The organism is Flavobacterium psychrotolerans (assembly GCF_003097635.1).
Lineage (GTDB): Bacteria > Bacteroidota > Bacteroidia > Flavobacteriales > Flavobacteriaceae > Flavobacterium > Flavobacterium psychrotolerans.
The window spans coordinates 1-115343 of the sequence record NZ_QCZI01000002.1 but is presented as its reverse complement, the minus strand read 5'-3'; the positions used below and the strand labels follow the sequence as shown (position 1 = coordinate 115343).

Genomic DNA, 115343 nt, shown 5'->3' with positions numbered 1-115343 from the left:
AGAGCAAACGAAGTTCAAAATTGTTTACGATAAAGAATTTATCTATTTTGCTTTTCGATGTTACGATAAAGATCCAAAGGAAATCGTGAAGAGATTGTCTAGACGGGATGGTTTTGAAGGGGATTGGATAGAGATTAATCTGGATAGTCATGGCGATAAGCGCACCAGTTTTTCTTTTTCGGCATCCGTTGCAGGGGTAAAAAGCGACGGGTTCATTTCTGATAATGGAAACAGTTGGGAGGGAAATTGGAATCCCATTTGGTACCTAAAAACAAATATTGACAAGGAAGGGTGGACAGCAGAAATAAAAATTCCGTTGAGCCAGCTAAAATTCGGAAATGATACAGATCAAGTTTGGGGATTGCAATCAACAAGAAGGTATTTCAGGACAGAGGAACGTTCCGTTTGGCAGCGGATTCCTTTAGATGCTCCGGGCTGGGTCAGCGAATTTGGCGAGTTGCATGGGTTGAAAAATTTAGTACCTCAAGGACAAATAGAAATCCAACCCTTTTTTACTTCAAAATTAAAAACGTATCCCAGAGAGGCGGGCAATCCGTTCCGAACAGGTAACGATTTTAAATTAAACGGAGGCTTGGATGCTAAGGTGGGAATCACCAATGATTTAACGTTGGACTTAACCATAAACCCCGATTTTGGTCAGGTTGAAGCTGATCCTGCCGCAATAGCCTTGGACGGTTTTCAAATATTTTTTCAAGAGCAGCGCCCTTTTTTCGTCGAAAACAAAAATATTTTCAATTACAATTTCGCCGATGGTCAGGATAATTTGTTTTATTCTCGAAGAATTGGCCGAAATCCTCAAGGGTATCCCAAAAAAGCAAATGGAACTTTTATTGATTTTCCAGATAACACCGCAATTTTAGGTGCGGCTAAGTTTAGTGGAAAAACGAAAAGCGGATGGTCTTTGGGTATTTTAGAAAGCGTAACCAATAAAGAGTTTGCCAAAATGGATGAGAATGGTAACAGAAGTAAAGAATTGGTAGAACCGCTCACCAATTATTTTGTTGGTAGGGCTCAAAAAGATTTTAATAATAAGAATAGTTTTATAGGTGGCATTATTACCGCAACCAATAGAAATTTAGAAAGTACCGAATTGAATTTCCTTCACAAAGACGCATATGGCGCCGGGGTTGATTTTCTTCACAATTGGAAAAACAGAAAATATTATTTCGCATCAAATTTTGTGGCGAGTCACGTGCAAGGCAGTACAGAAGCGATTACGGCTACTCAACAAAACATTACCCATTTGTTTCAGAGAGTTGATGCGGGACATGTATCCGTAAACCCTAATAGAACTTCGCTCACAGGAACCGGAGGAAAAATAGAAATAGGAAAGGCAAGTGTTGGGAATTGGCGTTATAATGGGTCAATAAATTGGCGTTCGCCAGAATTGGAACTCAACGATGTTGGTTTTTTAAGGCAGGCAGATGAAATTCGGCAGTATGCTGTTTTGTCCCATCAAACTTTAAAACCTTTTGGACAATTCAGGAGGATAGATTCCCGATTGGAACAATTTTCAGGCTATGACTTTGAAGGTAATTTTAATAAAATGCAATACTCGCTTGGATCAGGTGCCAGTTTAAAAAACAATTGGAATGTTAATGTTTTAGTGATTTATAATCCGGTAAATTATTCCAATTCCGTTTTGCAGGGAGGCCCCCGATTTCGGTATTCTGAAAGTCTTTTTAATTCCATTGCCCTAAACACAGACAGCAGGAAGAAGTTGAGGTTTAACGCTGCAATTTATGAATCGCAAGGAAAAAGCAACTCGTTTTCATATACCGAATTTAGCACTGGAGTAACCTATCAGCCCATTAATGCTTTAACAGTCTCGCTGAATCCGAATTTTGCCGCAAACAAGAGTAGGACGCAATATGTGACACAAACCAGTTTTAATTCAGAATCAAGATATATTACGGCCGATTTGAACCAAAGAACAATGAGTGCGTCCATTCGTTTGGATTACAGTATCAATCCAAATTTGACGATCCAATACTATGGACAGCCTTTTATTTCTAAGGGGAGATACAAGGATTTTAATCGGGTGACAAACCCTACGGCTAAATATTATGGGGATCGAATGGCGTTGTTTGATGCGAAACAGATTTCTTTTGATGCCTCAAAGAACACCTATTCTGTCGATGAAGACATTAACGGAACGGCAGATTACAGTATTGGAAATCCCGATTTCTCATTTGTGCAATTCCGTTCTAATTTGGTTTTACGTTGGGAATATATTCCGGGCTCGGAACTCTTTTTGGTTTGGTCGCAAGGCATTACCGGAAACGCAAACCCTAGAGAAGATTTGTTTATGGGGTTAGATTCTCAAATTTTAGGAAGAAAACCGGAGAACATTTTTTTAATTAAAGCAACGTACCGTTTCGTGTTGTAGTGGAAGAATTAGTAGATTGCTTCTAATATTGTTTTTTTTATGTGACTCCAATCAATTTCTTCAAACATAATCGGCATTTCTTCGTTTTCGGCATCCTCAAAATAATTTAAACTTTTGAGAACCATAAATTCGGATCCATCTTTATATTTTTGATTGTAAAAATGAATTATTTCTTTTAACGAATACTTTTTTAGAAGGAAGTATAAATCGACAAAATCTTTACGGCTTCCTCTTCCAGCAATGGCATTGAGTTTCATTGCCGCTATATCTTTATCAGAAACCATCCGAACAGCATCAACATTATTTATGTTTTCTAATAAAGGATATTTGTAGTTAACAAAGTCGACTTTAATTCCATCAACAGAGAAGATAATAATGCTTTTACTTTTTTTGATTGTGATGACTTTCCCAAAACGGGATAATTCTTCAATAAATTCAAATTCATTTATTTCCGAATCTCCAAACATATCAATATCAACTGAAAAACGATGCCCAATTTGTAATGCCAATGACGTTCCTCCAACAAGATTAAAGCCGTTAAAGACCTCAGAGGCCATTATTTTTTTTAATAATTCCAGAAGGATGGGTTGGATTGTCTGAGTTTGTAACATCTAAAATTGGATTTGTCTATTTGAAATAAATTGGATAAAAAGGCAAGCGTAACCACATCTAAACTCCGAAGTTCAAGAGAAATATTTTTAATTGTTTCCAAACCATATACATCTTTAATAATATTCCAGTCCTTCATCAAGCCAAATTCCAAAACCTTATAGATAATTTGATCTTTAGATTTTTCAAAACTTAAAGTCGCAAAATCAACATCCCAAAAAAGATGAGGGGATAAGTCTTGTATTGTATGGTTTGTTTTCATTTTTTACAAAGCTACAAAATCAAAAATTCTTAATGCGCTTCCAGCCAATCTTTTCCTTCCCCTAATTCCACATCCAACGGGACATCCATTTTAAACGCATGTTCCATTTCGTGTTTAATCATCGGTTTGATTTTCTCCAGTTCCGAATTGTGAACATCAAAAACCAACTCATCGTGAACCTGCAACAGCATCTTGCTTTTCCAGTTTTCTGAAGTCAGTTTTTTATGAATATTAATCATCGCAATTTTAATCACATCGGCAGCACTTCCTTGAATTGGGGCATTAACCGCATTTCTTTCGGCTCCGCCACGAACAATGGCATTTTGAGAATTGATGTCTTTCAAGTAACGGCGTCTTCCAAGAATGGTTTGCACATAGCCGTGTTCTCGGGCAAATTGAATTTGTTCACTTATGTAGGATTTCAATCTTGGATAGGTTTGGTAATAGGCATCAATCAAAGCCGCACTTTCTGAACGGGAAAGCGAAGTCTGGTTGCTCAAACCAAAGGCGGAAACCCCATAGACAATCCCGAAGTTCACCGTTTTTGCATGGCTTCGTTGTTCCCGGGTTACTTCCTCTAAAGGGACATTAAATACTTTTGAAGCGGTCGATTTGTGAATATCTTCATGGTTTTGAAACGCCTTGATCATGTTTTTCTCACCACTCAAAGCAGCTATAATTCGTAGTTCTATTTGGGAATAATCCGCAGAAACCAAGGTGTAATTTTCGTCACGGGCAATGAATGCTTTACGAATCAATCGTCCTCTTTCGGTACGAATCGGGATGTTTTGCAAGTTCGGATTATTGGAACTCAAACGTCCTGTTGCGGCAACAGTTTGCATATAATCAGTGTGAACACGTCCTGTTTTTTTGTCAACTTGGTTGGGCAATGCATCAATATAAGTGCTTTGCAATTTCACCATCTGACGCCATTCGAGAATGTCTTTTACTATTGGATTGTCTTTTTCTAAATAACTTAATATTTCTTCGCCAGTGGCGTATTGACCAGTTTTAGTTTTCTTTTGTTTTACTCCACCAATTTTCAATTTGTCAAATAAGATGTCGCCGAGTTGCTTTGGCGAAGCCAAATTGAATTTCTCGCCAGCCGTTTCATAGATTTTTTGTTCCAAGGCGATACTTTCTTTTGCCATTTCAATCGACATCGATTTTAAGTAGGGAACGTCGAGATTAATACCTTCCAATTCCATTGCTGCCAAAACTGGGATTAATGGAATTTCGATTTCATCAAATAATTTTTTGGTTTCGGCTTTGTCGAGAAGCGGGCTGAAATTTTGTTTCAATTGAAAGGTAATGTCGGCATCTTCGGTGGCATATTCTTTGATATCTTCCAAAGGAACATCGCGCATCGATTTTTGGTTCTTTCCTTTTTTTCCAATCAAATCTTCGATTGATTTTGGCGAATATTTTAAATACGTTTCCGATAAAATATCCATATTGTGGCGCATATCTGGGTTGATGAGATAATGCGCAATCATCGTGTCGAATAGTTTTCCTTTTATTTGAACACCATAGTGTGAAAGAATTTTTATATCATATTTGATATTTTGACCAATTTTTTCAATCGTTTCACTTTCGAAAAATGGTTTAAATTTATTGATTAAAACTTGCGTTTCTTCCTGGTTTTCCGGAAACGGAACATAAAAGCCTTTTCCTTTTTCGAAAGAAAATGACATTCCAACAAGTTCGGCATTCAAAGCATCAATTCCCGTGGTTTCAGTGTCAAAACAAACCGACTGTTGATTTTGTAAATTTTGCAACAGCAATTTCACACCCAATTCGCCCTGAATGATTTGATAGGAGTGCTCGGTATTTTCTAACGTATTGTAATATTGATGATGCGTTATGTCTGAAGTTTCTTCGGAAATGGCACTTCCAAAAAGATCGAATTGTTCTTCATTTTTTGGTTGTGGTTTTTTATATAATTTGGCTTCATCAACCGGTGTGTTTACTGTTGTTGATCCTCCTTTTTTGAAGATGGCATCAAATTGTTCGGCCATTCTTCTAAATTCCAATTCATTGAAAAGTGCATCGGTTTTTTCTACATCTGGGGTTGATAATTCATAATCAGTTTCATCAAAAACTACGGGACAATCTAGTAGAATTGTTGCCAAAGTCTTGGACAATAATCCTTTTTCTTTGTTGGCTTCAATGTTTTCCTTCATTTTTCCTTTCAACTTGTCGGTATTCGCCAAAAGGTTTTCCATCGTTCCAAATTCCTTCAGTAATTTCTTGGCTGTTACTTCACCAACACCGGGTAAGCCAGGGATGTTATCGGCTGCGTCACCCATCATCCCCAGAAAATCAATAACTTGGTCAGGATGTTCAATTTCGAATTTCTCCAAAACTTCAGGGACACCCCAAATTTCTATTCCATTGCCCATTCGAGCGGGTTTGTACATAAAAATATTCTCGGAAACCAACTGGGCAAAATCTTTGTCAGGCGTCACCATAAAAACTTTGTAATTCTGTTTTTCGGCCTGTTTGGCAATGGTTCCAATTAAGTCATCGGCTTCATAACCTTTGACTTCTATAATAGGAATGTGCATCGCTTTTAATAATTGCTGAATATAAGGAACGGCAATTTTTATGGCTTCAGGAGTGGCATCGCGATGGGCTTTGTATTCTGGAAATATTTCATTTCGCAATTGACTTCCACCATTATCAAATGCCACTGCCAAATGGTCTGGTTTTTCCCGTTTGATGACATCCATCAAGGAATTCATAAATCCCATGATGGCGGAGGTGTCCATTCCTTTAGAGTTAATTCGAGGATTTTTTATAAAAGCATAATATCCGCGAAAAATTAAGGCGTAGGCATCAAGAAGGAATAGACGTTTTTGGGCTGACATAATTATTTTTGTAAAATGAATTCGTAAAAATAAGCAAACCAAATGTATTGTTTCCTTATGACGTTAAATTTTTAATAATTTAATGTATTTGCAGTTTCATAATTTGTTAATTTGTATAAAATTTATTCCAAATGGTTTTTCGAATACTGTTATTGTGTATTGTTCTTGTTGTCATAGAAGTTTATGCTTTTCAGGCGCTAAAAACGCTAATAAAATCGAAATGGATTCTCTTTTTTTATCAGGTCATTAGTCTCTTACTTTTTGTTTTCATTCTCTATTCTTTGTCAAAATTTGACCGTTCAGTAGGGCAAACAAAACAAACGATGGTTACAATGGGCATACTGCTTTTAGTATATTTCCCAAAAATTGTGCTTGCTTTGTTTTTGCTTGGGGAGGACATTTTTAGAGTGGGTTCCGGTGCCGTAAACCATTTTATAGTACGTGATCCTGCAATGGACTTTCTGCCTTCAAGGAGAAAATTTGTAAGTCAGATAGGGATGGGATTGGCCGCAGTTCCATTTTTATCATTAATTTACGGAATGACAATTGGGAAATACAATTATAAAGTAATCAAACAACGCATTTTTTTTCCGGACTTACCTGATGCTTTCGATGGTTTTACAATTACTCAAATCTCGGATGTCCATAGTGGTAGTTTTGATAATCCAGAAAAAATTGATTACGCGATTAGTTTAATTAACCAACAAAATTCAGATATGATTTTGTTTACAGGCGATATTGTGAATACGGATGCCAAAGAAATGGTTCCGTGGTTAAAGGTATTCAATAAAATCAAGAAACACGACTTTGGTAAATATTCTGTACTTGGGAATCATGATTATGGGGAGTATGTAACTTGGCCGTCCGAAGCTGCCAAAGAAGAAAATTTTAAAGCCATAAAAAAACTGTATGGACAAATTGACTTCAAGTTGCTACTAAACGAACACACCTTCATTAAAAAAGGCAATGACAAAATTGCGCTTGTTGGGGTTGAAAACTGGGGGCATAATTTTAAACAAGCGGGAGATTTGAATAAGGCAGCCCAACAGCTCCAAAAAGAAGATTTTAAAATACTGATGAGTCATGATCCAAGCCACTGGGATCAAATTGTGCAGCATCATGACAAACATTTTCAATTGACACTTTCGGGACATACTCACGGCATGCAATTTGGCATCGAGATTCCGGGTTATTTTAAATGGAGTTTAGCCCAGTATGTATACAAACAATGGGCAGGATTGTATGAAAATCTGGGCAGGTATATTTACGTCAATAGGGGGTTCGGGTTTCATGCATATCCGGGTCGAGTGGGGATTATGCCCGAAATAACTGTCATTCAACTAAAAAAAGCGCAGAAATTAGCATAATTCGTTTAAAGCGCTATATTTGTAATGTAATATCTCATTTCGTAAGTAATAGAAATTTAATATTTTGCTAATATGTCAAAATTTGGAGAACTTATAAATGCTCAAATTCCAGTGTTAATTGATTTTTACACAGAGTGGAATGATTCATCGGTATCCATGCATCCTGTAATAAGAGATGTGGCCGCTGCGTTGGGTGATAAAGCCAAAGTGATAAAAATTGATGTCGATAAAAATCAAGAATTGGCCGGTGCACTTCGCATTAAAGGGTTGCCCACACTGATGATTTACAAAGAAGGTCAAATGATTTGGAGACAATCAGGAGAACTTGATGCCAATACCATAATTGGATTGGTACAAGATCAGATTTAACAAATGGTGTCACATCGATAACCTTTTTCTTTTAAAAACTCTAATGTTTTCGGTAAAGTAAATGCTAGGTTTTCGAAGCTTTTTACGCTGTCGTGAAATACGATGATGCTTCCTGAAGTTACGTTTGAAATTACATTTTCCAAACATTTTTCTGGCGTAATGGTTTGGTCAAAATCAGCGCTCAAAACATCCCACATGATTATTTTGTATCCCATTTGTGTCAATTTTTTCGATTGATGGGTTGTTATTTTTCCATACGGAGGGCGAAATAGTTTGCAGTCTGCAGCGGTCGGTTGGTAGCTTAAAGCATCCGAACATTTTTTTATGTCCTCAAGATATACCTCTGTAGAAGTGTTCCATCCATTTAAATGATTGAAAGTGTGGTTTCCTAAGGCGTGCCCTTCTTGAATTATAGTATTGAAAATTTCGGGATATTTTTCGATATTGTTGCCAATGCAAAAGAAAGTGGCTTTGATATTGTATTTTCTGAGCTGTAAAAGTGTCCATTTCGTGATTTCGGGTGTAGGACCATCATCAAAGGTAAGATATACTTTTTTGTCTCTGTTAGGAATATCCCAAATGTATTTGGAATACATTCTTTTGATTAGGGCATTCGTTTTTATCCAATACAATTTCATATCACAAAGGTATTAACTTTAGAAATAAAAAAAAAGTAGCGGTATTTTTCAATGGCGCTACTTTAATATGGTTTTACATTTTTAAAAGGATTAACTTATTTTTCAATGTCTCGTCCAAAACGTTCAAACATTTTATTATAAGTATTGAATATTGTCTTGTTTTTGTTATAAAAATCGAGATCGCCACGGTCTTTCATTACCAGTAATAGACCTCGGTACCGTTCAATATCGGTAATAATATCAATAGCAATACTACTTTGTTCTGTAGGTCTTAATCCGTAATAAAACTTTAAATTCTCTTTGTACTTGGTCATTAATTGTTCTAACAATTGACGGGCTTTTTCTTTTTCGCCTATTTTATAATAACCTCCGGCAAAGGAATCAACTAGGGAGTAGTAGCCATAATAATCTAAAGGCATCTTGGTCATTGCTAGCTCAATGATTTTTTTTGCTTTTTCTATTTTGCCCTCATTGACTAATTGCTCCATCAATCGGGATAAGTTGGATCGATAGGAAATGCTGTTCTTTCTAGTTTCCGTATCGTGGTAAATCGTTTTTAAGTCACCATTGCCCCAATCCCATCTCATGGCAATGTCATACATTTTGTCCGAATCAATTTGACCCATATCAAGAGGACTTCCGTCTTTAGGAATTGCCGTTCGTATTGGAACTAATTTATAAACGAGTCCGTCCAATTGCAAATAGTCTTTCATCCAAAGGTAATCGTCATCGCCAAAACTTCCTCCCGTGAAATAGACAGGACGTTTCCAGTTGTTGTTGGCAATAATGTCAAGCATCATTAGTCTGTTTTTATACAAAGCCGAGCCTTTTATCTGAATGTCGATATACGGAACAATGGAATCGTTATATTTAGGGTTGACCACTTTATTTTGAATAATGGTATTTTTATCAACTGGGATTCGGATTTTATCTGTTGGATAGAAATGAATTTTTTGGCCATTCTGCATCTCTACAATGGTTTGTGGATCATCACTTCCAATAAATTTAAGCAAGGCATTTATATCCCAACGGTTCTCCGTTTTTTGATTATAGACTGCATAATCTAGTTTGTCACCCACGTACTGATCGTGAGTAAAGGAAATAGGCAAGCCGTCGGATTCGTAGGTTTTCATTTTCATTTGGTCAATATACCAATCAGTCATGAAAAGGCTGGTGTTTACAATCTTGATATCTGTTCTGACTTTTTCGATTTCTTGTGCATACCAAAGCGGAAAAGTGTCATTGTCACCAATGGTAAATAAAATAGCATTAGGTTCGCAGGAGTTCAAATAGTTTTTCGCCATGGCTATGGCTGTGTATTTATCTGATCGATCGTGGTCATCCCAGTTTTGAGTGGCCATTAAAATAGGAGCAGCAAGCAAACTTAATCCGATAACTGCAGGCCCGGCAATTTTTGGTTTCAGATAATTTTTCAGACTATCATAAATGGCATAAACTCCAAATCCGATCCAAATGGCAAATACGTAAAAGGAGCCAACCAATGCATAATCCCGTTCTCTGGGCTCAAAAGGCCTTTCGTTTAAGTATATTTTCAGGGCGATTCCGGTAAATAAAAAGAGTGCTAACAGGACATAAAAACTTTTCAGGTCTTTATTCGCGTGATAAATCAATCCGATGATTCCAAGTAGGAGAGGTAAAAAGAAATACATGTTCCGTCCTTTGTTGTTTAACACGTCAGTAGGCAAATTTTCTTGTGAACCCAAATGCATTTCATCAATGAATTTGATTCCGCTGAGCCAATTCCCGTCAAGATTGTCGTATTTTCCTTGAATGTCGTTTTGTCTTCCCGTGAAATTCCACATCAGATACCTCCAATACATGTAGCCAAACTGGTATTCTACCATAAAACTTAAATTGTCTAAAGTACTTGGCTTTTCGATGATTAAATATTCGCCATAACTTTTTAAGAATGAAACATATCCTTCATTATCAATTTCCTTTGAAGCATAGGCCTTTCTGAATTCGGCAATAATATTAACTAATTCTTTTTCTTCAGAATATTCCGGCTTGATTTTAAATTCCGGAACATGCGTAAAATTCATGTAATTTTCAATGTGATCCGTACTCCACAATCTAGGCAGAATAGCTTTTTGGTTGTCGTCGCTATTTTGCTCTGCATTTTTAAAGTTGTTAGTAATGATGTATTTTCCCGTTTTATAATCCCTTTCGTAATTGGGTGCTTTATCCAGATAAGGATTTTTTTCATCTAAACCTGCAAACGCGTCAGTATATTGAGGGCCATAAAACAAAGGATTGACACCGTATTGCTCTCTGTTGTAATACGCAAGAACCTCGGCTGCATCGGAAGGTTTATTTTCATTAATTACCGTGTTGGCATTGGCGCGAATAGGTAACATCATCCAGGTAGAGAATCCTATTAAGATAAATAAAATACAAAGAATAATTGTGTTGTAAAAAATCAGTCCTTTTTGTTTGGTGTATTTCAAACCAAAATAGAAGAAAGCTGTAAAAAGTAATGCTACAAAGATGGTTCCAGAGTCAAAAGGCATACCTAAATTATTAACCATATAAATTTCGGTTTTACCAAAGAAAGCCATGGTTAAAGGCAATAGCAATTTAAAAATAAATAGCAATACAGAAACGACAACTATATTGGCAATAATGAAATTTTTTACAGTAATGGTTTTGTAGTGTTTAAAATAGTATAAAAATCCAATGGAAGGAATGGTTAATAGCGCCATAAAGTGCACTCCAAACGATAGCCCAATCACCAAACTAATAATCAAGAGCCATTTGTTTCCCCTTGGAGTGTACATGTCTTGTTCCCAACGCAATCCCAGCCAAAATAACAATGAGATCCATAAAGTGGCCATAGCATAAACTTCGGCTTCAACGGCATTGTACCAAAAGCTGTCCGAAAAGGTAAAAGCCAAAGCACCTATAAAGGAACTTCCTAATATAACAATCGAATTATTTGTGTTGCTGTCTGAAAAAGAAAAAATTAGTTTTTTTAAAATCATGGTCGAAGACCAAAACATAAATAATATGGTAAATGCGCTGGAAAAAACGGACGTCATATTTACCATCAAGGCAATATGGGTCTTATCTAATGCAAACATGGCGAAAAATGCACCAATCATTTGGAATAAAGGCGCTCCTGGCGGATGACCTACTTCAAGTTTAGCAGCAGTGGCAATATATTCGCCACAATCCCAGAAACTCATCGTAGGCTCTACGGTTAGCGTATATGTTACTAATGCTATTGCAAAGGCAAACCAGCCTAAAATAGTATTCCATTTATTGAAATTAAATGCAGCCATATGAATATAATAATGTTCTTTTTTAGAGCTACAAAGAAACTATTTTTTTGTTGAAAGCGAGGTGCATTAACAAAAAATTCTAAAATCTTAACGAATCAATTTAAATTGGTTTTTATCAGATTATAAAGACTTTAGAAAAAACATTCGCTCAGTTGAAATTATTTTCAATAAAAAAACTATAAATAGTTGCTTAAAATAAAATTTGTATTAAATTTGCACTCGCTTAACGGCAATGGAATTGGTCTATGGTGTAATGGTAACACAACTGTTTTTGGTGCAGTCTTTCAAGGTTCGAGTCCTTGTAGACCAACAAGTATAAAAAAAACCTCGTAAACATCAACGTTTACGAGGTTTTTTGTTTATGTCTTATTTGTTATGTTAATGAAGCCGTTTTTGACAGGCATGTAAACACAAGAACTAGGATGTAAGCGGTATTTAATTTCGACTTCAGTTCTACTTTATTTACTCATCTCTACGAAATACTTATAAAACAACGGAATCGTTTCAATGCCTTTTAGGTAGTTGAAAATCCCAAAATGTTCGTTCGGGGAGTGAATGGCATCACTATCTAGTCCAAATCCCATCAATATTGTTTTGCTTTTTAATTCTTTTTCAAATAGGGCTACAATAGGAATGCTTCCTCCGGAACGAACAGGAATGGCAGGAACTCCAAAAGTTTCCGTATAGGCCTTGTTGGCCGCTTTATATCCAATGCTATCGGTTGGGGTAACATAGCCTTGTCCGCCGTGGTGTGGTTTTACTTTCACGGTAACACCGGCAGGAGCAATACTGATGAAATGTTTGGTGAACAATTTCGTGATTTCTTCCCAATCCTGATGCGGAACCAATCGCATGGAAATTTTAGCAAAAGCCTTGCTGGCTATGACAGTTTTGGCACCTTCTCCGGTGTATCCACCCCAAATTCCGTTGACGTCAAGCGTTGGCCGAATGGAGTTTCTCTCGTTTGTTACATACCCTTTTTCACCATAAACGGCATTGAGGTCCAATGCTTTTTTATAACCGTCAAGATTAAAAGGTGCTTTGGCCATTTCGGCTCTTTCCTCTAGAGATAGTTCTTCAACGTTATCATAAAATCCGGGAATGGTAATATGATTGTCATCGTCATGAAGGGAAGCGATCATTTTAGCCAAAACGTTAATTGGATTTGCTACCGCTCCACCGTATAAACCAGAATGTAAATCTCTGTTTGGTCCCGTAATCTCGACTTCTACATAACTCAAACCGCGCAATCCAGTAGTGATGGAGGGTTGCTGATTGGAAATCATTCCTGTGTCAGATATTAAAATGACATCGTTTTTTAGTTTTTCCTGATTGCGTTCTACAAACCAACTCAAACTTTTAGAACCCACTTCTTCTTCGCCTTCAATCATAAATTTCACGTTGCAGGGTAACGTATTCGACTGAATCATATACTCAAAAGCTTTCACGTGCATGTACATTTGTCCCTTGTCATCACAGGCTCCGCGGGCAAAAATAGCGCCTTCCGGGTGAATTTCAGTTTTTTTGATTACGGGTTCAAAAGGAGGAGAACTCCACAACTCCATAGGATCTGGAGGTTGAACATCGTAGTGACCGTAAACTAAAACGGTCGGCAGGTTTTTATCAATAATTTTTTCTCCATAGACTATCGGATAGCCTGGCGTATCGCAAATTTCCACAAAATCGCAGCCCGCTTTTTCCAGACTCGATTTTACCGCATCTGCCATATCAATAACGTCTTGCGAATAGGCGGCATCAGCACTTACCGAAGGGATTTTGAGTAATTCGATTAATTCGTTAATGAAACGGTCTTTGTGTTGTTGCACATATGATTTTATTGTATCCATGGGGTAGTGTATTATATAATTTCAAAAGTACAAAAAAGAGTATGAATATTTTTTGTTCATTTTCCTTTGAAAGTAAGAAGTTATGATTATATTTGCACTCACAATTTTGCGGATATGGTGAAATTGGTAGACATGCCAGACTTAGGATCTGGTGCCGCAAGGCGTGTAGGTTCGAGTCCTATTATCCGCACTTTTAAAATGCAATTATCTTTATTTTAGATAGTTGCATTTTTTGGTTTTAAAAGTTAGTCTGTATTTAGTCAGTAATTTCAAAAATCCTGAATTTTTATTTTTTTTAGGGACTCCGAAAACTATTTTTTCATCACGTTAAATTGTATTCTATTAGAAATATCTTTTGCTAATGCTCCAAAACTTGAAACATTATGACTATGTCGTGATAATGAAACTACATCTCTTCCCATATGCTCAATTCTTTTCAACAATTTCAATTTCCTCCTCACTCAAACCATACAACTCATAAACCATAGTATCAATAGCTTTGTCGGTGGTGTTTATTTGGGTTTTTATGGAGTTTAGTTTGGTGGCTTCGTTGGTAAAATAGTCTTCCCACTCGGCTTTTTGTGATAATGATAACTTTACTTTTTGTTTTTCGAGTTCTTTTATAAAATCGGCATAGGATAACAAATACCAGTCTTGTAGTTTTTTAGGCAAACTTTCTAACAGAAATTCTCTTTGCAACGTTCTTTGAAACTTTTGGGATTGTTCTTGTAACTCTTTGTTTAAGGTTAACATCAAATCGGCTTTTTCTATGAATGGGTTTTGTTCCGAAAGAGTTGTTTTTTTAATTGGAATTTTAGACAAATATTCTTTAGAAATATTCACGGTTAATGTCGAATCATTTGTAAATGATTTATTATAAAACCAATTAATAAGACTTGAATTTAATAAGGATAAAATAAATTTAATTTTAAATTCTGAATCAGCTTTTAATATGATATTATTAATAGATTCTTTATTATAATATTTTAAGTTATCATAAGCTACTTTTAAAGGTTTTTTACCTCCTGTAATTCTTTGAACTAATAACTTTTCCTCTACTTCAAAAACTTTAGGGGTTCTTGCTCTATGAATTAATTCAGGTTTATATTTTAAAAACTTCGTAACATCTTTGATTAAATATGATGAAATGTCTTTTCCTTCTAAAAATGGTTTGTAACCGTTGTTTTGTATGTCAAATATTAATTCGTTTTTATTATGAGAGATTACCACACCGAAAATCATTTCCTGACATTCATCTCCGAGCAATATTGAAATACTTTGTAACTTATTCAATATGAATTGTGCGCCATCTTCAATCGTTGAAGAAATCATAAAGTTATTTTTTACAATTTGATTAAGTGGAAGCATTTTATGATTTCCTGAAAAATCATTAATAATTTTTAGAGGTTTTTCAAAATTTGGAATGTTTTTACTTGCTAATAATATTATTGCTGATGTTACTGCTCCATTAAAAACATCATTTCCTAAATCAGCTAATTCCCTAAATTGAAAATTTTTGATAAAAAACTTTCTTGAATCGTGATATGAAGTAACTCTTAGAAATGTATTTGGTATGATAAATGAAAATTCGCCATCTTGCTTTAAAATGACATAAGATTTTTCAATAAAAAGAGTAAAAAGGTTAACCTTGCCGTTCCCAGTTTCATATTTATTTTTAAAATACTTTTTTTCTAACTCATTTATTCCGCTGTTTCCCCCAAAAACATACGGCGGATTTCCAATAATCACATCAAAACCACCTTTATATTCTTCTCGAAAAGTATCGTCGTAGCTTTGATAAAGACAATGGAGCATACTCCATTGTTGTAATATTGGCAGAATTGGCAATTCATGTTTTACCCTATTGTTTCTAATATATTCAATAGTATTATATAATTGGTTGTCATCAACAATTTCTTTGCATCCAAATTTTTGTGTCCATAAACTGTTTTGTTTTTCTCCTCTTTCTTTTTCTATAGGCAAGGGAGTATGCTCCCTTGTTGTAGTAACACCTCTATGTATGTTTACTTCTCTAGCTGTTTTAGCTTTTATTTTTTGGACAATTTTAGACACATCCTCTTCATTACAAACAAGTAATAAATGAATGTGGTCTTTACACACATTAAAAGCCATCACCCGAAGATTATCTTCTATTACAATTTTAGTTACTTGTTCTACTATTATTGTTTCTTCTGTCTCTGTTAGCGGAATGATTTGTGGTTTAGGCATTGTTCCCATCGCTCTCTTTTCTCTAACCTTATAATCTATCATTCGTTGAGAAGTCCGACTATCGTGAATGGCCGTTGTGATATGCCAAGCCTTTTTTTGCTTTTCTTTAAACACTTGCGGAAATGCCGTTTGCCAGTTAAAGGCTTTTTCTCCAGCAATTGCGGGGTCGTCAATTAGTGAGTTTCCGCATTTAATATTGTTGTTAAGGTCGTTTAGTTTTCGGTTGGGTTGTGCGGTGCGTAACCAAAGGGATAGTTTGGCAATTTCTACACTTTCTTCATTTAAGTCAACACCGTAAAGGTTGTTTTCGAGAATGCTTTTTTCTACATCGCTCAAAACAAGTGCATCGCCAAAAAGCTTGGCTTGGAGTTCGTCAATGTATTGGTGTTCCGCAATCAAAAAATCTAAGGCTTGGTTCAGGAACGCACCACTACCACAAGCTGGGTCGCAAATAGTAATTTGTAGTAACCAGTTTCTATACGTTGTTAGTTTTTCTAATAGCGGTTGTTTGGTGGTTTTGGTTCGTTTTTTATCGGTAAAATAATCTTCTTCAACAATTTTTATTTCGGCTTTTTTGTCCATACACAATTTGCCAACGGTATTGTCCACAATGTATTTGGTAATGTATTTGGGTGTGTAAAATACGCCGTCTTTTTTTCGTTTGGTGCTGGATTTATCAATAGAGCCGCCCTCTAATTGAGCTTTTATTTCGTCTAATTGATTTAATGAATTTTCAAAAATATGACCTAAAATGTTTACATCAACTTCACTTTGAAAATCATAATGGCTTAACTTTTCGGTATGTTTAAACAATACTTCATCATTTATTTTTATGCTGTCAAGAACGCTGTCGGGTTTAAAAAGTCCGCCATTATAGGCATAGATTTGATGTTCTTCTTTTTGATTGGATGCCGTTTCCGAAAATGCTGGAAGAACCACTTTTGCACCCTCGTTGAGGTCGTGAAAATAGATTTTGTAACGGTCATATAAGGAAACTTCTATCCGCATTTGGCGTAGTTGTTTCCATTCTTTATTGATACGAAAAATCAAATTAGTAGGTAACAGGTTTCTATCTTCAGCAAAGAAGATAAACAAAAATCGATCTAACAATTTTTGTGATTTCTGGAATAATTCAACGGGTTCAAATTCAGGATTCAAAGCCACTAAATTGGTATACAAATCACTTTTAAAGAGTGAATAATCAGAATATAATTTTTTGGTAATGTCTTTTTCTTGGCTTACGGAATCTTCTTTTATTTTCCTGGGAATATCTCTCGAAATATTCTCGAAAGCCAAACACAAATAGAGTAATTCAAATTCCTTTTCGGTAAGGTGAAACAAATTAAACTCGATATATTCCGTTGCATTATCAATATAAAAACGCAACTTTTCAAAGTTTGAGGTTATCACATAAACGCAATCGGGTTGGTTATTTTTGTAACCAAATGCCTGTACTTCAATTTTGTTTAAATCGGTGGTGTTAGTTCCTTTTAGTTCAATAACGGCTTTTACTTTTTCGCTAATTAGGATTGCACCATCGGCTTTTTTACTGTCTTTTACGTTCTTATATTCCGTAGTTATGGTAAAATTTGGCGTTGGGTTTTTAGTATATCCCAAAACATTTACAAACAAATCTATAAGAAACTCGCCTTGGTATTGCTCTTCTTTGCTGGAACGAATGTTATCTTGAATGCTTGGATTATGGAAATGGCTTTTGAAAACATTCCATTGCGCAACTAATTGGGTTTTATCTTGACTTTGTAACTGTTTGGCGACAACCGATTTTTGAAATAAGGACATAAAAAGTTGTGTTTTAGAAAGTGGTACAAGTTAAACAAATAAAAAAATTAAAGATAGTTTTCTAAATTTTTAAGTAACCGATTTTTAATAGTTTCTTGTAGCGATTTTGGCTCCACAATTTTAAGCGTTTCGCCATATGAAAGAAGCAAATTTTCTAATTCAAAATTGATAAAAACATTAATTGAAAATAAATAACCATTTTCGTCTTCAGAAATTCTTTTTTGTGAACCGTGAATTGGTTTAGTGATTATGTATGGTTTTAAATCATTTGTTGCAAGCAAAATAACCTTTTCTATAGTTGCGTTTTTAGGCTTTGAAATACCTATAATATCTTCAAAATACTCATTAAAATCTACTGTCGATATAATATATTTTGCATTCATTTCTTTGAATTGAACAATTCTATCTAATGCAAAATGAGTTAGATTTTCATATTTAGGAAACCGACCAATAATAAACCAACGGTTGTTATATTGCTTTAGATAATAAGGGTGAAATTCGAAAGTTTTGCTTGTTTCGTTATCGAATTTTTGATATTCTAATACCAATACTTTTTGATAGATAATGGCATTAAATAAATCGCCAATAAGGTGTATATTTTTTAAATATTCATTGGCATCAAAACTTATTATTTCTTTTCTGGAACTGTCGAGGTTAAAAGCTTGTTGTAATTTTAAAATGAGTTCATTTACCCATTCAAATTGTGGCATTCCTTTAAAACGAGATAAAACTAACAAAGCTGATTTTAATTTTTCTACTTCAAAGTCATTAATGGGTTGGTTGTTTATAGAAAAATCTTTGGTTTCATACTTATAAAACACTTTTCTACCCTCTTTATTTCGTTGCAAGGGAATTTCCCAACCTTGCGAACTTTCCATAAACTTAATGTCTTCAAAAAGTTGTCTTCTCTTAATTCCTTCGTTAGAAAAATTATATTCAAAAAGAGCATCATTGCATGCTTTAAGTAAATCTTCATTAGAAAACTTACGCCCAAAATTGCTAAAACATTTGTCTAAAGCGTGGTATCTTATTATTGCATTTTTAGTTATTGACATACTTTAAAATTTATGAATCAAAAATAAAACAAATAGGTGCATTTCTACTGCACTAATACAAAATAGTTTTGTAACCGAATTTAAAACAAAAGTTATGAGAGAGCATTTAGCCCATTTTGACATTGCAGGATTTACCTATTATGAGGGTGTTTTAGCTTTTAACGAGTTAAAAATAGGGGAGCAATTACAATTAAAATTAGAAGAAGACAACAAGTATGACCCTCGTGCAGTTGCCATTTATTACAATGATTTCAAACTAGGATTTGTACCAAGAAGCGAAAACAGAATTATTTATAAATTATTAAAAGTAGGAATTGATTATCTTGAAATAAGGGTTCAACGAATTAGCAAAAAAGAACATCCCGAAAATCAAGTTGGAGTAATTATTCATTTAATTAAAGAAGAAAAAGAAACCCAAGAGTAATACTTTTGTTTTTTTTTTATTTAGTGTTTGTTTTTGTATATTCCACTAACAAATTTTGAAATAAGGACATAAACGAAAGTGTATTAGAAAGTGCCAAGATAAGAAAAAACGACTCGTTAGAAAGTAGTGTTTTCAATCAAAAAATAAAAATTAATCCTCTTTTACCTAATCGCTTAAAAATGTTTTTCCGTTATTGAAGGGCTTTTTCAGTTTCCTCATTTCCTAAGGGGCTTTTTTTATGATTTGTGGTTTGCCATGTAGGTTAAATAAACAGTGATATCTTCAATTTCCTTTTCTGTCAAATGAGCCAACGTTGGCATTTTGACCCCGTTTCTAAACGCTTCAGGGTTTTTTATAAAGGCTTTTAATTGGTTTTTATCCCAATATTCGGTTACGCTTTTTGGGTAATTCAGTTCCGGACCCATTTTCCCTCCAATTGTATTGATGGCATGGCAGGTGACGCAATTTTTCTTAAATAATTTAAAACCCGCTTGTGCTTTTTTATTGCCTTTCGGATAGAGAGACGAATCGGAAGCACTATCAACAAAGTGAATTTTTATGAGGTTATAAGGCCATTTAAAATCCGTTTCCATAGTTGATACGTCTTCATATATTAAATAAAAAGGCGCTGCTTTCATTTCGTGTCCGTCTTTAATGATTTTCGACCACAATTCTCCTTTTGGAGCATCTACGTCACTGACGGCGAGATACGATTTTTTGGATAAAAATTGTTGTAATGGCATTACGGGTTTGTAGCCATCTTCACACTCAAAAACAATTTGATATTTTGTGGCATCCAAATCCCTGATGGCTGGATAGGTATTTAGTAATTCTTGCAAAGGAAAAGCATTAAAATGTTTAACGCTATGGTATACCGGATCGTTATTAATGGTAATTACTGTCGTATGCAATAATTTCCCCTGTTTTTGCAAAGCAACTAAATCAATCGTGAGGGTATCTGTAGTCTTAGAGGTGACAGTATTCTTTATTGCGGTTGTAATGGTTGGTTTGGATGCTGTTCTTTCTTGACAACTCCCTATAAGGGTAGATAAAAAAACGAGGAATAGCTGTTGGGATTGCCGCATGATTTTAAGAATTTATTCTAATGTCATAGTTAATTATAAAGTGGAAAGGAATTGTGTGATTTTGATCAAATCGCTTTCAGTCTTAAAGGACAAATCATTGTTTTTAAGAAAGGGTATGATGGCTTCCTTTTGCTCAGGATACAGTTCTAGCAACTGTTTTTTGTTTTGTGGCATTGGTATTATTTTTTTATCTTTTGTTTCTAAATAATACTCTTCATTTGCTTTTACCAATTTAGCAGGGGAATAAACATCGTAACTATTTTTAGGTTGTTTTTCCTTTTGAAGAATAATTTTGTCTCTTCTCAAAAGGGAAACTTCATTTTTGTCAAATAACACCACCAGATAACCATAGACATCTTCTCCTTTTAAATTTTTATAATTCAAAAGTTTCATTTTAGTCAGTCCCAAATTTATTGAGATGAGATTAAATTTATCGTCTTTAGTTAGTATTAAAACATCGTTTGTTTCTATTTGGACTTCAATTTGATCGGATTCGGCATTATAACGAACCATTAATTTTTGGTCAATTCCTGAAACTTCAGCATAATTAAATTTTTCATTTAAATAGGGGCTGCCTTCTGTTTTCTCATGATAAGTGGAATTTAAGGAACCATTTCTATACAATGCACCAGAAAAATTAGGGTCAATTTTATCGGCAATTCTCTGCGCCGAAACGATGCAGCAAATAAATAGCACCATGCTTATGCTTAATTTCTTTTTCATGTTTTTATTGTTTTACTTCAATCCAAGAATTGATTTTCTTTTCTAATAAAGCCAAGGGCATCACACCAGATTCGAGTACTTTCCCGTGAAATTTCTTGATGTCGAATTTGTTCCCCATTTTAGTTTCGGCTTTTTTGCGCAACTCCATAATTTTTAATTGCCCAATTTTATAGGATAATGCCTGACCCGGAATGGCCATATAGCGTTCAATTTCGGCAATGATGCTGGCTTCGCTTTCTGCTTCATTTTCTAGCGAATATTGTATAGCCTGCTCCCGTGTCCAATTTTTACTGTGAATTCCAGTATCTACCACCAATCGAATTGCGCGATGCATTTCGCTTCCCAGCATTCCGAAATATTGATACGGATCTTGGTACAACCCCAATTCTTTACCCAAGCTCTCTGTGTACAGTGCCCAGCCTTCACCATAAGCTCCAAACCAATTGAATTTTCTAAAATTTGGTAATTCTGTATTTTCTTGCTGTAAAGATATCTGAAAATGATGTCCAGGAATGGCTTCGTGCAAAAATAGATCCTCATCGGCATAAAAATTGTAATTGGCAACATCCGGAATGGGAACATAGAAAATTCCAGGTCGGGATCCGTCTGCCGTACCTTGCATATATTCTGCGCTGGCAGTTTTTTCCCTAAAGGCTTCGGTTCTTCTAATTTCGAATTTTGTTTTGGGTTGAAGAGCAAATAGTTTATCGACATTAGGTTTTATCCGTTTGTAGATACTTTCAAAATTGGTAATTACTTCCTCAGGTTTTTTAAAAGGTTTCAATTCTTTTTTATTTCTGACTTCATCAAAAAATTCCTTTATGGTTCCTTTAAACCCCACTTGTTTTTTTACTTTTTCCATTTCAGAATTCAATCGAGCCACTTCTTTTAAACCCAAATTGTGGATTTCAGCCGGAGTCATTTCGGTAGTGGACCATTGTTTGGCATAAGTGGCATATAATGCCGAGCCAAAAGGGAAACTTCCTATGCCACTGGTGGTTCTCGAAGCGGGTAGGTATTCGTTTTTTAGGAAAGCAGTCATTTTTTTGAATTGAGGAATCAATTTCTCCTGAATTACAGTAGTGTATTTTGTGGTCAAATCTCTTTTTACGTCATCAGAAAAATCATTTGGCATCCGTTTTATAGATGAAAAATAGAGATTGTCTTCAATGTTTGGCGTAGGCATTTCTTCAAATTGCGGGATCACTTTTTCGGTTAACGTTTTGGGTAAAACAATTCCCTTTTTGATCCCTTTTCTCATGTAAACCATTGCCGAATCTATCCAAACAGAATATAAATCCATTCTTTTCAAGAAATCGGTATAATCTTTTTCGGTTTTAAAGGGCTGTGCGCTTGTTCCTCCAGCAAATTGCCCCATTGTTAGGTGTGTTCCCGAAAACTGTTGAATAGGCATTAAATTCGTAGGTTGCTGGAGCAATTCTTTACCAACAGCAACTTCCCATTGCATGATTTCATAGCTATTTTTTTCTTCTTCACTCAGTTTTGTTTCATCAAGTGTTGCCAATGCTTTTTCGTATTTGTCAAAAAAGGCACTTTGCAATTTTCTAAAACTGTCGGTCATTTCAAATTGCAACTGATCGTTATATTCATTCTGTCCGTTTTGAGTGGCATCTAGTGGAAATAACGTGTTTTTTTCATCAAAATAGTCTTTTGTCAAAGTGCCAAAATCTTGTTTTTTACTTTCCGATTTGCAGTTTGCCAATAGGACAGAAATAATAATTGCGATTAAAGGGGAAGTGAATTTTTTCATATAGAATTTAATACATTATAAAGACAGAAATGATAAGTTGTTTCTGGTGTTAGTGATTTAAATGGTAATTATCCGTGATAAACTCTCGAAAACACAATCTTGTCCTCTTTAACCACCAGGACTTCGGCAACGAGTGTGTCTTCTTCGCCCGCAACACTTCTTACATACTCCATAAAGACTCGATCTGAATTTGCCGTTAGTGAAGTCACCTTGTAGTGCAAACTAGGAAATTGCTCAAAAGCATCTTGCCACCAATCGTGCAACGCTTTTTTACCTTTTATCAATCCGTTGGTTTCTGGTTTTTTAATTTTTAATTTCGGACTAAAATGTTCAGCATCGCCATCATATAAAGACAAAAGTTGCTCCAAATTATGGGAATTAAAAGCATCAAACCACTTAAAAGCAATAGATTGTAGTTTCTGGGATGTCATAATTGTTTGTTTAAATAAAAATTCCCGCTTTAAAAAAGCAGGAATTAAAAGTAGTGATTATATTTTAAAAAACTTATACGTTTTTCAAATTGATGATTTCTTGTTCGGTTAAAAGCCTCCAGTTTCCACGGGGCAGATTTTTTTTAGTCAAACCCGCAAATGCCACTCGGTCAATTCGCAACACATCATAACTAAAATGTTCAAAAATGGCACGAACCACCTTTACATTTGAAGATCTTAATTTAAGTCCAATTTCACTTTTTGGTTCGTTTTCAATGTAGCTCACTTCTTCTACAAAAACGCGGTGTCCGTCAAGAACTAGTCCTTTACTGATTTTTTCTAAGTCTTCAAATTTTAAGTTTTTATCTAAAGAAACTTGGTAAATTTTGGATGATTTTTGATTCGGTAACGTAAATTTACGGATCATATCGGTATCGTTAGTAAACAACAACAAACCGGTAGTGTTTTTATCCATTCTTCCCACGGCTCCAATTTTTGAAGTAGTGGATCCTTTAACCAATTCTAAAACATTTCGATATTCCTGGCCTTCGTCCAGCGCAGTGGTAAAGTTTTTAGGCTTGTTCAGTAAGATGTATTCCTTTTTTTCGGGAGTCAAAACCGCACCGTCAAAATTCACGACATCACCTGGTTTTACCATGTACCCCATTTCTACAATAGGATTTCCATTGACCTTAACATTTCCGGATTGGATGTAAATATCCGCATCACGACGGGAACAAACGCCCGAATTGGAAATGTATTTGTTCAAACGAATTTCGTCGGCCACTTTTGGTCTTTTTGGCGCTTGGTTCGGTTTTTTCTCTACTTTATCTGTTGCAACAATAGCAACTTTAGTAACTATTTTTGCTTTTTTTGGCCCTTGAGCCCGCTTCTGCATTGCAGGTTTTGGCTTGTTAGAACTGGGTCTAGAACTATTTGGTCTAGCGCCGTTTCCTTTTTTATTGCCCTCCTTATTATTCATAAATTCTGTAATTTGCTTCGTCAGTTTGGCCTTTAATGGCCTCATGTGTGCAAAGATAGGCAATTAGATTAGAATAGTCGTTGGGAGTTATAAAGTTATCGGGAGCTAATCCCGCTATTCGCTATATCCACGCAAAAAAGCGTGGGATGCCGCTTCTATCTGGGCTAGTCCAATCGATTTTTTGGGATTTCACGAGAATAGGCGTTGATTGATCAAATCATCAGTAACAACTTTTTTCCGTTCCACAACACGCTTGGATTGATAAGAACAATACAAAAAACACCCGCAACAATAAGAAATTTCAAGGTATTATGGAGTTGTAAAAATTGTTCTTTTGTGTTGGATTTCCATAAACGGATTCCGAAAAAAATCAGGATTATAAAACAGACATAAAAATAAAGATCCATATAACCCACATCGAAAACGTTGATTAAAAAATAAACTGGGATGACGCAAAGTGATAACAAAACGGTTATGATTGTTTTAGAAATTATCACTCCGTGAACGATGGGAATAGTCTGATAATCATTTGCCAAATCCCCCTTAATGTTTTCTAAATCCTTAATCATTTCCCGAATCAATAATAATAGAAAAAGAAAAGTAGCATGAAAAAAGATGACTTCATAAAAGTTTTTGTAATACAAAAGAATACCAAAAAAGGGCAATACCGCTAAAAATGCCGCCATGAGATTTCCTATCATGGGGAATTTTTTTATCTTATGGGAATAAAACCAAATCAGGAAAATATAGACCGAAAAGAAGATAAAGGCGCGTCCCGAAACAAAAAAGGCTATCAACGCCACAAAAAAATTGATGCCAAAATAAACCTGAAGTTTTGTTTTTTGACTCACCAATCGATCCAACTGGGACTTGTTGGGGCGGTTAATCAAATCTTTTTTGCTGTCGTAAAAATTATTAATGATGTAGCCAGAAGCTATCGTTAAGCTCGATGCAACAACTAAAATGAAGAGATCGAAATCTAAAATTACGGCCAATGCCCTTTTTTCGGGAGCAAGAATAAAAATTGCCGAAAGATATTGTGCTATAACAATAATAGGAATATTATACCCTCTGACTACAGAGAACAAACTGATAGTTTTTAATAATAAAAGCTTGTTCTTTCTATTTAGCATGGAAGAAACTTAAAAGTTGAGTACTTCTAAAATTGATAAACCACTTCCAGTTTATAATCTTTCAATGAGGCTTTTGCTTTTTCTAAATCTTCCGTAAAACCTAGAATATAACCGCCACCACCAGAGCCGCATAATTTGAGGTAGTAATCGTTCGTGTCAATTCCTTTTTGCCATATTCCATGAAATTGTTCAGGAATCATTGGTTTAAAATTATTCAAGACTACTTTTGATAATTTTTTAGTGTTTGTAAATAGTGATTTCATATCTCCACCTAAAAAATTTTCTACACAAGCATCGGTGTGTTTTACAAATTGGTTTTTTAGCATGGCACGGAAACCCTTGTCTTTCAGGTTTTCCATAAAAATATTCACCATTGGAGCGGTTTCGCCAACAATACCAGAATCTAACAAAAATACTGCGCCTTTCCCGTCCAAACTTTGTGTCGGAATACCGGTGGCTTCAATATTGTCTTTGGAATTAATTAAAATGGGAATACTCAAATAGCTGTTTAATGGGTCTAAGCCAGAACTTTTTCCGTGGAAAAAACTCTCCATTTGAGAAAAAATATTTTTTAACTGCAATAATTTCTCGCGAGTTAAATTTTCTAAAACCGTAATTTTATTTTGTGCATATTTATCATAAATCGCCGCTACAAGTGCGCCACTACTACCTACGCCATAACCTTGCGGAATACTGGAGTCAAAATACATTCCGGTTTCAACGTCATTTTTTAAATTGGTCAAATCAAAAGTAACTAATTGAGATTGTTCGCTTTGTAGATTTTCTAAATAAGAAACGAAACGTTTTAAACTCGCATTCGATGAGACGGCATCAATAGACAGATTTCCATCTCTTTTTAAGGCACCATTATAAAAATTGTAAGGAATAGACAAACCCTTAGAGTCACGAATAATTCCGTATTCTCCAAACAGTAATATTTTTGAGTAAAATAGTGGTCCTTTCATGTTTTTAATTGATAATTAACAATGGATAATTAATAATTATTTTGATTTAGAAGTGTTAATAATGCTAGTTAACAATTTTAATAATTCTATTATTTTAGGTTTTATATTTTCAAATTCAATTTGACTTATATATTTCGTTTCAAACAAAAGGTCTAACCAATATTCTGTTTCGTTAGCTTCTTTTAGTGAAATTGATAATTTATGGATAAAATCAGCTTTACTTTGTGCATGTTCCGATTCTCTGACATTTGCCCCAATTGATGTTCCAGAACGTAACATTTGCTTTGACAAAACAAACTCTTTTCTTTCGGCTAAAACTTTATAAAGACCAACTATTTCGATTGCAAATAAAAATGATTTTTCTTTGATAATGTTTCGCTTCTCCATTCTTTAATTTTACATTATCAATTATCAATTATCAATTATCAATTATCAATTATCAATTATCAATTATTAATTATCAATTGACTTCCAATTCCAATTTCGTCACAAATGTACTGACCATTTTGACAATAGCCAACTAATTCGTCCTTAATAAATTGCAAAACTTTTTCGCATACGTTTTCGGGATACAAAACATGAACGTTGGCGCCTGCGTCTAATGTAAAACAAATGGGGATTTTAGTTGCATTTCTGAATTTCCAAATCGCATTGATGATTTCCAACGTATTGGGTTTCATCAAAATGAAATAGGGCATCGACGTCATCATCATGGCATGCAATGTCAGGGCTTCACTTTCAACGATTTTGATAAATTCGTCTAAATTTCCATTTTCAAGTATTGTCGAAAGTTGGTCTAAATTTTCATGCGCCTGTGCAAATCGCCTTTCGGCAAAAGGGTGGTTGTGCATGAGATCATGTCCAATAGTGCTCGAAACCTGCTTTTCTCCTTTGTCAACCAGTAAAATAGTATCTTGATAGTTCTTGAAATTTTCGTGAATGACATTCGGGAATTCCACGCCAAACAAATCAGAACTTCCTTTTATATTGGCATGAGTTCCCCAAACCACAACACTTCCTTTAATGCTTCTGCAGGCACTTCCGGAACCTAATCGAGCTAGAAAGGATGCTTTCTGATAGAAATAGTCGTCTGTCATTTCCGGATTCAATGCTTTTTCCAAACTCATGAAATTCATTGCTAAGGCTGCCATTCCGGATGCCGATGAAGCAATTCCAGAACTGTGGGGAAACGTATTTTGAGTGTCTATCGTAAAATGATAGGCTGCTAAAAACGGTAAATATAGATGAACTCGTTCCAGAAATTTTTGAATTTTTGGCTTGAAATCTTCTTTTGGTTTTCCTTCAAAAAACAAATCGAAAGAAAAATCAGCCTGCACAGCGCATTTCGAAGTGTCATTTTGTCTTTTAACGAAAGTCAATTTGGTAATCGTTTTACAATTATTCAAAGTGAAACTCACCGATGGATTCGCTGGAATTTGCTTGTCTTTTTTGCCCCAATATTTAACCAAGGCAATATTACTTGGCGCGCTCCATGTAAAACTTCCTTTCTCAATGGTATTGGAATAAGTCGCTGAAATAAAATCGTTTGCTGAAAACATGATTTTTGAAATTTAGGCAAAGATACTTTTTTTGATTTTACCTTCATTTCTTTATTTGTCGAATCGCAGTTAAATTGACTAAATTTGATGAAAATTTATCATGAACAAGTACGTAAAAATTTTAATTTTCGTTTTGACCTGTGTTGGTATTGGATATGTATCGGGAATGGTGACGCGTTCCAGTGTGGTAACGTGGTTTCCAACTCTAGTTAAACCCAGTTTTAATCCGCCAAGTTGGGTTTTTGCACCCGTTTGGAGTTTGTTGTATATTATGATGGGAATTGCGGCAGGTTTGGTTTGGAGTCGAATGGATTTTGAACGAGAAGCTGTTAGAAAAGCTTTACTTTTTTTCGCAATTCAATTGGGTTTAAATGGCCTTTGGTCAATATTGTTTTTTGGATTGAAAAACCCTATGTTGGCTGGTGTAGAAATTATCTTGTTGTGGTTGATGATTTATGAAACCTATATCAAATTTGGAAAAATAGATAAAATTGCAGGCTATTTATTTATTCCGTATTTACTTTGGGTAAGTTTTGCTTCGGTTTTAAATATTAGTATTTGGTGGTTGAATAGATAGGTTTTCAAACTGCATTCGCCACAATAAACCCACTTGTCCAAGCATTTTGAAAATTAAATCCGCCAGTAATCGCGTCAATATTCACGATTTCTCCCGCAAAATAAAGGTTTTCATGCAGCTTGCTCTCCATGGTTTTGAAGTTGATTTCCTTTAGATTGATTCCGCCTGCAGTTACAAATTCTTCCTTAAAAGTGCTTTTCCCATTGACTTGGAAAGTAGCATTTGTCAATTGATGGACCAAATTTTGCAGTTGAATTTTAGATAAATCGGCCCACTTAGTTTCAGATTCAATTCCAGAAGCAAGTACCAAACTTTCCCAAAGTCTATTTGGGAACTCAAAAGGTGATTTTTTAGAAACCGCTTTTTTAGCGTGTTCTTGTTTTAAGTCTTTCAATATTTTTTCGGTATCCTCTACATCCAAATCATTCAGCCAATTAACATAAATGGTAAATTGATAATTTTTATCGAATAAAATTCGGGCACCCCATGCCGATAGTTTTAAAATTGCCGGGCCGCTCATTCCCCAGTGCGTAATTAATAAAGGTCCCGTTGAAGTAAGTTTAGTGTCTTTTACTGTTACCGTAACATTTGCCGCAACTCCAGGCAATTCTTTTATTCTCGTGTCTTTAATGTTAAATGTAAATAGGGACGGGACGGGGGAAACTATGGCATGGCCAAAAGTTTGCAGCAATTCCCATATTTTATGGTTGCTGCCTGTGGCTAGAATCAACTTTTCGGCAATGTATTTTTCGTTTTGGGTTTCAATTTTCCAGAAATTTTCCGCCTTGAAAATGGACTGCACACTTTGTCCTGTTAGAATTGTAATTCCCAATTTATTTGTGGCCTGTAGGAAACAATCAATTATGGTTTGTGAGGAATTAGAAACTGGAAACATGCGCCCATCAGCTTCAATTTTGAGTGCTACTCCGTGTTTTTCAAACCATTCAATTGTATCTCCCGAACAAAATTGATGAAACGGACCGCGCAATTCTTTCTCGCCACGCGGATAAAATTTCACCAGTTCATTGGGTTCAAAACAGGCGTGGGTTACATTGCACCTTCCGCCTCCGGAAACACGTACTTTGGACAAGACTTCCTTGCCCCGTTCCAAGATTGCTACTTTCAACTTCGGGTTTTTCTCTACGATATTTATGGCAGTAAAAAATCCAGCGGCTCCACCGCCAACTATTATGATGTCAAAATTTTGGTTCATACTCTATCTGGAAAATCTGAAATTATTCCGTTTACATTGAATGATTTAATTTTTTGAATGTCCTCCATTTCATTGATGGTCCAAGAGAAGATCGATATTCCTTCATCATGCATTTGCTTTGTATTCTCTTTGGTTAACAAATGAAAATAGGGGTGAATCGTTTCTGCTTTAATAAATTTGGCAAAAGCCAATGCTAAATCCAAATTGGTTTGGGTTAAAACTCCTACCGGAATTTTCGAATTCAGTAAACGGACTTCTTGTAAGGCATTCCAATCGAAACTTGAAATAAGAAAACGCCTGTAATCCCAGTTTTTATTTAAAACATAACGTTCAATTAGTGCAACAACAGGCTTTGCTGTACCATTTCCCTTCAGTTCAATATTGATGAAACACTGTTGGTTTACCAAATTGAAAACTTCAGTCAGAGTAGGGATGGTTTGTTCCTTTTCAATTTTAAACTTTCTCAATTCGGACAAAGATAGTTTATTTACTATTCCTTTTCCGTTGGTAGTTCTGTCAATTGTATCATCGTGAATGACAATAATTTCTCCATCGGAACTCAAATGTACATCGAGTTCTATTCCGTCAACAGCCATATCAATCGCTTTTTGAAACGAGAGCAGCGTGTTTTCGGGTGCATATCCTTTTGCACCGCGATGTCCAATTTTAAGGGTTTTATTCATGTTTTTTAAAGTGTAAACATAAAAAAACGCCTTCATTTCTAAAGACGTTTTGATAAGAAATAATTGAAATTATTTTTTTAATTCTAACAATACAATATCAAAGGCACTATTGATAATTACTTTTCCTTTTGAAACGGTCACTACTTTTCCGGAATAAGTATCTTTAATAACTGTTCCATTTTTGAAAACTGAGCCAACAGAAATCATTTTTTTACCTATTGGTAAATCCAATCCAACTACAACATTATCCTTAAAATTTCCTTTAGTAAAACTTCTGCTGAACGTATAGGGTTGAGCTGAAATTACTTTGTGCATTCCCGCTCCAACAGCTGGATGGTTTTTTCTAAATTGTCCTAATTTTTGCCAATGCAACAGTGTTTTTTGTGTTTCCAGATTTGTTTTTACGTCTTCCCAATTCATAAACGAACGCAAAGTGGCATCGCCTTGAGTTCCCTCAATCACTAAGGAACGGCCTGTTTCGTCCCCATAATATACTTGGGAAATTCCAGGAGAAAGCAATAGTTTTGTGCCGCTTTCGATGCTTTTGTCTCGTTTAGGATCAAATGGTGTTCCGTCATCATGTGATGATAAATAGTTCAAAACACTGTAGCCTTTCAATTCAGTGTTCAGTTTGTGGGAATATTTAGAGAATATATATTCGTAATCTTTCTTAGCGTCCCATTTGAATTCAAAATTGATCATGTTATTGAATCCATTTTGATAATAGTTGACTTTTTTATCACCAAAATCGAACAATTGTCCGCCACTGATACCGTAATTATAAACCTCGGCAATTGTGTAAAACGGGTTGTTATCCAATACTTTGGTGGGGTTGTTCTTTTTCCAATCGGCAAAGGCATAGTCACATTGTATTTTAAAATCTGCCCAAACACTTTCGTCAGTATGTTTTACGGTATCGGCTCTATAGGCGTCAATACCAAATTTGGTGATGTAATCTGTTAGCCATTTTATGATATAATACTTGGGAGTTCTAGGATATCCGGTTCTTTTAAAAAACGCATCCAAAGATTTTGTTTCTTGTTCGTAACGTCCTTCACTTTTCCATTTATCGATCAAGAAAGGAGGAAGGGTAACTTCTTTTGTACTTTCCGTTCTCACATCTGGAAGATTGGCCACCAATGTGCATTCTGTCGTGTTTTGAAAAGTATCATATTTGCATTGGGGACCAGTTCTTACCCAGTCCTCTGGCCAAACAGTATCAACATCGGTAACTGGGCCAGTGTGATTGATAACGCCATCCAGAACGATACGAATTCCTTTTGCATGTGCCTTTTTCACTAATTCAGCCAAATCTTTTTCGGTTCCAAAATTTGGATCCAGTTTTGTCCAATCTCTTGTCCAATACCCATGAAATCCATATGAAAGGCCGGTTCCTTCATCCACGCCGTTATGAATTTGCTCTACAATCGGAGTTAACCAAATAGCGTTGATCCCTAATTTGTCAAAATAACCGTCATCAATCTTTTGAATTACTCCTTTGATATCTCCCCCTTCAAAACCGCGTAATTTTCCGGTTGGCTTGTCTCTGTTGAAATTGATATCTGTAGAGGTGTCACCATTATTAAAACGATCGGTCATTAAAAAATAGAGATTGGCACCTTCCCAAACGAAAGGAGTTTTTGTTTTTGATTTGGTTTCCACAGCGGCAATTTTTTTTGTTTGGGCTAATGTAGGAGTCGTGTTAAAAAGAAACGATATTAAACAGAGTAGGGCAATTTTTTTCATGTTATAATTGAATTTTAATTTCTTTTGGCAATCCTTTTTCCCACATTACTGGAATTTGTATGTTGCTTTTGTTTCTTTTGAACGGAGTATTTTTACCGTCAATAGTTACTTTTTTTGCTTTGACGTTATGTATGGTTAAAGCCACATTTTTATCTGACGATTGATAATTTTTTCCTATTTCTGAATTAAATTGGATTGTCAAGTTTTTTATAGTTGCAACACCACTAAAATTCAATAATTCATATTCGCCCTTTTCGAAAGCATTAGGAGTTGTCCCATTGTCATTATATATTCTCCCTAGGCTTTTGGAGGTTTTAGGATCAAAATAATAATGCAAATCAAAGTTGGCCAACGAATATTTTGAGGTGTTTTGGATAGTTTTTATCATTGGAATGAAAGCGCCGCCACGTACAAATACCGGAAGATGATCCTCTGAAGTTGCAATATCTTCAGTTTTTCCAGCTAAATATTTTCTGTCTGAATAAAAATCAAACCAATTGTTCTTGTTGGGAAAATAGACGGATGTTTTCGTGATTCCAGCCTTGGTAATTGGGGTCACTAAAAAGTCATTTCCCCAAAGGTAGGTTTCACAAACGTTTAAAAGTTTATTGTTAGAAGGCTCTTCAAAAAATAAAGGACGCATTAGTGGAGTTCCTTTTTGATTGTTTTCAAATGCTAAAGTATAGTTGTAGGGCAACATTTGGTACCGCAATTCGATTTGTTTTTTTGCTTTTGCTTTGGTTGCTACATCTTTATATACGGGTTCAGAAGCCACATCTTCTTGTGCATGCGGACGGTAAACCGGTTGAAAAACACCGTATTGCAACCAGCGGATGTACAATTCGTTATCAAAATAATCTCCGGCAAATCCCCCTAAATCAGAGTGCATATAGCCCATTCCCTGCATTCCCATTTGTAGCGCAATTTCTGTTTGCGATTGCAACCCGCCCCAGGTTCGGCTCACATCTCCAGACCAAGGAATCATCCCAAAGCGTTGTGAACCCGAATAACCGGAACGCATCAAGATAAACGGACGCTGGTTCGGAAAATCTTTTTTATACCCTTCGGCAACTAATTTTGCCCAATTGTGTCCGTAAATATTATGTACTTCATCGGCTTTTCCGGCAGCCGTGAATGCTTTTGAAGGGAAAACTTCGGGCTCACCCAAATCTCCCCATAAGCCACCGACTCCTTGATTGATTAAGTTTTTGTAGATATTCCAAAACCAATTTGCTCCTTCTGGTTTAAAAATGTCCACCAAGCCGGTGTTTCCAAAATAAAAATCATATATAAAAGGATTTCCAGATTCGTCTGTAGCCAATACTTTTTTATTGACTGCTTCTTGCCATTTGCTTGAAGTGGTGAGAACAAAAGGCTCGGTAATCAAAACTGTTTTAACTCCTTTGTCATTCAAATCGGCAATCATTTTTGATGGATTCGGAAATTTTTCTTTGTCAAAATCCAAATTTCCCATGGTTCCTTGAACCGTTTTTCCAAACCAATACAAGTCAAGAATTATGGCATCAACAGGAATTTCCTCTTTGTTGAACCGATCGATGGTTTTTCGAACCTCTTCTTCAGAATGATACCCAAATCTACTGGAAAAATTACCTAAAGTCCAACGTGCAGGCAAAGGTTGTTTTCCTGTTAAATCAGTGTAACTGGAAATTAAATCGGCCCAGGAATCTCCTGCAATTACTTGATAGGTTTTCCTGCCTGATATGGTTTCATAGGCTAAAGTATTGTTTTTAGTGCTATCTAAATCCAAATATCCAATTGGGGCATTGTCAAAATGGACGGCATACATTTTTGATGACATGACAAGTGGCATGGTGAAATTCATCAGTTCAGCACGTGTTTCATAGCCATAATGTGCCCGATTGTACAATTGCAAACGGTTGCCGCGTCGGTTCATACCTAAAGCTCTTGCTCCACCACCATATAAGGTTTCGGTTGGATTTAGATTAAAATCTAAAATTTCGGTAGAATCCTTTTTTGTATACCCGTTTTTTTCCGACAGTAATTCTTTGTTTTTATAGGAATATGAAATTTTAAAAGGAGCCTTTTGTATCGAAATTATAATTCCACTGGTAGAATAGGTTATTAAGTTGTGTGCCTCAATCACTTTTGAGCTTTCATTTCTTGGTTCCAAAACTACGGCATGAGAAATTGGATTGAATGTTTCTCCATTTGGAATAAAAGACGTTTCTACAATTTTTCCGGTATACGGTTTTATAACATATAAACCATCGGAGGTCTTTACTTCTAAAGTATTGTTTGTTTCTTTATAGTTTTCAAATTTTCTATTTACATTTTGGGCAAAGGAAATAGTTGATGCCATTAGTATAATAAGGAGTTTTTTCATTTTTATTTATTTTGAACAATCTAGTGTATTCAATTAATCTAATTTTACAGATGTTTTCCTTTCAGTCTGTCTTGGTATTGTTCATTATTTAATTCAATTCTAATATCAAAACCGATTTTCCTTCAATAAGAATATCACTTTTTAAATCAATTGATTTTCCGGAAATAATCTCTTTTCCGGAAGTATTATTTTGAATGCTTTCCTGAAATCGACTTGTTTTTAAGGATTGACTGTTAACATTGTTATTCATAATTACCATAATCGATTTGTTATCAGTGTATCTAAAATAAACATAAATATTGTTTTCAGGTACGTAATGTTTCATTTTGCCAAAATGTACTGCTTCATTCGTTTTTCTCCAAGTAAATAATTTAGAAGTGAAGTCAAAGAATTTTTGTTGCTCTTCAGTTCTGCCGGATTTTAGAAATGCGTTATTGGCATCACCTTTCCATCCGCCAGGAAAATCTTTTCTGATTTCGGAATCGCCTTTGCTTTTGTCACCATTCATCCCTATTTCAGAACCATAATACAATTGAGGAATTCCTCGAACTGTTGCAATTAAGGCCATAGCCATTTGGTATTTTTTGAAATCGTTTTTATAAATAGTATTGAGACGATTGGTATCGTGATTTTCTACGAAAGTCATGATGCTGTTTGGGTTCGGGTACAAGAAATCGTTGGTGAAATTCTCGTAAAATTTTATCATACCCTTTTCCCAGTTGGCTTCGTCTTCATTGAATACGGTTCCTGCGGCATCCTGCAAGGTAAAATCCATGACGCTTGGTAAATAGGAATTGTAATTTTCTATTGCGCCAATTTTACTGTCTTTTTGCCAAAAGGCCATTTGTGCCTGATTGTGCATCCAAACTTCTCCAACAATATTGAAATAGGGATATTCATCAGTAATTGCCTTGGTCCATTTTGCAATACCCACTTTATCATTGTATGAATAGGTATCAACACGAAACCCATCCAAATCAGCATATTCTATCCACCAAATCGCATTTTGTATAAGATAATTCAATAGTAACGGATTGGATTGATTCAAGTCGGGCATTGATTTTACAAACCAACCGTCCATGCACATTTTAGCGTCAATATCAGAGGCATTTTTATCGAATTGGGTGGTCATTTTGTAATTAGTTTGTGCATAACCGGGAAATTGATGCAACCAATCGTAAGTTGGTAAATCTTTCATCATCCAATGTTCAGAACCCCAATGGTTGGTGACATAATCCATGATCAATTTCATGTTTCGCTTGTGCAACTCCGAGGATAATTTCAGATATTCTTCATTAGTTCCAAATCTCGGATCGATTTTATAGACATCTGATTGTCCATACGTGTGATAAGAATAGCGTTTGTCATTGTCTTCGCAAAGTGGCGTTGGCCAAAGAGCAGTTGCACCCAATTCCTGAATATAATCTAAATTTTGTATCATTCCCTCGATGTCGCCACCGTGTCTGCCACCGGGATTTTTTCTGTCGGCTTTTTCAATCACAGATTTATCGCTGTCATTATTGGGATTTCCGTTTGCAAATCGGTCGGACATTACCAGATAAATCATGTCTGAAGCATCATAACTTTTGCGTAAAGCAGCATTTTGTCTTCGTTGTTTTAGGGAATATTTTTTTGTGAAAGTGACTTTCTTGTTTTTAGAAAAGGAAAAAACAAAATCTTGAGCCTGAATGTTTTTTGTGTCGATGGTTACGAAAATGTAGTTAGGATTTTCGGTTTTTTGAACGTTTTTTATAATAATGGCGTTGGAAACAGCTACTTCATATTGAGCGATATCTTTTCCATAGAACATAATCTGTACTTCTGGATTATGCATGCCAGCATACCAAAACGGAGGTTCTACTTTGTCAATTTGGGCAAATAGTTGTGATGAAATGAAAAGTACCAGTAGAAATATTTTTTTCATGACTCAATTTTTAAATCAATAAGGCATCAAGTCAATTAAGTTTTTTCTTAATGTAACCCAATGCCTTTATAGTTGTTTTAATTTAAACGGTTACCAAACTATTTGGTTCCACTAAAATAGGTGTTCCATTTACGAATACAGTAAGCTCTTTAGAACCTTCAAGAGAAAATTGGGTATCATTGTGATTAATGGAAACTTTTAATATTTGGTTTCTGAAATTAATTTTAAAAGAATAGCCTTCCCATTCTTTTGGAATTTTTGGAGAAAAATGAAGGGCGTCGTTTTTAACGCGCATTCCCCCAAAACCTTCCACAATACTCATCCAAGTTCCAGCCATGGAAGTGATGTGACAACCTTCTTCCACTTCTTTATTGTAATCGTCAAGATCCAATCGAGATGTTCTTAAGTAGAAAGTATAAGCCATGTCCATCTTGTCCAATACAGCTGCCTGAATGGAATGTACACAAGGAGAAAGTGAGCTTTCATGAACGGTAAACGACTCGTAGAATTCAAAGTTTCTATTCAATTCTTCTTTAGAGAAATGCTCTTCAAAGAAATAAAAACATTGCAAAACATCGGCCTGTTTGATGTATGGGGAACGTAAAACTCTATCCCAAGACCATTTTTGATTTATTGGCCGTTGTGAACGATCTAAATCTTTAACAGGGACCAAATCTTTATCTAAGAAGCCATCTTGTTGCAGATAGATTCCAAGTTCTTCCGATTTTGGAAAATACATCCCATTGGATACTTTTTTCCAATCTTGCAATTCTGCATCCGAAAGATTTACTTTTTCCATGATGCGTTTATGGTCTGACGGATACTCTAAGGATACTTTTTGAATTTGTTCGTAAGTATAATCCAAACACCATTTTGCAATATAATTGGTATAGAAATTATTGTTTACGTTATTTTCATATTCATTAGGACCTGTAACTCCCAAAATCACATATTGATTTTTGTTTTTTGAAAACGAAGCTCTTTGGTGCCAAAAACGGGCAATTCCAATTAAAACTTCCAAACCTTTTTCAGGAATATAGGAGTAATCACCCGTAAAACGGTAGTAGTTAAATATAGCAAAAGCAATAGCGCCATTTCTGTGAATTTCTTCATGGGTAATTTCCCATTCGTTATGGCATTCTTCCCCATTCATGGTCACCATTGGGTATAATGCTGCTCCGCCACCTTTTTTGAAACCTAAATTATTTTGCGCATTTTCAATGGCTTTATCTAATTGATTGAAACGATAGGTCAATAAATTTCGGGCTACTTGTTGGTCTTTTGTTGCCATGTAAAACGGAATGCAATACGCCTCGGTATCCCAATAAGTTGAACCACCATATTTTTCACCTGTAAAACCTTTTGGTCCAATATTCAATCGAGAATCTTTTCCCAAATAGGTTTGGTTTAATTGAAAAATATTAAAACGAATTCCTTGTTGTGCTTTTACGTCTCCATCAATTGTGATGTCTGACATTTCCCAGATTTTTGCCCAAGCATCAATTTGCTCTTGCAATAATAAATCGTATCCTTTCGTTAAGGCGGATTTAATTACATTTGAAGCAGCAAGTTGTGTGTTTTCATGATTTAGGGAAACGGTATAACCTCCAATTTTTCGGATTGAAGATTTTTCGCCTTTAGCAACAGAAATCGCATAGATGAATTGTACTTTGTCTTTACTGGACTCTACATTTTCTGTCGTAAGATTTAAATCTTTACCGTTCAGAAAAATGCTGTTTTGCATGAATGTTGTTGCTATGAAATGTGTTTTAAATGTTCTAGCAGTTACAAATGCCTCGTTTTTATTGTGTTTTACATCTAATGGCTCCCAGAATTTCTCTTCCCAGTTAGCATCTTCATTGGTTACTCCTGCATCAATATAAGGTTTGTAAATTATTTTGGCATCCTTATTTAAAGGAGTGACTTCATAATTAATAACACCAACTTCATCTAAATTTAATGAAAGAAAACGACGCACATTTACGGCAATTTCAGTTCCATTTTTTAAAGTGGCTTCAAAAGAACGGTTATACCAGCCTTCTTTCATGTTCAACTCGCGACGGAAGTTATTGACCGCTGTACAGGCATTTAGATTAAAATTTTCACCATTGATTTCTACGTCAATTCCAATCCAATTGGGAGCGTTCAATACCTTAGCAAAATACTCAGGATAACCATTTTTCCACCATCCCACTTTAGTTTTGTCTGGATAATAAATTCCAGCAATATAACTTCCCTGGAAAGTCTCTCCAGTATAATTTTCTTCAAAATTGGCCCGTTGACCCATGGCGCCGTTACCAATGCTAAATAGGCTTTCTGACGACTTTACGCTCTCTACATCAAATCCTTCTTCTATGATGGACCAATTGTCTGGTTTAATATAATCTTGGTTCATTTTTGTTTTGTTTATGCGTTTATAAATTATTTTTGAAGCTGTTTGTGGTTATTCAGCTTTATTCTTGCAAAGGTTAATTAAAATGTTATTTTTTAATCAAAGCTTCTATAAAATTGGTGTCAATGTTTGTAAAATCACGGAATATGTATTTTGCTTCATGCAAAACGGTTTCTTCTCCAATGCCTACACTTGTCATATTTGCAATATTTGCGGCTTGTACTCCTGCTACTGAATCCTCGAAAACAATTGAATCGGCGTTACTTGCATGCAACAATTTAGCTGCTTGAAGAAAAACTTCCGGGTCTGGTTTTGCATTAGAAACATCATTCCCGTCAACAATTACGTCAAAATAATGAAGTATTCCCGTTTTTTCAAGTATAGGTTTTGCGTTTTTGCTTGCCGAACCCAAAGCAATCCCTTGTTTTTTTTCTTTTAGGAATTTTAAAATTGGCATTACGCCAGGCAAGATTTCACTTTCATCCATATCTACCAAGTAAGATAAATAATCTTCATTTTTTTGAACGAGCCATTTGTTTTTATCTTCTTGTGAAGCCTGAATTTTGCCTAATTCCAAAATTAAATCAAGAGAACGCACACGGCTAACTCCTTTTAATTGCTCGTTATGTTGGTGTGTAAATTCGATACCCAATTGATTTGCGATTTTTTGCCAAGCCAAATAATGGTATTTTGCTGTGTCAACAATGACTCCATCTAAGTCGAATATAAATGCTTTAACCTTTTCCATCTGAATTATAATAATTTATTTAACGGTTGACAAATTTTCTTTAACAAAAAATACTGCCAGACCCGCTGTCAACATTGAAACTCCTGCAATAACTATGATAACCATTGGGTTACCTCCAAAAAAGGCAATTAAGGTGCTGCCTAATATTCCTGCCGCAATTTGAGGCAATGTTATTGTTGCATTGAACAAGCCCATGTAGACCCCCATTTTGTCTGCAGGTAATGACCCTGATAACATGGCGTAAGGCATAGCTAATATTGCTGCCCAAGCCAAACCTACTCCTGAAATGGATAGCAATAATATATTTTTATCATGTACAAGAAACATTGACATTAGACCAATTCCTCCAAGTAACAATGAAAAACTATAGGTTTTTTTCCTGCCTAATGATTTTGCTATTTTTGGGATCAATAAAGAGTATATAGCGGCTACGGCACTGTAAAAGGCAAAAAGAACGCCAGTCCAATCTCCTGCTTCGTTAAACCCTATAGATTTTGGGTCTATGGCTTCTGGACCCCAAACTTGATTGGCGATGGCCCTAGTGGTATATACCCACATTAAAAACAGGGCAAACCATGAAAAAAATTGTACAAAACCCAATTGCCAAAATATTTTTGGAGCATTTCCAATCAATTTAAAAATACTTGTTTTTTCTTTGGTTTCTTTAGCCTCTAAATCTATTTTATTATATAATGCATGCTCTTTAGGGCCATATTCTTTTGTTCTAAATACAGTCCATAAAACCGTAATTAATAGAATTGCTCCTCCAATATAAAACGACCAAATTACTGATGCTGCTACTTTTTCGCCTTCGGCAGGTACATTTGCTACTCCCGCTTTAGCAAGAATCCAAGGTAACATAGAGCCAAAAACCGCACCGAAATTAATTAATGCACTTTGCAAAGAGTAACCAAGGTTACGTTGCTCGTCATTAACCATGTCGCCAACAAGCGCTCTAAAGGGTTGCATGGTAACATTAAAAGAAGTATCCATTAATAATAGCATAGTAGCGCCAAAAACTAATGGGGGTAATAGATAGGTAAAATTTTCAGCATTTGGCATGAAAAACATGGCCAAAGCCGAAACTATTGCTCCACCAAATATAAATGGGATTCGTCGTCCAAGTCTTGTCCAAGTTTTATCGCTCGAAAGTCCAATTATAGGTTGCACAACCAAACCCGCTAGAGGGGCTGCTAGCCAAAAATAACCTATGCTATGAACATCGGCACCTAAAGCTTCTAAAATCCTACTTGTATTTCCATTTTGCAGCGAATATCCAATTTGGACTCCTAAAAATCCAAAACTTAGATTCCAAATTTGCCAAAAATTTAATTTTGGTTTTTCCATTATCGTATTTTTATTGATTGATACGATAAGCGCGATGCTTATCAAAACTTAATTAATATTTCGAAGTAAAAATATAAGTTTTGAAATGGGGGTAAAAGTAATAATTTATTTTAATTGTTGAATTTTAATTTTAATATTATTTTTAAAATCGATATTTTCATCAAATTGCCCGAATTAAAGGGTAGATTCTCGTTCCACAAGATGGGTTCCAATTACTTCTGTTTTATAATGTTCTTCATCTTCCTCTTCAGATTCGAGCCTCTCAATGAGCATTATGGCTGCTCTTTCTCCCATTTTGATTTCATTTTGGCTTACGGTAGTAATGCTTGGAGAGGAATATTTTGAAATCATTCCGTCAGTGAATCCTATTATAGATATGTCTTCTGGGATCTTTAATCCTAATTTATTTGCCGATTTTATGGCGGTAACTGCAAATAATTCATTTACTGCAAATATGGCATCAAACGTATTGTTCTTTAATAATAGTTCAATTTCATCCGAGCAGTTATCCATGTCTTCAATTTTCAGGATTAGGCTCTCGTCAATTGGGATGTTGTTACTTCGTAATGCTTTTAAGTATCCTTCAGTTCTTAGTTTTCCTACACTTATGTAGTCGATTGTTGAAATGAGTGCAATTTTATTAAATCCTTTATCGATCAAGAATTGTACAGCTTCAAAAGCAGCTAAATTATCATCAATTATTACTTTGTCGCTTAAAATATCATTAGCAACCCTGTCAAACATTACAACGGGCATTCCTTGATTAATGACTTCACTGATGTGATGAAAGTCCTTTTTTTGTTGAGTTTCTTTAGACAGTGACATAATAAATCCGTCGATGCTTCCATTGGCAAGCATTTCCATATTGATGACTTCTTTGTCAAATGATTCATCGGACAAGCAAACGATTACATTATATCCTTTTTCATTGGCAATATGTTCAATTCCGCTGATCACGGTGGCAAAAAAATGATGAATAATTTCAGGGATAATTACTCCAATCGTTTTTGTTTTTTTATTTTTTAAACTTAACGCAATCAAGTTAGGTTTGTAGTTGTATAATTTGGCAAATGCACGCACTTTTTTTCGGGTATCCTCACTTATTTCCGGACTGTCTTTGAGTGATTTTGAAACCGTAGAAATTGACACGTCCAACTCTTTTGCAATTTGTTTTAATGTGACTTTTCTTTTCATAATGTGGTTTAAATTTGGTTTTTAAAGAATAAGGAACAATCTGGTTTAGAGAAAATCAGAATGCTTAATATTGTGTTTTTGTTAAATTAGTTATATCTAATTATAATAGGCAAATAGCATTTTCTGAATAAAGGTAAAATTTATTTTCACATTATGGATTTTTACCCATAAAAAAATATAAATTTGAAAAAGTTTTCAACACTATCACGTTTTCGTGCGAATTTTAACACCTGTTTTTTTTCAACAAAGGTTAATTTAACTAAATTTAACGTTCGAAGTAAAAATATAAGCACAAAATTAACTTTTAACTTAAACAAAATGTATGAAAACAATTTATAAAAAGTTGTTATTTTTATTACTATTCCTGCCATTTAGTGTCCTTGCGCAGGGTACTGTTGAAGGCACTGTTTTAGACTCTAAAACCAACCAGCCAATTCCGGGAGTAAATGTAATTATTCAAGGTACTGGTAATGGTACTTCAACAGATTTCGAAGGTAAATTTAAATTGCCAAAAGTAAAGAAAGGGGATAAAATCGTTTTTTCTTATATCGGATACAAAAATTCAACAATTTCTTATGATTCACAAAAAGCCTTAACCGTTAAGCTTGAAGAAGAGTCTAACCAGTTACAAGAAGTGGTGATTCAAGTTGGTTATGGTTCTGTAAAAAAGAAAGACGCTACTGGGTCTGTTGCTTTAATCACAACCAAAGACTTTAATAAAGGAGCCATAACAAGTGTGGATGGATTGTTAAGCGGTAGAGCTGCGGGGGTTGTGGTAACTTCTTCAGGAACTCCGGGTAATGATGCAACAATTAGAATTCGTGGAGGTTCTTCATTGCTTGCAAGTAATGATCCGTTAATTGTTGTTGATGGATTGCCAATTGACGGAGGAATGTCTGCTATAAATCCTAATGATATCGAATCATTTTCCATATTAAAGGACGCGTCAGCAACTGCAATTTATGGTAATAGAGGCTCGAATGGGGTGATTTTAATTACCACCAAAAAAGGATCTAAAAAAGATATGCAGGTTTCTTTCAATACGTTTACTACCTTAAATACATTAGCGAAAAAAATTGACGTTTATTCGGCAGATGAATTCAGAACATTAATTAATGAAAAAGCACCTCTTAAAGCAGGTCTTTTAGGGAATTCAAAAACGGATTGGCAGAATGAAATTTTTAGTAATTCTTACACTTCCGATATCAATTTATCTATTTTAGGGAATCTTTTTAAAACGGTACCGTCAAGACTAACCATAGGAAATACAGATAATAATGGAATTTTGGAAACGTCTCATTTTAAAAGATCTACCGCTTCTGTTGCATTAAATCCAAGTTTTTTGGACAATCATTTAAAATTCAATGTAACGGGAAATTATTCTTATACTTATAGACAAAATGCAGATGAAGGTGCTATAGGAAGTGCCATTTCATATGACCCAACACAAACGGTTTATGATCCTAATTCTATTTATGCCGGATATACGGAGTGGGTTATTGGGGGAGTTCCAAAAGGGACCTCAAATCCCGTAAGTATGTTAAAAGAAGTAAGAAATATTGGAAATCAATATAGACTTTTTGGAAACATTAATATTGATTACAAATTTCATTTTTTGCCTGAGTTAAGAGCTATTATCAATGCAGGTATGGATAATCAACATGGGGATGGTTCTGTAAGAGTGAATCCTTTGTCAAGATCAGGGTACAACAATAGTCCATTATTGCCAACTTCACAAATTGGATCTTATTCGGAAACTTGGTTTGATAACAAAAATAAAAATTTAAATGCCCAGTTAAATTATACCAAAGCATTTGGGAAATTAAATGTTGATGTATTAGGGGGTTATGAATATCAACAATTTGATTACCAGAATTATTATTCCGGGAATAGAAAACTTTTTGGTTATGGAATGGATGAGGAAAATAAAGAAGATGTTTACACGGATCCGGGGAATAACTTGCAAGCCTTTTTTGGTCGTTTAAATTTAGGTTATAACGATAAATATTTATTGACAGTTAATTTTAGAAGAGACGGTTCTGCTAGGGTTTCGCCAGTCAACAAATGGGCTAATTTTCCTGGAGTTGCTTTTGCATGGAAAATCAAAGAAGAAGGTTTCCTTAAGGATTCCAAAACTTTTTCTGATTTAAAATTAAGATTAAGTTATGGTGAAACGGGTCAACAACAAGTGCCATTTGCATTGGCTTGGATAAAAAAATATAGCACATCAGGCAATAATTTTTACCAATTTGGGAATGAGTTTGTAATCATTTCTAAACCAGATGGTTATAATGAGGCTTTAAAATGGGAAAGAAGTTCCAAATACAATGTGGGACTAGATTTTGGTTTTATTAACAACAAGTTGAAAGCTACAGTAGATGGCTACTTTTCTAAAACGAATGATTTATTTGCAAACACAAGAAGAGGTGCATTACAAAATTTAGGTGTTTATGGACCTACAAATGTTGGGTCTCTTGAGTCTAAAGGGGTAGATTTTGGATTGAATTTTCAGGCAGTTCAAAAAGATAATTTTGATTTAAGCTTAAATTATAATCTTACCTATAATCATACAGAAATTACAAGTTTGGCTACTGATAATGATCCTCAAGGAGGGGTGGGTTTAGGTGCTTTTGCTCAAATTAATAAAGTTGGATTGGCTCCATTTTCGTATTGGTTGTATGAACAAGTCTATGATCAAAACGGTAAGCCTATTGAAGGGGTGTTCGTAGATAGAAATGGAGATGGAAAGGTTGATAGTAGCGATAAATACAATTACAAAAAACCTCAAGCCGACGTGACTATGGGTTTTATGGTAAATGCTACATTCTATAAAAATTGGGATTTTTCCATGTCATGGAGAGCCAGTTTAGAAAATTATGTATATGATGATGTTAATGCAAGTAGAGCTTTCTTAGGAGGGATTAATGATACTTTTAACGGTACCGTGAGTAATTCACCAGTAGATTACACTAATACAAATTTCATTGCCGCTTCTAAACAATCAGATTATTATATTAAAAATGCCTCGTTTTTAAAATTAGACAATGTGACCTTGGGATATAATTTCAAATCAATTCTACAATCAGAAAAAAATTCATTAAGGGTATATACTGGGGTTCAGAATGTATTAACGATTACGGACTATAAGGGTATTGATCCAGAAGTTTTTAATAATGGAATTGATGGTACGATTTTCCCTAGAGCAAGAATGTTTATGTTGGGTGTGAACGCTAATTTTTAATATTAAAAATAAATTAAAATGAAAAGTATTATAAAAATAACGAATTTAAGATGGATATTTATTTTATCTCTCTTGTTTTCATTGAGCTCTTGCCAAAATGATTTGAATCTTGTTACTAAAGATGACGATCAGGCACTTAGCGAACAATTTTTCGCAAACAATCCAAACTCGTACAAGCAATTTTTGGCAAAAATTTATGCGGGTTACGTGGTAACTGGGCAAACTGGTCCTGCCGGGGATTCTGATTTGGGATCATCAGTAGATGAAGGATTTTCTCAATACTTGAGAGGCTATTGGCAATGTCAGGAATTAACGACTGATGAAGCTATAATTGCTTGGGGAGAAAGTGACAACAAAACGATTAAAGATTTGAATTTTAATACTTGGGATAAAGACAATGTTTTTACGGAAGCTTTTTTTGCCAGAGTATTTTACCAAATAGGATTGTGTAATGAATTTTTAAGAGAAACTACTGATGCAAAACTAAATACTAGAGGAGTAAGCGGAGATTTGAGAAGTCAAATATCTAAATTTAGAGCTGAAGTTCGTTTCCTTAGAGCATTAACCTATTATCACGGAATTGACATTTTTGGTAAATTACCCTTCATGACAGACGCTGATCCTTTAGGGATTAAACCACCAATGCAAAGTAGAGAATTTATTTTTAATTTTATTATAGCAGATTTGGGTGCAATTGATGGCGATTTAGCTGCTCCTAAAACCAATGAATACGGAAGGGCAGATCAAGCGGCGGCTTGGATGTTAAAAGCGAAATTATTACTAAATTCAAAAGTATATACAGGTGTAGACAGAAGTCCTGAAGCTTTAACAGCAGTTAATAAAGTAATTAGTTCTGGATATTCTATCATTACTAATCGTTCTAAATTATTTCAGGCTGACAACAATACCAATGGAGCACAAAACGAAATTATTTTCCCATTATGTTCAGATGGTCTTAAATCACAAACATGGGGAGGAATGACCTATCTGGTTCATGCAAGTTGTGATAATGCAGTGGGTAAACTATTAGGAGTAGATTCCGGATGGAAAGGGTACAGAGTGCGAAAAGAATTTTATGAATCTGTAGGAACTGACGATGCTCGTGTTGCCTATGTTTCTGGAAATACGGATCCGGCTTCTATAACCACTCCAAGTGTTGACTCTGATCCAAATGCGTTTAATCAAGGTAAAAAGCTTACAAAATTTACCAATATAAGATCAGATGGTGCATTAGCACAATCAGTTAGTATGCCAGATACTGATTTTCCTTTATTTAGAATGGGAGATGCTTATTTAATGTATGCTGAATTGGCGGCTAATGGTTTTGGAGATAAAACAATTGCTAAAGGCTATATAAATGATTTAAGAACAAGAGCAAATCCAAGTGCTGCAACGGTTACAGAAAGCGAAGTAACTCCTGACTTGGTTTTAAATGAAAGAGCCAAAGAATTATATTGGGAAGGTTGCAGAAGACAAGATTTAATTCGATTTGGCAAATATTTAAGTGGTTATAATTGGGAATGGAAAGGCGGCGTTCAAACGGGCGTTTCTTTACCAGAGACTAAACTTCTTTTTGCTATTCCTAGCAGTGAGTTAAGAGCAAATTCAAATTTATCACAAAACCCGGGTTATTGATATTAAATAATTATATACAATGAAAAATATTTTAAAAATAACATTTTTTGCATTTTTACTAATCTCATTTGGTTCATGCACTGAAAGTATTGATCCATTAGTTTCTCCTAACGGATTAACGTTTCATGCTCCAACCAATAGTGGGCCATATGTTTTATCATCAGATAATGGCGATAATGATGTAACCACTTTAAATTGGGAAGCTGCCAACAGTGGTCTGTCCACAGCTTCGGCTTCAACTAAATATACATTAGAAATTGCAAAAAGTGGTACTAATTTTGCGTCACCTATAACCGCAAGTACTAGTTCGTCATTATTGACATTTCTTTGGAAAGAGAGTTACTTGAACACAATACTTGTAGACAATGGTTTTCTACCTTATGTATCTGTAGATATAGATATTAGAGTAAAATCAATTATGGGATCGGGATCAAATAAATTTATCCAATATTCTAATGTAATTACTGAAAATGTAACGCCTTTTGCGATTCCTACGTTAGCTTTTACAAAAGATTCACAAGATCCCGCAACAGCACCTATTTTATTAGCTTCTGGATTTTTCAATAGCGATTATGAAGGCTATATGTGGTTAGAACCTGGTGATTATAAATTTTTCACATCGGTATTAGGTACATTTTCAGCTTCAAATCCATTTTATGGAGATAATGGAAGTGGTTCACTTGTCTCGAATGGTGTAGGAAAAAAAATTACAAAACCTGGACACTATTTAGTAAGAGCAAACATAAAAACCACCGGTACTGGGGCTATGACTTATTCTGCCAATTATATAGAAGCAATCGGAGTTTTCGGATTAGCAGTAAAAAGTAATCCGGGTTCGGCTAATATGGTTCCTATGGTTGATGTTAATAACAATAACATTTGGAAAATCACTATTGATTTGTTTAAAGGAAGAAAATTTAGATTTAAATCTAAATATTTCATCAGTTTGTTACCAACAACTCCACCATCTGTTTTAGATAACCCAACAGTTAATCCAACGTTTTCAGTTTTAGGAAATAAATCAGAAGATAATTCTATTGTTGATATTCCTTTACCGGCGACAACTGGAGGTGAAATTACAGTGCCAGGAGATAGTGACGGTACTAAACAGAAATACGATATAACAATAGATGTAAGTAAACCAGGAAATTATACTTATACTCTGACTCTAAATCCAAATTAAAATTTTTTTAAATCTTTAAAAAAGGGCTATTTTATATAGCCCTTTTTTTATCACAACAACATTAACCATGAAAAAAATCGTATTATTAACTTGTATTTTTAGTTTGTTTACCACATTAGTGTTTTCTCAAATTACAACAACTCCGGCTCCAGCAATTGCAAGTGGAGCGGTTACTATAAATTTTGACAAGACAGGAACTCCTTTAGCAGCTTACACGGGTGTGATATATGCGCACATGGGCATAACGGTTAATGGTGTGCAATGGACACGAGTTATAGGTGCTTGGGGAAATAATACGAACCAACCCGCATTGACCTTAGTCTCTGGTACAACCTATAAATTAGACATTATACCTGATTTATATACTTATTTTGGAGTGCCTACTACAAGTACAATTACGCAAATTTGCGTGGTGCTTCGAAATGCTTTAGGTACTGCTAAAACAGCAGATACTTTCTTAAATGTTGGCGCTTTTCAAGCTACGTTAACTGCTCCTCTTTTGAACAGTACCACTATCGTTAATTCAGGAACAAGTTTAACCATCACAGCTAACAACACCAATGGTGATGCCTCCTATAATTTATTGGTAAATGGAACAAGTGTCAATACTTTTTCAGGTTCAGTATATTCTTTTACTGACGATAATATCATTGCTAACAAAAGTTATGATTTACAAATAACGCAAGGAACAACTACTTTTTCAAGAAAATTTTCGGTAATTGTGAATCCTGGAACTGTTTCCCAAGTGATGCCATCTGGTTTGGAAGACGGAATAAATTATAATTCTGGCGATGCAACAAAAGCTACTTTAGTGCTTACCGCTCCAGGAAAGGATTTTGTGTATGTTGCAGGAAGTTTTAATAATTGGCAGCCTACAGGAGTTTATTCCATGAAAAAAGATGAAGCTACAGGAAAATTTTGGTTGGAATTAACGGGATTAGTTTCAGGCGCAACAAATTCATATCAATATTGGGTTGTGGATCAAACTCCAACGACGAATTCTCCGGTATTGGTTAAAACTGCTGATCCTTTTTCAACTTTAGTATTGTCTCCTTATGATGATCCCTATATTCCATCGGCAAATTATCCAAATATTCCGGCCTATCCAAAAGGACAAGAAAGAGAAGTTACCATTTTGAAAACAGGAAAAACACCTTACAATTGGCAAATAACTAATTTTACTAAACCTGAAAAAGAAAAATTAGTGGTTTATGAACTTTTAGTTAGAGATTTTGATTCTAACAAGAGCTTTCAAAATTTAATTGATAGAATTGATTATTTTAAAAATTTAAAGATTAATGCCATTGAATTAATGCCGGTAATGGAGTTTGAAGGGAATGAAAGCTGGGGTTACAATACCTCGTTTCATTTGGCTTTAGATAAAATGTATGGAACGGCAGATAAATTTAAAGAGTTGATAGATTTGTATCATCAAAACGGAATTGCAGTAATTCTTGATGTGGCATTGAATCACGCATTTGATAGAAATCCAATGGACAGAATGTGGATGTCTGATCCTGATGGTGATGGTTGGGGTGGTCCAGCCTCTGACAATCCGTATTTTAATGTTACTGCTACTCACAGTTACAGTGTTGGTAATGATTTTAATCATTCCTCTGATTACACAAAGTACTATACAAAACGCGTTATTAAACAGTGGATAGAGGAATTTCATATCGATGGGTTTCGTTGGGATTTAACCAAAGGGTTTACTCAGAATTGTACGGGTAGTGATGCATGTACCAATTCCTATCAACAGGACAGAGTAGATATTTTAAAAGATTATGTGGATTATTCTTGGAGTTTAGACCCTTCGCATTATGCTATATTTGAACATTTGGGAGCAGCTAATGAAGAGCAACAGTGGGCAAATTATAGAATTAATGAAACTCCAAGTAAAGGAGTGATGATGTGGAGTGAGCAGTTTGCACCCTATACTCAATTAATAGAAGGAAATGGAGGGAACAAAAGTATTTCAGGAATGAATAATACCTCTAAAGGTTTTACGAAAAGAAGAGTGCTAGGCTATCCAGAAAGTCACGATAAAGACAGACTAATGTTTCAAGCGCGTCAGTACGGAGCTTCTGCGGAAATAAAGACATTAGCCGGTGCCTTAAAAAGGATGGCTTCTATTGCCGCTGTTTCATTACCAATTCCTGGACCAAAAATGATTTGGCAATTTGCGGAACTGGGTTGGGATTCCTCCATATATACCTGTACAGACGGAACTTATAATGACGAAACAGCAACAAAACCATATGATTGTAAATTGGCCACAAAATCGGTTTACCAATGGTCTCAAAGTTGGATGACTGTTCCGGAAAGAAAAGCATTATATGATACGTATGCAAGAATCAATGATTTGAAAATAAACGAGGCTGTATTTAACGGAAGTGTGACTGTGAATTCAGGAACTTTTACGCCGTCAATTTATATTTGGGACGATGCCATTCCAAGCACGAGTCTTAAAAACGTAGTGATTTTATCGAATTTCAATACCACTGCACAAAACATAACAGGAAACTTTCCTTATGTAGGAATATGGTACAACTTGATGGATAACACGCCTCTAGTAGTTAATGCAACAACGGATCAAATTACTATTGAAGCAGGTGGATTCAGAATGTACGGAAACAAACCAACAACTTTGGCAACAGATACGTTTGAAACCATGAATCAGGTGAGTTTGTTCCCAAATCCATCGTCCAATTATTTTACAATAAATACGAATACAACCAAGGTTCAGATTTATTCAATTACAGGCCAATTGGTAAAAAGTTTTGGCAAAAAATCTAATGAATATCAATTTGAAATCGGAGATTTAAAAAACGGAATTTATTTGGTTAAAGCGTCAGCCGAAAATAATCGAGAAAAAACCATGAAATTGATTAAACAATAAATTCAGACTATTAAATTGGTATTATAAATGAGCCTTTCTTAACGGAAAGGCTTTTTTTTATGCTTTTTTATAGTGACTTAGCAATATCTTTTTAAAAGATTTTACATAAAAGCTTCCTTTTTACAGTCAGACTTTTACCTTTGTATGACCAAACTTAATTCGATCACAATGAATAAAAATAGTAAAAGAAGAGAAGCCTTATTATATCATGCAAAACCAACACCAGGAAAAATTCAAGTAGTACCAACTAAAGCCTATGCAACACAGAGGGATTTGTCATTAGCCTATTCACCTGGAGTTGCAGAGCCTTGTTTAGAAATTGCAAAAGACGTAAATAATGTTTATAAATATACTGCAAAAGGGAATTTAGTTGCTGTAATCACAAATGGTACCGCAGTTTTAGGTTTAGGGGATATTGGTCCTGAAGCGTCAAAACCGGTAATGGAAGGTAAAGGATTGCTCTTCAAGATATTTTCGGATATTGATGTTTTTGATATTGAGATAGGAACTAAAGACATTGAAGAATTTATTCAAACGGTAAAAAATATTGCGCCAACTTTTGGCGGTATTAATCTTGAAGATATAAAAGCTCCAGAGTCTTTTGAAATAGAAAGACGTCTGGTAGCTGAATTGGATATTCCAGTAATGCACGATGATCAACATGGAACGGCTATTATCTCTTCGGCGGCTTTAATTAATTCCTTAGAATTGGCAAATAAAAAAGCCGAAAATGTAAAAATGGTGGTTTCAGGAGCGGGTTCGGCTGCAATAGCTTGTGCTGATTTATATGTTTTACTTGGAGTTAAAAATGAAAACATATTGATGTTTAACAGCAAAGGGGTTTTGACTAAAGACAATCCTTCATTGTCAGAATTGCAACAAAAATATGCTAAGGATATAAAACCGATGACACTGGAAGAAGCATTAGTAGATGCGGATATTTTCTTGGGGTTATCAACAGGGGATATTATGACTCCACAAATGTTATTGGGGATGGCAAAAGATCCTATTGTTTTTGCAATGGCTAATCCAGACCCTGAAATAGAGTACAACTTAGCGATTGCTACCCGAAAAGACGTAATTATGGCAACTGGTCGTTCAGACCATCCTAATCAGGTGAATAACGTGCTAGGTTTTCCGTATATTTTTCGGGGTGCATTAGATGTTCGTGCAACTAAAATCAATGAAGCGATGAAAATGGCTGCGGTTAAAGCGCTTGCCGCCTTGGCCAAAGAACCTGTTCCTGAACAAGTGAATATTGCTTATGGCGAAACTAAACTCATTTTTGGTCGGGAGTATATTATTCCAAAACCATTTGATCCAAGATTAATCACAACGGTTGCTCCAGCAGTAGCAAGGGCAGCAATGGAATCTGGCGTAGCTAAAAATCCAATTGAAGATTGGGATAAATATGAAGAGGAACTTTTAAATCGTTTGGGTTCTGATAATAAAATGGTTCGACTATTAACCAATAGAGCCAAAAACGAACCAAAACGTATCGTTTTTGCCGAAGCCGATCATCTTGACGTTTTAAAAGCAGCGCAAATTGTATATGAAGACAAAATCGGATACCCAATTTTGCTTGGAAATAGAGAGGTTATTTTAGAATTAAAAGCAGAAATTGGATTTGATGCCGAGGTTCCCATTTTTGATCCAAAAAATAAAGAAGAGGATAACAGAAGATTGAATTATGCCGAGATTTTTTGGAAATCCAGACAGCGCAAAGGAATTTCTTTACTAGATGCTCAAAAATGGATGCGTGAGCGTACTTATTTTGGAGCCATGATGGTAAATGAAGGGGAAGCTGATGCATTGGTTACCGGATATTCCAGAAGTTATCCATCGGTTGTAAAGCCAATCATGCAACTTATTGGTAAGGCGCCAGGGATTTCTCTCGTTGCTACCACAAATTTAATGATGACCAATCGGGGCCCCATGTTTTTATCGGATACTTCGATAAATCCAAATCCTACCGCAGATGAGTTGGCGAAAATTGCCATAATGACGGCAAATACCGTTAGAATGTTTGGAATGGAACCGGTTATTGGAATGGTTTCGTTTTCTAATTTTGGATCTTCTTCTCATGAAAGTGCCACAAAAGTAAGAGAAGCAGTAGCCTATCTTCATAAGTATTTCCCTGAACTAATTGTTGACGGAGAAGTTCAAGCTGATTTTGTTTTAAATTCCGACATGCTAAAGACTAAATTTCCTTTCTCTAAATTAGCAGGAAAAAAAGTAAATACGCTAATTTTTCCTAATCTCGATGCGGCAAATATTACCTATAAATTATTGAAAGAGTTGTATAAAGCGGGTTCTATTGGTCCTATAATGCTAGGAATGGAAAAACCGGTACATATTTTTCAATTGGGTGCTAGCGTAGAGGAAATGGTCAATATGGCCGCTGTAGCCGTTGTAGATGCGCAAGAAAAAACAAAAAAGCTTAAGGAATTTGAGATATAATAGGAACACTTAATTTAACGGATAAATCTCAATTAAAGATTTTTGTTATATTTGGGCTTACTTTAACATAACAATGATAGTACATATACAGGGGAAGCTAGTAGAAAAAACACCAACTGAAGTCGTTATCGACTGCGGTGGTGTCGGATATCACGTTAACATTTCTTTGCATACCTTCTCATTATTGCCAACATCCGAGCATATTAAATTGTTTACATACTTACAGATTAAGGAAGATGCGCATACTTTGTTTGGGTTTGTAGAAAAATCGGAGAGAGAAATTTTCAAGATGTTGTTATCAGTTTCGGGTATTGGTTCCAGCATTGCAAGGACCATGTTGTCATCTCTCGATCCAAAGCAAATCATTCAAGCATTGGCCGTTGGAGATTTAGCAACCATACAATCCATAAAGGGTATTGGAAGCAAAACAGCGCAAAGGGCCATCTTGGATTTAAAAGACAAAGTGTTAAAACTTTATGATTTAGATGAAGTATCTATGTCGCAAAACAATACAAATAAGGATGAAGCGTTATCAGCTTTGGAAGTTTTAGGTTTTAACAAAAAATTAGCGGAAAAAGTAGTTGATAAAATTGTAAATCTAGATTCGAGTGCTACAACGGAATCAATTATAAAACAGGCTTTAAAAAATTTATAATACTTGAAAACATTTTATATAGAAAAAATAAATTTTGTTCTGAGAATTGGCTTTTTAATGCTGGTTTTTCTTGTCAGTTTTAGCATCCATGCTCAGGTTAATGAGCCCGTTCAAGATACTGTAAAAAAAGGATATACTGTCGGAGCATTGAAGTTAGATAATCCTCCAAGTATTCTTGAAGCTTACAGTTATGATCCGGTTACCGATAGATACATTTATACCAATAGTGTGGATGGATTTAACATTAATTACCCAATAATTCTTACTCCAAAAGAATACGAACAACTGGTTTTGCGAGAATCCATGCGAACCTATTTCAAGAAAAAATCGGATGCAATTGATGGGAAAAAAGCGGGGAGTGAAGAGGCTAAAAAAGATTTATTACCAAGGTATTATATAAATTCAGGCTTTTTTGAATCTATTTTTGGAAGCAATACGATTGACGTGAAACCTACGGGTTCAGTTGAAGTCGATTTGGGAGTTCGCCACTCCAAACAGGATAATCCATCTTTTTCACCTAAAAACAGATCTACTACAAATTTCGATTTTAACCAAAGAATCAGCATGAGTCTTATGGGTAAAGTGGGGACGCGATTGCAAGTAAATGCCAATTACGATACGCAATCTACTTTTGCATTTCAAAATCTAATCAAATTAGAATATACTCCAACCGAGGATGATATTATTCAAAAAATAGAAGTCGGGAACGTGAGTTTGCCATTGAACAGTTCATTGATTCGTGGTGCTCAGAGTTTGTTTGGGGTTAAAGCGCAATTGCAATTTGGAAAAACTACCGTAACCGGAATATTTTCCGAACAAAAATCACAGACAAAAACGGTGACCGCACAAGGTGGTGGAACCATTCAGGATTTTGAACTATTTGGATTGGAATATGATACAGATAGGCACTTTTTCTTGTCTCAATATTTTAGAAACAAATATGACGAATCGCTGAAAAACTATCCGTTTATTGACAGTAGAGTCCAAATCACCCGAATGGAAGTTTGGATTACAAACAAGCAAAATAGGATTAATACCACCAATAATAATTTAAGAAACATTATCGCCTTACAGGATTTAGGGGAAGCTCAGTTAAGCGATTCCAATGGGATTCCTATTAGTGATAAAGAAATCGTGGCTTTAGACCCTACTCCAGCAGGGTTTTTTAATGTTTCTCCAGATGCTGCGGCAGACAACAAAAACAATGACTATGACCCAGGATTGATTGCTACCGGAGGTGGTTTGCTAAATGGCGGCATTAGAGAAATTGCTACTGCAAATGCGGGTTTTAACAATGTGCCAATTGAAGGGCAAGATTACTCCAAGTTAGAAAATGCTAGAAAATTAACTTCAAACGAATATTCTTTTAACCCACAATTGGGTTATATATCGCTGCAACAACGTTTGGCAAATGACGAAGTTCTTGCCGTTGCTTATCAATATACTATAGGAAAAGATATTTATCAGGTGGGAGAATTTGGAAGCGACGGTGTCGATGCCACCCAAGCTGGAGCGATTGACCCAGCTACCGGACAACCCGCAACAATAACCTCACAAACATTAGTCGTAAAAATGCTGAAAAGCAATTTGACTAATGTCGAAAAGCCAATTTGGAATATCATGATGAAGAATATTTATCAAATTCCAGGTGCTTACCAATTGGAAAAACAGGATTTTAAATTTAATATCCTTTATAGTGATCCTTCTCCTTTAAACTATATTACTCCAGTCTCCGGAACTCCTTTTCCTTTAAATCCACTCCCGGAAAATCGGGTTTCTGAAACGCCATTGTTAAAAGTTTTCAATGTCGATAAATTAAATTATAACAATGATCCGCAAGCCGGAGGTGATGGTTTCTTCGATTTCATTCCGGGGTTGACCGTAGATACTCAAAACGGCAAATTAATTTTTACAAGTGTCGAGCCTTTTGGTAAATTACTTTTTGAAAAATTAAGAACTGATCCCAAACAAAATTACAATGGAGATCAAAACTCTTCTATAGATTATAATGACAATCAAAAAAAATATGTTTTCCAAAATTTATATAGAAAGACACAATCCATTGCTTTACAAGATGGCGACAAAAATAAATTTCAATTAAAAGGAAAATTTAAATCTAGCGGTGGTGATGGGATTCCGATTGGGGCTTTTAATGTGCCAAAAGGATCTGTTGTGGTTACCGCTGGAGGAAGAGTTTTGCTTGAAGGGGTCGATTATAGTGTGAATTACCAGGCTGGAAGAGTTCAAATATTAGATCCTGCATTGCAAGCTTCAAATACTCCAATACAGGTTTCTGTGGAAAACAATTCTGTTTTCGGACAGCAAACCAGAAGGTTCATGGGAATTAATGTGGAGCATAAATTTTCAGAACACTTTTTGGTGGGTGGTACGTTCCTGAAAATGACGGAAAAACCATTGACCCAGAAATCAAGGTACGGGCAGGAATCGGTTAATAACACCATTTTTGGGGCCAATACCAATTTCTCTACTGCGGTGCCTTTCTTTACCAGAATGGTAAATAAGTTGCCCTTTATAGACACGGATGTTCCTTCCAGTATTTCATTTAGAGGTGAAGTGGCATTCCTAAAACCCGATTCGCCAAAGGCAGATAAATTCAATGGAGAATCTACTATTTATGTGGATGATTTCGAAGGTTCACAAACTACTATCGATTTGCGTTCCCCTTCGTCATGGAGTTTGTCATCAACACCTGTAAAAGATTCAGAAATAACAGGTTCAGAAAAACCAAGTGCCTATGATTTCTTTGGCGAAGATCAAGGAAATGATCCAAGTGATCGATTAAAATACGGATCCAAAAGAGCAAAATTAAACTGGTACAGCATCGATCCCATCTTTTATTCACAAAGACCCTCGGGGATTTCTACGGATGATTTATCCTTGAATAAAACTCGAAGGATTTATAGTCAAGAATTATACCCAGCTACAGACATTGCTATAGGACAATCTCAGGTTGTTAATACTTTGGATTTAACATACTATCCTAAAGAAAGAGGACCTTATAACAACAATTCGTTAGCGGCGGGAACCAATATTCTGCCAAACCCGAAAGATAATTTTGGAGGTATTACGCGTTCGCTGAATTCGACTAATTTTGAACAAGGAAATGTTGAATATATTCAATTTTGGGTTTTAGATCCCTACGGAAGTGGAAATGGTGATTTGCCAGTAACTAGTACAAATACGGGTAAAATCTATTTTAATTTGGGTTCCATTTCGGAAGATATTTTAAAAGACGGAAGAAAACAATTTGAAAATGGATTGCCGGAATCGGGTTCCAATCAATTGACGTATCCTACTGTTTGGGGGAAAGTGCCGGCATCACAATCCTTAATTTACGCATTTGATACCAATGAAGGGAATCGAGCTGTTCAAGATGTTGGTTTAGATGGCTTGACAGATGCGCAAGAGGGAGCTATCTATTCTAATTTTGCCGGACTGGCTGATCCAGCTGCCGATAACTATCAATATTTTTTAACAGCTCAAGGAAATGTATTGGAACGCTATCGGAATTATAATGGCACCCAGGGAAACTCTCCGGTAAACGTTACAAATGACAATAGAGGAAACTCTACCGTTCCAGACGTGGAAGATATCAATAGAGACAATACCATGGATGGGTACAATGCCTATTATGAATACAGCATTGATATAAAACCAGGGATGGATGTGGGAATATCAAAATATGTTACCAATGTATTAAAGGCTCGTGCTCCGATTCCTGGTTCCAGCTTTGGAGAGGAAACGGATGCCAGATGGATCCAGTTTAAAATTCCCGTTACACAATTTGAAAATAAAATTGGACCGATAACAGATTTCAGATCCATTCGTTTCATGAGGATTTTTATGACTGGTTTTGAGGACGAAATGACGGTTCGTTTCGGCTCGTTAGACTTGGTTAGAGGGGAATGGAGAAGGTATTTAAATACTTTAGATCCATTAGAAACTACAGCACAAAATGATTTGGACACTACTGATTTTGATGTTCAAGCCGTAAATGTTCAAGAAAATGGTGATCGTAAACCTGTAAAATATGTTTCACCTCCCGGGGTTGTTAGAGAGCAGTTGTATAATAACAATACCGTTATCAAACAGAATGAACAATCACTGTCATTAAGAGCGACAGGAACAACTGGCCTTGAGGTTGATGATTCCAGAGCCGTATTTAAAAATGTGAGCGTTGACATGCGTCAGTTCAAAAAACTAAAAATGTTTTTACATGCGGAGGCACTTCCCGCAGACTCTTCTCCATTACAAAATAATGAAATGATTGGTTTTATCCGTTTTGGGAATGACTTTACCGAGAATTTTTATCAGATAGAAATTCCTTTGGAAGTAACACCTGCCGGTGCAGTATTTGAAGATATGATTTGGCCGTCTGTGAATGACATAGATTTGCCTTTGGAATTATTGACACAACTGAAAATTTTATCGAGATCCCACTCTTTTCTTCCAAACGAAATTTTATACAAAACAGAAAATGAATTAGACCCTTCTCGATCCAGTAAACTAAAAATTGGTGTGCGTGGAAATCCCAATTTTGGCTTGGTTAGAACTTTAATGGTTGGTATAAAAAATAATACCAAAGACGGAAAGGATCCCAATGGGGTTGATTTAATAAACAGGGATATTAAAGGAGAAGTGTGGTTCAATGAACTTCGTTTGTCAGAAATGGACAACAGCGGAGGTATGGCTACAGTTGTAAATATGGACACGAATCTTGCTGATTTTGCGACTCTATCTGCAACCGGAAAAATGAGTACTATCGGTTTTGGGACTCTGGAACAAGGGCCAAATGAAAGAAGCCGAGAGGCCATTCAACAATATAATATTGTGACAAATCTTAGCCTAGGGAAATTGATGCCAAAGAAATGGGGGATAAGCCTTCCGTTTAATTATGCCATTGGTGAAGAAACCATCACTCCAGAATATGATCCGTTCAATCAGGATATTAAATTAAAACAGCTGCTGGATGTTACTTCCAATCAATCTGAAAAAGACAATATTAAAAATAGGGCTATTGACTATACAAAACGCAAAAGCATTAACTTTATTGGGGTTAGAAAAGAAAGAGCAGCGCAACAGAAACAGCACATTTACGATCCTGAGAATCTTACCCTTTCCCATTCTTACAACGAAGTAACGCGTCATAATTTTGAAATTGATAATTTTATTGACCAACAGGTAAACACAACTGCGGACTATACCTATGCTTTTCAGTCAAAAGCCGTTGAGCCTTTTAAGAAAACCAAGTTCATGAAGAAAAGCAGTTATTGGAAATTATTAAGCGATTTTAATTTCAATTATTTGCCCTCTAATATTTCTTTCAGTTCCAACATTATTAGACAATACAACAAACAACAGTTTAGGCAGGTTGAAGTGGCTGGAATTGCTTTAGACCCATTGTACAGGAGAAACTATATGTTTAATTATCAATATGGGTTTAATTACAATTTGACTAAAGCTTTAAAATTAAATTATACTGCATCATCCAGTAATGTTGTTAGGAATTATTTGAACGATAACAACGAACCTATAAATGACGTAACCCTTTTTACGGATTACTGGAATATAGGTGATCCAAATCTGCATACGCAGCAATTAGTGGTAAACTACGACTTGCCTATAAATAAAATCCCTTTATTGAGTTTTATAAAATCTACCTATTCCTATACGGGCGATTACAGTTGGCAACGGGCTTCCATTGCTTTATCCAATATAAACATTGATGGGCAAAATTATAATTTAGGGAATACCATACAAAATGCGGGTTCGCATAAGTTGAATTCGGCCTTCAATATGGATTCTTTTTATAAATACGTTGGATTAACAAAAAGAACTAAAAAACCAACAATAAAATCCGTTGCTCCACCAAAACCGGGGCAAAAGGTTATTAATGCCATTCCGGTGCAAGCCACGACTGGGGGAAATGTGTTTGTAAATGGATTGATAGGCGTTTTAACCAGCGTGAAAAATGTGCAATTGAATTATACCGAAAATCGGAGTACGGTTCTTCCTGGATACACTCCAGGACTCGGTTTTTTTGGGTCTTCAAAACCTACTCTAGGATTTATTTTTGGAGCTCAGGATGATATACGATATGAAGCTGCTAAAAACGGATGGTTGACCAATTATCCTGATTTCAACCAGAATTTCATGCAAGTCACCAGTAAGACAATAAATTTGACGGCAAATGCAGATTTATTTCCGGATTTTAAAATTGATTTGAATGCCGACAGAACGTTTGTCGACAATTTCTCGGAACAATATGATGTGACCAGTGGGCAATACAATTCGAGATCGCCATATAGTTTTGGTAATTTTTCCATTTCAACAGTATTGTTAAAAACATCTTTTGGACAAAGTGATGAAAAATTCTCGGCAGCTTTTGAAGACTTGAAAAGCAATCGTTTGGTTGTCGCGGATCGCTTAGCCCAAAATTTTTATGGTGGATCTATTCCTAGATATGGTGACGCAACACACCCAATTCCGGGAGCTACAGATCCAAATTATGGCATTTATACCGCAAACAAGGGTTATCCAATTGGTTTTGGAAAAAACAATCAAGCGGTTCTATTACCCTCCTTTTTGGCGGCATATTCTGGAAACAATGCTTCAGGAGTTTCGCTCGGGGCATTTAGAAACTTTCCAATTCCTAACTGGACTATAAAGTATAGCGGATTGATGCGTTATCAACTTTTCAAAGATGCCTTCAAGCGGTTCTCTTTACAACACAGTTACAAAGCATCTTATACTGTAAACTCATTTCGATCTAATTTTGAATTTGACAAAGCCCCTTCGGGGTATAAAACGGATGGAAGCCTAAATGCAGATTCGGGCGGAAATTTATTTAACAAAACATTGATTTCAAATATCAATTTAGTGGAGCAATTTAATCCGTTAATCCGATTGGACTTTGAGATGAAAAATTCTGTTAAAATTCTGGCGGAAATGAAAAAAGACAGAGCCTTGTCTATGAGCTTTGATAACAATCTCCTAACGGAAGTGAAAGGAATTGAATATGTGGTAGGTCTTGGTTATCGAATTAAAGACGTTATTTTTTCATCTCGATTGGCTGATAATCCTACTGGAATTATTAGAAGCGATATTAATATCAAGACTGATATTTCCTATAGAAACAGTCAAACCATTGTTCGTTATTTGGATTACAACAACAATAAATTATCTGGCGGACAAAACATTTGGTCAGCAAAACTAACAGCCGATTATTCATTCAGTAAAAACTTAACCATAATTTTCTATTATGATCATTCGTTTTCTAAAGCGGTAATTTCAACTTCATTCCCAATAACAAATATTCGTGGCGGATTTACGATGCGATATAACTTTGGAAATTAAGAATAAAAATTGGTTAAAATTATTCGGGTTAGGCTATATTTGCTATATAAAATATTAAAAAAACACATAACATAAGATACAATGAACATTCCATCAAATTTAAAGTATACTAAAGACCATGAATGGATTCTTTTAGAGGGAGAATTGGCAACTGTAGGGATTACTGATTTTGCTCAAAAAGAATTAGGAGATATTGTCTATGTTGAAGTAGAAACGCTAGATCAAACTTTGGAAAAAGATGAAGTCTTTGGAACCGTTGAGGCTGTAAAAACAGTTTCCGACTTGTTTTTACCGATGACTGGTGAGATTGTTGCTTTTAATGATTCACTAGAAAGCAATCCAGAAATGGTAAACTCGGATCCTTATGGAAATGGGTGGATGATAAAAATAAAAGTGGCCAATGTAACTGATTTTGACGAACTACTTTCAAGTGAAGCATATAAAGAACTTATTGGCGCATAAATTTTTTTATTTGTGGCTTGCCGAAATTTGGACATTGCTAATTGCGTTTTTGTGTTTGGTGAGTTTTAATAATTTGCCAAGTGTTGGAATACAATCCGCAGATAAATATGTCCATTTTACGTTTCATTTTGTTTTTACAATACTTTGGTTTTTATATTTGAAGAAAAAAAAATCTGATAAGAAACCCTTGAAGGCAATACTGCTAAAAGTTTTTTTGGCATCATTCCTTTACGGAGTTTTTATAGAAATTGCCCAAAGTCTTTTTACGGACACGAGAGAAGGAGATGTCTTTGATGTACTGGCAAATACTTCGGGAACGATTACAGCAATAACAGTGATAATGTTATATGTCACTTTTTTTAAAAAAGAAAAATTAAATTAACATATTGAACATGTCCCACTTAGTTGGGATTTTTTATCTTATGAATATGAAACAATATTTAGATTCTACCTATTTAAAAACAGCAAGCCAAGCTGGAATTCCTGAAGCAGATAATGTTAAAGTGGCTAAGGACTTTATTCAAGAAGCCATTGACGAGCAATTTAAGCTCATCATGATTCGACCAGAAATGGTTTCCATGGCAAAAAAAATGATTACCGATGCCAATTCAAAAGTTGATATTGGGACTGTAATTGATTTTCCAGAAGGTAAATCCAGTTTGGAAAAAAAACTGGAAGAAGCCAATAAAGCTATACTTGACGGTGCAGACGATTTGGATTTTGTTTGCAACTATGAAGCATTCAAAAATGGTGATGTCAATTTAGTGAAGCAGGAAATTCTAGCTTGTACACAATTGGGTTTAGAAAACCATAAAATCGTGAAGTGGATTATTGAAGTTGCGGCCTTAAATCACCAGCAAATTATTCAACTGTCAGCATTGATAAAGAATCTTGTTCTTTCAAATTTTAAGGAAGAACAATATGCATCTGTTTTTGTAAAATCATCAACAGGTTTTTATAAGACGGAAAATAATTTACCAAACGGAGCAACACGAGAAACCATAATTTTAATGCTCGAAAATGCCTCGCCGCTTCCGGTTAAAGCTGCTGGAGGTGTCCGGACTTATGATGAGGCTGTAGAAATGATTCGTCTGGGTGTGAAACGAATTGGAACTTCTGGAGCCAAAACAATTGCTAACGGGCAAGTTTCAGAAAGCGATTACTAAAAATGGATTAGCTTAAGATATAATATGAACAGATACTTTCCAATTTGTCTATTGTTGTTGAACTCGTTTGTCTCAAACGCGCAATTGACGACCAAAAATGCAGAACAATTTCCCGTTTTTCCTGCCTGTGAGAATCAATACGATAAAGATTTGGAAACTTGTTTTTATACACAGGTTCAGGATTTTATTTATACAAATCTAAAAGTTCCGGAAAAGTTAACGCAAGATAATTTTAAGGGAAATATGATTGTGCTTTTTGAAGTCGATGAACAAGGGAAATTTAAGGTTCAATACGTTGATGCCATTGATGAAGAGTTGGTTAAGGAATGCAAAAGAGTTTTTGGGCAATTTCCTAAAATCAGTCCGCCAACATTTAACGGAAAACCGACCTATTCAAAATATACCATTAAAATTGCCATACCGCAAAAAAGCGCTGCTGAAATTGCTGTTGAAAATGAGGCTGTAAAAAAAGTGGCCAATCCCAAAAAATATTTAGTAAATAAGGATAAGGAATTAGCGGAATATGACGGTATTGTTTACCATAAATTCAACAATCCTCAGTTTGAAAGTCATTTAAATATTCCATTTTCTCATAGCTATTATGCCCATTTTGATGCGGCAATGAATCAGGTGGGTACTAATAATCATACGGGTTCAAAACCCTATACCTATGTAGAAGTTTCTAAATATTACAGTCTGAAAGAAGCCAATGATAAACTGCAAAAAAATGTTGCCGGCTGGTGGGGTCGAAAAATATGGAATGAAAATTTGGCTCAAATTCAAGGGGATGGATATTGGTTTACCATGAATCCTATTTTTGATTTGCAAAAAGGGAAAAGCACTCCAAGTATTTCCAAAAGCACTTATCTTAATACCAGAGGAATTCAGTTTCAGGGCGGAGTGGGCGAGCAATTAAATTTTACCGCAACCATATATGAAAGTCAAGGTCGTTTTGCAGATTATTTTAATAACTATTCAAGATCTATAAAGCCAAGTGGAGGAAGTCCTGCAATTATTCCAGGAATCGGAATTGCAAAAGAGTTTAAAACCAACGCTTTTGACATGCCTTTGGCAGAAGCAAATTTGACCTATTCGCCAAGTAAAATGATTGACCTCCAGTTGGGTTATGGCAGGAATTTTATTGGTGATGGCTATCGTTCTTTAATTATGACTGACGGATTGAGTCCATATCCATTTTTTAAAATTAATACCACTTTCTGGAAAATCAAGTATACGAATACCTACATGTTCTTGAAAGACGTTCGTGCGGAAGCAACTGTAGATAAGACGTATACCTCAAAATACATGGCGAATCATTATTTGAGTTGGAATGCAACCAAAAGATGGAATATTGGTTTGTTTGAATCGGTAGTTTGGGCGGATACAAATAATAGAGGATTTGACGCCAGTTTTGTAAATCCAATCATTTTTTACCGTTCTGTCGAGTTTGCATCCTCAGCTAGGTCGGGAAATGCACTTTTGGGATTGACTACGAAATACAAGTGGAATAATCAAATTAATTTATACGGACAGTTTTTATTGGACGAATTTTCACTTAGTGAAGTAAAAAAACAGAATAATAGTTGGAAAAATAAATTCGGGTATCAACTAGGGATTAAGTATTTCAATGCGTTAAACGTTGAAAACTTATTGCTTCAAGTAGAATACAATCATGTACGGCCGTATGTGTATTCCCATAGCGATCCTTTGACCAATTATGCACATGCCAATCAAAGTTTAGGCCATCAATGGGGAGGGAATTTCAAGGAAGTTATCGTCATTGCCCGTTACCATAAAGGGAGGTGTTTTGCGGATGCGAAAATAACTTCTGGAATTCGGGGCTTGGATTTTGCTGATTTTGGACTAAAGTCTAATTATGGTGGAAATATTTACAGGGATTATGACGATGAGAGAGCTCAAGATACCGATGTTAAAGTAGGACAAGGCAATAAAACCACTGTTTTTATAGCAGATATTCAAGCGGGGTATTTGATTAATCCAGCCACCAATTTGAAATTATACGGAAGTTTCATTTATAGAAATTTCGACCCCACTCAAGAAACTGCAACTGCTTTTAAAGAAAGTACGACTTGGTTCTCATTAGGTTTACGTTGTGATATTTTCAATTGGTATTTTGATTATTAGTAGCCAAAGATTATAGGCTTACATTATCCCAAAAATATCAACACTGTCATGGTTATATTTTTATGAATTGTTTTTTGTTAAATCATTAACTATAAATTACATTTGCACCAGTTTTGAAAAAACGCAAATAAAAAACCGTATTGAACGTAACTACTAACACCATTTCTTTTAAATCTATTTACGCTGATTTCAAAGCTATCACTAAGGCAGGTTTGGCCATTAGTGTGGTTTTTTCCTCATTAGCAGGGTTTGTACTTGGTGTAGATGGTTTTCAGTCTATAGATTGGCTTGTTTTGTTGAAATTAGCCATTGGTGGATATTGCATGGTTGGTGCATCAAATGCTTACAATCAAGTTATTGAAAAAGACTTGGATGCTTTGATGGATCGAACTAAAAACCGTCCAGTTCCATCAGGAAGAATGGCACCAAATACGGCATTGGTTATTGCAAGTTTACTGACTGTTTTGGGACTTGTTTTATTGTACACTATCAATCCGAAAACAGCCATGTTTGGTGCGATTTCCATATTTTTATACACCAGTATTTATACGCCATTAAAAACCATGACACCCTTATCAGTTTTTGTGGGTGCATTTCCAGGGGCAATCCCTTTTATGTTGGGCTGGGTTGCTGCTACAGGCAATTTTGGAATTGAGGCTGGGACTTTGTTTTTAATTCAGTTTTTCTGGCAATTCCCCCATTTTTGGGCCATTGGTTGGTTTTTATACGAAGATTATGAAAAAGCAGGCTTCTTTATGTTGCCTTCTGGAAAAAAAGATAAATCGACTGCTTTACAAATCATTTTATACACGGTGTGGTTGATTATTGCCTCGCTTTTGCCAATGACGGGGTATACGGGGAAATTATATATTACTCCAATAGCTGGAATTGTTGTATTTTTGTTGGGATTGTGGATGTTGTTTTATGCGGTTCGGTTGTTTCAACTGCGGACATCAAAAGCGGCACGAACCCTAATGTTGGTAAGTGTTTCTTACATTACATTATTACAGATAGTTTACATTTTAGATAAATTTTTACGATTATGATACAAACAATAATGACTGCGGATGAACACAAAGCAAGAACAGCTAGATCTTATAAATTGATCTTGTTATTTGCGATGGTGAGTATGACAATGATGTTTGCTGGATTGACGAGCGCTTTTGTGGTAAGTAAGTCTAGAGCCGACTGGTTAAAAGATTTCCAATTACCAACGGCATTTTTCTTTAGCACGGCGGTAATCATTGCTTGTAGTGTTACGTTTCATTTAGCCAAAAAGGCGATACAAAAGGACAACAGAAGCGCAACAACTTCACTCCTTTTAGCCACTTTAGGGCTTGGGATTTTGTTTGTCATCTTGCAATTTGCAGGCTTTGGACAAGTAGTGGCTGCTGGCTATTATTTTACAGGAAGCGAAAGTTCCATCACGACGACTTTCCTCTATGTGGTTGCTATGGTGCACTTAGCACACTTAGCCGGTGGATTAATTTCACTGTTAATTATAATTTATAATCATTTTAAACAAAAATACAATTCAACTCAAACCCTTGGTATAGAGCTAGGTGCAATGTATTGGCACTTCTTGGATTTATTGTGGGTTTATTTGTTTTTGTTTTTATATTTCTTTAAATAAGAAAAAAATGTAAATTTGGGAACTTTTTAACGAATAACTTTTTATGGGATCGACAGTTACTACTGCAAACAGTGATGAAAAAACTTGGGGTGGAGGAAATCAGCCTTTAGGAGCCGATTATGGCAAATTGATGATGTGGTTTTTTATCGTATCAGATGCTTTGACATTCTCTGGATTTTTGGCGGCTTATGGTTTTTCTAGATTTAAATTTATCGATACTTGGCCTTTAGCCGATGAAGTATTTACGCACTTTCCATTCATGCACGGTGTTTCGGCGCCGATGTATTACGTGGCATTGATGACTTTTATTTTGATTTTCTCTTCTGTGACAATGGTTTTGGCCGTTGATGCGGGACATCACTTAAACAAATCAAAAGTAGCATTTTATATGTTCCTTACAATTATCGGAGGTTTAATATTCGTTGGTTCACAAGCTTGGGAATGGAAAAACTTTATACATGGTGAGTATGGTGCTATTGAGACTAAAGGCGGAAGTTTATTGCAATTCGTTGATAAAACTGGAAAAAGGGTAAAATTAGAAGATTTTGCAGCCACTTTGCCTGAAGATAGGGAGCATTTAGACAGAAGCAAGGGAAGATGGTTTATGGAAGAAGGTACTTTACCAACTTATTCCGTTGCAGAAGTTCAAGCTGGTTTTAAAGCGCATCCAGAACTTTTGATTAGAACGGAAGTTTTATATAAAGATGATGCAGCTGCTAAACAAGATACAAAGGTAGATCATGTCTTGAGCAAACACAAACATAAAACGGTTTTAACCAGAGCGGAATCAGAAGCAAGATTGCTTAATGCAGCTTATGTGGTTGAAGGAGCTAACTTGGTAAGAAATGAGTACGGAAGCAAATTATTTGCTGATTTTTTCTTCTTTATTACGGGATTCCACGGTTTTCACGTGTTTTCAGGAGTTATAATCAATATTATTATTTTCTTTAATGTTCTAATAGGAACGTATGAAAAAAGAAGAAGTTACGAAATGGTTGAAAAAGTGGGTCTTTATTGGCACTTTGTCGATTTAGTTTGGGTATTTGTATTCACATTCTTCTACTTAGTTTAATTTTTAAAAGTAATTATTATGTCACAAGAACACGTTTCGAATATAAATAGAATTTGGTTGGTTTTTGGAATTCTTTCCGTAGTTACAACTGTAGAGGTTTTCCTTGGAATTGTTAAACCTGACTTTTTGCACATGAATAATTTCTTAAGCATGAATTTGTTAAACTGGATTTTTATCATTTTAACTATTTTCAAAGCTTATTACATTGTATGGGCATTTATGCACATGGAAGGGGAAAAATCAAGTTTAAGATGGACTGTAGTTGCTCCAATTATATTTTTAGTTATATACTTGCTATTTATCCTTTTGGTTGAAGCAGATTATATTTATGAGGTTTTTAAAAATGCTACTATTAAATGGAATTTTTAACAACATATTAATTCATAAAAAAGGTACGCATTGCGTACCTTTTTTTATTTTTGTACTTTAATTACTTCCTTTCCAAATGAAAAAAAATATCGTTCTCTTCATCCTTTTTATTTTTCCAATTGTTGCCTATCTTTTTTTTGCTACTGGAGTTAACAGTTTTATGTTTCTTCCAACAGTAACTCCCAATATTCCGGATTTAGGACATTGGCATTCATTAAATGGGGAACCGGTTACGTTAAACAAAAAAATTACAATTTTAGGATTCACTGGAAATAATATTGTTTACAATAAAGGGAATTATTTCAATCTAAATCAAAAAATATATAACAAGAATAGAGAATTTAAAGACTTTCAGTTTGTGATGGTTGCGCCTGAAGGTACTCAGGAACAGGTAAAGGAAATATTGAAAGGGTTAAGCGGGTTGACTGATGTCTCAAAATGGCTTTTTGTTTTTGCACCAACAAATGAAATTCAAGCCTATTACAACACTTTAAAATTGAAGGGAAAATTAGATACCCATTCTGGCACCTCAAATGTTTTTATTATTGATAAAAAGAGAAATTTGAGAGGGAGGAAGGACAAAGACGAATATAAAGAAGGTTATGATACGGCTTCACCTTCAGATTTATATAATCAAATGACCGATGATGTGAAAGTGATTCTTGCTGAGTACCGTTTGGCACTTAAAAGGAACAATGCTGATAGACAGATATAAATTAATAATTATGTTAAAAAATAAATCATATATAGGAATTTCGTTCATTATTTTAATTTTTGGCATATACGCCATTCCGAAAATAATCAGTAGAATTCAACAGAATGATGTGGTTAAAGGAGATCGTCTGGATAAAGTATCCAATCATGGCAATACGGATGGGAATGTGATGATAATTGGACCAGCACCTAAATTTGAATTAAAAGATCAAAACAAAAAAATAATTACGAATGCCGACTATAAGGGTAAAGTGTATCTTATTGAGTTTTTCTTTTCTACATGTCCTTCAATATGCCCTAAAATGAATAAGAATATGGTTGACATTCAAAATCAATTTTTTGGCAATCCAAATTTTGGAATTGCATCAATAACCATAGATCCTGAACACGACACGCCTGAAATTTTAAAAGCACATGCGGAAGAATTAGGTGTTAAATCCTCTAACTGGCATTTTTTAACTGGAGACAAAAAATATATTTATGACCTTGCCAACAAAGGGTTTAATTTATATGCAGGAGAAAACAGTAAAGTAAATGGCGGGTTTGAGCATTCCGGTTTATTTGCCCTAATCGATAAAAACGGAAACATCCGATGCAGAAAAGACGAGTATGGTAACCCAATTTTGTATTATGACGGAATAGAGAAAGAAGGTGTGAAAGCAATACAACAAGATATAGCAATTTTATTAAGAGAATAATGGAAAAAAATTCAGTAGAACAAAAATTCAGCAAGTATATAGTGACCTTATCAATAGCCATTCCCCTTGCAGTTGCGGTATTGTTTAGCGTTCGGTTAAAAGACTTTGGTTTCAATTTAGAGCCACTTTCATTCTTGCCTCCAATTTACGCAACGATAAACGGAATAACAGCTATAGTTTTAGTTGCGGCTGTTATGGCCATTAAAAATGGAAATAGAAAGTTGCATGAACGTTTAATGACTTCGGCAATCGCATTGTCAGTTGTTTTTTTAGTAATGTACGTTGCCTATCACATGACTGCGGAGGCCACTAAATTTGGCGGAGAAGGAACAATACGATACGTCTATTTTGGTCTGTTAATATCACACATTTTATTATCTATTATTGTCATTCCATTAGTTTTGATAACTTATGTTAGGGCTTTAGCGGAACGATTTGACCGACATAAAAAAATCGCAAAAATCACTTTCCCAATTTGGTTATATGTTGCTATTACGGGCGTTGTTGTATACTTGATGATAGCACCTTATTATGTGCAATAAATATTTAGTTTTTATTTTGTCTCTACTGATTTCTATGTCGGTAAACGCTCAATGCGCCATGTGTCGTGCAGCCATAGAAAGTGAGGGAAACGTAGCAAAAGCAGAAGCTATAAATGACGGAATCGTTTACTTAATGGCTATTCCATACATTCTTGTAGGTGCAATTGGATATGCGGTTTACAGAATGTATAAAAATAAAAAAGCCTAATTTGTTGGTTATTTTATTCCATCAATCGTAATATTTACATCGCCATTCACTTTTACAAAAGCAATAATTGCTTTATTAGTCAATTGAATTTTTTGGAATTGAATATCATCAATACTTCCATTAACAAAGACTCCAGGCAGTGGCGAATAATTTTTCAGGTAATGCAACATGTTTTGTTTTCCTTCGTCTAAATTTGGCTTTATGGAATACCGACAACTTTGCTGTATTTTTCTTAAAACATAGCCTTGCGCCAGCCAATTTGCGGTTCGAGTCAACCTACTTTTTGTGTCAATGGCATAATCCAATTTGTCAAAGTAAATTTCCTTTGTTAGCTCATTGTATTGGGGGAATCCGGCGAGATAAATTTTTCCGTTTAAACTGCCTAGTAAGTCTAAAGCGATAATCATCTTGCCTTCTTTATGCCAAATGGCAACGTTTTGAACCGTTATTTTTTTACTTCCTGTTCCAAATTCCTGTCCTGAAAAATTTTTTGTCATAATCTTTGAGGCTTCATCATAAGTTGAAACCGCAACAATATTTGCCGTAACATGCTCTGGCATTTTTGAAACAGCCTTCAAAATGATTTTGTTCCTGTCGAATTTGGTGATGGGTTTTTGTCCAATCAAGGTTTCCATGGTGCATTTCAAACCCATTTCAAAAGAGATGTATTCCTTTTGTAGCTTGGCATCTGAAGTGTATAATTCAACTGGAGCAATGCGAAGCCAGCTTTGGTAGGCTTCATTCATTTCGAATGGAGTGCATATTTTCTCCAAAGCATCCAGAACATTAGGTTTAAAATCGACCGATTTTTCAATCGCAGCATCAATGCTTTTTTCGATTTTGGACTTGAAAATCCGAACCGTGGGGTTGATTAAATAGGTAATTGGAATAGATTTTCCGAGAATAGTAATAGAGGGACTTTCATTCCAGTCCAATGACTTTAATTCGGTGGTGGAGGTCATTTTCCAATTGGTCAAACCAACGTCGCTAACCAACGTCACCTTTCCGTTAAAGTTGAATTCTTTCGTGTTGTAAAGTGAAATGCCAAATTTATCTGTTCCAATTCGGTATGTTACAAATGCTTTTAGGGGTAAAATAGTCTTTATTTTACCGTTTTCATTTTCGAGAGTTATGGGTGCCAACTTCCATATTTTCACTTCATAATTATCGTCTTCAATCGTATTGTCTTCATAGATTAATCCCGTCAAAACCTTATTGATTTGGTTTTCAATATCTTTTAATTTGATTTTTATGGGTAAATTAATAAAAGAAGGGACATTGTCATAAATTAATGGTGAAGCGTCGTCGGGTTCGGGTTTTAAAGCTGCAATTTTTTGAGTTGATGAACAACCAGCAACAATTGAAATTAAAATAGCGAGAATCAGTAGAGTGCAATTTTTCAGCATTGTTTAAGTATTTGGTTATACAAAATTAGTTAAACACAATATGTATTTCTAACTAATTGTAACATTTTCACATTAATTTAGTCTTATCGGAAAGTGTTTGTATACTAAAGTTCTCTCTACTGAAAACTTGTTCAAAGTCATTCGGTTATTCGGTTAAAAAACACCCTTAATTTTCATATAAATGTTAAATAACTATAGTACCTTTGCTACACTTTCATTCAAATAATATGGGAAAAATCAGTTGTTTCGGAATCGTTTTTATCTTCCTGTTTGGCTGGTCAGTTCAGGCGCAAACCAAAAACTGGACTATTGAAGAATGCGTTAATTATGCTTTAGAACATAATATTTCCATAAAACAATCCAATTTAGACAATGAATTAGCAGCTATTGATAAGAATAGTGCCTTTGGGGGTTTTTTGCCGTCCATAAGTGCGGATGCTTCCCATTCTTGGAACATTGGTTTAAACCAAAATATCACTACCGGGCTTTTGCAAAATCAGACCACTCAGTTTTCTTCTTTAGGCTTGAATGCCGGGGTGGATATTTATAAAGGAATGCAAAATCAAAATCGTTTAAGAAGAGCTAATCTTTCAATTCTTGCCGCTCAATACAATTTGAAAAAAATGAAGGATGATATTTCCTTGTATGTAGCCAATGCTTTTTTGCAAATCTTATTCGACAAAGAAAATATTAAAGTTCAAAACTTGCAATTATCTAATAATGAGAAGCAATTGCAAAAAACAGAGGAGCTCGTCAAAGCGGGTTCTATTCCAAGGGGAGATTTATTGGATATAAAAGCCACGGTTGCTTCTAATAAACAAAAAGTCATTAATGCTGAAAATGCCTTTTTGATATCCAAATTGAGTTTGGCGCAACTATTACAATTGGATGATTTTAAAAACTTCGACATTGCAGATTCAGATTATATTACCAAGGAAAGTGCCACCATGTTATTGGCTCCAGAAACGATTTATCAAAAAGCAAAAGAAGAACGAGTAGAGCTTAAAATTGCCAGAACGAATCTTGCAATTGCAGAAAAAGAGGTGAAAATTGCCAAGGGAGCTTATCAACCCACTTTGCAGGGGTATTATAGGTTTAACACTAGAGCGGGTTATGCCAATAGGGTCGTGGGTTTTGAACAAAATGGTGCAAATCCAACATCTGTAATTGGGTTTGTGGAAGGAACGAATCAACAGGTATTACAGCCCAATTTTTCTCCGATATTAGGAAAAGCATTACCTATTTTAGATCAGTTTAATGATAATAAAGGACATAATTTTGGATTTCAACTGAATGTTCCCATCCTCAATGGCTTTTCTATAAAAAATAATGTCGAGCGTTATAAAGTCAATTTAGAAAAGAGTAAAATTGCGCTAAATCAATCAGAACTAGATTTGCAACGTAATGTTTACACTGCTTTTACGGATGCAAATGGAGCACTTAAAGCCTATGAATCGGCAGTTGTTGCTCTTGACGCCAGACAAGAAGCCTTTAATTATGCCGCAGAAAAATATTCCGTTGGAATAATGAATGCCTTCGATTTTAATCAGTCACAAACGCTATTCTCTAATGCACAATCAGAAGTTTTAAGAACCAAATACGACTACATCTTTAGAGTGAAAGTGTTAGAGTTTTATTTCGGAATCCCAATCATACAAAAAAAATAACATGTCAAAAAAAACAATTTATATTTTATTAGTCTCCGCAATAGTTTTAGTTGTTGCATTATTGATACTTTCTAAAAAAGGAATTATCGGGAATAAAGACAAAGCAGTTGATGTTGAAATTGCAAAAGTCGATCAAATAACCATTGTCGAAACAGTTTCTGCAACTGGAAAAATTCAACCCGAAACAGAAATAAAAATTTCTTCTATGGTTTCCGGAGAAATCATTGCCTTACCACTCAAAGAAGGGCAGGTGGTGAAAAAAGGAGATTTGTTGGTTAAAATTAATCCTGATTTATATACCTCTGGCTATAATAGAACAGTTGCTGGTTTGTCTCAAACTAAAGCGGGACTAAGTCAGGCGGATGCCTCATTTAAAGAAGCTAAAGCCAATTACGATAGAAATAAAACGTTGTTTGACAAAGGTATCATTTCAAAATCCGATTGGGAAAGATTAATTTCTACTTTTGAAAGTACAAAAGCGGCCAAAGAAGCGGCCTATTTTAATGTTAAAAGCGCTTCAGCAACAGTAAATGAGGCTAAAGATAATCTTGGAAGAACAACAATTTTATCTCCTGCTGACGGAACTATTTCGGTATTAAACGTAGAATTAGGGGAGCGTGTTTTGGGAACCCAGCAAATGACAGGAACTGAAATTTTGAGGGTAGCAAACCTCAATAACATGGAAGTTGAAGTAGACGTCAACGAAAATGACATTGTAAAAATAACCGTTGGGGATTCTGCCAGAGTGCAGGTAGATGCATATTTAAAGAAACATTTTAGAGGAATTGTCACCAGCATTTCTAACTCGGCCAGTTCTTCTTTGACAGCTAACCAAGTGACCAATTTTAAAGTCAAAGTTAGAATTGTAAAAGAATCTTATCAAGATTTATTAGTGGGGAAGCCAGCGGCATACTCCCCATTTAGACCAGGAATGACCGCTACAGTTGATATCATTACGGAACGAAAAGAAAAAGTTATTGGTATTCCAATCAGTTCAGTTGTTGTAAAGGCGGACACCGCTGCTGTCAAGAAATTGGAAGTTAAAGATCCGTCATCTGAAGAAAATACGGTAAAACAAAAAATTGATAAAAAATTAGAATGTGTTTTTGTAAAAGTGGGAGATAAGGCTAAAATTAGAATTATCAAAACAGGTATACAAGATGACACCAATATAGAGGTGACCCAAGGGTTAAAACCCGGGGATATAGTAATTGTAGGCCCTTACAATACGGTAACAAAAGAGTTGAGTTCTGGAGATAAAGTAAAAGTCGCCACGAATGAGAAAATAGAGATTAAGAAATAATGTCTTATATTCTTAATATCGAAACGGCAACCAAGAACTGTTCTATTGCAATTGCAAAAGATGGGAAAACGCTGTTATGCAAAGAAATGGCGGAAGAGGGCTACTCACACGCTGAAAAATTGCATGTATTTATTTCAGAAATAATAAAGGAACTTGGGCTGTCTTTCAAAGACTTGTCGGCCATTGCCGTGAGCCAGGGTCCCGGTTCTTATACGGGTTTGCGAATAGGGGTTTCTGCCGCAAAAGGATTGTGTTTTGCATTGGATATTCCTTTAATTGCGATTGATACTTTGGCTGTACTCGCTTCACAGGCGCAAGTTTCAGATGGCTTTATTGTGCCAATGCTTGATGCAAGAAGGATGGAAGTGTATAGTGCAATTTTTCACGAAAATTTAGAAAAAATAAGAGAAGTTAAAGCCGAGGTACTTACAGCAGAATCCTTCTCGGAATACAAGGATAAACTCTATTTTATTGGTGATTGTGCCGAAAAATGCAAAACCGTTTTAACGAAAGAAAATCATATCTTTTTAGAGGATATAATTTATCCGTCTGCCAAAGAAATGGGTGCGTTAAGCTTTGAGAAATATCAAAAAAAAGACACGGTTGACGTGGCTTATTTTGAACCGTATTATTTGAAAGATTTTATAATTACGGCTTCAAAGAAGGTGGTTTAAAATTCACAATCGGTATTCACAATATTTTTATATGCTATTGTTGTCTTGAAGTTTCTTTCAGAAAGGGCTGAAAAGAGATTTGTGCCATATCAAAGGCTGTTTTTGAATCTTCTAAAAGATCAGAGCAAACATCAGCAAAATTTTCGTTTTTTGTCCAAACGCGAATGGCAATTTTTATACCGGAATCCGTTAATTCTTTTATGGAAACCGAAGGCTTCGGTTCTTGAAGTATTTTAGGGTTTTTAGCAATAATTTCATAGATAAGATCTTTTGCTTTTTTAAGATTAGTGTCATATGAAATTCCGATGGTTAAATCAGTTTTTCTGCTTTCCTGTTTCGAATAATTGATGATATTTCCGTTAGACAAGGCACCGTTGGGAACAAAAATAACCTGATTGTTTGCCGTCAATAACTGGGTAACAAAGATCTGAATATCGATTACCATTCCTGAAACACCTTGTGCTTCTATGGCATCGCCTAATTTGAAAGGTTTGAAAAGGATAATCAACATTCCACCAGCAAAATTGGATAATGAACCCTGAAGAGACAAACCAACGGCCAGACCAGCGGCGCCAAGAATTGCCACAAAAGAGGATGATTCTATGCCGAGTTTTGAAATTACGGCGATAAAAAGAATAATTCGCAATCCCCAAAAGATGATATCCGATAAAAATTTGATTAAAGTGGGTTCAATTTCTCTCTTCACCATGATTTTTCGAGAAACGTTATTTACGAGTCTAATACCCCAAATCCCTATAAATAAAAGGAGTACCGCTGCAATTAACTTTGGGGAATAATCAATTAAAACTTTTATAAAAGAAGTCGAATATTGTTCGATATAACTTGCGTTTACGATAGGGTTCATTTTTTAAATTTAAAAAAACCTTCCTGATGAGGAAGGTTAAGGTTAATGAGATGCAAAAATAAGATTTTTTAAATTTTAATCGGCATCTTCTTCAATTCTGTTTTTGTTTTCTGCAATAGGTTTGGATTCCTTATGGATGAAATCATTCACTTTTTCTTTTGAGCTGATGAAAGTATCCGAAATTTTTTCTTTTGCCTCATTTGCAAAATTTTCTGCTTTTTCAATAATTGGTGCCGCACTTTCTTTTGCTGAATCAATGACATCTGCTAAAGCATTGCTTGCTTTTTCTTTTGCGATATCAGCATAAACTTCTGCGTTTCCAATAATTGGAGCCACACTTTCTTTTGCCGAATCAATAACATCCGCTATAGCATTGCTTGCTTTTTCCCTGGCAACTTCAGCATAACTCTCGGCTTTTTCAATCATCGGTGCAACACTCTCTTTTGCTTTAGCATAAATATCTTCAGCAATAGTATCTGCTTTGTCTGTTAAGCCCTCGGCAGATTGTTTTCCCGAACCAAACAACTTTTTGATAAACGTTCCAAATCCCATAATAATGTATATTTATTGGTTAATAACCAAATTTACGAATAAAAATTAACTATCTCACAGTAAGGATTTTAAATTTTCATCAACTTCTTCTGAAAGTGCTATGGGGTTGTTGCAGGTTTTGTTTTGACAAACATATAGTAGTGTTTTTTCTGCTACAAATCGATCCTTTAAAAACGGAAGATTTGATTCGTTTTCTGAACCAGCTAAAATAATATTGGGTAAATAGAGTTCATTTATCGCAGAATTATAATCTAAGGCGTCTGAACCACAAAAGGCTATTTCCTTATTTTGTTCGGAATAATTTAAAAACGCATTAAGCCAATTGGAATAAGCGGATGGGTAATCTATGCTCGAAATGATATTTTTAATCATCTGATTAGCAGTTTCTTTGTAGTAAATATTTTCAAAATAGATACTCAATTTAAATAAATTATTGGACATAACGGAGTTGGATGCCGGAATAACATTGTCTTCAGTTTCAAAATGTTTTGCAATTAAAGCAGCATCCAAATTGGAAGTAAAAGCAAAAAATTGGTTTTTTTCGTCGTAAAAATGTTCCAAACAATAATCAGTTAATTGTTTGGCATTATGAAGCCATTTTTCTTCAAAAGTGACCTCGTATAGCGCAATAAAACTCTCAATTACAAAGCAATAGTCTTCGAGGTAACCATTAATCGTGCTTTTTCCGTTCTTGTAATTATGGAGCAAATTTCCTTCTGGAGTCCAAAGGTATTTCAGGATGAAATCGGCATTTTCAATGGCAATTTCGAGATAATTGTCGTCTTTTAATGCCTTGTATGCATCTACAAAACCTTTAAGCATAATGGCGTTCCAGGACGTGAGGCATTTGTCGTCTAACCTTGGTTTGCTTCGTTTTTCTCTTTCTTGGAATAGTATTTGTTCCCAAGATTTCTTTTTGGATTCCAATTCTAAAACCTCCATTTTATGCAAAATGGCAATTTCTTCTAAGGATTGATTTTGTATCAAAACATAATTGTCCTTCTCCCAAAATCCAAAGTTATTGATGTTAAAAACCACCGAAAACAACTCAAAATCGTCTTTTAAAAGTTTTTGTAACGTTGGTTTTTGCCAAACATAAAAGGCCCCTTCTTCCAGTTCTTGTTTTTCGTTTAAACTGTCGGCGTCAAGCGCACAGAAAAAACCACCCTTCTTATTGGTTAATTCTCGTGTAATGAAACCCAGTGTTTTTGTTATAATTTCCTTGTATAAAGGGTTTTTGGTTAGTTTGTACGCATCCGCGTAAAGCGAAACTAATTGCCCATTGTCGTAAAGCATTTTTTCAAAATGAGGAACGTGCCATTTCATGTCGACGGAGTAGCGTGAAAACCCACCGTCAATCGTGTCAAAAATCCCACCGTACGCCATTTTTGTTAAAGTAAGGTTTACAAAATCCAATAACTCTGAATCATTGGTTTGGTAGCCGTATCTTAGAAGGAATTGGTAATTATTAGGCATCATGAACTTAGGCGCACGAGCCATTCCGCCAAATTCTAAATCAAAACTTTTTTTCCATTTTTCTACAAGCGGTTTTATTCGATTTTGATCCAATTCATCCTTTGAATCTTGCTTTTGAACAATGCTAATCGTTTCAATACCTTGGTGTAGTTTTTCAGCATATTCAATCATTTTCTCTGGATTATTTTGATATAGTTTATGCAATTGCTCAAGTGCGTTGATCCATTCTTCTTTTCTAAAATAGGTTCCGCCCCAAATAGGTCTTCCGTCAGGAAGCGCGACAATATTTAAGGGCCAACCACCACGACCGGTCATAATTTGAACCGCTTTCATGTAAACGGCATCAACGTTAGGATGTTCTTCTCGATCTACTTTTATGTTGATGAAATGGGCGTTCATGGTTTGTGCCACTTCGGTATCCTCAAAACTTTCATGTTCCATAACGTGGCACCAATGACAGGCCGAATAACCGATGCTAATAATTATTAGTTGGTTGTTTTGTATGGCTTCTGCCAATGAATTTGTATTCCATGCTTTCCAATTTACGGGATTGCTGGCATGTTGCAATAAATAAGGACTTGTTTCTTGTGATAGTTGATTCATGATTTTTGCATGTTTTTAGCCCGGATTACCTCACTATACTTTTATTTTATTTGGAGTTCAGTAAAAAACTTCGTTTGGAATGAAAATCCCACCTTTTTTACGGCGAATTGTAATGTATAGCCAGATTAGTTCCAAAAAAAAGCGTCTCTAAAGAAACGCTTGATTTATAATTTAGGTTATCCGTTTAAGGCTTCTACAATAATATCTTTGTCGTTTAACATGTCTTTCAGCATGTTTTCAATACCACTTTTTAGGGTAAATGTTGAAGAGGGACAGCCGTTACAAGCGCCTTGTAGTACCACTTTTACCCGTTTTTCTTTTTCGTCATAGGAATCGAAAAGGATGTTTCCGCCATCGGCAGCAACGGCAGGTTTTACGTATTCTTCAAGAATGTTGATAATTTGCTGTGAAGTCGTATCGAGATTGTCGAAATTTTCAATTTTTTGTTTTTCAATTTTTGGACTTGAAACCATAAGACTTTCGTCAAGAGCGGTTCCGCCGTTTTCAATATATTGTTTAATGAAAGAGCGTAATTCCAAAGTAATTTCTTCCCATTCGTTGACAGCATATTTAGTGATGGAAACGTAATTTTCATCTATAAAAACTTCTTTCACATAAGGAAATTTGAATAATTCCTTTGCTAATGGAGACGCATTTGTTTCGTCTATGTTTTTGAATTCTACTGCTGTTTTAGTTAGCATTCTGCTTACAACAAATTTCAAAACAGCAGGATTTGGGGTGGTTTCTCCGTAAACGGTTGCGGGTTGTTTCTTAGATTTTGTTTCATTGGCAGTAATTATAACTCCGCCTTTGTTGACATATTCTTCAATTTGTTCTGCAACGGCTTCCTTAACATCGCTCCAATCTACAATACTAAATCGCTCTATAGCTATGAAATTGCTTGATATATAAACGGTTTTTACAAAAGGCAAATAGAATAATTGTTGGGCAAGTGGCGAATTTTGTGCCTCATCGATGTTCTTAAACTCGAAACTTTCGTTTAAGGTAATAAAGTCTGGAAATTCAAATTTTAATATGGCAGGATTATTAGTTTCTTTAAAAATTAATTTGATCATGATTTTATATTTTTTACAAATTTAACAAAGATATTAGGAGTGAATAATTAATTTTGGACAATTAAACAATAAATTAACGTTTTAGTATTTTGCTGTTGAAGCAATGAGGTATAAAAAATATGCGGATATAAAAAAAACTAATTTTTTTAGCCGAATAATGTTTTTTTTGATAAAAAAACATTCAAAAATTTATATATTTGGGCGCAACTTAGATAAAGTGATTTGTGTCTGCATTTTTTTTGAGGACAAAGTTAATTTTGAGGATGGATTTCCTTTTAATTATGGAAGAATGAGGATTGTATTTAATAAAATAAAAAATAAATGAATTTTAAAAAAGTATTTTTAGTTGTCCTGTTTGCAACACAATTTTCATTTTCTCAAGAAGGTATTTCAGTTTATTCGGATTACCTATCGGATAATTATTATTTGTTACATCCCTCGATGGCAGGTGCCGCAAATTGTTCTAAATTACGATTAACAGCACGCCAGCAATGGTTTGGACAAACGGATGCCCCTGCGTTACAAACGATAAGTTTTAATGGCAGAATTGGCGATTTTGACGGAGCTGGAGCAATTGCTTATAATGATAGAAATGGATATCATTCTCAAACAGGATTGAAGTTGTCCTATGCTCATCATATCATGTTTTCTAGGGATAATGTCGATTTGAATCAACTGTCCTTTGGTGTGAATGTTGGTGTTGTCCAGAGTAAATTAGATGAAACTGAATTTTTGGGGGCGTTTGGGTTTGACCCGATTGTTGCAGGTACCATTCAAACGGACTCTTATTTTAACGTAGATATTGGAGCATCTTACAACTACTTGGATTTTTATGTTCATGCTACAGTGAAAAACGCCATAGAAACCAGAAGGGAACTATACACTTCATACGAAAGTGATAACATTAGGAAAATAATATTAAATGCGGGTTATACTTTTGGTCAGGAAGACGGTTTGCTAATGGAGCCATCGATCATGTTTCAATCTATTGGTCAAACCAAAGAAAAAACAGTCGACTTGAATTTTAAGCTCTACAAACCGTTGGATTTTGGAAAACTTTGGGGTGGATTGTCCTATAGAAGGAGTTTGGACGGAGCTGAATATGTTGAAGGAGGAAGCGTAAAGTCACAAAAACTTCAGTATATCACACCAATTATAGGGTTAAATTATCAAAATTTTATGTTCTCCTACACCTATTCGTATTTAACAGGAGCTGTTAATTTTGATAATGCAGGTTACCATCAAATTACTTTAGGGATGGATTTATTTTGCAAAAAAGAAAAATACCACTGTAATTGCCCTGCAATTAATTAGAAATTATATCATTATGTCCCGATTCATTCGGGACTATTTTTTTAGAGCTATGTTGATAAAATCGGTTAATGGTAAAACCCCGTCTATTCCAAAGGATTGCTATGTTGCAGAAAATGCCACAATTGTAGGTGAGGTCACATTTGGGCACTCTTGTAGTGTTTGGTTTAATGCAGTCATAAGAGGAGATGTTAACACCGTAATGATTGGGAATAAAGTCAACATTCAAGACGGTGCTATAATCCATTGCACGTACCAAAAACATGCTACCCATATAGGAAACAATGTTTCTATTGGCCATAATGCGATTGTTCATGGCTGCACCGTTCATGACAATGTGTTGATAGGTATGGGAGCTATTATTATGGATAATTGTGTTGTTGAAAGCAATTCGATAATTGCTGCCGGCGCAGTGGTTACTCAAAATACCGTGGTTAAGTCTGGAAGTATTTGGGCGGGAGTTCCGGCAAAGAAAGTTAAAGATATTGACCAATCTGATTTTGCAGGAGAAATCGAACGCATTTCTAACAATTACGTAATGTATTCAAGTTGGTTTAAAGAGGAATAAGTTTCTAAAAATCTTTTTTAATCACTTCATATTCGTTTTTTAAAATTCCGCTAAGGACTTTAGGGTTTCCATTTGTATAGAAAATAGCCTTGCCTTTCCCCGGAGCATGCTCGCCAATTTTTTCTTGTATTATTTTTTGAGATTGCCTAGCTACTGCTTCCCCAGAATCTATTATTTTTATATGATTTGGAAGTATTTTTTTTATTTGAGGAATCAAATACGGATAATGGCTACAGCCTAAAACCAAATAATCAATATTAGCCTCCATCATAGGTTGAAGATAGGAGTGAAGCAATAGGGTCATTTCTGAAGAGTTGATTTCCCCATTTTCAATCAGTTCCACCAAGCCATGACCTATTTGTTCCACAATTTTAGTGTCTTGGTATATTTCTACGGTTTTATTAAAAAGCTCGCTGCTCAAAGTCCCCTTTGTTGCTAAAACGCCTATGGTTTGGGTCTTTGAATTTAATGCTGCTGGTTTTATTGCGGGCTCTATCCCTATAATAGGCACTTGATACATAGATCTTAACTCTTTTATGGCATTTGTTGTTGCAGTATTGCAAGCTACCACAATAAGCTTGGCATTCATCTCCAAAAGAATTTCCGTGTTTTTAATGCTTAATGCAATGATTTCTCGTTTTGATTTTTTCCCGTAGGGGGCATTTTTACTGTCAGCTAGATAAATGGTGTCTTCATTTGGGAGAAGTTCATGTATGGCTGACCAAATGGACGTCCCTCCAATTCCTGAATCAAAAAGACCTATGGGTTGATTGTTAATCATGAATCAAATATAAAAAAAACTGCTCAATTTCGAAATTTCGAATGAGCAGTTTCTCTATTTTATTAAAAAGGAGTTTAGACTAAAATCCCAAATCTTTTTTTACATCAGCAGTTAAGTTTGGACCATCTGCCAAAAGTAACCCTTCAGAATTTAAAACATATTGAAAGCCTTTAGCTTTACCTACTTTTGCAATTGAAACTTTCACTTTTTCCATGATAGGTTTTACAATTTCAGATTCTTTTTGTTGCAATTCTTTTTGCGCATTGTCTCTATAATCTACAATTCTTTTTTGCATGTCCTGAACTTCTTTAGATCTTGTGTCATTGACGGCCTCTGTAACTGTTGAAGCCTCTTGCTCGTATTTTTTTAATTTGTTTTGGTATTCTTCAACCATTCCTTTATACTCTGTGTCATAAGTACCGCTCAGCTTTTCTAATTGTTTTTGAGCTTCCAACATTGCAGGCATTTTTGACATTATTTCACTAACATCAACATGAGCTGTTTTAGATTGTGCATTTATAGCCTGGTTGCCACTTAGGAATATTACGGCTGCTATCAATAAAGTTTTGATTTGTTTCATCGTTTTAAATATTAATTAATTATTGTTTTATTTTGCTTTTTCTTCTTTTGCTTTTTTTGCAGCTTCTCTATCTTCCAGTGCTTTTTTCTTTCTATCTTCTAATGCTTTTTTGCGTTCTGCAAGAATTCTTTCTCTTTCTGTGGCAGCTTTTTGTTTCGAATCAACCTCAGTACCATCTATAGCTTTTTTGGTTTGGCTTTCTGGCGAAATGGTGTCAGTTTTATCAGTAGTTTTGAGTGTTTCTGTTTTTGCAGGAACTTCTACCCCTTTTTTCTTAGCTTCCTTTTCTGCCAATAATTGTTTTCTTTGTTCCTCAGCAGCCTTTCTCTTTTCTTCAGCTGCTAATTTTTTGTCGGCAATTATTTTTTCTCTAGTTGCTTTTTTGTTGTCAAGACTTTTTTGTTTTTCGTCTGAAGCGGGAGCATCGTCTGCCATGTCTTCTTTCGCCTGTTTTGCTTCTTCTTCTTTGAGTTGTTTTGCATTAAGCTGATTCCTCTTAGTACTTCTTGTAATTACCCGGATCACTTGGTCACTGATGTCAAATCGTTTAGCCGCGAATAACATGGTCAAGTCGGACGATTTGTCAAAAATAAAATCATATTTCTTCGCTTCGGCTATATCTTGCGTAGCTGTAAAAACTTGGTCTTGAATGGGCTGTGCAAGAACTGCTTTTTGAATGGCTAAATCTCCATTTGGGCCAAATCTTTTTTGCTGATAATCTAACAATTCCGTTTCCTGAAAAGTAATTTCTTCTTCTCTTTCTTGGATTAATTCCTTAGTCAGTAAAACTTTTTCTGCCTTTAAGGCCTCTTTAAGATTTGTGACTACATTTTTCTTAGCTTCTACTTCTTGTTTCCACTTTTGCGCTTTTTGTTCTAACTGGTTTTTTGCTTCCATGTAATCAGGAACATTTTGCAAAATATATTCCATGTCGATATAGCCTATTTTAACTCCTCTAGACTGTGCATGAACCGTTGTTGATGCAGCCATGATTAAAATCAGCAATAAAATATGTTTTCTCATAACCTAAATTTTATTAGAAAATACCGTGCCAAATATAGTTATTTTTAAAATTGTTGGCCAATTATAAAATGAGTTTCCATTCCATGTGCCTTAGATTCTCCGGTTAGCGCGTCAAAACCATAGCCAAAATCAATACCTAACAATCCAAACGCAGGCATGAAAATTCTTAAACCGGCTCCAGCCGAACGTTTTAAAGCAAACGGATTGTATTGCCTAAAAGTATCGTATGCTTGTCCTGCTTCAAGAAAGGATAATACGTAGATAGAGGCAGCCGATTTTAATGTTATTGGATATCGCATCTCTAAAGAAAATTTGTTATAGATGGTACCTCCTACATTTGAAGATAATGAATTGTTAGGGTAACCTCTCAACTGAATGGTTTCCCGTCCGTCTTGAGCATAATTAGCTAATCCATCTCCACCAACATAAAATCTTTCAAATGGAACCATTCCCCTATCTTTATTATAGGTTCCCAGATACCCGAATTCACCCAAAGAACGCAGTACTAATTTACCATAAATTTTAGTAAACCAATCTGCTTTGAATTTTATTTTATAGTATTCGAGCCAATTGAATTTTTTCTGGTCTATTTTTCCCTGATCGATTCCTGCTTCTTGGTAGGTTTCTACCTTTTGTCCAGCATCATTATAATATTCGCCAGGTTGAATATCTCCATTTGATCCTGAAATTGCAGTAGTTCCATTATTTCGTTTTTTATATTCTGCCTGATTTTTTAAATCGGCATAATCAATGCCATTAAACAAAGAATAAGGCAAAGTAAATTTACCCATAACACTAAATTCGGAGCCATAGGTTGGAAAAATAGGATTAACCCCTTTATTATTTCTGGTTAGTCCTACAGTATAGGATAAGTTTCTTGACGATCCGTTACTGAAGTTTCTGAATAATCCGGTATTATAATTGTTTAAATCATAAAATTGGAAAGCAACCGATTGAGATAAAACGAAAAAATCATCAGGGACACTTAACCTTTTTGCTATACCCGCAGAGAGTGAAATGATATTAAAACTTTTGCTTTTATCTACGCCATAGCTAAACTGACTTCCGGCAAATTGTTTACTGTAAGCAAAAGAGGAGCTAAATTGCACTGGTTTTTTTCCTCCAAACCAAGGTTCAGAAAAGGATAAACTGTAAGTTTGGAAATAAGTACTTCCTTGCAAACGAAGGGCTACTTTTTGACCATCTCCCATAGGAAGTGGCTTGTAGGCTTCTTTATTAAACAAATTTCTAACGGAAAAATTATTAAATGATAATCCTAAAGTTCCAATGAAACCACCCCCGCCATAACCCCCTTGAAGTTCAATTTGGCTAGAGCCTTTTTCGACAAGATTGTATTCGATATCAACTGTTCCGGCACCAGCATCAACATTTTTGAATTTTGGGTCAATAGCTTCAGGGTCAAAAAAGCCCAGTTGTCCAATTTCCCGAATGGTTCTTACTAATTCTTCTTTGCTGTATTTTTGGCCTGGTTTTGTTCTCAATTCACGGTAAATCACTTTGTCATTGGTTTTGTCATTTCCAACTACCGTTATTTTGTTGAAATAGGCTAATGGTCCTTCAGTGACTCTAATTTCAAAATCAATCGTGTCATTGGCTGTTTTTACCTCAACGGCATTGATGTTTGAAAACAAATACCCATTGTTTTGGTATAAATTGGTAATGTCTTCTCCGTCTGGTTTGGATTTGTCGGCAATTCGTTTTTCAAGCAGAACCCCGTTGTAAACGTCTCCTTTTTTGATACCCAACATTCTGCTTAAACCCTGATCCGAATAAATGGTATTCCCCAGAAACTTAATGTTTCCAAAATAGTATTTATGGCCTTCTTCAACAGTAATAGCTATGGCTAATTTATCTTGTTCTTTAAGATAAGTCACGCTGTCAGAAACAATACGTGCATCTCGGTACCCCTTCTCTTTGTATTTGTCAATAATTTTGACTAAATCTTCTTTGTATTTGGCGCTGATAAATTTTGAAGATTTTAAAATTCTAAGACGGTTGATTTGTTTTGTGTCTTTCATCGCGCCACGAAGTTTAGCGTCTGTAAACTTTTCGTTGCCGTGAAATACAATTTCTTTTATTTTTATCTTTTCGCCTTTGTCAATTTTAACAAGCATTTTTACATTATTGCCCTCAGTAGTATCGGCAATTGTGTTTATTGTCACTTTGGTGTTGTAAAAACCGTCTTTTTTGTATTTGTTTTCGATGTAGTTTTTGGTAGTGGTAACTAAATTCTCATTTACTATTTTGCCTTTGGTTAAACCGTTGTCTTTTATCAGAGGTTCGGTTTTGTTTTTCTTTATGCCTACAAATTTAACTTCACTTAATTTTGGCAGTTCATTAATGTTTAGCTCCAGAAAGATGCTGTCTCCTTCGGTTTTGTTGATGTAAAAATCGATGTCGCTAAAAAGCCCTAATTTACCAAGTTTTTTAACGGCATTACTTATTTCTTCTCCAGGAATGGTAACCTCTTGGCCTTTTTCCAGTCCCGCAAAGGTTACTACGGTTTGTTCATTGTAACTAATTTTACCGGTAACTTTTACATTGGCAAGAATGTATTTTTTACCTTGGTCAAATGGCACTCTGTCTTGTGCCTTGAGTTGTGAGATGGTTCCGAAAAATACTATTGTTAAGACTAATTTGATGCTTTTATGTAACACTAAAAAATTATTTAATTTGTTCACTTGTTTTTCCAAATCTACGTTCTCTTTTTTGATAACTGATAATAGCCTCATACAAATTCTCGTCTTTAAAGTCTGGCCATAAAACATCGGTAAAATATAATTCGGCATAGGCAATTTGCCACAACAAAAAATTACTTATTCTATGCTCACCGCTGGTTCTTATTAATAAATCTACGTCTGGCAAATTTTGCGTGTAAAGATGCTCATTAATAATTGATTCGTCAATAGCGTCTATTGAAATTATATTATTTTTAACTTTATCACTGATGCTTTTAACCACATTCACAAGTTCTTCTCGCGATCCATAACTTAAAGCCAAAGTCAGCACCATTTTAGAATTGTTTGCCGTTTTGTCAATTACATCTTTAAGCTCTTTTTGTGCTGATTTTGGCAACAAATCAAGATTTCCAATGGAATTTAATTTTATGTTGTTGTCAACAAGGGTCTTAAGTTCCTTTCTTAGTGAATTGATTAATATTTTCATTAACGCATTCACTTCTAATTTTGGTCTGTTCCAATTTTCTGAAGAAAACGTGTACAGTGTTAGGTTTTCAATGCCCAGTTTGGCACAGGTTTCCACAATATGCCTTACGGATTTGGTGCCGTTTTCGTGACCGAAAACCCTTAAAAATCCTTTTTGCTTGGCCCAACGACCATTGCCATCCATAATGATGGCAAGATGTTTAGGTAAATTTTCTTTATTTATACTGTCTAATAAGCTCATAATCTAATCTGCACAATAACAAGGTTTGTTTCCAAAAGTATAGGTTAATGTAAATCCAGTAAAAACATACCAATCCTTACTGTTTATATTTCCAAATTTTAAATTTTCTAAATTTGTATTCGTTGGATTGCTCCCGTCTAAATCATCTTTAAAACTATATCTTGCCCCAGCTTCAAGTCCCAGTATAAGGTGTCCTGCTAATCTGGTTTTTATACCCAATATCATCGGAATGGCAAGTGTTCCGTGAGTTTCATCAATTTCGGCTTTTCCATTAACAAAATATAGACCGTCATAACGAGTGTAGCTTAATCCAGAATATACATAGGGTGTTAATTTTGGTTTTGAATCATGCAAATTGAAATCGAAAAAATTAAATTCAAGACCAGCTGCCACTTCTTTTATGCTGTTTTCAAATTCATACCCTCTTTGTTTTCTTGCGGGATCGGTAGCATTTTTATCATCAGAAATTATTTTAGACATTGTATAGGAAAATCTCCAAGAATGTCTCGGACTTTTATTCCATTTATACAAAATACCAAAAGCAGCTTGGTTTGGAGCTATATAATCCGTTTTTCCAATTTCTCCAATATAATTGCTCCCTCCTAAGAACACTCCAATTTCATGGATTTGTGCTTTTGTTGTCGTAAGACCAAAAAATAAAAATAAAAAAATAAAAAGTCTATTCATTGTTTTTTTAACAATAGCTTGCAAATATAATAATTATGAATACTATATGGCTATCAAATTAGTATTTGTGTTAAATTATTATTGTTTGGGTTAATAAAAACCAATCATTGAGTAAAGGCTTAGTAGGGAAACGATAATGGATGGGTTGTAGTATAAAAACAGATTGAAATAAACTTAATTTCTTTTGTCTTCTCCCCAAAGTAGTTTGTTTCGAAGCGTTTTAAGGAAGGTTTCCTCGGGAATTTCCACCATGTTGATTTTAAAGGGAGTTTTTTTGATAATTAGCACCGATTCGTTTTTTACCGATGCAATTCTAGAATCTAACGAAACGAGATAGTTTTCTTCTCTTCCAGAAACCTTAAGGCGAATTTCGGTTTTGTCTGGTATGACTAAAGGTCTTGCGTTTAAATTGTGTGGGGCAATGGGTGTAATTACCAGGCTTTTTACTTCAGGAATTAAAATTGGACCACCACAACTCATTGAATAGCCGGTAGATCCGGTCGGTGTGGCAATAATTAATCCATCAGCCCAATAGGAGTTCAAATATTCGCCATTCAAATAGGTTTCAATAGTAATCATCGAAGCGGTATCTTTTCGGCTTACCGTAATTTCATTCATAGCAAAATTGATATCTTGAATGGCCTCGTTTTTTGGACTACAATTCAAAGATAAAAGAGTTCTGGGCGAAATGGTGTACTTTTTTTCAATCACAAGCTGTAAAAAAGCTTCAATATTTTCTTTTTGTATCGATGCTAGAAAACCCAGCCTGCCTGCGTTAATGCCTAGAATAGGGATTTCCGATTTTCGGACTAGGGTGGCAGCCCTTAATATGGTTCCGTCACCGCCAATGCTTATGAACATGTCAAAAGTAGCATCTAATTCCGTATGCGAGTTAAAAGTTTTGTATTCTTTTTTAATGATTTTTTTCTCGTATAACATTTCCGAAAATACTTCTTCGATAACCATTTCAACATTATTCTTGTTGAAAAAGACAAAAATATCATTGATTATTGATTCTGTGCTATTCCGGTAATATTGCCCGTAGATGGCTACTTTCATATGGTTATCAATTCGTTGATTGGGTTGTTTGTCTAATCGCATTACAAATAACCCAAATACTATTTAAATATTAAGGTATTTGTCCAAATAATCCGAACGGTCTTTCAGGGTATTAATATAATTGTCTTCCTGATGTTCAGAAATGATCTCATAATTGTATCGTCTAAACGTTTGAATGATGGTATTCATCGCGCCCAAGCTAATTTTAATAGTGATTTGCACACTTTGTACATCAGATTCTGAAATGAATAAGCCTAAGATTTTGCCGTTATTGCTTTCCACAATTTGGGTAATTTCACTCATCGAATAATCCAAGATGGGTTTTTTTACGACAATGATGCCTCCAGATTCTTTCAGAAATGGAGTTTCATGAAAAAATTTAACCATGTCCACTAATTCATAATAGCCCAGATATTGGTTGCTTTCGTCTAAAACAGGAACAATATCGGTATGGTTTTTAGCAAAAACTTCTAAAACATCCAGCCAAATCATTGAGTTTCGGGCATAAAAACCTTCTAAAGTGTACCTGTAATCACTCACTTTCTTGTCCGCATCAAAGGTTTCAACATCGTCTAAGGTAATACAGCCCATATAAACCCCTTCTTCCAGCACCGGAAAGTGAGAAAACGGCAACTCATGAAAATAGTCATTAACTTCAGCAATGGTTTCGTTGCTTGTTATCGCCTTGTAATCGTTGGAGATATAGTCTTTAATTTCTGTCATAATTACGGAATTAAATAGTTCATGCAAATTAATCAATAATATGCAATATCACCTAGTTTAACTTTGTATTTTTGCACAATCAATTTCAAAAATCATTTTACAATGACAAAGTTAAGTGTAAATATTAACAAAATAGCCACTTTAAGAAATGCTCGTGGAGGAAATGTCCCAGATTTATTGCAAGTTGCTCGGGATATTCAGCGTTTTGGAGGACAAGGTATCACGATTCATCCAAGACCGGACGAGCGTCACATTCGGTATCAGGACGCACGCGACTTAAAAACTATTGTTTACACGGAATACAATATCGAAGGAAATCCAGAAAAAAGTTTTATTGATCTCGTTCTAGAAATAAAGCCAACGCAAGTTACCTTGGTTCCGGATGCTATTGATGCCATCACGTCAAATGCGGGTTGGGACACCATAAAACACCACTCTTTTCTAACAGAAATCGTTCAGGAATTTCAGCGCAACAACATAAGAACTTCCATTTTTGTTGATCCCGTTCTGGAAATGATAGAAGGAGCGAAAGCCACTGGAACTGATCGGATAGAACTGTACACCGAGGCTTTTGCTCATGATTACGGTTTAGGCAACAAAAACGGGATTCAACCCTACATAGTTTCGGCAAATTTGGCGAATGAATTGGGATTGGGAATCAATGCCGGACACGATTTAAGTTTAGACAATATCCAGTTTTTTAAACAAAACATCCCTAATTTACTGGAAGTTTCCATTGGGCACGCTTTGATTTCTGAGGCCATTTATCTTGGATTGGAAAATGTAGTGAATATGTATTTGCAGAAATTAAAGTAACCCGTTGGGTGTAATTGATGAAAATTTAAATTATAGAATAAATAAAAAATTGAACCACATAGAAACATAGAAAAAAAGAGTTGGATAGCCCAATATTTGGGTTCACATGGCTATGTTTTTCTCAAATAAAGTGAAACGCCTTTCAAAATTCATAAAATCTATGTCTCTATGTGGCTAAAAATTAAACAATTTTGAATTACACCCAACGGGTTAAAGTAAAAAAATTGGGGCGTGACCACAAGGGTCAGGCTGTACGTTGCAATCTGTCCCGTTAAAAAACGAGACAGGATTTTCACTTCCATCCTTCACGCAAAAGTCATAATTAATATTTAAAACTCTCTTTTCTCTGAAGTATTCGATTAAAACAGGGCTGCTTCGCAAATGTCTCCTGACTTTGCGGAATTTTTCTATAAAAATTGTATCTTCGAAAAAATTCGTTATGTAATAGTTTGAGTTGGTTTACCAATTTTTTGTAAATGTTTTAAATCCAAATTCGATTCTAAAATATAACAGCTAGGATTAATTTTCTAAAGATAGTTCCGCAAAGTCAGGAGACATTTGCGGAGCGTTGCGGTACAATAGAACACTTTGCGGAGCTGGGGGACATTTGCGGAGCGCCGATACACACTTCGGAGATCGGGGTAGAAATGATAAAAAATGGTAAAACATACGAACTTGAAGTTCTCTATCATGAAGCGAGTAACTCAATTTGGCATTTTCAATATAGTCCAATTAAACCTTAATAAATTATGTGTTACAATATAAATGACAAAAGAAGATTGTATTGGCTTTTAGATGAATATTTATTAACTAAAATTAATGAATCTACTTTTTCTGATGAATTTCATAACACTTTTGTCAATGAATTAGATTATAACGATTTTAAGGAAATAGAATATTCTATTTTTTTTGAATTAAGTAATATATCTGAAAAATTTTCTCCTTATGAAGAGGATCATAAATTATGGTCTGGTTTTACAACAGTAGAAGAATTGAAGAAAAAAATAGTTGAAACAAAAGAAAAATTAAAATCTTTAAATTTTTTGGATAAGTAAATGTAATATATTCCCAAGGCTACAGCTCCGCAAAGAGTTCCTATGAAAAGCTCCGCAAATGTCTCCTGACTTTGCGGAATTTTTCTATAAAAATTGTATCTTCGAAAAATTCGTTATGTAATAGTTTGAGTTGGTTTACCAATTTTTTGTAAATGTTTTAAATCCAAATTCGATTCTAAAATATAACAGCTAGGATTAATTTTTTAAAGATATTTCCGCAAAGTCGGGAGACATTTGCGGAGCGTTGCGGTACAATAGAACACTTTGCGGAGCTGGGGCTTTAGTATATCAGTATAAGTACTGCTCCTCTCACGATTCTTTTATAAAAAAGGGTTCCATTTAAGGAATTATTTTGAAAATGAAGATGTTATGGTGTTGTTGAATAATAGAGGTTGGTCCGAAGTTTTAGAATAGAAAAAAGAAAACCCCGATCGATCGGATATACTCACCTATGATAGTCCCCCGATGGCACGGATATGACAAAATATTCTCGTGAACGATAGCGCGGATTTACAATCCGTGCCCAAAAAGTAAAGCAAACAAACTACAACCATAAAAAGTTGTAGTTTTGTTGTTTAAAAAAGAAATTATGCGGATTTAGAAAATGATTTAGCCGTTATTTTGTTAGATTTGTTTTGAATTTGATTGTGGGCACGGATTGCAAATCCGCGCTATCGGGCGCAGGTTTTAGAAAATGATTTAGGCGTTATTTTGTTAGATTTGTTTTGAATTTGATTGTAGGCACGGATTGTAAATCCGCGCTATCGGGGATCGGGGATGCAGTATAGAATCAATCACTCCTGGAAGAACTATTACGATAATAAGACCTAAAAAATAAGTGTTATGAAAGTAAAATTAAATCTTATTGTAATTATATTATATATAATATTTTGTTCATGCCAAAACCAGCATAATTATAAAGTAGAAGAAAAATATTATGCTTCTACAAATTTAAAATATCTAATAAAATTTAATCAAAATAGTAAAGTAAAAGAATTTTTCACCTTTTATGATACTTCTGATAAAATGCCATTTAAGAAGATATATAGAAAAAATAACTATGATAGTATAATCTATTATTATAATAATAAGAAGACATATAAAGTTGGTCTCCAAGATTTCAAAAAGAGAAAATTTGGAAATTGGAAATGTTATACGCGCGAAGGGTTTTTAAGTGAAACGAGGGAATATTTTATTGTCGGAGATGATTATATCCTTAATAGACAATGGTATTTTAATAAACAAGGAGATACATTGTGGTGTGCAAAGAAATTTAATCATTATAATCAAAAAGAATTTGAGAATGACACTCTTGTATCAAGAAACTCAAGTATGATTCGTTTTAAGTTTTATTCAAAAGATACGATTAGTATTGATAAACCTTTTGCAGTTGCTGTAATTTGTAATAGCCCATTATTAAGAGAGTATAATTCTCAGATTATGATGTTGTTGGGAAAAGAAACAAATAATTTTAATAAAAACTTTTCAAATGATAGAGTTGTAAAATTAGATACGTTTAATAATTTGAATATGGATAAAGTAAATAAAGTAAATTTTCCAAAAGCAAATCCTAATTATGTTGTTGCCTTTGGGAGATGGTTTGATACTCCTGGAAAAAAAACACTAAGGGGCTATATGCTTGAATATTTTAATCGTAAACCCACCAAAAACGATAGCATCACTGGAGGGGAAAGAAAAGTTTATTTTGAAAAGATAGTTTATGTTAAAGATACAGTAAAATAGATTTAGTATAAAGAACAATTTCATAAATTTTTTAAATTTGCAGATGAAGTTTGGGGGCAATAATTTAATTCCCAAATTCCACATCATCATGCTCTACTCAAAAATAGAAGGACAAGGCAAATCGCTTCTTATTCTTCATGGATTTTTAGGAATGTCTGACAATTGGAAATCCCTGGGAACACAATATTCGGCCGGAGGTTTTCAGGTTCACATGCTCGATTTGCGCAATCATGGTCGGAGTTTTCATGCGGAGGAATTTAATTATGATGTTATGGCGCAGGATATTTTAGAGTATTGTGAAGGCCATAACTTAGAAAGTATCGATATCATAGGGCATTCTATGGGCGGAAAAGTGGCCATGTTGTTTGCGGTTAACTATCCTGAAAAAGTAGATAAATTAATTGTGGCCGATATTGGTCCAAAATATTACAGCCCCCATCATCAGGAGATTCTTGCGGGACTAAATGCAGTCGATTTTTCTAAAAAACCAGAGCGAAACCAAGTTGATGAGATTCTAAAAACACATATCTCTGATTTTGGAACGCGACAATTCCTGATGAAAAACCTTTATTGGAAAGAACCAACACAACTGGCATTCCGTTTCAATCTGGATGTTTTTAATAAACAAATGGAGCAAATAGGGGCGGCACTCCCGGAAGGTTCCTTTTTCGAGAAACCAACCTTGTTTTTAAGAGGTGGCAATTCTGGTTACATCAAAGAAGAAGATTTCAATAACATCAAACAGCATTTCCCCAAGGTAACAATTAAAACGATTCCCAATGTGGGTCATTGGCTTCATGCCGAAAACCCTAAAGCATTTTATGAAATAACGACTGATTTTTTAGAAGGAAATTAATTTTTTAAAATGATTAAAATGTTTTATATTTATTAAAATTTAAATAAAAAATCATGAAATTACTTTTCAGAATTTTAGTCACGGCCATTCTGGTAATGATTATTGCTCGCTTTATGCCTGGAGTTAAGGTGGAGAGCTTCACTACTTCGATTATCGTTGCAGTGGTTTTAGGATTGCTTAATCTTTTTATAAAACCTGTTTTGGTTATATTAACCTTACCGGTGACAATTGTAACTTTAGGATTGTTTTTATTGGTAATTAATGCTGTTTTAATTCTTTTTTGCACAAAAATTGTGGGAGGGTTTTATGTTAATACATTCTGGACGGCACTGTTTTTCAGTATCATTTTGTCGATTTTACAGTCAATTATGTTTTTTATTACGAGTGGAGATAAATAATTAAGCGACAATAAATTAAAAACTTGGTTGGGTTGCAAAAATGTTATAATTTTGCAACCCAATTTTATTATGTAAATTAAAGAAGGAAATGGATATTAAAAGAGTAAAAATTGACGCAGTAACTGAGGTAATTGTAATGACAGTTACGAACATGGAATACAAAGGTCAAGTTCAAAAAAGAATAAACGAAAAAATGCCTTTAGCAACCGTTAAAGGATTTAGAAAAGGGGCGGTGCCTAAAGATCTTGTTGAAAAACAATACGGGAAAGCCATTAAAATTGAAGAAGTAAACAAAGTGGTTGATTTGGCACTTGGCCGTTACATTCAATCAGAGCGATTAAACCTTCTTGGGACTCCGCTTCCTAAAATCAACGAAAATTTTTCTTGGGACGATACCGATTTGGTTTTTGAATATGAAATCGGGTTAGCACCGGAATTTGAATTGAATTTAGAAGCCAGTAATGACATTGTAAAATATGTAATTTCTGCCGATGACAAAATGATTGAGGACCAAGTGGTACGCATCCAAAAACAATTTGGAAAACCAATTCCTCAAACTATAGTTGAAGAGAGCTTTGATATCTCTGGAACTTTCACCAATGAAGAAAAAGGAATAAATACAAAATCAACGGTGTCATTGTCTATTTTTAAAGATAAAAACACGGCCGATAAATTCATAGGCAAAAAAGTGGGTGATGTCGTTACCATAAACACAAAAGGGTTATTTGAAGACGATCACCAACTAATGGATGTTTTAAAAGTAAGTCATGATGAGGTTCACGGTTTAGATATCGATGTGGATTTTACGATTGAAACCATCAACGGAACAGAATTGGCTGAATTGAATCAAGAATTGTTCGACAGACTTTTTGGAGCAGGAAACGTAGCTTCATTGGACGAATTGAAAACAAAAATCAAGGAAGATGCCGAAAACCAGTTTGCACAACAAGCAGATCAAAAATTGATGGCTGACGTTACCGATTTTTTAATCGAAAACACGAAATTCGATTTACCTGCGGAATTTCTTAAGAAATGGTTGCAAACTGTCGGAGAAAAGAAACTTTCTCCAGCAGAAGCAGAAGCCGAATATGAGAGATCAGAAAAAGGATTGCGTTTTCAATTAATTGAAGGAAAAGCATTGGCACAAAGTAATATTCAAATCACTTTTGAGGATTTGAAATCGTTTACCACCAAATCTATCAGACAACAAATGGCGCAATTCGGACAAACAAATCCTACTGCTCAAGAAGTGGAAGGAATTGTAGCAAGAGTTTTGTCAAACCAAGAAGAAGTAAAAAGACTTTCGGATCAAGTGGTTGGGGAGAAAATGTTGCAACTCTTCAAAGAAAAAGCAAACGCTAAAACTAAAGAAGTTTCTTATCAAGAATTCATTGCCGCTTCTTACGGAGAATAAATTTAAAAAAAATGATTATATTTGAGCGTCAAATTATTTTGGCGCTTTTTTGTTTACAATTTCAGGTACCCTGAGCGCAGTTGAAGGGTTAACTTTTAAACTTTAATATATGAACTACGGTAAAGACCCGAGAGCTACGCTCGAACAGGCGAAGCAATTTAGAAAATTTGCTACCAAACATCATGGAGTAAATAATTTGTATTACGATAAAATTGTAAATGCAATGACACCAACAGGTATGACGCCTTACATCATAGAAGAGCGTCAATTGAACATTTCTCAACTGGATGTTTTTTCCCGTTTAATGATGGATCGAATTATTTTTCTGGGAACTGGAATTGATGATCAAATTGCAAACATTGTTCAAGCACAATTGTTGTTTCTTGAAAGCGCCGATGCTTCAAAAGATATTCAAATTTATCTTAATTCTCCAGGAGGAAGCGTTTATGCCGGATTAGGGATTTATGATACTATGCAATATATAAAACCGGATGTAGCAACAATTTGTACGGGAATGGCAGCCTCAATGGGCGCTGTTTTATTGTGTGCAGGGGCAGCGGGAAAACGTTCAGCTTTGCCACATTCTAGAGTGATGATTCACCAACCTTCAGGTGGAGCACAAGGTGTTGCCACTGATATGGAAATCAATCTTCGTGAAATGTTAAAATTGAAAGACGAATTGTACCAAATTATTTCCCATCATTCCGGACAAACTTTTGAAAGAGTTCACAAAGACAGCGAACGCGATTACTGGATGATTGCTGACGAAGCCAAGGAATATGGTATGATTGATGAGGTTTTAAGAAGAAGCTAAAATAAAATAAATGGCAAAAGCAGTATTAGAATGTTCATTTTGTGGGAGAAAAAAGCCAGAAACCAATCTGTTGATTGCTGGAATAAATGCGCACATTTGCGATAAATGTATCGAGCAAGCCCACGGAATTGTTGTTGAAGAATTAAAAACGCACGGGAATTCTAAATTAGCTTCGGATTTGATTTTGCAAAAACCAAAAGAAATCAGAGCCTTTTTAGATCAATATGTTATAGGTCAAGACCAAACCAAGAAAGTAATGGCAGTTGCCGTTTACAACCACTACAAACGTTTGATGCAACAGCAATTGAACGATGATGTTGATATTGAAAAAAGCAATATTATCATGGTAGGTCAAACAGGAACTGGGAAAACGTTAGTGGCTAAAACCATTGCCAGAATGCTGGATGTTCCTTTAGCTATTGTTGATGCGACTGTATTAACAGAAGCGGGTTACGTAGGGGAAGATGTAGAAAGCATATTGACCCGTTTACTTCAAGCTGCTGATTATGATGTGGCCAAAGCTGAAAGGGGAATTGTTTTTATTGATGAAATCGATAAAATTGCGCGTAAAAGCGATAACCCATCCATCACTCGTGATGTTTCTGGCGAAGGAGTACAACAGGCCTTATTGAAATTGCTGGAAGGAACCGTGGTGAATGTTCCTCCAAAAGGAGGAAGAAAACATCCAGATCAGAAATTTGTGGAAGTCAATACTAAAGATATTCTGTTTATTGCAGGTGGTGCTTTTGATGGGGTTGAGCGTATTATTTCTAAACGATTGAACCGTCAGGCCGTTGGTTACAGCACTTCAAAAAATGTGGATAACATAGATAAAGAAAATTTGTTGCAATATATTATCCCGAAAGACATTAAAGATTATGGATTAATTCCTGAAATCATAGGTCGTTTGCCTGTTTTAACCCACATGGATCCGTTGGATAGAGCAACATTAAGAGCCATTTTGACCGAGCCTAAAAATGCACTCATTAAACAATATCAAAAATTATTTGCTATGGACGATGTTGATTTTAACATCACCGATGAAGCATTGGATTTTATTGTGGAAAAAGCATTAGAATATAAATTGGGTGCCCGTGGATTACGTTCTTTATGCGAAGCAATCTTGACTGATGCGATGTATGAATTGCCAAGTTCCGACGATAAAATATTAGAAATCGACGTGGATTATGCTAAGGAAACGCTCAATAGAAACTTATTGAAACGATTGGAAATTGCTTCTTAAAGTTTGAAAAAAATACCTTTGTCAGAGTTTAAAACTTTAACAAAGGGTCATCCCCAAACCTGTTCATTTATTTGAGCAGGTTTTTTTTGCTAAAGATTATTTTAATCCAATTTTTCAGCTGATGAACTACGAAAATTCAAACAGCTGTTTTCTCTTTGTTAAAAAAAAGGAATATTCTTTTTTATAAGCAATAGATTGTCGATTTTTGCCCATCGTAAATTAATATAATAAAAATGGCAGTAGAAGATAAAGAGATTATTTTATTAAAAGTTTCTGGTCAGGATAAACCTGGGGTAACCGCTGGATTAACATCCATATTGGCGACCTATGATGCCATTATTTTAGATATTGGTCAGGCAGATATTCATGATACGCTATCTTTAGGAATTTTATTTGAAATACAAGCAGGATCTTCTTCTGCACCTGTTTTGAAAGATTTATTATTCAAAGCTTATGAATTGGGGATTAAGGTTAACTTTAGTCCCATTACTATTCCTGATTACGAAATTTGGGTAAAAGGACAACGCAAGCAACGCTATATCATCAATATTTTGGGAGAAACATTGACTGCCGTACAACTGGCAGCTGTGACCAAAATAATGTCAAATCAAAATTTGAATATCGATTCTATCATACGATTAACGGGTAGAACATCGGTAGTGGAGAAAGAAGAATATCCTCGTTCTTGCGTACAATTATCCGTAACTGGCGATATTGTTGATAAAACGTCAATGACCGCTAGTTTTATGGAAATTTCTGGAAAATTAGATGTTGACATCTCTTTTCAGGAAGATAATATGTATAGAAGAAACAGGCGTTTGGTGTGTTTTGATATGGATTCTACCTTAATTCAAACCGAAGTCATTGATGAATTAGCTGATTTAGCTGGTGTAGGGGAGCAAGTAAGAGCCATTACAGAATCGGCTATGAATGGCGAAATTGATTTTAGTGAAAGTTTCAAAAAACGTATGGCTTTGCTAGAAGGTTTGAGCGAAGATGTACTACACAATGTGGCTATAAATCTACCTATAACCAAAGGAGCACATCGCTTGATGAAAGCCTTAAAATATTACGGTTATAAAACGGCCATTTTATCTGGAGGATTTACCTATTTTGGAAATTATTTGCAAAAGGAATTGGGGATTGATTATGTTTACGCCAATCAACTGGAAATTAAAGATGGTAAATTGACGGGCAACTATTTAGGCGAAATTGTGGACGGTGCAAAGAAAGCCGAATATCTAAAAGCCATTGCAGAAAAAGAAGGCATACACATCAACCAAACCATTGCGGTGGGTGATGGTGCAAATGATTTACCTATGTTGAACCTGGCTGGTTTAGGAATCGCTTTTCACGCCAAGCCGAAAGTAAAAGAAAACGCAGCCACTTCCATCTCTAGCTTAGGGCTGGATGGCGTTTTATACCTATTAGGATATCACGACAGACATATTGATATGATGCAGGAGTAGTAAATACTGTAAATGAGAATGTTATTGTAACTAGAATTATCAAAAAATCAATATTGAGGCAGAGATTATGTCGAAATTCAGAAAGCAATTTTTTGGTTTTAAATCGGGTCTGCAAATAATCTTTCACAGAATTCTAAATGCTAATGAAATAGAAGTTCCTGAAATTTTACATTTAAGAATGGATTTGAAAAGAGAATTCAAGAATAAAACTCTTATTTAAATGCGACTATTGATGCACAATTGCCTGCATGTTTTTCAATTGTTCCAAATAATCTCTTTGGTTTGACAATCTCGGAATTTTATGTTGTCCACCTAATTTGTCTCTGTCTTTTAGCCAATCATAAAATAAGTTGGGTCTCGCGATATTTAAGACTAAGGGATTTAAAGTCATATTATTGTATCGTTTGGCCTCGTAATCGGAGTTCAAGGATTGTAAGTTTTCGTCAAGAATTTTTTGGAATTCAGTAAGGTTTTTTGGGTTTTTCTTGAATTCAATCATCCATTCATGTGCGCCTTTTTCTCTGTCTTTCATGAAAATTGGAGCAACGGTATAATCAACCATTTCGGTTTGCGTTATTTGACACGTTTTTGCGATGGCTCTATCTGTATTTTCTACCATCAACTCTTCGCCAAAAACATTGATGTGATGTTTTGTTCTCCCGGTTACCCGAATCCTGTAGGGATTTAATGAGGTGAAACGTACCGTGTCTCCTACTAAATAACGCCATAAACCACCGTTCGTGCTAATGACAATAGCGTAATTTTTGCCTAATACCACATCGGATAACCGGATGGCTTTTTGGTTTGGAGTGCCAAAAATATCCATCGGAATGAATTCGTAGAAAATACCGTAATCCAACATTAGCAAGAGATCGCTGGAATTATTCAAATCCTGAATGGCAAAAAAACCTTCCGAAGCATTGTATATTTCATAGTATTTAAACCCATTTCCAGGTAGAATTTTTTTGTATTGTTCTCTGTAAGGATCAAAACTGACTCCTCCGTGAAAATATACTTCCAGATTGGGCCATATTTCAAAGAGGTTTCCCCTTCCAGTTTCTTCGAGGACTTTATTCATCAGAACTAACATCCAAGACGGAACACCTGCAAAACTGGTTACATTTTCCATTTTAGTTTCATGAATTATGGCAGCAATTTTGGTTTCCCATTCGCTCATCAACGACACTTTGTTGCTAGGTGTGCTGCTAAATTCAGCCCAAATTGGCATGTTTTCAATCAAAATGGCCGATAAATCGCCAAAAAAGGTATTGTTATTTTCGTAAATTTGAGAACTGCCGCCTAAACGCAAACTCTTGCCAAGAAACAATTCGGAATCTTCATTGTTGTTCAAATACATACACAACAAATCCTTGCTCCCTTTGTAATGACAATCTTCCAATGCTTCATTGCTCACGGGAATAAATTTACTTTTTGCATTGGTGGTCCCGCTCGATTTGGCAAACCATTTTATAGGCGTATTCCATAAAATGTTTTGCTCACCTTTGCGTGTTTGCTCTATTAAAGGCTCTAAATCTTCGTAATTCGAAATAGGAACCCGTTCTGTGAAAGTTTGATAGGATTTAATGGAGGTGTAATCGTAATTCTGGCCTATTACCGTTTCTTCTGCAGCCCTAATGAGGTTCATCAGCAATTCTTCCTGCACTTCATTGGGATATTTTAAAAACAGCTCAATTTGATGGATGCGTTGCTTTAAAACCCATGATGCAATAGAATTGATTATTGGTAGCGGCATTTTAGATTTTGGATTTGATTATCAATTAACAAATGTTAACTTTACAACTTTATCAAAAATAGTAAAAAATAATACAGGAATCCTAAAATAATTCAATTTCAATTCACTGTTTTGTAGAAATCAGTAAATATTATCCTTACAATGACATATCAAGGTGTACTCACAAAAATGCAGACCGAATTTGGAAATCCAATTCAATATTATATAGTTTTCGAGAATAGTTTCTTGAATGTGAATCAAATACTGAACAAAGAAATCACAATTAATTTTGAAGGATACCAATGTTTGAATTGTGGCAAAAAGAAAAAGATTTTCCGTCAGGGATGCTGTTACGATTGTTTTTATTCCAGTCCGGCTGTAGGAGATTGGATTATGAAACCGGAATTGAGCACCGCACATTTGGGGATAGCCGATCGAGATTTGGACTACGAATCGAAAGTACAATTGCAACCCCATATCGTTTATTTGGCGCTGTCCAGTGAGGTAAAAGTGGGTGTTACCAGAAAAACGCAGGTACCAACGCGTTGGATTGACCAAGGTGCTGAAAAAGCACTATCTGTTGTTGAAGTTCCAAATAGGTATTTGGCGGGAATTACCGAAGTCGCATTGAAAAATCATTTTGCGGATAAGACCAATTGGCGAAAAATGCTCACCAACGATATCTCAACAATCGATTTGATTGAAGAAAAATCAAAACTGCAAAACTGGCTTCCTCCAGATGTGCAGGAATTTTTCTATTTGGATAAAAACGATTTGTATGAAATGCATTATCCGGTGTTGGAATATCCGAAAAAAATTAATAGTTTGAGTTTGGATAAAACACCCAGTTTCAAAGGAAGATTAATGGGGATTAAAGGCCAGTACCTCATTTTTAATGACGGAACTGTTTTTAACGTTAGAAGTTCGGAAGGGTATGTGGTAAGTTTGAGTTTGTAACAAACAAAAACCCTTTCAGAACTAAAATCCTGAAAGGGTTTGATTTATTGAATTCGTTTCTTTACTCTTTTTTCTTTCCAAAAAATCCTTTTAACAAGTCATTGGCCTTAGCTTTCACATCTTGCTTAATGTCTGTTTTGGTGGTGTCATTTTTTGGTTTGGTAGCATTTGAAATAATGCTACTCAGCGTTTCTTTTCCTTTAGTGATTGCCTTTTCTTTTTGTTGTTTAACCAATTGATTGGTCAAATTCGTTACGGCACTTTTTATGTCAGTGGTCACTTTCGGGTTTTTAAAATTACCGGAAAGTATTGCATTCACAGGAATGTTTTCTAATTTTTTAGCATCCGCAGGCGTTAATTTGGCAATAAGGTTATTCGCTTCTGTTCCTAAATATTTCGCAGGGACATCAAACTTGATGTTGTAATTCATGTTTTGGTCAAACCCATGCTGCCCACCAACATTTACTTTAATATCTTGGTATTTAATATCAAAAGGTTTTACGTTTACCTTACCATCCTTAAAAGTTAAAGCGGCTTTTAAGTCATTCAAATTCAGTTTTTTTAAATCTAAAAACTTCACAGTTTCGCCAAGTTTATTCAACAATGGTGAATTACTGGAATTTATGGTTGTCGAAAGCAACTGCCCTAATAAATCTCCAGAAATCGAGCTCAAATCTGGTGTCATTTCCATGGCATCTAAGTTCCCTGATAACTTAATATTTGAGTTCAGTTTTCCGTTAATCACTCCGGCAATCGGGGCAATTTTTTTCATCATTTCCAACTGTGTAAATGTTTGTTGTATATCAACGGCACTCAAGCCTAGATTCATATTGAAAATTGGAGTTTTTCCTTTAGTGGAAACGTCTCCGCTCGCTGCAATTTGACCTCCAAATACCGATGATTTTACGTTTTGTAAAGTTACTTTTTGGTCATTGATAATGATTTTTCCGGAAACGTCTTTCAAAATCAAATTATCATACAAAACGGTATTGGCTTTTGCTGTCAAAGAACAGTTGAGAAAAGCCGGAATTTTTACCGCTTCCTTTGGTTTTTCATTGGATTTAGGGGCTTCTGGCGACATGAAATCAGCAACCGCAAACTGGTTGGATTGCATATTAAAATTTCCTTTCAATTCCTGTTTTTTAAACATAAAACCATAGAAGTTTTCCAAAACCCCGTTCACTTTCATGTCTGTCTTTCCTGTGGTCAAATCCAATTGTTGCAAATTGATACGCGTATTGGTAAACTGAACCACTGCCTTGTTTATGTTCATTGCCTTATTGGTTTCATCCACATATTTGAATCCAGTCAAGGTCATGTTTCCAGAATTCTGCATTTTTTCGTATTGGCTGGTTTCCACCGATTTCATGTCAAACTTCGTTACCACATCAGCGTTTAAAATTCCAGAAAGTGGCACTTTTAATTTTATCGGATAGGCTTTAGAAACATTACTTAAATTGACCGTTCCTTTGAATTGGGCATCTACCAATGGATTCACGGTGATGTTTCTAATGTTTGCTTTGGCATTAAATACATCCTGATCAATTTTGAAAGACAATTTATCTAAGTTAACATATGTATCGTTTAATAAACCAGTTTCGTTAATGATTTTGGTGTCTATCACGATGCTTTGAACTGATTTTGGCAAGCTAGGATATTGAAACGAGGCGTTGTTTGAGGCAATTGCAATATTGAATTTAGGTACAGTTGTGTCAGAATACAATCCTTTAGCAAAACCGGCAACGCTAAAATCTCCTGTAGTCTTTATATCTTTTAGGTTTCCGGCATAAGCAGATGGGATTAATCCCAAAAAGTTTTGAAAACTGGATGTTGGCGTTTTGAATTTCAAATCATATTCTTGGCCCTTTTCTACCATTTGAATGAACCCGTCAAATTCCAAAGGCAATTGATTGATTAATGCTTTGTTTTCCTTAAAGGTGTATTTGCTTTTGTCTAAATCAATCCCTAAGACGGCGTCTAAAGTCAAGGGCACTTTATTCATATAATTGACTTTGTCCATAAATAAAGAGACTGTTGCAGTAGATTTTGTGACCAAATCCAGTTTTGAAGCGGCAAAATCTCCAGTTCCGGAATGATTCAAACTGTCAATAATCATTTTGATTTTTGAACTTTCGTCGAAATATTTGAATCTCAAATTCTCTACTTTGTATTCTTTAATTTTTAAGGATAACGGACTGCTTTCGCTCCCTTTCTCATTTTTATCTTTCAGGGCGATGTCAAAATTCCCAATTCCGTCTTTATTAAAAAGAATATTGATAAGGCCATTTTCCGTTGAAATTGCTTCAATATCCATTGTTTCTTCCTTGCCTTTGAATAATTCTTTGATGGACATTTTTAGGTTTAATTCGCCTAAAGAGACTAAAGTGTCTCCTTCAAAAGGAGCCTTGTTTATGATGAGCAATTTGGCAATAGACACGTTAGCTTGAGGAAAGCTTTTAAATAAACTCAAATCGGCATCGGCGAAGGACACTTTGGCATCTACTTTTTCATTGATGGCTTCAGCAATTTTAGCCTTGATTTGATCCTTAAAAAAATAAGGAATGGCAAATAGGGAAATTGCCAACAAAAGAATGATAATCCCGGTAATTTTGAATATTTTCTTCGTCATAATAAATGGATTTAGTTCGATATATTTAATGCAAAAACAAGACCTTACACTTTTACAAAAATAGGTTTTATCAAGGAGTTGTCTTGTAATATTTTCTTAAAATTAGGAACTTTTATTTAGTTTGGTAGTCCTATCAAGGCTTTTCGGTAACTCTACAGAGAGTTTTTTGTATTGATAATGGATTGCGGTATTATGTCCGAAGGCTTCGGGCGACAACCCGAGAGCAGCATTTGGCTTGTAATCATCACTTTTGAAATAAAAAAATCCGTTCGAGGTTGCTCAAACGGATTGTAAATTTTATAAAATAAATTATTGAATGTGTATTTGAAAAGGCATTGCGGCCTGAACGCCTTTTTTGGCTTGTGCTTTTCTGATTTGCTCAATCACTCGATAATTTTCTTCTCCTACTTCTTCTTTGATGAAATTTTCTTTGGTTTTCATGAAGGGAATACCAAGTTTACCTAGCAAGTCTTCAAAGTTTTTATTGTATTCAGGAAAGTTTTGTGTTTTGTAATTTTTGATTTTTACCAAATCGGCAGCATATTTTAGGGCATCGTCCAGACCTCCAATTTTGTCCACCAAGCCTATTTTTAACGCATCCGAACCAGACCAAACACGGCCTTGAGCAATGTTATCTACTTGAGAAAAGGTCATTTTTCGGCCTTCAGCCACGTGTTTAACAAAGGTGTTGTATATTCTTTCCACACCTTCTTGCGTAAAAGCTCGGTATTTTTCGTCTAGCGGTTTAAAAACACTATAGTCGGCAGCATTGTCATTGGTGCTTACTTGTTCTGAGTTTATGCCAACTTTAGAAGTCAATTGTGTGAAATTTGGTAAAAGTCCAAAAACACCAATTGAACCGGTAATCGTGTTTTCTTCTGCAAAAATTTTGTTTGCGTTACAAGCAATATAATAGCCACCAGAAGCCGCCAGATTTCCCATAGACACGATGATAGGTTTCACTTTTTTGGTTAACTCTATTTCCCTCCAAATCAAATCGGAAGTCAAGGCATTCCCGCCAGGAGAATCGATTCGCAACACAATTGCCTTTATGTTTTCTTCTTTTCGTGCTTCTTGTAAGGCGCGTCTCATAGATCCTTCACCCACTTCGTTGACGTCGCCTTCGCCACTGCCTATTTCGCCTTGAGCATAAATAATGGCAATTTTATCTTTGGTCGAATAACTTTTAGAGGTTGTGGCCACATTATTTGCGTATTCTAAAATAGAAATGGTATTGTAATCTTTGTCCATGTCTACTTTTAATGCTTTTCGGATGTCATCATGATAGACGTCTTCGTAGGCTACTTTGTCTATTAATCTTGCCGCTTTTGCCATTTCGGGGGTTCTGGCTAAAAGTCCGTTTGCGATGTCATTTAATTTTGCTGTTGGAATCGATCTACTTTTAGAAATATCTGTTAATGTTGACTTCCAGAGTGAATTCAGCAGCGATGAAATTTGTTCTCTGTTTGCATCGCTCATTTTATTTTCAAGGAAAGGCTCTACGGCACTTTTATATTTCCCATGGCGGATGACTTCCATTTTTATGCCATATTTATCCTGAAAATCCTTGAAGAACAGGATTTCTGAAGACAATCCCTTAAATTCCATATCTCCAATGGGATTCAAATAAATAGTATTGGCTACGGAGTTCAAATAATACTCTTTTTGCGTGTACGTGTTAGCATAGGCCATTACAAATTTTCCTGATTTTTTAAAATCATCTAACGCTTTTCGTACGGCTTTGATTTGTGCCATGCCTAAGGAGGCATTGTCATTCAATATAGAAATTCCCTTAATGTTGTCATCCGTTTTTGCCGCATCAATGGCATTAATTACATCGGATAGTCCATCATGGCTGATTTCGAAATAATCAAAATCCTCAAAGTGGAATTTTCCGGCATAATCTGTTTTTACCTTCGATAAATCGAGTTCTATTACGGAATTGTTCTTTACTTCCTTTGTTTCAGAACTTCCTCCAAAAATGGCTGCAACAAAGATTACCCCAAAGAATAGAACCATAAAAAACAGGAACAATCCCACGACAGTTGACAATACGTTTCCTAAAAATTTCATATAAATATTGTTTTTCTAAATAAGGTTCAAATTCAGTGCGAAATAAATTTATTAACACTGCCTGCAAATATACTTTATTCTGAAATTCTTTTAGTTAATTTGTGCTTAATATGGACAATCAAAATCAAGTCATTTTAGCTTTAGGAAGTAATCAGGGGAATCGATTGGAAAATATCCAATCTGCTGTCGAATCCATTCATAATGAAGTGGGTACTGTGGTAAAAGTTTCTAGGCTTTATGAAACTCCCGCTTGGGGTTTTGAAAGCGAACCGTTCTACAATTGTGCTTTGGTAATGAACACGTCACTTTCTGCACAAGAAATTTTAGCTAAAATTTTAGATTTAGAAAAGAAATTGGGCAGAATCCGTTCCAAAAACGAGGGTTATCAACCAAGAACAATAGATATTGATTTGATTGCTTTTAATGAGGAGGTAATTGAGACTGAAAATCTCCAAGTGCCCCATCCTTTAATGCAGGAACGCCTGTTTGTTTTGTTGCCCATGAGGGATTTGAATTTAGATTGGAGACATCCCATTTTTAAAAAATATTTACCTGAATTACTGAAAGCTTCACGGGACAAAAGCAATTGTAAAGTAATTCAGAGTTTGGGATTTCCCTTGCAAAAAATTCCTTTGCAAAAATTCAATTATATCGCTATTGAAGGAAATATTGGTGCCGGGAAAACTACCTTAGTGGGTAAAATTGCTGAGGATTTTAATGCTAAAACGGTTTTGGAACGTTTTGCAGACAATCCTTTTTTGCCAAAATTTTATGAAGACCCCAATCGATATGCTTTTTCATTGGAAATGTCTTTTTTGGCAGATCGATTCCAACAAATATCCGATGATTTGGCCCAGTTTGACTTGTTTAAAGATTTTATCTTAGCGGATTACCATATTTTTAAATCGTTGATTTTTGCGAAAGTGACGCTTTCAGAAGACGAATATCGTTTGTACAGAAAGCTTTTTGAGATTATCTACAAGGAAATGCCAAAGCCAGATTTGTATATCTATTTGTATCAAAATACGGATCGATTGTTGGAAAACATCAAACAAAGAGGCAGAAGCTACGAACAGGAAATTCCTGCGGAATATTTGGAGAAAATTAATAGGGGTTATTTAGATTACATCAAATCCCAGAATGATTTGAATATATTAATCATAGATGTATCAAATAGGGACTTCGTTAAAAATCAAGAGGATTATGCTTTTATACTTGAAGAAATTAGAAAAAAACTAAATTGATTGGTTTATCTTTTTAAGGAAAAATGCCCTCGTTTTTCGGGAATCGAATCGTCTATTCTTGCAACATACCAATAATCGTCGGCAGGTAATGGTTTTTCGTTTAAGGTGCCATTCCAATACCGATTTGAAGCATTTAATTGAATAATAAATTTTCCATACCGGTCGAAAATTTTTATTTCCGCAGTTTTGAAATTTTCCATTCCTTTTCCATTCCAAAAATCATTAAATCCATCATTGTTTGGGGTGAAAAAAGGAGGCATGAAAATCACAACAAATTTTTTGGTGTCCCCACCACAGTTGTTTTTTTCTCTTACATGAGCAGTATAAAGTCCGGCTGTTTCGATGTTGAAAGTAGTTGAATCTTGATAGTTAATACCGTTAATTGAATATTCGAAATTACCGATTCCATTTGCTAAAATAGTAACATTAGATTCATTTACCAGAACTTCCATTATTGAAGGTTTTGTATTTTTAATAATGGTAAAGGTTTTTGTTTTGGAGCAGTTTTCCGGAGCAGGAGAGGTAACGGTAACGGAGTAATCGTTTAACTCATTTGTGAGTATCGTTTGAGTTATTTCGCCAGTAGACCAAAGGTATTTCATATGTTCAATACCTGCATTTAAGGATACAGATTCCCCTTCACAAATTGTTAGCTCTTCATCTGAAATATCCGGAAGTGCGTAAAGAGTTACATTTACGGGAATTCGGATGTTATTACTACAGCCTCTGTCTACAGCTTCGGCATAATAGGTGATGCTTTTTGTAATATTTTGGATTATTAGATTTGTTCCTGTTGCTTCAATGTTTGTACTGGTCAAACTCGTATACCAATTTACATTTCCGGCACTAGAAATTGCCTCAAGCGCTACGTCGTTGTTGCCACAAATGGATATGGGGTTATTGGTCGAATTGATGTTTGGTAAGGGGATTACTTCCACTACAAATAATTTTCTTACTGGACATCCATAATCATAATAAAAAGTGGTGTTTTGGGTTAGGATAGGAGTTGTAAAAGTATTAGTTGTGGCAATTGGAGAACCTCCGGTTGGAACGGTAAACCAATTTAATGTGGCATCGGGAAAGTCAATTGATATTGTTAGCGTTTTTTGGCTACATTGTAATTCACCTACTGAGGCTGAAATGCTGGAAATGGTGATTGATGTGCTGGCTGAGATTTGAAGAACTGGGTCATCTGGCATTCCTCCATACTCTACAATATATCCTTTGGGTTGGTAATCACCGCTTGCGCCGCCAGCATTTGAAAGGTCGTTCCATGAGCCTAAAACACCTACTCCGGGTGATGTGACATGTGCGTAATTTTCATCACCCAGATTGTTAGGTTCTTGGATATTCCAAAAAGCAAAATTTGGAGTGCTGCCATTGACTGCCCCATTCCAAAAAACAGTTCCGCTTTCTGGACCAGTAGCCCATTTCCAAACCCCTTCTGTTTCTTCATCAGTACCCCCAATCCAGCCAGTTCCCGAAGCTTGTTTGCCTACAAATGAAGCTTCGTCTAAATTAGTTATGGTGGCTAAATAACCTTGAAATTCATAATAGGTACTGTTTTCTGCCGCTGTTTTAGCATCAGTCCAAGTGATGCCAAGACTCGGTATGAATTGGTAGTAATGTTCTGTCGAAGGGAGATAATTGGCTTGTCCTATACTTATGGAAAAATCCCTGTTTCCGGATGTGGGGGATACGGCTGAATTATGAAATTCAACATCTTTTATAGCAGCAATAAAATCGATATACGGGATTTGTGAACCGGTTGAACTATAAAGTTTTAATTTTGCGGAGGTAATGTCCCAACTGGTAATAATTGTTGGATGTGAACCAATAAGGGTTAATTGATCTTGTCCATTTATGTAGCCTGAAGAAATCTGAATATAAATAGCATCAGTGGTAGTGTCATCTGGATCAATTATTGTAACGCCGGTCACGATTTTCATGTGAGATTGTGGGCAATAGATTTGATTGCCGGTAGCTGTAATTATGGGTGCTGTATTTGCATGAGTCATTTTTGTTAAGAAAAGCAACAGAATCAAAATTGTTTTAAATACGGTAGATTTTTCCATGCTTTGTAAATATTGACAATATCAAACAACAAATATTTCGTTTGAACGGTTTAGTTTTTGAAATAAATCCCAAACCACAATCCCTGCACTAACAGAAATGTTCAACGAATGTTTGGTGCCCAATTGCGGAATTTCAATGCAACCATCACATATTTCTATCGCTTTTTGAGCGACGCCAAATACTTCGTTTCCGAAAACTAAAGCATATTTTTTTGTTTTATTCGTTTCAAATTGATCCAGAAAAATGGCGCTTTCTACTTGTTCTACGGCTAAAACCGTCACGTTGTCTTTCTTTAGGTTTTTAATAACAGCTAAAACATCGGTTTGGTATTCCCAATTGACTGTTTCTGTTGCACCCAAGGCCGTTTTGTGAATTTCCTTGTTTGGTGGAGTTGCAGTTATGCCACATAAATATATTTTTTCAATCAAGAAAGCATCGGCCGTTCTAAAGACGGATCCAATGTTATTTAAACTTCTGATGTCGTCTAATACAATTATGATTGGTGTTTTATTAGCAACCTTGAAATCTTCAATAGATTTCCTGTTCAATTCACTATTTTCGAGCTTTCGCATGGTATTTGGTACTATTTTATAAAAAAGGCTTCCTAAATTTAGGAAGCCTTTACAGGTGTTCTAATAATAGAAACTTAGCTTTTTGTTGTTGAAGCTGGTGCAGCTGGTGTTGGATCTGCCAAAACGGTTCCTTTTATAGTAAGAACTTTTGTTGGTTGTCCATCAGCGTTTGATGTAACTGTTACTGTTTTAGTAAAAGCACCAACTCTATCTGTTGCATAACGAACTCCAATTTTACCTTTTGCTCCTGGAGCAATTGGCTCTTTTGGTGTAGTTGGAACGGTACAACCACAAGATCCTTGCGTATTTGTAATAATTAATGGTTTTGTACCATTGTTTGTGAAAACAAATTCGCGATTTGGCTCTGCATTATGTGCAATTGTTCCGTAGTCGATGGTTTCTGTGTCAAAAACCATTCCAGCACCTTCTACTTTAGGGGCAATAGATTTTGCGTCAGTTCCTTTTGTTACTTCAGCAGTTGCTATTTTGGTTGTTTTAGCTTTTTTAGCTTTTTTTGTTTGTTGGGCATAAGAAGTCGTAGCTCCTAAAACCGTTAACATTGCTAACAAAAATAATTTTTTCATCGGTATTCTTTTTAAATTGAAGGACAAATCTATACAAAATTTTCAAATCAAATTATAAATTTTTCTTAAAAGTTAAAAAGTTTTCTGTAACAAGATTTATTCCTTTTAAATTTTTAAATTCGCTGAAGTATTTTTTACCACAATTTAAATCAGCAAATCTTGGCAGCCAAAGAAAAAGAAGTTAGGGAAACTCCATTAATGAAACAGTATAATGAAATTAAAAGGAAATATCCTGATGCTTGTTTGTTATTTAGAGTGGGTGATTTCTATGAAACCTTCGGAGAAGACGCCATTCGTGCCTCTAAAATATTAGGAATTGTTCTTACAAAACGTGGTGCGGGATCGGAAACAGAAACGGCATTAGCGGGTTTTCCACACCATTCTTTGAATACCTATTTGCCTAAATTAGTGAAAGCGGGTCTTCGAGTGGCAATATGTGATCAACTGGAAGATCCGAAAATGACTAAAACCATTGTGAAACGCGGTGTTACAGAACTTGTTACTCCAGGAGTTTCCATGAATGATGAGGTTTTACAATCCAAATCCAACAATTTTCTGGCTTCCATTTATTTTGGAAAAAAAATCATTGGGATTTCGTTTCTGGATGTTTCAACGGGTGAATTTCTTACTGCACAAGGTAATGAGGAATATATTGACAAACTTTTGCAAAATTTCAGCCCAAGCGAAGTTTTAATTCCAAAACAAAACAAAGGCGATTTTAAGGCTGCTTTTGGAGAGGATTTTCATAATTTTTATCTCGAAGATTGGGTTTTTAAGGAAGATTATGCCCTAGAAACCTTAATGAATCATTTTCAGACCAATTCTCTAAAGGGTTTTGGAATTGAAGAACTTTCTGAAGGTATTATTGCTTCGGGAGCCATTCTATATTATTTATCTGAAACACAGCATAATAAAAGACAGCACATCACTTCCATCCAACGTATTGCCGAAGACGCTTATGTTTGGATGGATCGATTTACGATTCGCAATCTGGAATTGTATCATAGCTATAATCCAAATGCGGTTACTTTGCTGGATGTGATTGACCGGACGCTTTCGCCAATGGGTTCACGCTTGCTCAAACGATGGATGGCTTTGCCTTTGAAGGATATTCATAAAATTAGAAATCGACATGAAGTGGTTTCTTATTTCAAGGAAAATGGAGCCGTACTGAAAAGCATCCAAAATCAAATTAAGCAAATTTCAGATTTGGAACGTTTAATTTCTAAAATTGCCACTGGTAAAGTTTCTCCGCGGGAAGTGGTTTATCTTAAGGAATCGCTTGATGCCATCATTCCAATAAAAACACTGGCTTTACAAAGCAAACAAGAAGCAGTTAAGATAATTGGAGATAGTTTACACAGTTGCGATTTGTTGCGGGAAAAAATAAAAACAACTTTAAATCAAGAAGCACCGGTTGCTATTGCCAAAGGGAATGCAATTGCCAAAGGAATTAATGCAGAACTCGATGATTTGCGTGCTATTTCTACTTCTGGAAAAGAATATTTGGAAGGAATTGAAAAAAGAGAGTCGCAAATTACGGGGATTTCTTCGTTGAAAATTTCATTTAACAATGTTTTTGGGTATTATATTGAAGTTAGAAATTTACATAAAGATAAAGTTCCCCAAGAATGGATTCGAAAGCAAACTCTTGTTAATGCCGAAAGGTATATTACCGAAGAGCTTAAAGAATACGAAACTAAAATACTGGGTGCCGAGGAGAAAATCCAGCAATTAGAGAGTCAGCTTTTTGAACAATTGGTGAGTTGGATTGCCACTTATATCAAGCCTGTTCAGTTGAATGCCAATCTTATTGCCCAACTGGATTGCTTGGCTTCCTTTACACAACTGGCCATCGAGAACAAATATGTTTGCCCGGAATTGGATGAAAGTTTTGAACTGGAAATAAAAAACGGTCGCCATCCTGTTATCGAAAAACAATTGCCGGTAGGGATGCCTTATATAGCTAATGATGTTTTTTTGGATAGGGAAACACAACAGCTTATCATGATCACGGGGCCCAATATGTCTGGAAAATCGGCTATTTTGAGGCAGACGGCTTTGATTGTTCTTTTGGCTCAAATGGGAAGTTTTGTGCCTGCCGATAGTTTGCGTATGGGAATCATCGATAAAATCTTTACCAGAGTTGGCGCAAGCGACAATATTTCGATGGGAGAATCTACTTTTATGGTCGAGATGAATGAAACGGCTTCAATTTTGAACAACATTTCTGACAGAAGTTTGGTCTTGTTGGACGAGATTGGTCGCGGAACAAGTACCTATGACGGAATTTCTATTGCTTGGGCGATCGCGGAGTATTTGCACGAGCATCCGTCACAACCTAAAACGTTGTTTGCCACGCATTATCATGAATTGAACGAAATGAGCGAATTGTTGCCACGAATCCAGAATTACAATGTATCGGTGAAAGAACTGAAAGACACCGTCCTTTTTATCCGTAAATTAGTAAAAGGAGGTAGTGCCCATAGTTTTGGAATTCATGTGGCTAAAATGGCCGGAATGCCACAAACAGTGATATTAAAAGCGCAAAAATTATTAAAAAAGTTAGAGAAAGACCATTCGAGCGAGGCGTTGAACGGAATAAAATCGGATAAAGAGGACATGCAAATGAGTTTCTTTAATTTGGACGACCCTTTATTGGAAGAAATCAAAGAGGAGATTTTAAATCTGGACATTAATACACTCACTCCAATTGAAGCCATGATGAAACTGAACGAAATTAAAAGAATGTTGATCAAAAAGTGATTGATTTTATAGTAAAGAATAGGCAATCAGAGCATTAAGTAAAGGCGCTTATTTTTTTACAAAAAACACTTGTAGAATTGAATAAAAGTATTAAATTTGCCCTCGCTATATCAGAATAGGTATTGCGTTTTTTACAAAATTGAAATGCGAAAATAGCTCAGTTGGTAGAGCGCGACCTTGCCAAGGTCGAGGTCGCGGGTTCGAGCCCCGTTTTTCGCTCAAAACCATACTGCTCGGATGGTGTTATATTTAATTAATTTTTTCTAAAAATTAGATATAACAACCAAAAAGCAAAATGCTCGGATGGTGAAATTGGTAGACACGCTGGACTTAAAATCCAGTGAACAGCAATGTTCGTGCGGGTTCAAGTCCCGCTCTGAGTACAAGAAAAAACCGTAATACGCTTTTAATTAAGTAATTACGGTTTTTCTTTTTTAAAGTTGCCAAACATTGCCCAACCATTTTTAAAACTACTTAAAAATTATCTAGTGGTTTCTTGTTTGGCGTATTCTCGTTTTCCTTGTTCATTTTCGTTTTTTAAGTTAATTGTGTTTTAATAGATGGAATCACTAGTGTCCACTAAAGATTAAAAAAAGTTCTTTGAAATTATTGTAAATCTGTATTTTAAGTCTCATTTTAGAGC

Annotated in this window: 86 protein-coding genes and 4 tRNA genes (1 of these 90 running past the window's edge); 45 read left to right on the top strand and 45 right to left on the bottom strand. The window is 35.2% G+C overall.

Annotated elements, in window-relative coordinates; translation table 11 throughout:
* Positions 1–2410: the 3' portion of a DUF5916 domain-containing protein gene (locus DB895_RS02345; protein ID WP_116723743.1), read on the top strand. It extends 209 nt beyond the left edge of the window; 2410 of the gene's 2619 nt are visible here — the last part of the coding sequence; the start codon falls outside the window, past its left edge; it ends in the stop codon at positions 2408–2410.
* Positions 2411–2418: 8 nt separating this feature from the next.
* On the opposite strand, the gene DB895_RS02340 is transcribed toward DB895_RS02345, so the two are convergent.
* The 3 genes from DB895_RS02340 to polA are packed head-to-tail and all read right to left on the bottom strand — an operon-like array spanning position 2419 to position 6151.
* Positions 2419–3021: a nucleotidyl transferase AbiEii/AbiGii toxin family protein gene (locus DB895_RS02340; protein ID WP_116723742.1), complete on the bottom strand. Its 603-nt coding sequence runs from the start codon at positions 3019–3021 to the stop codon at positions 2419–2421.
* Positions 2976–3281, bottom strand: coding sequence for a DUF6922 domain-containing protein (locus DB895_RS02335; RefSeq protein ID WP_116723741.1), 306 nt, complete (start codon positions 3279–3281; stop codon positions 2976–2978). The genes DB895_RS02340 and DB895_RS02335 overlap by 46 nt, the downstream gene beginning before the upstream one ends.
* A gap of 29 nt (positions 3282–3310) precedes the next feature.
* The gene (gene polA / locus DB895_RS02330; RefSeq protein WP_116723740.1) at positions 3311–6151 is read right to left on the bottom strand and encodes a DNA polymerase I; all 2841 of its coding nucleotides are present in this window, start codon (positions 6149–6151) and stop codon (positions 3311–3313) included.
* Positions 6152–6282: 131 nt separating this feature from the next.
* Here polA and DB895_RS02325 point away from each other — a divergent pair, with 131 nt between their 5' ends.
* Both DB895_RS02325 and DB895_RS02320 read left to right on the top strand, forming a co-directional pair.
* Entirely contained in the window at positions 6283–7518 is a 1236-nt protein-coding gene (locus tag DB895_RS02325; RefSeq protein ID WP_116723739.1) for a metallophosphoesterase, read from the top strand.
* Between the two features lie 72 nt (positions 7519–7590).
* Complete coding sequence (locus DB895_RS02320; protein ID WP_116723738.1) at positions 7591–7887, top strand: thioredoxin family protein; 297 nt, start codon at positions 7591–7593, stop codon at positions 7885–7887.
* Here the strand turns inward: DB895_RS02320 and DB895_RS02315 are convergent.
* Both DB895_RS02315 and DB895_RS02310 read right to left on the bottom strand, forming a co-directional pair.
* Positions 7884–8525, bottom strand: a complete 642-nt coding sequence (locus tag DB895_RS02315) for a polysaccharide deacetylase family protein (protein WP_116723737.1) — start codon at positions 8523–8525, stop codon at positions 7884–7886. The genes DB895_RS02320 and DB895_RS02315 overlap by 4 nt on opposite strands.
* A gap of 95 nt (positions 8526–8620) precedes the next feature.
* Positions 8621–11827 (bottom strand): glycosyltransferase family 117 protein, encoded by a 3207-nt coding sequence (locus DB895_RS02310; RefSeq protein ID WP_116723736.1) that lies wholly within the window; start codon positions 11825–11827, stop codon positions 8621–8623.
* A gap of 239 nt (positions 11828–12066) precedes the next feature.
* Between DB895_RS02310 and DB895_RS02305 the strand changes: the two genes are divergently transcribed.
* Positions 12067–12137, top strand: a tRNA-Gln gene (locus DB895_RS02305).
* Positions 12138–12285: 148 nt separating this feature from the next.
* Here the strand turns inward: DB895_RS02305 and DB895_RS02300 are convergent.
* The gene (locus tag DB895_RS02300) at positions 12286–13674 is read right to left on the bottom strand and encodes a dipeptidase (protein WP_116723735.1); all 1389 of its coding nucleotides are present in this window, start codon (positions 13672–13674) and stop codon (positions 12286–12288) included.
* Between the two features lie 108 nt (positions 13675–13782).
* Between DB895_RS02300 and DB895_RS02295 the strand changes: the two genes are divergently transcribed.
* Positions 13783–13864: transfer RNA gene (locus DB895_RS02295), tRNA-Leu, on the top strand.
* A 236-nt stretch (positions 13865–14100) separates the two neighbouring features.
* Here the strand turns inward: DB895_RS02295 and DB895_RS02290 are convergent.
* Both DB895_RS02290 and DB895_RS02285 read right to left on the bottom strand, forming a co-directional pair.
* Entirely contained in the window at positions 14101–17703 is a 3603-nt protein-coding gene (locus DB895_RS02290) for an Eco57I restriction-modification methylase domain-containing protein (protein ID WP_116723734.1), read from the bottom strand.
* A 47-nt stretch (positions 17704–17750) separates the two neighbouring features.
* Positions 17751–18758: a helix-turn-helix transcriptional regulator gene (locus DB895_RS02285; protein WP_116723733.1), complete on the bottom strand. Its 1008-nt coding sequence runs from the start codon at positions 18756–18758 to the stop codon at positions 17751–17753.
* A 94-nt stretch (positions 18759–18852) separates the two neighbouring features.
* Between DB895_RS02285 and DB895_RS02280 the strand changes: the two genes are divergently transcribed.
* Entirely contained in the window at positions 18853–19182 is a 330-nt protein-coding gene (locus tag DB895_RS02280) for an HIRAN domain-containing protein (RefSeq protein WP_116723732.1), read from the top strand.
* Between the two features lie 236 nt (positions 19183–19418).
* Here DB895_RS02280 and DB895_RS02275 read toward each other — a convergent pair whose 3' ends face one another.
* The 9 genes from DB895_RS02275 to DB895_RS02235 form a co-directional block, all read right to left on the bottom strand.
* Positions 19419–20267, bottom strand: coding sequence for a c-type cytochrome (locus DB895_RS02275; protein WP_116723731.1), 849 nt, complete (start codon positions 20265–20267; stop codon positions 19419–19421).
* A 33-nt stretch (positions 20268–20300) separates the two neighbouring features.
* Positions 20301–20990: a hypothetical protein gene (locus DB895_RS02270; protein ID WP_116723730.1), complete on the bottom strand. Its 690-nt coding sequence runs from the start codon at positions 20988–20990 to the stop codon at positions 20301–20303.
* Positions 20991–20994: 4 nt separating this feature from the next.
* Positions 20995–22761, bottom strand: coding sequence for a DUF885 domain-containing protein (locus tag DB895_RS02265; RefSeq protein WP_116723729.1), 1767 nt, complete (start codon positions 22759–22761; stop codon positions 20995–20997).
* 68 nt (positions 22762–22829) lie between these two features.
* Positions 22830–23192, bottom strand: coding sequence for a nuclear transport factor 2 family protein (locus DB895_RS02260; RefSeq protein WP_116723728.1), 363 nt, complete (start codon positions 23190–23192; stop codon positions 22830–22832).
* 73 nt (positions 23193–23265) lie between these two features.
* Complete coding sequence (locus DB895_RS02255; RefSeq protein WP_116723864.1) at positions 23266–24174, bottom strand: pseudouridine synthase; 909 nt, start codon at positions 24172–24174, stop codon at positions 23266–23268.
* Between the two features lie 212 nt (positions 24175–24386).
* Positions 24387–25307 carry a geranylgeranylglycerol-phosphate geranylgeranyltransferase gene (locus tag DB895_RS02250; RefSeq protein WP_116723727.1) on the bottom strand — a complete coding sequence of 307 codons (921 nt, stop codon included), beginning with the start codon at positions 25305–25307 and terminating at the stop codon, positions 24387–24389.
* A 26-nt stretch (positions 25308–25333) separates the two neighbouring features.
* Entirely contained in the window at positions 25334–26272 is a 939-nt protein-coding gene (locus DB895_RS02245; protein ID WP_116723726.1) for a mevalonate kinase family protein, read from the bottom strand.
* A 36-nt stretch (positions 26273–26308) separates the two neighbouring features.
* Positions 26309–26659 (bottom strand): four helix bundle protein, encoded by a 351-nt coding sequence (locus DB895_RS02240; protein ID WP_116723725.1) that lies wholly within the window; start codon positions 26657–26659, stop codon positions 26309–26311.
* Positions 26660–26718: 59 nt separating this feature from the next.
* Entirely contained in the window at positions 26719–27831 is a 1113-nt protein-coding gene (locus DB895_RS02235; protein WP_116723724.1) for a diphosphomevalonate/mevalonate 3,5-bisphosphate decarboxylase family protein, read from the bottom strand.
* Positions 27832–27931: 100 nt separating this feature from the next.
* Between DB895_RS02235 and DB895_RS02230 the strand changes: the two genes are divergently transcribed.
* Positions 27932–28408, top strand: a complete 477-nt coding sequence (locus DB895_RS02230; protein WP_116723723.1) for a TspO/MBR family protein — start codon at positions 27932–27934, stop codon at positions 28406–28408.
* A gap of 4 nt (positions 28409–28412) precedes the next feature.
* Here DB895_RS02230 and DB895_RS02225 read toward each other — a convergent pair whose 3' ends face one another.
* From DB895_RS02225 to DB895_RS02185, 9 genes are all read right to left on the bottom strand, one after another.
* On the bottom strand, positions 28413–29621 hold the full coding sequence (locus DB895_RS02225; protein ID WP_116723722.1) for a BaiN/RdsA family NAD(P)/FAD-dependent oxidoreductase: 1209 nt from the start codon (positions 29619–29621) through the stop codon (positions 28413–28415).
* The gene (locus DB895_RS02220; RefSeq protein ID WP_116723863.1) at positions 29618–30304 is read right to left on the bottom strand and encodes a glycerophosphodiester phosphodiesterase; all 687 of its coding nucleotides are present in this window, start codon (positions 30302–30304) and stop codon (positions 29618–29620) included. The genes DB895_RS02225 and DB895_RS02220 overlap by 4 nt, the downstream gene beginning before the upstream one ends.
* A gap of 69 nt (positions 30305–30373) precedes the next feature.
* Entirely contained in the window at positions 30374–32050 is a 1677-nt protein-coding gene (locus DB895_RS02215; protein WP_116723721.1) for an alpha-amylase family glycosyl hydrolase, read from the bottom strand.
* A gap of 1 nt (position 32051) precedes the next feature.
* Entirely contained in the window at positions 32052–34415 is a 2364-nt protein-coding gene (locus DB895_RS02210; RefSeq protein ID WP_243694613.1) for a glycoside hydrolase family 31 protein, read from the bottom strand.
* Positions 34416–34503: 88 nt separating this feature from the next.
* Complete coding sequence (locus DB895_RS02205; RefSeq protein WP_116723719.1) at positions 34504–36339, bottom strand: glycoside hydrolase family 13 protein; 1836 nt, start codon at positions 36337–36339, stop codon at positions 34504–34506.
* 82 nt (positions 36340–36421) lie between these two features.
* Complete coding sequence (locus DB895_RS02200) at positions 36422–38734, bottom strand: glycoside hydrolase family 65 protein (RefSeq protein WP_116723718.1); 2313 nt, start codon at positions 38732–38734, stop codon at positions 36422–36424.
* A gap of 85 nt (positions 38735–38819) precedes the next feature.
* Entirely contained in the window at positions 38820–39479 is a 660-nt protein-coding gene (gene pgmB, locus DB895_RS02195) for a beta-phosphoglucomutase (RefSeq protein ID WP_116723717.1), read from the bottom strand.
* A 15-nt stretch (positions 39480–39494) separates the two neighbouring features.
* Positions 39495–40826 (bottom strand): MFS transporter, encoded by a 1332-nt coding sequence (locus DB895_RS02190; protein WP_208012124.1) that lies wholly within the window; start codon positions 40824–40826, stop codon positions 39495–39497.
* A 174-nt stretch (positions 40827–41000) separates the two neighbouring features.
* The gene (locus DB895_RS02185) at positions 41001–42020 is read right to left on the bottom strand and encodes a LacI family DNA-binding transcriptional regulator (protein ID WP_116723716.1); all 1020 of its coding nucleotides are present in this window, start codon (positions 42018–42020) and stop codon (positions 41001–41003) included.
* A 322-nt stretch (positions 42021–42342) separates the two neighbouring features.
* Here DB895_RS02185 and DB895_RS02180 point away from each other — a divergent pair, with 322 nt between their 5' ends.
* From DB895_RS02180 to DB895_RS02090, 19 genes are all read left to right on the top strand, one after another.
* Positions 42343–45261 carry a SusC/RagA family TonB-linked outer membrane protein gene (locus tag DB895_RS02180; RefSeq protein WP_116723715.1) on the top strand — a complete coding sequence of 973 codons (2919 nt, stop codon included), beginning with the start codon at positions 42343–42345 and terminating at the stop codon, positions 45259–45261.
* Positions 45262–45279: 18 nt separating this feature from the next.
* On the top strand, positions 45280–46896 hold the full coding sequence (locus tag DB895_RS02175) for a RagB/SusD family nutrient uptake outer membrane protein (protein WP_116723714.1): 1617 nt from the start codon (positions 45280–45282) through the stop codon (positions 46894–46896).
* A 19-nt stretch (positions 46897–46915) separates the two neighbouring features.
* Entirely contained in the window at positions 46916–48079 is a 1164-nt protein-coding gene (locus DB895_RS02170) for a SusE domain-containing protein (RefSeq protein WP_116723713.1), read from the top strand.
* A gap of 67 nt (positions 48080–48146) precedes the next feature.
* Positions 48147–50978, top strand: a complete 2832-nt coding sequence (locus DB895_RS02165; RefSeq protein ID WP_116723712.1) for an alpha-amylase family glycosyl hydrolase — start codon at positions 48147–48149, stop codon at positions 50976–50978.
* Between the two features lie 168 nt (positions 50979–51146).
* Positions 51147–53438, top strand: a complete 2292-nt coding sequence (locus DB895_RS02160; RefSeq protein ID WP_116723711.1) for an NADP-dependent malic enzyme — start codon at positions 51147–51149, stop codon at positions 53436–53438.
* A gap of 73 nt (positions 53439–53511) precedes the next feature.
* Positions 53512–54093: a Holliday junction branch migration protein RuvA gene (ruvA, locus tag DB895_RS02155; RefSeq protein ID WP_116723710.1), complete on the top strand. Its 582-nt coding sequence runs from the start codon at positions 53512–53514 to the stop codon at positions 54091–54093.
* A gap of 57 nt (positions 54094–54150) precedes the next feature.
* Positions 54151–61470 (top strand): T9SS outer membrane translocon Sov/SprA, encoded by a 7320-nt coding sequence (sov, locus tag DB895_RS02150; RefSeq protein WP_116723861.1) that lies wholly within the window; start codon positions 54151–54153, stop codon positions 61468–61470.
* 81 nt (positions 61471–61551) lie between these two features.
* Positions 61552–61932, top strand: coding sequence for a glycine cleavage system protein GcvH (gene gcvH, locus DB895_RS02145; RefSeq protein WP_116723709.1), 381 nt, complete (start codon positions 61552–61554; stop codon positions 61930–61932).
* Complete coding sequence (locus DB895_RS02140) at positions 61901–62314, top strand: VanZ family protein (RefSeq protein ID WP_317046089.1); 414 nt, start codon at positions 61901–61903, stop codon at positions 62312–62314. Before gcvH ends, DB895_RS02140 begins: the two co-directional genes overlap by 32 nt.
* Before the next feature lie 40 nt (positions 62315–62354).
* Positions 62355–63098, top strand: coding sequence for a deoxyribose-phosphate aldolase (gene deoC / locus DB895_RS02135; protein ID WP_116723707.1), 744 nt, complete (start codon positions 62355–62357; stop codon positions 63096–63098).
* Between the two features lie 24 nt (positions 63099–63122).
* A complete protein-coding gene (locus DB895_RS02130; RefSeq protein ID WP_116723706.1) occupies positions 63123–65243 on the top strand; it encodes a gliding motility protein RemB in 2121 nt (706 codons plus the stop codon).
* A 140-nt stretch (positions 65244–65383) separates the two neighbouring features.
* Complete coding sequence (gene cyoE / locus DB895_RS02125; protein ID WP_116723705.1) at positions 65384–66289, top strand: heme o synthase; 906 nt, start codon at positions 65384–65386, stop codon at positions 66287–66289.
* Positions 66286–66876, top strand: coding sequence for a cytochrome c oxidase subunit 3 (locus DB895_RS02120; RefSeq protein ID WP_116723704.1), 591 nt, complete (start codon positions 66286–66288; stop codon positions 66874–66876). The genes cyoE and DB895_RS02120 overlap by 4 nt, the downstream gene beginning before the upstream one ends.
* A 43-nt stretch (positions 66877–66919) precedes the next feature.
* Positions 66920–67948, top strand: a complete 1029-nt coding sequence (locus DB895_RS02115) for a cytochrome c oxidase subunit 3 (RefSeq protein WP_116723703.1) — start codon at positions 66920–66922, stop codon at positions 67946–67948.
* Positions 67949–67966: 18 nt separating this feature from the next.
* A complete protein-coding gene (locus DB895_RS02110) occupies positions 67967–68317 on the top strand; it encodes a cytochrome C oxidase subunit IV family protein (RefSeq protein WP_116723702.1) in 351 nt (116 codons plus the stop codon).
* Positions 68318–68393: 76 nt separating this feature from the next.
* The gene (locus tag DB895_RS02105; RefSeq protein ID WP_116723701.1) at positions 68394–69032 is read left to right on the top strand and encodes a hypothetical protein; all 639 of its coding nucleotides are present in this window, start codon (positions 68394–68396) and stop codon (positions 69030–69032) included.
* Positions 69033–69042: 10 nt separating this feature from the next.
* The gene (locus tag DB895_RS02100; RefSeq protein ID WP_116723860.1) at positions 69043–69729 is read left to right on the top strand and encodes an SCO family protein; all 687 of its coding nucleotides are present in this window, start codon (positions 69043–69045) and stop codon (positions 69727–69729) included.
* Complete coding sequence (locus DB895_RS02095; RefSeq protein WP_116723700.1) at positions 69729–70271, top strand: DUF420 domain-containing protein; 543 nt, start codon at positions 69729–69731, stop codon at positions 70269–70271. The genes DB895_RS02100 and DB895_RS02095 overlap by 1 nt, the downstream gene beginning before the upstream one ends.
* Positions 70272–70305: 34 nt before the next feature.
* Entirely contained in the window at positions 70306–70479 is a 174-nt protein-coding gene (locus DB895_RS02090) for a hypothetical protein (RefSeq protein ID WP_317046088.1), read from the top strand.
* 8 nt (positions 70480–70487) lie between these two features.
* Here DB895_RS02090 and DB895_RS02085 read toward each other — a convergent pair whose 3' ends face one another.
* On the bottom strand, positions 70488–71885 hold the full coding sequence (locus DB895_RS02085; RefSeq protein WP_116723698.1) for a DUF4403 family protein: 1398 nt from the start codon (positions 71883–71885) through the stop codon (positions 70488–70490).
* Between the two features lie 227 nt (positions 71886–72112).
* Here DB895_RS02085 and DB895_RS02080 point away from each other — a divergent pair, with 227 nt between their 5' ends.
* From DB895_RS02080 to tsaB, 3 genes are read left to right on the top strand one after another with little or no spacing between them, the layout of a single operon-like run.
* Positions 72113–73552 (top strand): TolC family protein, encoded by a 1440-nt coding sequence (locus DB895_RS02080; RefSeq protein ID WP_116723697.1) that lies wholly within the window; start codon positions 72113–72115, stop codon positions 73550–73552.
* Between the two features lies 1 nt (position 73553).
* Positions 73554–74855, top strand: a complete 1302-nt coding sequence (locus DB895_RS02075; protein WP_116723696.1) for an efflux RND transporter periplasmic adaptor subunit — start codon at positions 73554–73556, stop codon at positions 74853–74855.
* The gene (gene tsaB, locus DB895_RS02070) at positions 74855–75529 is read left to right on the top strand and encodes a tRNA (adenosine(37)-N6)-threonylcarbamoyltransferase complex dimerization subunit type 1 TsaB (protein WP_116723695.1); all 675 of its coding nucleotides are present in this window, start codon (positions 74855–74857) and stop codon (positions 75527–75529) included. Before DB895_RS02075 ends, tsaB begins: the two co-directional genes overlap by 1 nt.
* A 34-nt stretch (positions 75530–75563) precedes the next feature.
* Here the strand turns inward: tsaB and DB895_RS02065 are convergent, their stop codons facing one another.
* The 4 genes from DB895_RS02065 to DB895_RS02050 form a co-directional block, all read right to left on the bottom strand.
* Positions 75564–76394: a mechanosensitive ion channel family protein gene (locus DB895_RS02065; protein ID WP_116723694.1), complete on the bottom strand. Its 831-nt coding sequence runs from the start codon at positions 76392–76394 to the stop codon at positions 75564–75566.
* A 75-nt stretch (positions 76395–76469) separates the two neighbouring features.
* Positions 76470–76946 carry a hypothetical protein gene (locus DB895_RS02060; RefSeq protein ID WP_116723693.1) on the bottom strand — a complete coding sequence of 159 codons (477 nt, stop codon included), beginning with the start codon at positions 76944–76946 and terminating at the stop codon, positions 76470–76472.
* Between the two features lie 54 nt (positions 76947–77000).
* Positions 77001–79025, bottom strand: coding sequence for a thioredoxin domain-containing protein (locus DB895_RS02055; protein WP_116723692.1), 2025 nt, complete (start codon positions 79023–79025; stop codon positions 77001–77003).
* A gap of 176 nt (positions 79026–79201) precedes the next feature.
* Entirely contained in the window at positions 79202–80101 is a 900-nt protein-coding gene (locus tag DB895_RS02050) for a NifU family protein (RefSeq protein WP_116723691.1), read from the bottom strand.
* A 321-nt stretch (positions 80102–80422) separates the two neighbouring features.
* On the opposite strand from DB895_RS02050, the gene DB895_RS02040 reads away from it, so the two are divergent.
* Positions 80423–81415 (top strand): PorP/SprF family type IX secretion system membrane protein, encoded by a 993-nt coding sequence (locus DB895_RS02040; protein WP_116723689.1) that lies wholly within the window; start codon positions 80423–80425, stop codon positions 81413–81415.
* A gap of 49 nt (positions 81416–81464) precedes the next feature.
* Positions 81465–81980 (top strand): gamma carbonic anhydrase family protein, encoded by a 516-nt coding sequence (locus DB895_RS02035; RefSeq protein WP_116723688.1) that lies wholly within the window; start codon positions 81465–81467, stop codon positions 81978–81980.
* Positions 81981–81984: 4 nt separating this feature from the next.
* Here the strand turns inward: DB895_RS02035 and murI are convergent, their stop codons facing one another.
* The 8 genes from murI to DB895_RS01995 form a co-directional block, all read right to left on the bottom strand.
* Entirely contained in the window at positions 81985–82761 is a 777-nt protein-coding gene (gene murI / locus DB895_RS02030) for a glutamate racemase (protein WP_116723687.1), read from the bottom strand.
* 79 nt (positions 82762–82840) lie between these two features.
* On the bottom strand, positions 82841–83341 hold the full coding sequence (locus DB895_RS02025) for an OmpH family outer membrane protein (RefSeq protein ID WP_116723686.1): 501 nt from the start codon (positions 83339–83341) through the stop codon (positions 82841–82843).
* Between the two features lie 27 nt (positions 83342–83368).
* Complete coding sequence (locus tag DB895_RS02020; protein ID WP_116723685.1) at positions 83369–84364, bottom strand: OmpH family outer membrane protein; 996 nt, start codon at positions 84362–84364, stop codon at positions 83369–83371.
* Between the two features lie 44 nt (positions 84365–84408).
* On the bottom strand, positions 84409–87117 hold the full coding sequence (gene bamA, locus DB895_RS02015) for an outer membrane protein assembly factor BamA (protein WP_116723684.1): 2709 nt from the start codon (positions 87115–87117) through the stop codon (positions 84409–84411).
* On the bottom strand, positions 87050–87790 hold the full coding sequence (locus tag DB895_RS02010) for an isoprenyl transferase (protein ID WP_116723683.1): 741 nt from the start codon (positions 87788–87790) through the stop codon (positions 87050–87052). Before DB895_RS02010 ends, bamA begins: the two co-directional genes overlap by 68 nt.
* 3 nt (positions 87791–87793) lie before the next feature.
* Entirely contained in the window at positions 87794–88477 is a 684-nt protein-coding gene (gene porG, locus DB895_RS02005) for a type IX secretion system protein PorG (protein ID WP_116723682.1), read from the bottom strand.
* A 174-nt stretch (positions 88478–88651) separates the two neighbouring features.
* Positions 88652–89536, bottom strand: coding sequence for an NAD kinase (locus tag DB895_RS02000; RefSeq protein ID WP_116723859.1), 885 nt, complete (start codon positions 89534–89536; stop codon positions 88652–88654).
* A 63-nt stretch (positions 89537–89599) separates the two neighbouring features.
* Positions 89600–90259, bottom strand: a complete 660-nt coding sequence (locus DB895_RS01995; protein ID WP_116723681.1) for a CBS domain-containing protein — start codon at positions 90257–90259, stop codon at positions 89600–89602.
* A gap of 102 nt (positions 90260–90361) precedes the next feature.
* On the opposite strand from DB895_RS01995, the gene DB895_RS01990 reads away from it, so the two are divergent.
* The 9 genes from DB895_RS01990 to serB all read left to right on the top strand — a co-directional run bounded on the left by DB895_RS01990 (position 90362) and on the right by serB (position 100067).
* Positions 90362–91075 (top strand): pyridoxine 5'-phosphate synthase, encoded by a 714-nt coding sequence (locus tag DB895_RS01990; protein ID WP_116723680.1) that lies wholly within the window; start codon positions 90362–90364, stop codon positions 91073–91075.
* 749 nt (positions 91076–91824) lie between these two features.
* Positions 91825–92130 (top strand): hypothetical protein, encoded by a 306-nt coding sequence (locus tag DB895_RS01985; protein WP_116723679.1) that lies wholly within the window; start codon positions 91825–91827, stop codon positions 92128–92130.
* 843 nt (positions 92131–92973) lie between these two features.
* Positions 92974–93873: a hypothetical protein gene (locus DB895_RS01980; protein WP_116723678.1), complete on the top strand. Its 900-nt coding sequence runs from the start codon at positions 92974–92976 to the stop codon at positions 93871–93873.
* 88 nt (positions 93874–93961) lie between these two features.
* On the top strand, positions 93962–94729 hold the full coding sequence (locus tag DB895_RS01975) for an alpha/beta fold hydrolase (RefSeq protein WP_116723858.1): 768 nt from the start codon (positions 93962–93964) through the stop codon (positions 94727–94729).
* A 53-nt stretch (positions 94730–94782) separates the two neighbouring features.
* On the top strand, positions 94783–95127 hold the full coding sequence (locus DB895_RS01970) for a phage holin family protein (protein WP_116723677.1): 345 nt from the start codon (positions 94783–94785) through the stop codon (positions 95125–95127).
* Between the two features lie 88 nt (positions 95128–95215).
* Positions 95216–96541, top strand: coding sequence for a trigger factor (locus DB895_RS01965; protein ID WP_116723676.1), 1326 nt, complete (start codon positions 95216–95218; stop codon positions 96539–96541).
* Positions 96542–96650: 109 nt separating this feature from the next.
* Entirely contained in the window at positions 96651–97355 is a 705-nt protein-coding gene (gene clpP, locus DB895_RS01960; RefSeq protein WP_116723675.1) for an ATP-dependent Clp endopeptidase proteolytic subunit ClpP, read from the top strand.
* Between the two features lie 10 nt (positions 97356–97365).
* On the top strand, positions 97366–98598 hold the full coding sequence (gene clpX, locus DB895_RS01955; RefSeq protein WP_116723674.1) for an ATP-dependent Clp protease ATP-binding subunit ClpX: 1233 nt from the start codon (positions 97366–97368) through the stop codon (positions 98596–98598).
* 233 nt (positions 98599–98831) lie between these two features.
* Entirely contained in the window at positions 98832–100067 is a 1236-nt protein-coding gene (serB, locus tag DB895_RS01950) for a phosphoserine phosphatase SerB (protein WP_116723673.1), read from the top strand.
* Positions 100068–100293: 226 nt separating this feature from the next.
* On the opposite strand, the gene DB895_RS01945 is transcribed toward serB, so the two are convergent.
* A complete protein-coding gene (locus DB895_RS01945) occupies positions 100294–101820 on the bottom strand; it encodes a GH3 auxin-responsive promoter family protein (RefSeq protein ID WP_116723672.1) in 1527 nt (508 codons plus the stop codon).
* Between the two features lie 141 nt (positions 101821–101961).
* On the opposite strand from DB895_RS01945, the gene DB895_RS01940 reads away from it, so the two are divergent.
* Positions 101962–102756 (top strand): DUF2797 domain-containing protein, encoded by a 795-nt coding sequence (locus DB895_RS01940; protein WP_116723671.1) that lies wholly within the window; start codon positions 101962–101964, stop codon positions 102754–102756.
* Between the two features lie 61 nt (positions 102757–102817).
* On the opposite strand, the gene DB895_RS01935 is transcribed toward DB895_RS01940, so the two are convergent.
* Together DB895_RS01935 and sppA are read right to left on the bottom strand one after the other, a co-directional pair.
* A complete protein-coding gene (locus DB895_RS01935; RefSeq protein WP_116723670.1) occupies positions 102818–105385 on the bottom strand; it encodes an AsmA-like C-terminal region-containing protein in 2568 nt (855 codons plus the stop codon).
* 309 nt (positions 105386–105694) lie between these two features.
* A complete protein-coding gene (gene sppA, locus DB895_RS01930; RefSeq protein ID WP_116723669.1) occupies positions 105695–107458 on the bottom strand; it encodes a signal peptide peptidase SppA in 1764 nt (587 codons plus the stop codon).
* Between the two features lie 110 nt (positions 107459–107568).
* On the opposite strand from sppA, the gene folK reads away from it, so the two are divergent.
* Entirely contained in the window at positions 107569–108702 is a 1134-nt protein-coding gene (folK, locus tag DB895_RS01925) for a 2-amino-4-hydroxy-6-hydroxymethyldihydropteridine diphosphokinase (RefSeq protein WP_116723668.1), read from the top strand.
* Between the two features lie 5 nt (positions 108703–108707).
* On the opposite strand, the gene DB895_RS01920 is transcribed toward folK, so the two are convergent.
* The 3 genes from DB895_RS01920 to DB895_RS01910 form a co-directional block, all read right to left on the bottom strand.
* Entirely contained in the window at positions 108708–110777 is a 2070-nt protein-coding gene (locus DB895_RS01920; protein ID WP_116723667.1) for a T9SS type B sorting domain-containing protein, read from the bottom strand.
* 21 nt (positions 110778–110798) lie between these two features.
* Positions 110799–111350, bottom strand: a complete 552-nt coding sequence (locus tag DB895_RS01915; protein WP_116723666.1) for an RNA methyltransferase — start codon at positions 111348–111350, stop codon at positions 110799–110801.
* Between the two features lie 74 nt (positions 111351–111424).
* On the bottom strand, positions 111425–111934 hold the full coding sequence (locus DB895_RS01910; RefSeq protein WP_116723665.1) for a DUF1573 domain-containing protein: 510 nt from the start codon (positions 111932–111934) through the stop codon (positions 111425–111427).
* Positions 111935–112093: 159 nt separating this feature from the next.
* Here DB895_RS01910 and mutS point away from each other — a divergent pair, with 159 nt between their 5' ends.
* From mutS to DB895_RS01895, 3 genes are all read left to right on the top strand, one after another.
* Complete coding sequence (gene mutS, locus DB895_RS01905) at positions 112094–114700, top strand: DNA mismatch repair protein MutS (RefSeq protein ID WP_166426921.1); 2607 nt, start codon at positions 112094–112096, stop codon at positions 114698–114700.
* Between the two features lie 146 nt (positions 114701–114846).
* Positions 114847–114919: transfer RNA gene (locus tag DB895_RS01900), tRNA-Gly, on the top strand.
* Between the two features lie 78 nt (positions 114920–114997).
* Positions 114998–115083: transfer RNA gene (locus DB895_RS01895), tRNA-Leu, on the top strand.
* Positions 115084–115343: the final 260 nt, after the last annotated feature.

Bases quoted from the DNA above. Each gene is read 5' to 3' on its own strand.
- DB895_RS02035 (WP_116723688.1), top strand. From the start codon at position 81,465: ATGTTGATAAAATCGGTTAATGGTAAAACCCCGTCTATTCCAAAGGAT.
- DB895_RS01980 (WP_116723678.1), top strand. From the start codon at position 92,974: ATGAAAGTAAAATTAAATCTTATTGTAATTATATTATATATAATATTT.
- DB895_RS02270 (WP_116723730.1), bottom strand. From the start codon at position 20,990: ATGAAAAAGAAATTAAGCATAAGCATGGTGCTATTTATTTGCTGCATC.
- DB895_RS02180 (WP_116723715.1), top strand. From the start codon at position 42,343: ATGAAAACAATTTATAAAAAGTTGTTATTTTTATTACTATTCCTGCCA.
- DB895_RS02200 (WP_116723718.1), bottom strand. From the start codon at position 38,734: ATGAACCAAGATTATATTAAACCAGACAATTGGTCCATCATAGAAGAA.
- DB895_RS02275 (WP_116723731.1), bottom strand. From the start codon at position 20,267: ATGCGGCAATCCCAACAGCTATTCCTCGTTTTTTTATCTACCCTTATA.
- DB895_RS02245 (WP_116723726.1), bottom strand. From the start codon at position 26,272: ATGAAAGGACCACTATTTTACTCAAAAATATTACTGTTTGGAGAATAC.
- DB895_RS01935 (WP_116723670.1), bottom strand. From the start codon at position 105,385: ATGACGAAGAAAATATTCAAAATTACCGGGATTATCATTCTTTTGTTG.
- sov (WP_116723861.1), top strand. From the start codon at position 54,151: ATGCTGGTTTTTCTTGTCAGTTTTAGCATCCATGCTCAGGTTAATGAG.
- DB895_RS02065 (WP_116723694.1), bottom strand. From the start codon at position 76,394: ATGAACCCTATCGTAAACGCAAGTTATATCGAACAATATTCGACTTCT.
- DB895_RS02235 (WP_116723724.1), bottom strand. From the start codon at position 27,831: ATGTTTTCAGCAAACGATTTTATTTCAGCGACTTATTCCAATACCATT.
- DB895_RS02110 (WP_116723702.1), top strand. From the start codon at position 67,967: ATGTCACAAGAACACGTTTCGAATATAAATAGAATTTGGTTGGTTTTT.
- DB895_RS02075 (WP_116723696.1), top strand. From the start codon at position 73,554: ATGTCAAAAAAAACAATTTATATTTTATTAGTCTCCGCAATAGTTTTA.
- DB895_RS02210 (WP_243694613.1), bottom strand. From the start codon at position 34,415: ATGAAAAAACTCCTTATTATACTAATGGCATCAACTATTTCCTTTGCC.
- DB895_RS02120 (WP_116723704.1), top strand. From the start codon at position 66,286: ATGATACAAACAATAATGACTGCGGATGAACACAAAGCAAGAACAGCT.
- DB895_RS02300 (WP_116723735.1), bottom strand. From the start codon at position 13,674: ATGGATACAATAAAATCATATGTGCAACAACACAAAGACCGTTTCATT.
- DB895_RS02115 (WP_116723703.1), top strand. From the start codon at position 66,920: ATGGGATCGACAGTTACTACTGCAAACAGTGATGAAAAAACTTGGGGT.
- DB895_RS02220 (WP_116723863.1), bottom strand. From the start codon at position 30,304: ATGAATAAAACCCTTAAAATTGGACATCGCGGTGCAAAAGGATATGCA.
- DB895_RS02225 (WP_116723722.1), bottom strand. From the start codon at position 29,621: ATGAACCAAAATTTTGACATCATAATAGTTGGCGGTGGAGCCGCTGGA.
- DB895_RS02090 (WP_317046088.1), top strand. From the start codon at position 70,306: ATGTCGGTAAACGCTCAATGCGCCATGTGTCGTGCAGCCATAGAAAGT.
- gcvH (WP_116723709.1), top strand. From the start codon at position 61,552: ATGAACATTCCATCAAATTTAAAGTATACTAAAGACCATGAATGGATT.
- DB895_RS02190 (WP_208012124.1), bottom strand. From the start codon at position 40,826: ATGGAAAAACCAAAATTAAATTTTTGGCAAATTTGGAATCTAAGTTTT.
- sppA (WP_116723669.1), bottom strand. From the start codon at position 107,458: ATGAAATTTTTAGGAAACGTATTGTCAACTGTCGTGGGATTGTTCCTG.
- clpP (WP_116723675.1), top strand. From the start codon at position 96,651: ATGAACTACGGTAAAGACCCGAGAGCTACGCTCGAACAGGCGAAGCAA.
- DB895_RS02020 (WP_116723685.1), bottom strand. From the start codon at position 84,364: ATGAGAAAACATATTTTATTGCTGATTTTAATCATGGCTGCATCAACA.
- tsaB (WP_116723695.1), top strand. From the start codon at position 74,855: ATGTCTTATATTCTTAATATCGAAACGGCAACCAAGAACTGTTCTATT.
- DB895_RS02055 (WP_116723692.1), bottom strand. From the start codon at position 79,025: ATGAATCAACTATCACAAGAAACAAGTCCTTATTTATTGCAACATGCC.
- DB895_RS01945 (WP_116723672.1), bottom strand. From the start codon at position 101,820: ATGCCGCTACCAATAATCAATTCTATTGCATCATGGGTTTTAAAGCAA.
- DB895_RS02080 (WP_116723697.1), top strand. From the start codon at position 72,113: ATGGGAAAAATCAGTTGTTTCGGAATCGTTTTTATCTTCCTGTTTGGC.
- DB895_RS01990 (WP_116723680.1), top strand. From the start codon at position 90,362: ATGACAAAGTTAAGTGTAAATATTAACAAAATAGCCACTTTAAGAAAT.
- DB895_RS01920 (WP_116723667.1), bottom strand. From the start codon at position 110,777: ATGGAAAAATCTACCGTATTTAAAACAATTTTGATTCTGTTGCTTTTC.
- DB895_RS02100 (WP_116723860.1), top strand. From the start codon at position 69,043: ATGTTAAAAAATAAATCATATATAGGAATTTCGTTCATTATTTTAATT.
- DB895_RS02085 (WP_116723698.1), bottom strand. From the start codon at position 71,885: ATGCTGAAAAATTGCACTCTACTGATTCTCGCTATTTTAATTTCAATT.
- DB895_RS02060 (WP_116723693.1), bottom strand. From the start codon at position 76,946: ATGGGATTTGGAACGTTTATCAAAAAGTTGTTTGGTTCGGGAAAACAA.
- DB895_RS02170 (WP_116723713.1), top strand. From the start codon at position 46,916: ATGAAAAATATTTTAAAAATAACATTTTTTGCATTTTTACTAATCTCA.
- DB895_RS02230 (WP_116723723.1), top strand. From the start codon at position 27,932: ATGAACAAGTACGTAAAAATTTTAATTTTCGTTTTGACCTGTGTTGGT.
- DB895_RS02165 (WP_116723712.1), top strand. From the start codon at position 48,147: ATGAAAAAAATCGTATTATTAACTTGTATTTTTAGTTTGTTTACCACA.
- DB895_RS02335 (WP_116723741.1), bottom strand. From the start codon at position 3,281: ATGAAAACAAACCATACAATACAAGACTTATCCCCTCATCTTTTTTGG.
- DB895_RS02185 (WP_116723716.1), bottom strand. From the start codon at position 42,020: ATGAAAAGAAAAGTCACATTAAAACAAATTGCAAAAGAGTTGGACGTG.
- DB895_RS01970 (WP_116723677.1), top strand. From the start codon at position 94,783: ATGAAATTACTTTTCAGAATTTTAGTCACGGCCATTCTGGTAATGATT.
- DB895_RS02160 (WP_116723711.1), top strand. From the start codon at position 51,147: ATGAATAAAAATAGTAAAAGAAGAGAAGCCTTATTATATCATGCAAAA.
- DB895_RS02340 (WP_116723742.1), bottom strand. From the start codon at position 3,021: ATGTTACAAACTCAGACAATCCAACCCATCCTTCTGGAATTATTAAAA.
- deoC (WP_116723707.1), top strand. From the start codon at position 62,355: ATGAATATGAAACAATATTTAGATTCTACCTATTTAAAAACAGCAAGC.
- pgmB (WP_116723717.1), bottom strand. From the start codon at position 39,479: ATGGAAAAGGTTAAAGCATTTATATTCGACTTAGATGGAGTCATTGTT.
- DB895_RS02280 (WP_116723732.1), top strand. From the start codon at position 18,853: ATGAGAGAGCATTTAGCCCATTTTGACATTGCAGGATTTACCTATTAT.
- DB895_RS02255 (WP_116723864.1), bottom strand. From the start codon at position 24,174: ATGAATAATAAGGAGGGCAATAAAAAAGGAAACGGCGCTAGACCAAAT.
- DB895_RS01995 (WP_116723681.1), bottom strand. From the start codon at position 90,259: ATGACAGAAATTAAAGACTATATCTCCAACGATTACAAGGCGATAACA.
- clpX (WP_116723674.1), top strand. From the start codon at position 97,366: ATGGCAAAAGCAGTATTAGAATGTTCATTTTGTGGGAGAAAAAAGCCA.
- DB895_RS02130 (WP_116723706.1), top strand. From the start codon at position 63,123: ATGAACAGATACTTTCCAATTTGTCTATTGTTGTTGAACTCGTTTGTC.
- DB895_RS02290 (WP_116723734.1), bottom strand. From the start codon at position 17,703: ATGTCCTTATTTCAAAAATCGGTTGTCGCCAAACAGTTACAAAGTCAA.
- DB895_RS02215 (WP_116723721.1), bottom strand. From the start codon at position 32,050: ATGAAAAAAATTGCCCTACTCTGTTTAATATCGTTTCTTTTTAACACG.
- DB895_RS02285 (WP_116723733.1), bottom strand. From the start codon at position 18,758: ATGTCAATAACTAAAAATGCAATAATAAGATACCACGCTTTAGACAAA.
- bamA (WP_116723684.1), bottom strand. From the start codon at position 87,117: ATGAGGCTATTATCAGTTATCAAAAAAGAGAACGTAGATTTGGAAAAA.
- DB895_RS02250 (WP_116723727.1), bottom strand. From the start codon at position 25,307: ATGCTAAATAGAAAGAACAAGCTTTTATTATTAAAAACTATCAGTTTG.
- DB895_RS02025 (WP_116723686.1), bottom strand. From the start codon at position 83,341: ATGAAACAAATCAAAACTTTATTGATAGCAGCCGTAATATTCCTAAGT.
- DB895_RS02175 (WP_116723714.1), top strand. From the start codon at position 45,280: ATGAAAAGTATTATAAAAATAACGAATTTAAGATGGATATTTATTTTA.
- murI (WP_116723687.1), bottom strand. From the start codon at position 82,761: ATGATTAACAATCAACCCATAGGTCTTTTTGATTCAGGAATTGGAGGG.
- DB895_RS01915 (WP_116723666.1), bottom strand. From the start codon at position 111,350: ATGCGAAAGCTCGAAAATAGTGAATTGAACAGGAAATCTATTGAAGAT.
- DB895_RS02265 (WP_116723729.1), bottom strand. From the start codon at position 22,761: ATGAAAAAATTCACTTCCCCTTTAATCGCAATTATTATTTCTGTCCTA.
- DB895_RS02320 (WP_116723738.1), top strand. From the start codon at position 7,591: ATGTCAAAATTTGGAGAACTTATAAATGCTCAAATTCCAGTGTTAATT.
- DB895_RS02315 (WP_116723737.1), bottom strand. From the start codon at position 8,525: ATGAAATTGTATTGGATAAAAACGAATGCCCTAATCAAAAGAATGTAT.
- DB895_RS02040 (WP_116723689.1), top strand. From the start codon at position 80,423: ATGAATTTTAAAAAAGTATTTTTAGTTGTCCTGTTTGCAACACAATTT.
- DB895_RS02310 (WP_116723736.1), bottom strand. From the start codon at position 11,827: ATGGCTGCATTTAATTTCAATAAATGGAATACTATTTTAGGCTGGTTT.
- DB895_RS01965 (WP_116723676.1), top strand. From the start codon at position 95,216: ATGGATATTAAAAGAGTAAAAATTGACGCAGTAACTGAGGTAATTGTA.
- DB895_RS02000 (WP_116723859.1), bottom strand. From the start codon at position 89,536: ATGAAAGTAGCCATCTACGGGCAATATTACCGGAATAGCACAGAATCA.
- polA (WP_116723740.1), bottom strand. From the start codon at position 6,151: ATGTCAGCCCAAAAACGTCTATTCCTTCTTGATGCCTACGCCTTAATT.
- ruvA (WP_116723710.1), top strand. From the start codon at position 53,512: ATGATAGTACATATACAGGGGAAGCTAGTAGAAAAAACACCAACTGAA.
- DB895_RS01985 (WP_116723679.1), top strand. From the start codon at position 91,825: ATGTGTTACAATATAAATGACAAAAGAAGATTGTATTGGCTTTTAGAT.
- DB895_RS02095 (WP_116723700.1), top strand. From the start codon at position 69,729: ATGGAAAAAAATTCAGTAGAACAAAAATTCAGCAAGTATATAGTGACC.
- DB895_RS02105 (WP_116723701.1), top strand. From the start codon at position 68,394: ATGAAAAAAAATATCGTTCTCTTCATCCTTTTTATTTTTCCAATTGTT.
- DB895_RS02010 (WP_116723683.1), bottom strand. From the start codon at position 87,790: ATGAGCTTATTAGACAGTATAAATAAAGAAAATTTACCTAAACATCTT.
- DB895_RS02240 (WP_116723725.1), bottom strand. From the start codon at position 26,659: ATGGAGAAGCGAAACATTATCAAAGAAAAATCATTTTTATTTGCAATC.
- DB895_RS02260 (WP_116723728.1), bottom strand. From the start codon at position 23,192: ATGACATCCCAGAAACTACAATCTATTGCTTTTAAGTGGTTTGATGCT.
- DB895_RS01940 (WP_116723671.1), top strand. From the start codon at position 101,962: ATGACATATCAAGGTGTACTCACAAAAATGCAGACCGAATTTGGAAAT.
- folK (WP_116723668.1), top strand. From the start codon at position 107,569: ATGGACAATCAAAATCAAGTCATTTTAGCTTTAGGAAGTAATCAGGGG.
- DB895_RS02325 (WP_116723739.1), top strand. From the start codon at position 6,283: ATGGTTTTTCGAATACTGTTATTGTGTATTGTTCTTGTTGTCATAGAA.
- DB895_RS02050 (WP_116723691.1), bottom strand. From the start codon at position 80,101: ATGATCAAATTAATTTTTAAAGAAACTAATAATCCTGCCATATTAAAA.
- porG (WP_116723682.1), bottom strand. From the start codon at position 88,477: ATGAATAGACTTTTTATTTTTTTATTTTTATTTTTTGGTCTTACGACA.
- DB895_RS02205 (WP_116723719.1), bottom strand. From the start codon at position 36,339: ATGAAAAAAATATTTCTACTGGTACTTTTCATTTCATCACAACTATTT.
- DB895_RS01975 (WP_116723858.1), top strand. From the start codon at position 93,962: ATGCTCTACTCAAAAATAGAAGGACAAGGCAAATCGCTTCTTATTCTT.
- DB895_RS01910 (WP_116723665.1), bottom strand. From the start codon at position 111,934: ATGAAAAAATTATTTTTGTTAGCAATGTTAACGGTTTTAGGAGCTACG.
- serB (WP_116723673.1), top strand. From the start codon at position 98,832: ATGGCAGTAGAAGATAAAGAGATTATTTTATTAAAAGTTTCTGGTCAG.